The following is an 88,283-nucleotide window of genomic DNA, read 5'->3' as shown; positions in this document are numbered from 1 at the left end:
TTCCGAACCCGGAAGCTAAGCCTCACAGCGCCGATGGTACTGCACGGGGGACCGTGTGGGAGAGTAGGACACCGCCGGACACCCATTCCACCTCGGGCCCGCACCACACCAGTGGTCGCGGGCCCGAAGTGCACCCACAACCACACCAAGCCACACGGACACGCCAACCCGGTTCATTACACTGGCCATCATGTGCCCATTATTCCGAAGCCGACGTCATGATCCTGCCGAGCCGGGCGCAGCGGCGTCCGCCCGCATCGGACGGCGTGAGCAGCATGCTCTCCCTGCTGAGATCATCGCCGACTCGCCGCTCCAAGGCCGAGACGCGGTGCTGAGCGATCTCGACGGCGTCGTGTATCGAGGATCCGATGCCGTGCCAGACGCCACACCCGCACTGGAACGTGCACGAGCCGCCGGTCTGTCCGTGGGGTTCCTCACCAACAACGCGGCCCGCACCCCGGAGACGGTCGCCGCCCAGCTGTGCGACCTCGGCCTCGACGCCGTCCCGGACGACGTCGTTACGAGCCCGCAGGCGGCGGTCATGCTGCTCGCCGATCATGTTCCCGCCGGTTCGGCGGTGCTGGTGGTCGGCGGCGAGGGGCTGGAACGAGCACTCACCGACGCGGGCTACCAGGTCGTCCGCCATCAGACGCCGCAGACCCGCGCCGTCGTGCAGGGCTTCGCCCGCGATGTGACCTGGGCGGACCTCGCTGAGGCGGCGTTCACCATCGCCGCCGGCGCGGTCTGGATCGGCACGAACCAGGACTGGACCCTGCCGCAGGAGCGCGGGATCGCGCCCGGCAACGGCACCCTCATCTCCGCGGTGCACACCGCGACTGGGACGTTCCCCGAGATCGCTGGCAAACCCGAGCGGCACCTGTTCGACCTCGCCGTCACCCGCTTCCGCTGTGCCCGGCCGCTCGTGGTGGGCGACCGGCTCGACACAGACATCGAGGGAGCCCGACGGGCCGGGCTCGCCAGCGCCCTCGTGCTCACCGGCGTCGACGGCGCCACCGACCTCATCACCGCTCCGCCCGAGCGGCGCCCGGACTTCCTGCTCGCCACGCTGGCCGATCTGCACCGGCCGTACCCGCTGCTCGAGCTCGCTCCCAACGGCGCGGTCTGCGGGGACGCCGCGGTGCGCATCGACGGACGGGACGTGCGGATCGAGCGCGGCGACCCCGATGACCCCGACACCATCCGGGCGACCGCGCAGGCGGTGTGGCACAGCGAGCTGCCCGTGGCCGGGCTGAGACTGCCGGATGCGTATCGTCCCGCTCGCTGAGACGCGTGCCGTCCCGCCTTCCGGGCCGCGCGACATCTCACCCGGTGATGACGGTGGGTGCCGGTAGACTCGACGGCGATGGACACCACCGCAGACTCCCGCATGCCGCTCGGCGACGACCGGGACGACGATCGCGCCCTTGCCGTGGCACTGGCACGGCTCGACGCCCTCGACGTGGCTGATCGCGCCGACGGATACCAGCGGCTCGTCACCGATCTGGAAGGCCGGCTGCAGGCGATTGACGGGCCGGCGCGTCAGGGGAGCGGCCGGTGACCGACAGGGCGTCTGAGACTGCGCCGTCTGCGGCTGACATCAAGATGCGCGGCGGGAGCCGGTCGATCGGGACCGACAGGATGTCCGAGGCTGCGGTGTCTGCTGCCACTGCGCCACCGGCTGCAGAGCCGGAGCGGCTCGATGTCCGGCTCGCCCACACCGGCCGGGCCCGCTCGCGCACGCATGCGCAGCGACTCATCCGTGCCGGGCTCGTGACCGTCGACGGCGTCCCGGAGCGCCGGCCCGGCCGTCGCGTGCCCGTCTCCGCACAGGTAGCCGTGCAGGGGGACACCCACCACGTCGGTCGCGCCGCGGGCAAGCTCGACGACGCGCTCGACTCCTTCGCCGTGGACGTCGCCGGCCGGGTCGCGCTCGACGCCGGCGCGTCCACGGGCGGGTTCACCCAGGTGCTCCTGGAGCGCGGTGCCGCGCAGGTGTTCGCCGTGGACGTCGGGCACGACCAGCTCGCGCCCCGGCTGGCGACCGACCCCGCGGTCGTCGATGTCGAGGGAGTGAACCTGCGCTGGCTCGAGCTCGACCAGCTGCGCCGGCCAGGCCTCGCGCACGCCCCGGAGGAGATCGACCTGGTCGTCGGCGACCTGTCGTTCATCTCGCTCGCCCTCGTGCTGCCCCGGCTGCAGCAGGTGCTGGCGCCCCATGACCTGGTGCTGCTCGTCAAGCCGCAGTTCGAGGTCGGGCGCGGTAGTCTGGCCAGAGGCGGCATCGTCGTCGATCCGGTCCTGCGACTGCGGGCGATCGAGACCGTGGCCGCCTGCGCCGAGGGCGCGGGCCTCCACGTCGCGGGCCTCATGCGCACCTGCGTGGTCGGCCGCACGGGCAATCAGGAGTATCCGATCTGGCTCGTGCCGGATGCGGCCCGCGGGATCGACTGGCGGCCGCTGGCCCGGGCACTGACGACGGATGCGAGGCCGGCTGCCCACGTGACGGCCGCACGGAGAGGAGAGGGTGTCGATGGCCGATGAGACCCGACGCCGGGTGCTGCTCGTCGTGCATCCACGACGGGAGGTCGCGCTCAAGTCGACGATGATCACGCTGCGGCTGCTGCGCGAGGCCGGGCTCGTGCCCGTGCTCGCCCCTGACGGGGTCGAGCCGCTGCGCCAGTGGGGCGTCGACGTCGACGACGCGGAGGTGCTCGGCGTCGACTGCACCGGCCCCGATCTCGAGATCGTCATGGTCCTCGGCGGCGACGGCACGATCCTGCGCGCCGCGGAGCTCGTCCGCTTCGACGCGACGCCCATCATCGGTGTGAACCTGGGCCATGTGGGCTTCCTCGCGGAGAGCGAGCGTGACGATCTCGTGCAGGCCGTCAGCCACGTCGTCCGCCGCGCCTACGAGGTGGAGCGCCGGATGGCGCTGACCGTGCGGGTCTCCGACGGCGACCGGCTGCTCTTCCAGGACTGGGCCCTCAACGAGGTCACCATCGAGAAGCCGCGCAGCAACAAGATGATCACCGTCGACGTGAGCATCAACGGACGGCCTTTCACCGCCTTCGGCTGCGACGGCGTCATGGTCAGCACCCCGACCGGGTCCACCGCATACGCGTTCTCCGCCGGCGGCCCCATCGTCTGGCCGAACCTCGAGGCGCTGCTGTTCGTGCCACTCAATGCGCACGCCCTGTTCGCCCGACCGCTCGTCATCGCCCCGCACCTGACCGTCGACGTCCAGCTCAGCGACGACGCGGACGGCGCCGTCACCTGGTGCGACGGGCGCCGCAGCCAGGCCCTGCCGCCCGGCGCGCGCGTGCAGGTGAGCCGGTCGGCGATCCCCGTGCGCCTAGCCCGCCTGCGCACCGGGTCGTTCGTCGACCGGCTCGTCAACAAGTTCGAGCTGCCCTCGCTCAGCTGGCAGCAGGGGGCCGAGCAGCGACACGGCCCCGGCGCCCAGCCCGCGCCGACCGGACGCGACGCCCTCGCAGCAGAGACGATCGCCCAGCGCGAGGCGGACGCCCACACGGCTCAGGACGGCCGGGGCCCCTCAGCTGGCGGGGAGGGAGGACCGGCGTGATCGAGGAGATCGACATCCGCGACCTCGGCGCCGTCGCCCGGGCGACCCTCGCGCTCGGCCCGGGGCTCACGGTGCTCACCGGCGAGACGGGCGCCGGCAAGACCATGGTCGTCACCGCGCTGCAGCTGCTGCAGGGCGCGCGCGCCGACGCCTCCCGCGTGCGGGAGGGCGCCGAGCGGGCGGAGATCACCGGCCGGCTGCTCGTCGACCCCGACGGGCCGGTCGCCCGCGCGGTCGAGGACGCCGGCGGCGAGCTGGACGGCGACGAGCTCATCGTCAGCCGTCGCCTCGCCGCGACCGGCCGCACCCGCGCCTGGGCGGGCGGGCACGCGGTGCCCAATGGGGTGCTCGGCCGGATCATGGCGCCGCTCGTGTCGATCCACGGCCAGAGCGACCAGCTGCGGCTGCGCACGCCCGCCGAGCAGCGCGCCGTGCTCGACGAGGCGGGCGGGGGCCCCCTGCACCGGGCCGCCGAGAGCTATCGTGCGGCATGGGAGGCCTGGCGGGAGCTGCGCCGCCGGCTCGACGACCTCGTTGCCGGTCGACAGGCCCGCGCTGCGGAGGCGGACCGACTGCGCGAGGACGTCGCCGTCGTGGAGCGGGTCGCGCCCCGGGCCGGGGAGCTGGCCGAGCTCGAGGCGCTCGTCGGCCGGCTCGACGCCCGGCAGGATCTGCTGCGCCGGGCCGGTACCGCCCGGCAGCTGCTCAGCGCAGAGGACGCGATGCCGGACGGCCGGGACCTGCTCGGCCTCGCCGCCGCCGCCCGCGCACAGCTCGAGACCGCTCCGGACGCCGCCCTCGCCGCCCTCGCCGACCGGGTGGCCGAGCTGGAGGCGGTCGCCCAGGACGTCGCCGGGGAGCTCAGCTCGTTCATCGCGTCGTTCGACGAGCTGGGGGAGGCGGATCTCGCTCGGGCTCACGAGCGGCTGGCGGAGCTGCGCGAGCTGGAGCGACGTTTCGGCACGGTCGACCGGGCGATCGAGCTGCTCGAGACCGGCTCCGCCCGGCTCGCCGAGCTCGACGCCGACGATGACACCCGGCAGCGGCTCCAGACGGAGGTCGATCGCGCCGAGACCGCCCGCGACGAGGCGGCCCGCGCCCTCGGCGCCGAGCGTCGCCGTGCGGCCGCCGCGCTCGCGGAGCGGGTGACCGCGGAGCTGCACGGGCTCGCGATGCCCGAGGCGAGGCTCGAGATCGCGGTGACCGATCGGCCGCTGGACGCCACTGGGGGTGACGAGGTGGCGTTCCTGCTCGCCGGGCATGCGGAGGCGACCCCGCTGCCGCTCGCCCGCACGGCCAGCGGCGGCGAGCTCTCCCGGGTGATGCTCGCCCTCGAGCTGTGCGTGAGCGAGACGGCGGAGGGCGGCACCGGGCGCACGTTCGTGTTCGACGAGGTCGACTCAGGCGTGGGCGGCCAGGCGGCCGTGCGGATCGGCGAGCGGCTCGCCCGGCTCGCCCGCCACGCGCAGGTGCTCGTCGTCACCCACCTGCCCCAGGTGGCAGCGTACGCTGACACCCATCTGGCGGTGCAGCGCGCGGCGGGGGAGCACGCGGGCGCCAGCGACGTCGTCCGACTGGACGACGCGGGGAGGGACGAGGAGCTGGCCAGGATGCTGGCCGGACGGGTGAGCGCCACGGCGCTCGCCCACGCCAGGGAGCTGCGGCGGCAGTCCCGGGTGTGAGACCGCGGGACGCGCCGGGCGACCGGCGGGTCCCCAAGTGCGATAGGATGGAGACCCGTGGCAGACGCGCAGAGCACTCGGACAGTCAAACAGATCTTCGTGACCGGGGGCGTGGTCTCCTCGCTCGGAAAGGGACTGACCGCGGCCAGCCTCGGGCACATCCTGAGGGCCAGCGGCGTCCGGGTCGTCATGCAGAAGCTCGACCCGTACCTCAACGTCGACCCGGGCACGATGAACCCCTTCCAGCACGGCGAGGTGTTCGTCACCGAGGACGGCGCGGAGACGGACCTCGACATCGGGCACTACGAGCGGTTCCTCGACATCAACCTCAGCCAGGCGGCCAACGTGACCACCGGCCAGGTGTACTCGACCGTGATCGCCAAGGAGCGCCGCGGCGAGTACCTGGGCGACACCGTCCAGGTCATTCCACACATCACCGACGAGATCAAGAGCCGCATGCGCGCGCAGGCGACCCCGCACGACGGCGAGGACCTGCCCGACGTGATCATCACCGAGGTCGGCGGCACGGTCGGCGACATCGAGTCGCAGCCGTTCCTCGAGGCGGCCCGGCAGGTGCGCCAGCAGCTCGGCCGCGACAACGTCTTCTTCGTCCACGTCTCGCTCGTGCCGTACATCGGTCCGAGCGGCGAGCTGAAGACGAAGCCCACCCAGCACTCCGTCGCCGCCCTGCGATCGATCGGCATCCAGCCCGACGCGATCGTGCTGCGCAGCGACCGCCCGGTCGGCGAGGGCATCAAGGCGAAGATCGCGCTCATGTGCAACGTGGAGATCGGCGCGGTGGTGAACTGCCCCGACGCGGCGAGCATCTACGACATCCCCACGATCATCCACTCGGAGGGACTCGACCGGGTGATCACCGATCAGCTGCACCTGCCCGCCCACGAGGTGGACTGGTCGCGCTGGCAGCCGGTGCTCGACGCCGTCCACCACCCCCGCCACGAGGTCACCGTCGGCCTGGTCGGCAAGTACATCGACCTGCCCGACGCATACCTGTCGGTGACCGAGGCGCTGCACGCGGGCGGCTTCGCCCACGCCACGAAGGTGAACGTGCGCTGGATCCCCTCCGACAGCCTGCTCGACGAACGGGTGCGCGAGCGGGAGCTCGGCACAGTCGATGCGATCTGCGTGCCCGGCGGGTTCGGCATCCGCGGCATCGAGGGCAAGCTCGCCGGGCTCGCCTGGGCGCGGGAGAACCGGCTGCCCGCGCTGGGGCTGTGCCTGGGGCTGCAGTGCATGGTCATCGAGTACGCCCGGCATCGCGCGGGCCTCGCCGAGGCGTCGTCGAGCGAGTTCGAACCCGACACCCCACAGCCGGTCATCGCCACGATGGCCGAGCAGGTGGATATTCTCGCCGCCGGTGACCTCGGCGGGACGATGCGGCTGGGCTCGTACCCGGCCGTGCTCGCGGAGGGGTCGCTTGTCGCCGGGCTGTACGGCACCACGCAGGTCACCGAGCGCCACCGGCACCGCTACGAGGTCAACAACGCCTACCGTGATCGGATCGCCGAGGCCGGGATGCGCTTCAGCGGCACCTCGCCGGACGGACACCTGGTCGAGTTCGTCGAGCTGCCGGTCGAGGAGCACCCGTTCTACGTGGGCACCCAGGCCCACCCCGAGTTCAAGTCGCGCCCCACCGCGCCCCACCCGCTGTTCGCCGGCCTCGTCGGCGCCGCGCTCGAGCGGCAGCAGGCCACCCGGCTGTTCGACGAGACCGAGGACGTCTCGGTCTCCGTCGAGGTGGACGTCGAGGCCCGCGCCGAGGGCCATGCCGACCGCTGACGGGACCCCCGCGGGCGCGCCGGACGCGACCGTGCCCGGCCCCGACGAGTTTGAAGCCGACCGGCCCGATGCCACACCGGCCGGGTCCGGCGTGCACGGGTTCGGCGCGGCCGGATCCGCCCCGGCCGGACCGCTCGCCGACGCGCCGGAGCCGCATCGCGTCCTCGCCGGGGAGACCGTGTTCCGCGGCACGGTGTGGGAGGTGCGCCGTGAGCGGGTCGCCTATGGCGACGGGACGCTCACCCGCGAGTTCGTCCGGCATCCCGGCGCCGTGGGCGTGCTCGCTCTCGACGACCGCGACCGCGTCGCGCTCGTCCACCAGTACCGCCACCCGGTGCGCGCCAGACTGTGGGAGCTGCCCGCCGGGCTGCTCGACGTGCCCGGCGAGGCGCCGCTCGAGGCGGCTCGCCGCGAGCTCGCCGAGGAGGCGGAACTCGAGGCCGAGGACTGGGAGCCGCTGATCGACCTGTTCACCACTCCGGGCGGCAGCGACGAGCGGCTGCGGCTGTACCGCGCCACCGGGCTGCGGCACCGGGTGACCGACTTCGAGCGCACCGGCGAGGAGCGCGACATGGGGCTCGTCTGGCGGCCGTTCGCCGCGGTGCGCGACGCCGTGCTCGCGCACCGGCTGCACAACCCCACGCTCGTCGTCGGGGTGCTCGCGGAGACGGCGCGGCGCGCCCGGTCGTGAGCGACCCGGCGGCCACCCTCGCGGACCGGCAGATCGCCGGGTTCCTCGTCGCGCTGCGCGCCGAGCGGGGGCTCGCCGAGAACACCGTGCGCGCCTACCGCTCCGATCTGCGCGCCTACCGGGGCTGGCTCGCCGAGCGCGGCATCACCGACCTGGCGGAGGTGGACGAGGCCACGCTGCGCGCCTACCCGGGATGGCTGGCCGAGACCCGTGCCGCGGCCGGCGTGGCCACGAGCGCCGCGACCACGGGGCGGATGCTCAGCGCCGTCCGGGGCCTCCACCGCCAGCTGTTCCGCGACGGCACGCTGCCCACCGATCCCGGCCCGGCGCTGCGAGGGCCGCGCCGGCCGCGCCGCCTGCCGAAGGCGCTGAGCATCGCCGAGGTCACCCGGCTGATCGAGTCGGCCGCGGGCGACGACCCCGTGAGCCTGCGCGACCGGGCCATCCTCGAGTTCCTGTACGCGACCGGCTGCCGGGTCAGCGAGCTGACCGGCCTCGTCGTCGACGACGTCCAGACGCTCGAGCGCGTCGACGACGCGCCGCCGCTCGACGTCGTGCGCCTGCGCGGCAAGGGCGACCGGCAGCGGATCGTGCCTGTCGGCGCCTGCGCCCGGCACGCCCTGGACGCGTACCTCGTGCGGGTGCGCCCGGCGCTCGCAGCCCGGGGGCGGTCCAGGTCTCGGCTGTTCCTCGGCGTGCGTGGCGGGCCGCTCAGCCGGCAGGCCGTGTGGGAGATCATCGCCCGCGCCGGCCGGCGGGCCGGTCTGCCCGAGCACCGGGTGTCACCGCACGTGCTGCGCCACTCCTTCGCCACGCATCTCGTCTCCGGCGGGGCCGACCTGCGTGTCGTCCAGGAGCTGCTCGGCCACGCGTCGGTCACGACCACGCAGATCTACACCCGGGTGACCGAGGAGCACCTGCGTGAGGTGTACGCGACGAGCCACCCGCGCGCCCACCGGGCGACCCCGGCGCAGGGGCGTCCGCCCGAGCCTGCGCCGGTGCGCGACGACGGCGGGTCGGAGGTCACCGACTAGACTGTGCGTCGTGAGTGACTTCCCCGTGCCCCAGCCGCTGAACGGCCACGGCCCAGCGCGCATCATCTCGATGAGCAACCAGAAGGGCGGCGTCGGCAAGACGACGACCACCGTGAGCCTCGGTGCGGCCCTCGTGGAGTACGGGCGGCGGGTGCTGCTCGTGGACTTCGACCCGCAGGGCGCGCTGTCCGCCTCACTGGGCGTGCAGACGATGGACGACCCCACCGTCTACGACCTGCTCATGGGCACGGTGAAGGACACCCGGTCGGTCATCACGCACACGTTCATCCAGGATCTCGACGTGCTGCCGGCGAACATCGACCTGTCGGCCGCCGAGCTGCAGCTCGTCAACGAGGTCGCCCGCGAGCAGGCGCTCGCCCGCGCCCTGCGCCAGGTGACCGGCGACTACGACGTGATCCTCATCGACTGTCAGCCGTCGCTCGGGCTGCTCACGATCAACGCGCTCACCGCCGCGCACGGGGTGATCATCCCACTCGAGGCGGAGTACTTCGCCCTGCGCGGCGTCGCCCTGCTTGTCGAGACGATCGAGAAGGTGCAGGATCGCCTCAACCCCGCCCTCGAGCTCGACGGGATCCTCATCACCATGTTCGACTCGCGCACGATCCACGCCCGCGAGGTGTCGCAGCGGGTGCGCGAGGCGTTCGGCGACACGGTGTTCGACACCGTCATCCCGCGCACGGTGAAGTTCCCCGACTCATCCGTCGCGGCGAAGCCGATCACCGAGTTCGCCAGCAGTCACCCGGCCGCCGAGGCCTACCGGCGGCTCGCCCGAGAGCTGATCGCCCGTGGCGGCGCCCCCTGACGAGCCCGCCGCCGGGTTCGCCGTCCGTCTGGAGAACTTCGACGGGCCGTTCGACCTGCTGCTGACCCTGATCGGCCGGCACGAGCTGGACGTCACCGAGGTGTCGCTGAGCCTCGTGACCGCGGAGTTCCTCGAGCACGTGCGCGCTCTTGACGCGGCCGGGCAGCTCGAGCAGACGAGCCGCTTCCTCGTCGTCGCCGCGACCCTGCTCGACATGAAGGCGGCGAGCCTGCTGCCCCGCGGCGAGGCCGTCGACCGGGAGGACATCGCCGCGCTCGAAGCCCGCGACCTGCTGTTCGCCCGACTGCTCCAGTACCGGGCGTTCAAGGAGGTCTCGGCCTGGTTCGCCGCCCGGCTGGACGCCGAGGGCGGCCGGCTCGCCCGCACCGCCCCGCCGACCGCGGCCGTCGACGTCACCCCGCCGCCGCTGGTGTGGACGACGTCCCCGCAGGATCTGGCAGTGCTCGCCCGGATCGCGCTCGCCCCGCGCACCCCGCCGACCGTGGGGCTCGCGCATCTGCACGCGCCCACGGTGAGCATCCGCGCCCAGGCGGCGATCCTGGTGCGCCGGCTGCGGGCCGCGGGGGAGGCGGACTTCCACGACCTGGTCGCCGACGTGGCCGGCCGCGGCGAGGTCGTCGCGCGGTTCCTCGCGGTGCTGGAGCTGTATCGTGAGACGGCGGTGACCTTCGAGCAGCTCGAGCCGCTCGGGCCGCTGCACATTCGCTGGACCGGCGAGCACTGGGACGACGCCCAGCTCGCCGCGCTCGGGGCCGACTACGAGACCCCGGCGCCCGAGTCGGATGGGGCCGGGCGTGAGACGGACGGGACGGGGCCCGGGCACGCGACCGCGCCCGACGGACAGCACCCACAGGGCGGAGAGGAGGAGCGCCGATGAGCGAGTCGGACCAGACGGTGTCGGATGCCGTGGTCTCGGACGCGGTGACCCCGGATGCCGCAGCCGCTGCCCCGGACGCCGCCGCCCAGGACGCCCGGCCCCTGTCGGCCCGTCTCGAGGCCGTGCTCCTCGCCGCCGACCGGCCGGTCGACACTCGTTCGCTGGCCGCCGCCGTCGCCGAGCCCGAGCCTTGGGTCGCCCGCGCCCTCGCGGGTCTGCAGGCCGAGTACGACGGTCCGCCGGAGCGCGGGTTCGAGCTGCGTCGCGTCGCCGGCGGCTGGCAGCTGTACGTGCGGGCCGGGTACGAGGACGCGGTGCGCCGGCTCGTCGACGAGCGCATCCCGCCCCGGCTCAGCCAGGCGGCGCTGGAGACCCTCGCGGTGATCGCCTACCGGCAGCCGATCAGCCGCGGGCAGATCTCGGCCATCCGCGCGGTCAACGTCGACGGCGTCGTGCGCACGCTCGTCGCCCGCGGGCTCGTCGAGCCCGCGGGCGTGGACGAGGCGACACAGGCGACGCTCTTCCGCACGACCGACCTGCTGCTCGCTGAGCTGGGCGTCGACTCGCTCGACGAGCTGCCGCCCATCTCGAACCTGCTGCCCGAAGACCCGGAGGAGACCGATGGCGAACGAGACTGACCAGCATCCCGAGGGCGAGCGCCTGCAGAAGGTGATGGCCCGGGCGGGCGTCGCCTCGCGCCGGGCGAGCGAGGAGCTCATCCTGGCCGGTCGCGTCGCCGTCAACGGCCGCATCGTCCGCGAGCTCGGCACCCGGGTGCGTCCCGAGGACCGCATCGAGGTCGCCGGGCTCGTCATCGTCACCGACCCCGGCCTGCGGTACTATGCGCTCAACAAGCCCGCCGGGGTGGTCAGCACGATGCACGACGAGCACGGCCGGCCCGACCTGTCGCGCTGGGCGACGGCGGAGACCGGGCGCATCTTCAACGTCGGCCGGCTCGACGAGGCGACCCGCGGGCTGCTGCTGATGACGAACGACGGCGAGCTCGCCCACCAGCTCATGCACCCCTCGTTCGAGGTCGAGAAGGTCTACGTCGCACTCGTGCGCGGCCGGGTCGCCCCGCGCGACCTCGCCCGGCTGCGGCAGGGCGTGGAGCTCGAGGACGGGCCGATCCGCGCCGACGCCGCTCGCGTCCTCGACCGTGCCGACGGCCGCACACTCGTGGAGATCCACCTGCACTCGGGGCGCAACCGCATCGTCCGTCGCATGCTCGCCCACATCGGACACCCCGTGCTCGAGCTGACCCGCCGCCGCATCGGCCCGGTGCGGCTGGGCGCGCTGCCGGAAGGGGAGATGCGGCCGCTGACCGCCGAAGAGGTCGGCCGTCTGCTGCGTCTCGGCCGCTGATCCGGCCCTGCACTGGGACGGGTAGACTGGGCGGTCATGGGCATCAGTCAGGAACTCGCGCGCACGCCGTCACCGGTGCTCGTCGTCGGCACCGGCCTGCTCGGGGCGAGCATCGGGCTCGCCCTCGCCCAGCGCGGCGTCGACGTGCTGCTCTCGGACGTCTCGCCCAGCGCGCTCGCGCTCGCGGCCGACTACGGGGCGGGTCGGCCGGTGACCGTGACCGACCGGCCCGTGCTCGTCGTCGTCGCAGTGCCGCCTGAGCTGACCGCGGACGTCGTCGCCGAGCAGCTGCGCCGGCATCCGGACGCGGTGGTCACCGACGTGGCGAGCGTGAAGTTCCAGATCCTCGCCCGACTCGAGGCCGCCGGCGCCGACCTCGACCGCTACCTCGGCTCGCACCCGATGGCCGGCCGCGAGCGGGGCGGGCCGATCGCCGCCCGGGCCGACCTCTTCCAGGGGCAGCCGTGGGTGATCGCGGAGCATCCTCGGATGACGCCGCGGGCGCTCGAGCTCGTCGAGCGGGTCGCGCTGGACGTCGGCGCGGTGCCCGTACACCTGGACCCGGCCGAGCACGACCGGGCCGTGGCCCTGGTCTCCCACGTGCCGCAGGTCGTGGCCACGCTGCTGGCGGGGCGGCTGCTCGACGGCACGCCCTCGCAGCTGGCGCTCGCCGGTGGCGGGCTGCGCGACACCACGCGCATCGCCGCCAGCGACCCGGGGCTGTGGCTGCAGATCCTCGCGGCGAACGCGCCCGCGGTCGGCGACATCCTGCAGGCGCTGCGCGATGACCTCGACCGGGTGCTCGGCGCGCTGGCCGACGTCGACGCCCCGGGCGCCCGACGGACGCTCACGGAGGTGTTCCTGCACGGCAACGAGGGCGTGCGGCGCATCCCCGGCAAGCACGGCACTGACGCGACGTACACCGATCTTGTCGTCTTCGTCGCCGACCGGCCGGGCGAGCTGGCCCGGCTGTTCCAGGAGATCGGGGAGATCGGCGTGAACATCGAGGATCTGCGTCTGGAGCACTCGCCCCGGGCGCAGTTCGGACTGGCGGAGGTGAGCGTGCTGCCCGAGCGGGCGGAGGAGCTCGCCCGGGCACTGGGAGAGCGTGGATGGCAGCTGAGCCGATGATCATCGCACTGGACGGGCCCGCGGGGTCCGGGAAGTCGAGCACCGCGACCGGGCTGGCTCGCCGGCTCGGCTGGCTGCACCTCGACACGGGCGCGTGGTACCGGGTGACCGCGCTGCTCGGTGGACGGGAGGACGTCGACCCCGCTGACGCGGTCGCGCTCGGCCGGCTGCTCGACCGGGTGGATCGGGCGCTCGCCGCGAGCGACTGGCCGGGTGAGGAGCCCCGGCGCGTGCTCGTCGACGGCGAGGACGTCACGGCCGCCATCCGCACGCCCGAGGTCTCCGCCTCGGTGAGCCGCTACTCGCGCGTGCCCACCGTGCGTGAGCGGCTCAACGCGGGTTTCCGCCGGCTCGCCGCACGTACCCGGGCGCCCGGCGTGGTCGCCGAGGGGCGCGACATCACCACGGTGACCTTCCCGGACGCGAGCCTCCGCGTGCTGCTCACGGCGACCCCGCAGGCGCGGGCCCGGCGCCGGGCCGCCCAGCTCGGGGAGACGGACGTCGCCGGCATCGCCCGCGACATCGCCGAGCGCGATCGCCGCGATCTCGCGGTCGTCGACTTCCTCACCCCCGCGGCGGGCGTGGTGTCGCTCGACACGAGCGAGCTGACCCTCGGGCAGGTCATCGACCGCATCGTCGACCTGCTGCCCGTCGACCGCCGCTGACCGCGGCGCCACCAGACCCGAACGATCGAACGAACCCAGGAGCGACATGGCCGACCAGAATGAGAACCGCGACGCGCAGGCGCCCGAGTTCGGCACGACGAGCGCGGACGAGCTGGCCGCCAGGCTGAGACGCCTCGGCGAGGGGGAGGTCGAGCGCGTCGCCGACGTCGCCCGAGACCAGCTGGCCGAGTACGACCTCGAGCCTGAGGACGAGGAGGTGCTCACCGGCGAGGTCGCCCCGACGGCGGAGCCCGGCGCACGACCCGCCCCGCCGGTGCTCGCCGTGGTCGGCCGCCCGAACGTGGGCAAGTCGACGCTCGTCAACCGCATCATCGGCCGTCGTGAGGCCGTCGTGGAGGACACCCCCGGGGTCACCCGCGACCGGGTCTCCTACGACGCGGAGTGGAACGGCCGCCTGTTCCGTCTCGTCGACACCGGCGGGTGGGAGCTCGAGGCCCGCGGGCTCGACCGCTCGGTGGCTGAGCAGGCCGAGCTGGCCGTCCAGGAGGCCGACGGGGTGATGCTCGTCGTCGACGCGAAGGTGGGGCCGACCTCCACCGACGAGCAGCTCGTGCGTGTGCTGCGCCGGGTCGGCCGTCCTGTCGTCCTCGTGGCGAACAAGGTCGACGACTCCGGGCAGGCGGCTGATGTGGCCGCGCTGTGGAGCCTGGGGCTCGGCGAGCCGCACCCGGTCTCCGCGCTGCACGGGCGCGGGTCGGGTGACCTGCTCGACGCGATCGTGACGATGCTGCCGGAGCACTCGCAGGTGGCCACCGCTCAGCCGGGCGGGCCTCGCCGCGTGGCGATCATCGGCCGCCCGAACGTGGGCAAGTCGAGTCTGCTCAATCGGGCCACCGGCACGTCGCGCGCGGTCGTCAACGACCTGGCCGGCACGACCCGTGACCCGGTCGACGAGCTGGTGACGATCGCGGGCACCACCTGGCGGTTCGTTGACACGGCCGGCATCCGCCGTCGCGTCCACCTGCAGCAGGGCAGTGACTACTACGCGACGCTGCGCACGCAGACCGCGCTCGACCGCGCCGAGGTCGCGATCGTCGTCCTCGACGTCACCCAGCACATCTCCGACCAGGATCTGCGCATCATCGACATGGTGCTGGAGAGCGGCCGGGCGCTCGTGCTCGCGTTCAACAAGTGGGATCTGCTCGACGACGATCGGCGCGGCCAGCTCGAGCGCGAGATCGAGCAGCGGCTCGGGCATGTCTCGTGGGCGCCCCGGGTGAACCTCTCGGCGCGCACCGGGCGGCATCTGGAGAAGCTCGTGCCCGCCCTGGAGGCGGCGCTGGAGGGGTGGGACACGCGCGTGCCGACCGGCAAGCTCAACGCGTTCCTGCACGAGCTCGCCCAGGCGAACCCGCACCCGCTGCGGGGCGGCAAGCAGCCCCGGGTGCTGTTCGGCACCCAGGCGGCGACGCAGCCGCCCACGTTCGTGCTGTTCACCAGCGGGTTCATGGACCCCCAGTACCGGCGGTTCATCATGCGTCGGCTGCGCGAGGTGTACGGCTTCGTCGGCACCCCGATCCGCATCGGCATGCGAGTGCGCGAGCGGCGCGGCCGGCGGCGCTGATCCGGCTGCGCGCGGCCGGCACGGTGGTCAGCTCTCGGCCAGCCGGCGGCGTTCCTCGGCGACGTCGAAGTCGGCGACCGGCCACTGCAAGTCCAGGTCGCGCAGCGTCTCGATGAGGATCTGCTGCACAGCGGCCCGGGCGTGCGGCTTCGAGTCGGCCGGCACCGCGTACCACGGGGCGTGCCCGGTGGACGTGCGGGTCAAGGCGATCTGGTAAGCCTCCTGATACGCCGGCCACAGCGCGCGCTCGGTGACGTCGCCCGGGGAGAACTTCCAGTGCTTCTCCGGGTGGTCGAGCCGGGAGAGCAGCCGGCGACGCTGCTCGTCGCGGGAGATGTGCAGCATGATCTTCACGACGGCCATGCCCTGCTCGACGAGCTCCTCCTCGAAGTCGGTGATGATGCCGTAGCGGCGCTCGATGACGTCCATGGTGTCCAGATGCCGCACGCGGTGGATGAGCACGTCCTCATAGTGCGAGCGGTCGAACACGCCGATGAGCCCCACCTCGGGAAGCTCGCGGCGCACCCGCCACAGGAAGTCGTGCCGCTGCTCCTCGGGTGTCGGCGTCTTGAACCCGTGGATGTGCACGCCCTGCGGGTCGACGGCGCCGATCACGTGTCGGACGATCCCGCCCTTCCCCGCGGTGTCCATGCCCTGCAGCACCAGGAGCACCGACCGGTGAGCGCCGGTCGAGGTCTGCCCGTTCGCGAACAGACGCTCCTGCAGATCGGCCAGCTCGCCGGCGGTCTCGCGCAGCCAGGCCTCCGGGTCGGCGTCCTGCCGCCAGCCGGGCATGCGTCCCGTGTCCACCTGCGCCAGGTCGAAGTCGGCGCCGACGAGCAGCGTGTCGCGGGGATCCTCTTTCCAGGGAGTCTTCATACCCTCCATCGTAGGGATGGCGTGTCCGACCCTGCGGCTATGCTCGGGATGTGATCATCGCAACCCACAACGGCAAGTTCCACGCGGACGACGTGTTCGGCGTCACCCTGCTCCGCCAGCTGCATCCCGAGGCCACCCTCGTGCGCTCGCGGGATCCGGAGGTGCTCGATCGCGCCGACATCGTCCTCGACGTCGGCGGGGTGTACGACCCGGAGCACCGGCGTTTCGACCACCACCAGACCACCAGCGGGGCACGCGAGAACGGCATCCTGTACTCGGCCTTCGGCCTGCTCTGGCAGCACTACGGCCTCGAGTTCTGCGGCGGCGACGAGGAGGTCTGGCGGCGCATCGACCGCGGGCTCGTCCAGGCGATCGACGCCGTCGACAACGGGCAGGATCTCTACACGCTCACCGACTTCCACGCCCGCCCCATCGACGTCAGCGAGGTGCTCGGCTGGTTCAACCCGGTCAGCCTCGTCGGCGACGAGGAGTTCGACGCCCAGTTCGAGCGGGCCAGCGCTGTGGCCGCCCAGCTGCTGCAGCGCCTGCTGCTGAAGACCCGCGACGCGGTGGAGGGGGAGCGGTACTTCCTCGACGCGTACGCGCACACGCCAGATCCCCGCTACGTCGTGCTCGACCGCTTCGTGCCCCACGGGCGCATCGCGAGCCGCCAGCCCCGGCTGCTGTTCGTCGTCTTCCCCAACGCGAACGGCGACTGGGCGATCAAGACCGTGCAGGAGGACTCGGCGAGCTTCGTCTCCCGGGCGCTGCTGCCCGAGGCCTGGCGCGGCGCCGATCACGACGCACTCGTCGCGGCCACCGGGGTCGACGACGTGGTGTTCACGCACAAGGCCGGTTTCATCGGCGCGGCGCGCAGCCGCGAGGGCGCTCTGCGGATGCTGCAGCTCGCCCTGGCCGACCCGGCCGCGGTCGCCGCCGACCGGCTCGCCCGCCAGCGGCTCGTCCAGCCGGCGACGCCCCCCGCCGGACGTGCCGAGCCATCCGCCCAGTCCGCCCCTGCCGCCCCGGCTGACCCGGCCGCGGACTGACCATGCCCCCGGCGTTCCGCACCCCGGCCGCCCCGGCGACCGCCGAGACCGAGGTGCGCCGCTCCCGGTTCCTCGCCCGGCTGGAGCCGGCGGAAACCGAGGCGGACGCGCGTGCGGTGATCCAGGCGATGCGGGCGGCGCATCCCCGGGCCCGGCACCGCTGCACGGCGTTCATCGTGGGCGAGGCGCCGGTGATCGAGCGCTCCAGCGATGACGGCGAGCCGTCAGGCACCGCCGGCCGGCCCATTCTCGACGTCCTGCACGCGGCGGGGCTCGGCCGGGTCGTGTGCGTGGTCACCCGGTACTTCGGCGGCGTGCTGCTCGGCACCGGCGGCCTCGCCCGGGCCTACGGCGATGCGGCGGACGCGGCGATCGCCGCCGCCCGGCTCGTCACGATGCGGTGGCGGGACGTCATCGCGGTGACCGTCGACTACGCGGACGTGCCCGCGGTGCAGGCGCTCGCGGCCCGCCGCGGCTGGCGCGAGGTCGCAGCCGACTGGGCCGAGCGGGCCACGCTGCGGCTGGCGCTCGCGGGCGAGGAGCCGTCCGAGGCGTCCGCCGGGCTCGCGGACGCCACCGCCGGCCGGGCCCGCGTCGTCCCCGACGGCACGCGGCTGGTCGCCGACGCCCCGGACCGCTGAGTCGGGCGGGGCGTCGGGCGCGGCCTGCCGGGCGACCGGTCCGCTGCCTGGGGGCGGCCGGCAGACCACTCCGCGGCGGCCGCTACACTTGCCGCATGACATCCACACCAGCATTCGCCATGACCATCGCGGGCTCTGAAGCGACTGGCGGCGCCGGCGCCCAGGCCGATCTGAAGACCTTCCAGCAGCTCGGCGTGTTCGGCTCGATCGCGCTGACCTGCATCGTGTCGTTCGACCCGAAGCACGACTGGGGGCACCGGTTCGTGCCGGTCGACCCGCAGGTGATCAGCGACCAGATCGAGGCGATCACCGCCGCGTACGGGCCCGACCAGCTGCAGACCGTGAAGATCGGCATGCTGGGCACGCTGCCCACGATCGAGCGGGTGCACCAGGCGCTCACCGAGCGCGAGTACCGCGACGTCGTGCTCGACCCGGTGCTCATCTGCAAGGGGCAGGAGCCCGGCGCCGCGCTCGACACTGACCAGGCGCTCATGGAGCGGCTGCTGCCGCTGGCGACGTTCGTGACCCCGAACCACTATGAGGCACAGCGGCTGAGCGGGCTGGAGCGCATCGACACCGAGGCCGATCTCATCGAGGCGGCGAAGCGCATCAACGACCGCTCGGGTGCGGCCGTGCTCGCCAAGGGCGGCGTGCGCATCCCCGGCCCGGAGGCGATCGACGTGTTCTACGACGGCACCACGCTCGAGGTGCTGCGGGTGCCGAAGGTCGGCGAGCACGTGGTCGCCGGCGCCGGCTGCAGCCTCGCCGCCGCGGTGACCGCCGGGCTCGCTCTCGGCGACACCCCGCTGGAGGCCGCGCATCGCGCCAAGACGTTCGTCACGGCGGGCATCAGGGGGCGGGTGCACTCCCGGGCCCCGTTCGACGTGCTCTGGCAGGGCGCGGCGACGGCCTGAGTCGCGTCATGCTCCCGGCGCCCCGGTGGTCTCTCCGCCGGGGCGCCGCTGTCGTGCTGCGGCTGCGGCACGGCTGGGCTGCGGGGCGGCCGTGCCACGAGGCAGAGGCGGTTGCGCAGCGGGAGTGTCGTGGCCGTCCGGCGGGCGTCGCCTACAGGTCGGCGCCGGTCTCCATCGAGTCGAGGTAGCGCAGGATGACCCCTTCGCGCAGCGCCCACGGACTCACTTCGAGCTCGTCGATGTCGAGGGCCTTCATCGTCTGGTGCAGCACGATGCCGCCGCCGACGATCTGGAAGGCCCGTTCGGCCGTCACCCCGCGCAGCTCGGTGCGCCGCTCGGCGGGCAGCGCCGCCAGCCGCGGCAGCCACCGCTTCAGGTCGGCTCGGCGCAGCCACTGGGTCGTGCGTCCGCCGATGGTGACCTCGTCGCCGGCGAGGCGGGCGAGGGAGCGGATCGTCTTGGAACTGCCGATGACGTGGTCGGGGTGGGGCATCCCGGCGAACGCGTCGGAGACGTCGGAGACCACCTCGTAGGCATGGCGGCGCAGGCGGCGCACCTGAGCCTTCGTGGGCGGGTCGTCGTGCAGGTAGGCGACCGTCGTGCGTCCGGCGCCGAGCGGCACGGATCGGGAGACGATGGGGTACTCGGAGGGGCCCATCGCGAGTTCGAGCGAGCCGCCGCCGATGTCGATCAGCAGGATGCGGCCGCTGGACCAGCCGAACCAGCGGCGCACCGCCAGGAACGTCAGCCGCGCCTCGTCCTCGCCGTCGAGCACGCGCAGGTGCATGCCGGTGCGCTGCTCGATCAGGTCGAGCACCTCGGGGCCGTTCGTCGCCTCGCGCACCGCAGAGGTGGCGATGCCCACCAGATCGTCGACATGCTCGGCCCGGGCGGCCTCCACGGCGTCACCGATCGCGGTGACCAGCCGGGTCACCCCCTCGGGGCTGATCGAGCCGTCCGGCTGCAGATGACGCATCAGCCGCAGCACCGACTTGTGCAGCGAGTACGGGGCGGGGTTCGCCCCCGGATGCGCGTCGACGACCACCATGTGCACGGTGTTGGACCCGACATCGAGGACTCCCAGACGCATGCCTCAAGCCTAGCGGCCCGCGGGCCCGGGCCGATGCGCGCGGGGCATCGCGACCACGGCGGTAGAATGCCGGCCGTGACCACCACCGACCAGGCGCCCGTGTCCGACGCCGCGCGCATCGCCATCCTCGACTCCGGGCGCGGGCTGCTGCCCACCGCCGCCTGGCTGCATCGGCTCGCCCCCGACACACAGCAGCTGCTGCTCGGCGATCCCCAGGGCGGACCCTGGGGCGAGCATGACCCCGGTTACGTCGTCGACCGTGTCTTCGCCCTCGCGCGCATGGCCCGCGACTGGGGCGCCGAGGCGCTCGTGCTGGCGTGCAACACCGCGAGCATCGTGGCCCGGCAGGCTCTGCGCGAGCAGTTCGAGCCGCGGATGCAGGTGGTCGCGACCGTCCCCGCGGTCAAGCCGGCGGCGCTGCGGTTCCCCCGCTTCGCGGTCTGGGCGACCGAGACCACCGCGCGCAGCGACTACCTCGCAGACCTGATCGACGTGTTCGCCTCGCCCGCGCGGGTCGACATCGTCGGCAGTCATGACCTCGCCGACGCGATCGAGCACCGGGACACCGCCCGCATCGAGGCGGCCGTCGCCGACCCGGCGCGGCGCACCGGCGACGTGCCCGCGGTCGTGCTCGGCTGCACGCACTATCCGCTTGCGGCCGAGACGATCGCCCGCCAGCTGCCCGAGGGCACGGTGCTGCTCGACAGCGCCGAGGCCGTTGCCCGCCAGACGCTGCGGCGGATCGGGCTGCCCGCGGACGCGGCCGTGCCGGAGTTCGCCGACGACAGCGCGTTCATCTCGGAGACACTCGCCGATCTCGCGGTCGTCGACGTGCCGTGGGCCAAGGTGCGCACGCTCTGAGTCGGGCAGGTCGCTGGGGCGGGCGTCCGTGCGCCGGAGGGGTGGCCGTGCGTCCGTGGCTCGGGGAGAGGACGGGCCAGGCGATCGAACCTCAGATCTGATGCTCGAGCAGGGAGCGGTGCAGGCCCGGCCAGGCCTTCGCGAACCCGGGGTGCAGATCGAGCCGATCGACGGCGTCGAGGGGCACCCAGGCGATCTCGACGCTCTCGGCGTCGGTGCGCACGGCCTCGAAGGGGTGAACCACTCTGGCGAGCACGGTCACGTATGACCAGAAGCCGAGGTCGGCGACGTGCTCGGCCATCACCGCCACCGCGTCCTCGGGCACGCCGGCTTCCTCGTGCGCCTCGCGCAGGGCCGCGGCCACGGCCGCCTCACCCTGCTTCCGCGCGCCGCCGGGGATGCCCCAGGTGCCGCCGAAATGACTCCACTCGACGCGGTGCTGCAGCAGCACGCCGCGCTCGGTGTCATGGGCGAGCAGCCCCGCGGCACCGAACCGGCCCCAGAAGCGGCGGCCGTCAGGCCCCTCGACCCAGGCGTCGCCGGGGTCGTGGACGGCGTATCCCTCGGGTGCGGGCGTGAGGTACTGGCTGTCGTCGCTCATGCGGGCAGTCTAGCCGGGGGCGGGCGGCATCGCGGCGGGAGTGCACGGTGGGGCGCTTGTGCATTCGGGCGATGTCGATGGGTGGTGCTTGTGCATCGCTGCGATCTCGATGGGGCGCTGCACGTCTCTCCGTGAGGGTGCTGCGCGTTCCCACGATCTCGATGGGCGGCCTGGCGGCCCCCACCGTCTCGGGAACGGCGCGGACTCGAGACATCGGCGGTGACCTCTAGACTGGCGGGGATGACACGAGGACGGCGGCGATGACAGGCGCAGACGACATGGCCGCGGGCTCTGCGCCTGCGCATGCGGGGACGACGGAGCTCGCCTCGGAAGCCGAGCGCGCGGTGAACGCCAGCGCGGGTTCACAACAGGATGCACCCCGTGACGCCGGCCTCGCCCCGGCCGCCCATGGTGTCCCGTCGCTCGCCGCGCGGCTCGACCCCGACCGCGACCGGGACGACATGGACGCCGCGTACGAGGCGTTCTTCGCCTGGGTCGCCGAGCGGGGGATCGAGCCGTACGAGCACCAGCAGGAGGCCGTGCTCGAGCTCGCCGGCGGGTCGCACGTGATCCTCGCCACCCCGACCGGCTCGGGCAAGTCGCTCGTGGCCGTCGGTGCGATCTTCCTGGCGCTCTGGCGCGGAGGCCGCGCCGCGTACACCGCGCCGATCAAGGCCCTCGCCAGTGAGAAGTTCTTCGCCCTGATCGACGTGTTCGGCCCCGAGCGGGTCGGCATGGTCACCGGCGACAGCGCGGTCAACGCCGAAGCGGACGTCATCTGCTGCACGGCCGAGATCGTCGCCAATCAGGCACTGCGCGACGGCGACCGGGCGGGACTCGACACGGTCGTGATGGACGAGTTCCACTACTACGGCGACCCCGAGCGCGGGTGGGCGTGGCAGATGCCGCTGCTCCTGCTGCGCGACAGCCGGTTCCTGCTCATGTCCGCGACCCTCGGCGACGTCTCGGGGCTGCGGGAGCGCCTGGCCCGGCGCACCGAGCGCGAGGTCGCCCTGGTCGACGACGCCGAGCGTCCGGTGCCACTGCACTACGAGTACTCGCGCACCCCGCTCGTCGAGGAGGTCACCGAGCTCGTCCACGCGCACCGCGAGCCGATCTACATCGTGCACTTCGTCCAGGCCCAGGCCGTGGAGACGGCGCAGGGACTCGTCGGCGCCGGACTGGTGCCCCGGGAGCGGCGGGACCGCATCCGCGAGGCGCTCGGCGACTTCCGGTTCACGACCGGCTTCGGCCGCACGCTCTCCCGCCTCGTGCGCGCGGGCATCGGCGTGCACCACGCAGGGATGCTGCCCCGGTACCGCCGGCTCGTCGAGCAGCTCGCCCAGCAGGGGCTGCTGGCGATCATCTGCGGCACCGACACGCTCGGGGTGGGCATCAACGTGCCCATCCACACGGTGCTGCTCACGGGGCTGACGAAGTTCGACGGCACTCGGCAGCGGCACCTGACCGCCCGGGAGTTCCACCAGATCGCCGGTCGCGCCGGCCGCGCCGGCTTCGACACCGAGGGCGACGTGGTCGTCCAGGCGCCCGAGCATGAGATCGAGAACGCCCGGCTCGCGCGCAAGTACGCCGGCGACCCGAAGCGGCTGCGCAAGGCGGTGCGCAAGAAGGCGCCCGCGGGCCAGGTCTCTTGGGGCGAGCCGAGCTTCGAGCGGCTCGTGCACGCCGAGCCCGAGCCGCTGCGCTCGCGCATGCGCATCACGCACGGCATCCTGCTCAACGCGATCGCCCACGGTGGCGACGTGTTCGGGCGGGTGCGCGGGCTCATCCGCGACAGCGACGAGCCCCGGGCCGAGCGGTTCGCGCTCGCCCGCCGGGCCATCCAGCTGTACCGGACGCTCCGGGCGGCCGGCGTCGTCGAGCAGCATCGGTTCCCGGACGGCCGGGTCGTCATCCGCCTGGCGGAGGGAGTGGGGGAGCGCATCGCGCTCGACCAGCCGCTCTCGCCGTTCGCGCTGGCGGCGATCGAGCTGCTCGACCCGGAGAGCGAGACATACGCCCTGGACGTCGTGTCGGTCATCGAGGCGACGTTGGAGGATCCGCGCGTGGTGCTCGTCGCCCAGCAGCGGAAGGCCCGCGGCGAGGCGATCGCCGAGCTGAAGGCCGAGGGCGTCGAATACGACGAGCGGATGGAGATCGTCGAGGCGATCGAGTGGCCGAAGCCGCTGGCCGAGCTGCTCGAGGCCGCCTTTGACCGGTATCTGGAGGACGTGCCGTGGGCCGCGGACGAGCGGCTGCGCCCGAAGTCGGTGGTGCGCGACATGTTCGAGCGGGCGATGGACTTCCGCGACATGATCTCGTTCTACGACCTGCAGCGCAGCGAGGGCGTCGTGCTGCGCTATCTGACGGATGCGTACCGGGCGCTCGCGCACACGGTGCCCGACGAGCACAAGGACGAGGCGCTGCGCTCGATCATCGAGTGGCTCGGCGTGCTCGTCCGTCAGGTCGACTCCAGCCTGCTCGACGAGTGGGAGGCGCTCGCGCACCCGGACGAGGACGACACCGCCGGTCGCGGCGTGCGGCCGGGCGAGGTCGCCGTCGCCGGGCCGCCCCGGCTCAGCGACGACGTGCGCGGGCTGACCGTGCTCGTGCGCAACGAGCTGTTCCGTCGCGTCCAGCTGGCCGCGTTCGGCCGCGTCGACGAGCTGGCTGCCCTCGACGCCGACCACGTCGACGTCGGGGCGATGGACGCCGAGGCATGGCGGGCGGCGCTCGACCGGCTGCTCGCCGAGCATGAGGCGATCGGGTTCGACGCGGCGGCCCGCGCCCCGCGGCTCGTGACGATCGACCGCGAGCCGACCCGCGACGCGGCCGGGGCGGCGGACGCCGGGGTCGCCTCCCCGGACCAGCTGCCGGTGCGGTGGTGGACAGCACGGCAGCGCATCGACGACGCCGACCACGAGCAGGACTGGGAGTTCGTGGCGGTGGTGGACCTCGACGCGGGGGACGAGGCCGGCGAGGCGGTGGTCTGGGTGACGGCGCTGCGCGAGGTCGCCCGGTGACGTGCGAGGTGAGGTCGCCCGCGGACAGCCGTGCGAGGCCGCCCGCGTCTTGTCATCTGATGTTCACACGCGTCGCTTGAGGAACGCCCCGCGGCGACGTATATTTGAGTCAGGCAAAAGAGCGGCGGCTGGTAGTCGTCGCCCCTCCCCGCGCCGCGCACCCCGCGTGGCGTGATCCGTGACGGAAGGAAGACACGAAATGGCTGTGCTGACGATCGGCGACCAGTTCCCCGAGTACGAACTGACCGGCGTGGTGCCGGGCGACCTGACCCAGGTCGAGGCGTCCAAGCCGGAGGACTACTTCACCACCGTCTCGTCGAAGGAGCAGGCGGGCAAGTGGCGCGTCGTCTTCTTCTGGCCGAAGGACTTCACCTTCGTGTGCCCCACCGAGATCGCCGCCTTCGGCAAGCTGGCCGGCGACTTCGCCGACCGCGACTGTGAGATCTTCGGCGCCTCGGTCGACAACGAGTATGCGACCTACGCGTGGCGGCGCTCGCACGAGGAGCTGCGTGACCTGCCCATCGTGCTCGCCAGCGACGTGAAGCGCGAGCTCGTGACCGCGTGCGGCGTGCTCAACAACGAGGGCGTCGCCGACCGCGCGACGTTCATCATCGACCCGAACAACACGATCCAGTTCGTGTCCGTCGACGCCGGCTCGGTCGGCCGCAACACCGACGAGGTGCTGCGCCAGCTCGACGCTCTGCAGTCGGACGAGCTGTGCGCCTGCAACTGGAAGAAGGGCGCGGCCACCATCGACGCATTCGCGGAGCTGCAGCACGCATGAGCATCGAGAACCTGAAGAACGGGCTCCCGGAGTACGCCAAGGACCTCAAGCTGACGATCGGCACGCTCGTCCGTGACAGCCAACTGACCGAGCAGCAGCTGTGGGGCACGCTTGTCGCCACCGCGGCGGCCACCCGGGTCGAGTCGGTCATCGTCGAGGTCGTCGCCGAGGCGCGCGAGCACCTGAGCGACACCGCTCTGCAGGCCGCGCTCGGCGCGGCGACGATCATGGGCATGAACAACGTGTTCTATCGTGCCCGCCACTTCCTGCACGGTGCCTACGACGACATGCGAGCCGGCCTGCGGATGAACATCATCGGCCGCTCCGGCGGCGTCGAGAAGGCCGACTTCGAGCTGTGGTCGATGGCGGTCTCCGCCATCAATGGCTGCGAGCAGTGCCTCGGCTCCCACGAGGCGACCGTGCGCCAGGAGGGCATCGCTCGCGAGCAGGTGTGGGATGCTATCCGCATCGCCTCGGTGATGGGCGGCATCGGCCAGGCCGTCACTCTCGCGGAGGCTGTGGAGGTCTGATTCGTCACCTCGCATGATCGGTCGGAGGGCCGTCGTCCCGGATCCCAGGGGCGGTGGCCCTCCGTCGTGTCCGGACGTCCTGGCGCCATCGGTGCGCGCCGCCGGTGCGCCGGTTACAGTGGGACGCGTGGACACCATCACCCGCAGCGCAGACCGACCGGGCCGCGACCCGGCGCGGACGTTCGCCGGTCTCGACGCCGTGCTGCTTGATCTGGACGGCGTGCTCACCCCGACGGCGCTCGTGCACGAGCGCGCGTGGCAGGAGCTCTTCACCCTCGCGTTCGTCCGGCTCGGCGTCGCCGCGCCATTCACCGCCGCGGACTATCGCGAGCACGTGGACGGCCGCCCCCGCTATGATGGCGTGGCCGCGGTGCTGCGCTCGCGCGGCGTCACACTGCCGGAGGGAGACCCGGCGGATCCTGCGGGCTTCGGGACGGTGTGCGCGCTCGGCAACCTGAAGAACGAGCTGTTCACTCGGGGGCTCGATCGCGACGGGGTGACCGCCTACCCGGGGTCGGTGCGTCTGCTCGACGCGCTCCAGCGTCGCGGCGTCGCCCTCGCGGTGGTCTCGAGCTCCCGCAACGCCCGTCGCGTGCTCGCCGTCGCCGGTCTCGCCGACCGGCTGCCTGTCGTCGTCGACGGGGTGGCCGCGGCCGCCGCCGGTCTCGCCGGCAAGCCTGCCCCGGACACGTACCTGCATGCGGCGCGTCTGCTCGGCGTGTCCCCGCGGCGCGCGGCCGTCATCGAGGACGCCGTCTCCGGCGTCGCGGCGGGACACGCCGGCGGGTTCCGGCGTGTGGTCGGCGTCGATCGCGGTGCGGGGCACCAGGCCCTCCTCGATGCCGGTGCCGACGTGGTCGTCGCGGATCTCGCCGAGCTCGTCTCGGAGGACGCCGGCGTGGCGGCTGACCGGGGCGTCGTGACCGCGGTGGACGGGCCGGCGGCGACCGGGGCCGGCCGGCGATGACGGAGACCGCCGGGGCCGGCGAGACGGGAGAGGACGCGCGATGACGACATCCGGGATGACCGCGCTCGGCCGGCCGTGGAGTCCGACCGACATCGACCGCACGCGGTTCCGCGTCGACGAGTGGGGACTGCGGGAGGACCGCTTCGACACCAGCGATCTCGGCGTCGTGGAGACCCTCTTCACGGTGTCGAACGGGTACATCGGCTTCCGCGGCAACCACGAGGAGGGGCGCACCAGCTGGGAGCAGGGCACCTATCTCAGCGGCCTGCACGAGACTTGGGAGATCCGGCATGCCGAGGAGGCGTTCGGGTTCGCGAAGGTCGGCCAGAGCATGATCAACGCCCCCGACGCGCGGCCCATGCGGCTGTACGTCGACGATGAGCCGTTCATCCCCGACAAGGCCGAGATCCTCGACTATCACCGTCGCCTCGACTTTCGCACCGGCATTCTCACCCGCGAGGTCGTCTGGCGCACGCCGTCGGCGAAGATCGTGCGCATCCGCAGCGAGCGGATGACGTCCTTCGCTCAGCGGCACGTCGCCCTGCTCCGTCTCGAGGTGACCATGCTGCGGGGCAGCGCGCCGATCGCCGTCTCGTGCCAGATCATGAACCGGCAGGACGGCGAGGACGACTTCGGTGTGCGTCAGCACTCCCTCGGCAAGGGGATCGAGCCGCGCAAGGCCAAGCAGTTCCAGCACCGCGTGTACCTGCCCCGGTATCGGTATCAGGAGGGCACCCGCAGCATCCTCGGGTATCGGGTGGCGCAGTCGGGCATGACCGTTGCCGTCGCCGCGGACCATCTGCTCGAGACGGCCGACCCGGTGCACGTCTCGGGCACGATCACTGACGACCTGGCCCGCAACGTGTTCGAGATCGACGCGAGCGAGGGCGTGACGACGACCGTGACGAAGCTCGTCGCCTACCACTCCTCGGGCGGCTACCCGGTGCAGGAGCTCGTCGATCGGTGCGTGCGGACGCTGCGCCGCGCCGGCGCGCTCGGGGCCGACGGCCTGCGCCGGCAGCAGCGGGAGTGGCTCGACGAGTTCTGGGCCCGCAGCGACGTGCGCATTCCCGACCAGCCGGTCGTGCAGCAGGCCGTGCGCTGGAACCTCTTCCAGCTCATCCAGGCCTCCGCTCGCGCCGAGGGGTGGGGCGTGCCCGCGAAGGGCCTGACCGGAAGCGGCTACAGCGGCCACTACTTCTGGGACACCGAGGTGTTCGCACTGCCGTTCCTGACCTACACCTCGCCGGAGGTCGCCCGCAACGCCCTGCGGTTCCGGGTGCAGATGCTGCCGCAGGCCCGGCGTCGGGCCGAGGCGCTCAGCCTCGAGGGGGCGCTGTTCCCGTGGCGCACGATCAACGGCGAGGAGTCCTCCGCGTACTACGCGGCGGGCACCGCCCAATACCACATCGATGCCGACATCACCTACGCGATCGCAAAGTACGTCGCGGCCACGCACGACTGGTCGTTCCTCGCCCGCGAGGCGATCGACGTGGTCGTGGAGACCGCCCGGATGTGGGCGTCACTGGGCTTCTGGCGCGGCGTCAACGGCGAGCGCCGGTTCAACATCCACGGGGTGACGGGGCCGGACGAGTACACGACCGTGGTGAACAACAACCTGTTCACGAACGTCATGGCGCAGTTCAACCTGCGCTACGCCTGCGGCGCGCTGGCCCGGATCGCCCAGCTGCGTCCGGATGACGCGCTGCGCGCGCGCGAGCGGCTGCACCTCGGCGACGAGGAGATCCGCACCTGGGAGCTCATGGCGGATCGGATGATGATCCCCTTCAACGCCCACTTCGGCATCCACCCGCAGGACGAGCAGTTCCTCGACCGGGACGTGTGGGACATCGAGCACACGCCGCCGGAGCAGCGGCCGCTGCTGCTGCACTTTCACCCGCTCGTCATCTACCGCTACCAGGTGGTCAAGCAGGCGGACGTCGTGCTCGCCCTCTACCTGTGCGGCGAGGCGTTCACCCCGGCGGACAAGCGCGCGGACTTCGAGTATTACGAGCCGCTGACGACGGGCGACTCGACGCTGTCGGCCGGCGTGCAGGCGATCATGGCCGCCGAGGTCGGCTACCAGGAGCTCGCGTACGACCACTTCATGTCGGCGCTGTTCATCGACCTGTGCGATCTGCACCACAACACCGACGACGGGGTGCACGTCGCCTCGGCCGGCGGGGTGTGGAGCACGATCGTCGCCGGTTTCGGCGGGATGCGTGACACGGGCGGCCGGATCTCCTTCGACCCGCGACTGCCCGCGCAGTGGCGGGCGCTGTCGTTCCCGCTCACGGTCGCCGGCACCCGGGTGCGGTTCACGCTCGCTGCGGACGCGCTGGCCGCGGAGGTGGAGGAGGGCGACGCGCTGGAGTTCTCCGTGCACGGCGAGGCGTGGACGGTGCGTCGCGGCGAGCCGGTGCGGGTGCCGCTCGCCGGGCAGGGGCCGGTGATCTCAGGCGAGCCCGAGATCGAGGATCTCGACGGGCTGCGCCGCGAGGACGGGACGCTGCTGACGGCGTCGATCCCCGTGGTCACCACGGAGATCCCGGTGATCGGACCGGATGGGAGCCCGGTCGGCGGGCCGGACGGGGCGGGGTCGCGCTGACCGGGGCACGTCGGCCGGGTGGCGCTCGAGCCTCGCTCGACCGACGGCATGGCGGTGGAGCGGCGCCGGGCGCGGATCGCCGGCACGCCGGCGCGGGCCGACACCGGCATCCCACGTGGCTACCATGGACGCCATGGGCATCAGGAACGAACGTGCGGCGAGTCTGCCGGCCAAGCTCTCCCGGAGCTGGCTGCTGACTCCGCCGCGGGACGAGCAGACACTGCTGGACGCGCTGGCGAGCGAGGCCGACTCGGTCGTCTTCGACATCGAGGACGGCGTGCCGGACGAGGACAAGCCGGCCGCGCGGCAGCTCGCGACGACGGCGCTGAACGACGGGATGAGCGCCTGGGTGCGCATCAACCCGGCGGGCACCGAGCTGTGGCGTGATGACGTGGAGGCGCTGCGCGGGGCGACAGGGCTCCGCGGCGTCATGCTGGCGAAGACGGAGACGGCCGACCAGGTCGCGCTCACCGGGCAGCTGCTGAACCCGGGCACCCCGGTCGTGGCGCTGCTGGAGAGCGGACTCGGCATCGAGAACGCGCCATTCATCGCGAAGGCGCCGGGCACGTTCCGGCTCGCCTTCGGCGTGGGGGACTTCCGCCGTGACACCGGTGCGGGCAACACCCCGATGGCGCTCGCCTACGCGCGCAGCCGCATGGTCGTCGCCTCTCGGGTCGGCGAGCTGCCGGGTCCCATCGACGGGCCGGTGCTCAGCGACGACCCGGCCGTCATCGCATCCGCCTGTCAGGTGACCACGGAGATGGGCATGACCGGCAAGCTCGTGGTGCGGGCGGGACAGCTCGCCCAGGTCAACGAGCACCTCTCGCCGACGCCGTCGGAGATCGCCTGGGCGCGCGACCTGCTCGACAAGGACGCGGCCGGCGTTTCCGGTGCGGACGGCAGCTGGCTGCCCCGGCTCTCGCGGGCGAAGAAGATCAGTAGGCTGGCGGCCTCGTTCGGGCTCTGGAACAGCTAGCGGACAGGCGGACGCACGACGGGGCGGGCCGCCGGAGAACATCTCCGGTGGCCCGCCACGTCCGCCGTGGCGGCCGCCGCGATCAGGCCTGCGCGGCGCGCGCCTTCTCGTGCTCGGCGATCGCCAGCCAGGTGTCGACGACCGTGTCTGGGTTGAGCGAGATCGACACGATGTGCTGGTCGACGAGCCACTCGGCCAGATCCGGGTGGTCGCTCGGGCCCTGGCCACAGATGCCGACGTACTTGCCGCGGCGGTTGGCGGCCTCGATGGCCATGCCGAGCATCTTCCGCACGGCGGGGTCGCGCTCGTCGAACTCGTCGGCGACGAGGGAGGAGTCGCGGTCGAGGCCCAGGGTCAGCTGGGTCATGTCGTTCGAGCCGATCGAGAACCCGTCGAAGACGTCGAGGAACTCGTCGGCGAGCAGCGCGTTGCTCGGGATCTCGCACATCATGTAGATCTCCAGACCGTTCTCACCCTGGACGAGCCCGTTGGCGGCCATCAGGTCGACGACGCCGCGGGCCTCGTGCACGGTGCGCACGAACGGCACCATGAGCTTCACGTTCGTCAGCCCGATCTCGTCGCGCACGAGCTTCATGGCCCGGCACTCCAGCTCGAAGCAGGCCTTGAAGTCGGGGGAGACGTAGCGGGAGGCGCCGCGCCAGCCGAGCATCGGGTTCTCCTCGTGCGGCTCGTAGCGGTCACCGCCGAGCAGGTTGGCGTACTCGTTTGACTTGAAGTCGCTCATGCGCACGACGATGGGCTTCGGGGCGAACGCGGCGGCGATCATGGACACGCCCTCCGCGACCCGCTTGACGAAGTAGTCGGTGGGGCTGTCGTAGGCGGCGATGCGCTGTTCGATCTCGGCGCGCAGCTCGGGGGTCTGGTCGTCGAGCTCCAGCAGTGCCCTGGGGTGGATGCCGACCTGGCGGTTGACGATGAACTCGAGCCGGGCGAGGCCGACGCCGCTGTTGGGCAGCTTCGCGAAGGTGAACGCCTGATCCGGGGTGCCCACGTTCATCATGATCTTCACCGGGATCTCCGGCATGTGGTCGAGCTCGGTGCGCTTCAGCTCGAAGTCGGCCCGGCCGTCGTAGACGAAGCCGGTCTCGCCCTCGGCACACGAGACGGTGACCTCGCGGCCCTGGGCGAGGGCGCGGGTCGCGTCGCCGGTGCCGACCACGGCCGGGATGCCGAGCTCGCGGGCGATGATCGCCGCATGGCAGGTGCGCCCACCACGGTTCGTGACGATCGCGCTGGCCTTCTTCATGATCGGCTCCCAGTCGGGGTCCGTGATGTCGGCGACGAGCACCTCGCCGTCGGCGAAGTCGGCCATCTGGTCGAGCGAGTCGAGCACGTGCACGGGGCCGGCGCCGATGCGCTGGCCGATCGCGCGGCCCTCGATGAGCACGTCGCCCTTGTCGGCGCCGATGTCGAAGCGCTCGAGGGTGTGCGACCCCTGCTCGCGGGAGCGGACGGTCTCGGGACGGGCCTGTAGCACGTACAGGCGGCCGTCGAGGCCGTCGCGGCCCCACTCGATGTCCATCGGGCGTCCGTAGTGCTCCTCGATGGCGAGGGCGTGACGGGCGAGCTGCTGCACCTCGTCGTCGGTGAGGCTCAGCCGACGCCGGTCGGCCTCGGGCACCTCGACGAACTCGGTGGTGCGGCCGACGGCCTCGTCCTCGGTGTAGACCATCTTGAGCGCCTTGGTGCCGACCGAGCGCTTGAGGATGGCCGGTCGGCCGGCGCGCAGGGCCGGCTTGTACACATAGAACTCATCGGGGTTGACCGCGCCCTGCACGACGCCCTCGCCGAGGCCGTACGCGCTCGTGATGAACACGGCGTCGGTGAACCCGGACTCGGTGTCGAGGGTGAACATGACGCCGGAGGCGCCGATGTCGCTGCGGACCATCCGCTGGATGCCGGCGGACAGCGCGACGTCCTCGTGATCGTAGTGGTTGTGCACGCGGTAGGCGATCGCGCGATCGTTGTACAGCGACGCGTAGACTTCCTTGATCGCGGCGAGCACGTGGTCGATGCCGCGTACGTTCAGGTAGGTCTCCTGCTGGCCGGCGAAGGACGCGTCGGGGAGATCCTCGGCGGTGGCGGAGGAGCGGACCGCGAACGACACGGCTGTGGGGTCGTCGTACGACTCGGTGAGCTTCTCGAAGGCGGTGCGGATGTCGGCCTCGAGCCGCTCGGGGAACGGCGTCTCGCGCACCTTCGCGCGGATGTCGCGTCCAGCCGCGGCCAGAGCGGTCACGTCATCGGCGTCCAGGTCGGCGAGGGTGCGGAAGATGTGGTCGCGCACGCCCGACTCGTCGAGGAAGGTGTGGAACGCCTCGGAGGTCGTCGCGAAGCCCTCGGGCACGTTCACCCCGGCGCTGGACAGATTCTGGATCAGCTCGCCCAGCGACGCGTTCTTGCCGCCGACACGGTCGATGTCGTCAAGCCCGGCCTCGGTGAACCACAGGATGTTCTCGGACACTGGTCTCCTTATAAGTGAGTGGCCCTGCACGGTCGCGTCCGCGGGTCTCGTGGACGCACGCGAAAAAGTATAGTCGCAATATGATTACCGGCGGCGACCGGACCCTGTGGATCCGGGGCACCGGGCGCCATCGCCTGTGCGGCCTGCGGCGGCGTCGGGCTCAGACCGCCAGATGCATCTGGTGGATGATGATCGACGACATCTCCTCGACCGACTTGTTCGCGGAGTTGAGGAACGGGATGCCGTGGTCGCGGTACATGATCTCCGCCGCTCGCAGCTCGTGCCGGCACTGGTCCAGGGAGGCGTAGCGGGAGCCGGGGCGGCGCTGCTGGCGCACCTCGCTCAGCCGTTCCGGGGTGGAGAGCAGACCGAAGCATTTGTCGGCCAGCGGGGCGATCGGCGCGGGCAGGTCGGGGGAGTCGAAGTCCTCGTGGATGAGCGGGTAGTTCGCCACGAACACCCCGTGCTGCAGGGCGAGGTACATCGTCGTCGGGGTCTTGCCGCACCGGGAGGGGGCAATGAGGATGATCTGGGCGCGGTCGAGCGCCCGCAGGCTCTGCCCGTCGTCGTGCTCGATGGCGAACTCCACGGCGTACATGCGGGCGTTGTAGCGCTCCAGATCGCCCTGGCCGTGGGCGCGCCCGGGGGCGTGGCTCGCCTCGACGCCCAGGGCGGCCTCGAGCCGGTGGGTGTGCTCGCCGAGCAGGTCGATCACGAGCGCGCGGCTGCCGGAGAACACCTGGCGGATCTCGTCGGAGATGACCGTGGAGAACACGAGCGGGATCGGCTGGGTCGCTGCGAGCGCGTCGATGTGGCGCACGACGCTGCGGGCGTACTCGACCGAGTTGACGAAGGGGATCGTGGCGCGCACGAACCGCTGTTCGGGGAACTGGGTGAGCAGCGTGTTGCCGAGGGTCTCCGCGGTGATCCCGGTGCCGTCGGAGACGAAGAACACCGAGTGCGTCTCGCGGTCGTCGACCATGTGCGCTCCTTTCGGGGACGCCGTCCACGATACCGCAGGGGACACCGTGCCCACGGCGCCCTTCGCCGCAAGGCCGTGGACGGGGATGTCGGTCGCCAGGCGGGAGCGGCGTGGTCGGCGGTGACAGCCGTGGCGGATCCCGTTCTGGCAGCATGCGACCTGCTCGGCCGGTGAAGAGGTGTGCTGTGACAAGACCGTGCCGGCTGACGATTCCCGCGAATGGAAGAGGCTCTTCGCGATCGTGGGTGTAGTCGGTTGAGCGCGTCGCTGGCCGGGCAGGGGGGCGAGGTCCCCCGGATGATGGAGGTTCTTCACGCTCACCACCGCTGAAAGGCCTCGACGTGCTCCACCCACGTTCGCGACCCCTGACCTGACCACGTTCTGCCGCCTCGACGAGTTCGGCTTGTCGCCGCGGGCGAAGACCTCTCGCCTCGGCGTGGCGTGGGTGTTCGTGGGTGTTGCGGGGGATCGTCATCGACCAGCTCCCCCCCCGCGGCAGGTCTCGGGGTGTCGTGGCATACCGCGAACACCGCGATCCTCGCCGAAGGCAGACGGCGGCTCATCGGCGACCCGACGAGGTTCGACGGGGTGACCACGATCGGTGTCGACGAGCATGTCTGTCGTCACACGAGGTTCGGTGACAACGACGTCACCGTGATCATCGACCTCACCCCAGTCCGCGCCAAGACGGGCCCCGCCAGGCTGCTGGACATGGTCGAGGGCAGGGCGAGGGCCGTGTTCAGGCAGTGGCTCGCTGAAAGGCCCGGGGAATGGAGCAAGCGGATTGAGGTGGTCGGGATGGATGGGTTCGCAGGGCTCAGGACCGCTGCGGCCGAAGAACTCCCCGACGCGACGCCGGTCATGGATTCCTTCCATGTCGTTCGTCTCACTCGTGACGCGCTCGATGTCTGCCGGCGCCGCGTCCAGCAGGATCTGTTCGGGCGCCGCGGGATGAGAATGCCCCGCTCTGCAAGGCACGCCGCACCCTCCACACCGGTGACAGCCTGCTCACCGGCAGGCAGAGGGCCAGATGCGAGGCGCTGTCCGCTGTCGAGGAGCTTGTCGAGGTCGAAGTGACCTGGGGCGTCTGCCAGCGCATGATCGCCGCCTGTCGTGAACTCGAGCTGACGTGAACCCGATAAGACGCCAGGGCCGTGGCACAGGCTGTGATCGACGCGGTCAGCAGTGGCGTCCCCGCCCGGCGCGTCGGACAAGGCGAGCCCGGCCGCGCCACGAAGCAGCGCTCGGCGGACTTCCTCGCATTCATCGACCGGCCCGGAGCCGAACCAGCAACGGAACCAGCAACGGGTCGACCGAGACGATCAACGGACGCCTCGAGCGCCTGCGCGACTCGACCCTGCGGGTCGACCGAGGGGGCCAGGAATCCGACCCACTGCATCGCGCGGAGTCTGCTCGAAGCCGGAGGGGCCAGACCAACCCCGCACCTCACAATCGTGAAGAGCCTGGGAGTGCCTCTAGGATCGTCGCATGCGCGCGCACTGGCCTCAGGCTCGACCGATCGCTCCCTGGCGGCGGGCGCGCACGCGCGCCGAGGTGTGGATCGTGCTCGGCATGACCCTCGGCGCCTCGGCGGTCTCCGCCGTCCTCTCGCTGACCGCGAAGCTGCTGGCACCCGGCGGGCTCTCCGGACAGTCGACGACCCTCAACCCGCAGCGGGCGAGCACACCCTGGCTCGACCTGGCCGTGCAGCTGGCCGACCTCGGCCTGGGGCTCGTCCCGGTCGCCCTCGTGCTGTGGCTGCTGGGCGTGCGGATGCGGCCCGACACCGGGTCGGGGCTGCGCGGCGGGGCGGCACGGCTCGGGCTCGGCGCGCCGCCTGACGCCCGCACGCTCGGCCGGGGCGCCCTGCTCGCCGCGATGATCGGCGTGCCGGGGCTCGCCCTGTACGCGGCGGGCCGGGCGCTCGGCGTCACCGCGCTGGTCGTGCCCAGCGGCCTTGACGCGCGCTGGTGGACGGTGCCGGTGCTGCTGCTGAGCGCGCTGGAGGCCGCGCTCGTGGAGGAGACGATCGTCTCCGGCTGGCTCGTCATCCGGCTGCGCGAGCTCGGCCACGGCTGGGCGACGGTCACGGTGCTCGTCTCGCTGCTGCGCGGCGCCTACCACCTCTACCAGGGGTTCGGGGCGTTCCTCGGCAACGCGGTGATGGGGGCGGTGTTCCTGGCCGCCGCGCGCCGGTGGGGCGGCGTCGCCCCGCTCGTGGTCGCCCACCTGCTGCTCGACACGGTCGCGTTCGTCGGCTGGCAAGCGCTCGGCGGGTGGCTCATGTCCACGGGGCTGCTCGGCTGAGGTCGTGCAGGGGAGCGTCGGTCGCGGGGGATCGGGGCGTCGACCGGGACGCCACGGGGCGGGCCCCCAGACGGGCGGTCGCGTCGTCACCACCCCACGTATCGGCGGCGCCTGCGCCGCGCCGCTCAGACCGCGGCGAGCGACAGCGGGATCGGGTGCATCAGCCGGCGCAGCGCGATCAGCTCGCGGGCGTGCCGCTCCAGACGGCGATCCTCGTCACTCACCGGGCTCCACTGCGGCACCAGGCGGGCGTGCCCGTCGGCGACGTCGACGAGCACGCTCATGCACCGGGTCGTCAGCCGCAGGTCGGCCGGGTGTGCGGGGTCGGCGGTGCGCACCTGGGTGCTCACGTGCACGCTGCGCGGGGTGGTCAGCAGCAGCCGGGAGCGGATCTCGACGATGTCGCCGATCGGGACAGGGCGCACGAAGTGGATGCCGCCGGAGTAGACGCTCACCATGTCGCGTCCGGTCCACCCGGTCGCGCAGGTGTCGGCCGCTTCACCGATCCAGCGCATCACCGTGCCGCCGTGGGTCTTGCCGCCCCAGTTGGCGTGCTGTGGGGCGGCAAGGAACCGGAACACCGTCTCCGGGGCAGTGCCCCGCCCGGTGTACGTCTGGTCGGCCATCGCACGGCGGATGCGCTCGCGTGGCTCGATGCGCTCCAGGGCGAGCTCGTGCAGGCGCCGGCCGGCGGCGTCCTCGGGCCGCCACTCGGGCACCCGGGTGGGGCTGCCCGCGTCGTCGACGGCGACGAACACGAGGATGCAGTCGCAGGCCGGCTGGAAGTCCCGGGTGCGCACGTCGGCCGACTCGACCTGCACGAGCACGTGCATGCTGGTGCGCCCGGTGTGGATGATGCGCGCATGCGCGGCGATGATCGACCCCGGCCGGATCGGTCGGGTGAAATGGACGTTGCCGACGTAGGCGGTCACGCAGTACGCGGAGCTCCAGCCGACCGCGCAGGCGTAACCGGCCCGGTCGATCCACTCGAGCACGCGGCCGGCGGCGATGGAGCGGCCTGACTTCGTCACCTCCTGAGGCAGGGTCATGAACCGCAGGGTGATGCGGTCGGCTGGGTCGTCGTCGGGGGCGACGCGGGGGATCGGCGTGGTCACGGGATGCGTGGGGGAGCTCGACATGCCGGTCACCCTATCCGCGCGCCCCCGGTGCGGCGGAGTCGTGTGCGACTGGTGTCGGAGAGGCGGGCCCGAAGCGGCGCCGGGCCAGCGCGGCGGTGCTGGCGAGCAGCAGCACGCTCGTCAGCGCCGCGACGACCAGCGCCGTGGGCTCCCCGTCGGCGAGTGCGCCCGTCTGCGTGCCGATCGTGGCCGCCGCGACGGGCACGCCGAGCATCGCCCCGCCGAGGGCGGCCAGCGACACCGGCTGGCCGACGAGGCGTCCGGCCAGATGTGCGAGGATGCCGCCCGCGCCGAGCACGACGCCGAGCAGCGCGGTCTCCGGGTGGCGCCACAGATCGACGATCGACAGCGAGGCGCCGAGCCAGACGTAGAACAGGGGCGAGAAGAACCCCTCGGAGAGGGCGAACACCTGCTTCGCGAGCCGGCGCGGCTCGCCGACGGCGGTGATCGCGAGCCCGGTGGCGAAGCCGGCGATCATGATCGACACCGCCGTCTGCGCGGCGATCGCGGCCAGGGCGAACAGGATCACGAGGGTGACGCGCAGCTCGAGGGCGAGCCCCTCATAGTGGCTGACCCGGTGCTCGGCGCGCAGCATCCCGCGGCGGGCCAGCCAGCGCAGACCGATCACCAGGGCTGCCGCACAGCCGGCGATGAGTGCCGCGCCGGCGAGCATCCGCCCGGCCCGGCCGGGATCGAGCACGAGCGGCAGCAGCACCATCGAGACCGTGTCGGTGAGAGCGACCTGCGCCATCGTCGCGGTGACCTCGGGGCCGGCGAGCCCGACCTGGCGCATCGCCGGCAGCACCAGCGCCGCCGACGAGGAGCCGAGCACGACGGCGTAGACGAGCCAGTGGGGTGAACCGAAGAAGTGGGCGACGAGGGCTCCGAGGCCGAGCGCTGCGGCGGAGGCGAGCAGGGCACGGCCGGCCCCGCGCAGCAGCAGCGGGCGCAGCCCGGGCTCCCGCAGCGGCACCTGGGTGCCGGCGACGAACATGGTCAGGGCGAAGCCGATGTCCGCCAGCAGCGTGAACATCGGGTCGCCGGCGTCGACCAGGCCGAGCGCCGATCGACCGATGAGGACGCCGCCGATGATCTGCCCGACGAGCAGCGGGGCGCGCCACCGGGTCGCCCAGCTCAGCAGCGGGCCGAACAGGGCGACCGCGGTGACGGCCAGCAGCGCGAGGAAGCTCATGAGTTCACGCTAGCAACCCCGCCGTCCGGGCGCCGTCGACACCGAGGGCGCCCGGACCGCGGCGTGCGGGCGCATCCGCGTCGCGGCCCGGGCAGCACATCCGGCAGCGGGCGAGTGGACGCTGGTGGTGCTGACGGCCGGACCGCCTGTCCTCGCCTCTGGGAACAGGTTCACGCCGGCTGGGGCTCGGCCTCGGCGCGGGGCTCGGCCGGCGTCGGGACGGTGCGCAGGCGGGCGCTCGCGACCCACACCCACGCCCCGGTGACCAGAGCGAGGACGGCGCCGGTCACCATGAGCCCGGGATGCGTCGCCGGGGTGGCCAGCGTGATCGCGGAGAGCACGGCCGGCATGAAGAACCCCAGGTAGGTCAGCCCGTAGTACACGGCGGTGAACGCCGCGAGCCGGCCCGGCGGGGCGATGCGCTGCACGATCTGCAGGCCGCTGACCAGTAGCGTCCCATACCCGGTGCCGAGCACCGCCGCCGCGATCACGCCCCGCCACAGCGCCGTGGCGGCCGACCCGGCGCCGTCCGCGCCCGGGGCCGCCAGGGCGAACGCGGCCAGCAGCATCCCCAGGACGGCCACGCCGAGCCCGGCGACGAGCATGTGCCGCCCGCCGGCGCGGTCGAGCCGGCGCACGAGCGGCTGCACGCCGACGCCGAAGCCGAGTCCGACCACGCAGGTGAGCGTGCTGTAGGCGATCTCCAGCCCCGACGCCGCCGGACGCAGCTGGGTCGGCAGAATCGCGTACGCGGTGCCCGCGCAGCCGAACACCCACGGGGCGGCCGGGGCGACGACGAGCAGGAACTGCCGCCGCACCCGCGGATCGACCCCCTCCTCGGCGAGCAGCGCGAACCGCGATCGGGACCGGCTGTGCGCCGTGGAGAGCACGGCCCGGCGCTGGGTCTCGGGAGCGCGTCGCAGCATCCACGCCATCGCCGGGGCGATCACCCCGATGGTGACCAGATAGGGCAGCAGCGTCGGAGCCGGCCCCCACTGCGCGATCACCCCGGCGACGAGCGCGCCCGTGCCGAAGCCGAGGCTCAGGGTCGTCGCTGCCCGGCGCGCGCCCGCACCAGCGTCGGCGGTCGGATCCCACGGCGCCTGGGAGAGCTCCTTGATCCAGGTGCTGCCCACCGCCATCGCGAGGCCCAGAGCGGCCCCGCACAGCAGCCGCCCGACGAGCAGCGCCGCCAGCGATCCCGGGAACAGGGCCAGGGCGAGACTGCCCGCCATCGCCAGCAGCGGGGCCGGGACGAGCACGGGACGGCGGCCGACCCGGTCGGCGACGGGCCCGCCGACGAGCAGGGCGGGGATGATCCCCAGCACGTACGCACCGAACAGCACGTTCACCTCGAGCGTGGTGAACCCACTGTGCAGCTGGTACATCACCAGCAGTGGCGTGAACTCGTTGCCCGCCCAGGCGACGGATCCGATCACCGCCGCGACGGACAGCCAGGCCCGGCCGTCATCTCGCGTGCGCATGCCCGTCACCCCCTCGCCGGTTCGGGGCCGGGTGCGGGCTCGGGCTCCGCCGTGTCCAGCGGCTCGGGCGTGAGCACATCGTCGCACAGGTGCATCCGGTAGGCCTCAGTGGTCAGGAACGCGGGGAACGGCTTCTCCAGCGCGACCTGCGAGAACACGGCCACTGCGTCGTCGAAGCGGTCGCCGGCGAAGCGCGGCAGCGACGAGACGACCTCGTCGATGATCAGCTGCACGCGTCCCCGGGTGACCGCCTGACCGGAGGCGGTCACGGTGCCGTAGTGCAGCCACTGCCAGATCTGCGTGCGGGAGATCTCCGCGGTGGCCGCGTCCTCCATCAGATCGTCGATCGCCGCGGCGCCGATGCCGCGCAGCCACGACTCGATGTAGCGGATGCCCACGGAGATGTCGTCGCGCAGCCCCTCCTCGGTCACCTCGCCGGGCGTCGACCGCAGGTCGAGCAGGTCGGCCTGGGTGATGGTCGCCTCCTCCACCGGGCGATCCAGCTGGTTCGGCCGGTCGCCGAGCACCCGGTCGAACTCCGCCCGGGCGATGTCGATCAGATCGGGATGCGCCACCCAGGTGCCGTCGTAGCCGGCCTCGGCCTCGCGCCGCTTGTCGGCGGAGACCTTCTCGAATGCACGTCGGGTGACCTCGGGGTCGCGCCGGTTGGGGATGAACGCGCTCATGCCGCCGATCGCGTACGCCCCGCGGCGATGCGCCGTCTGCACGAGCAGTCGGGCATAGGCCTGCATGAACGGCACCGCCATGGTGATGCGCGAGCGGTCGGGCAGCACGCTGCGCTCGCCGCGCTCGCGGAACACCTTGATCGTGCTGAAGATGTAGTCCCAGCGGCCGGCGTTGATGCCCGCGATGTGGTCGCGCAGCTCGTAGAGGATCTCCTCCATCTCGAACGCGGCCGGCAGCGTCTCGATGAGCACCGTGGCGCGGATCGTGCCGTGGGGGAGGCCCAGACGCTCCTCGGTGAACGAGAACACCTCGTCCCACAGCCGGGCCTCCAGATGGCTCTCCAGCTTCGGGAGGTACACGTACGGGCCACGGCCGCGCTCGATGAGCTCGTGGGCGTTGTGGAACATGTACAGGCCGAAGTCGACCAGACTGCCCGAGGCGTCCTCGCTGCGGCTGTTGTCGTCGGTGAACACCAGGTGGCTCTCCGGCAGATGCCAGCCGCGGGGCCGCACGACGATGGTGGGCAGATCGGTCAGCGTCGTCGAGCGCAGCTCATAGTGCTTGCCCTCCTGGGTGTCGAGGACGATGCGGCCGCGGATGGCGTCGAGCAGGTTGATCTGCCCGCCGATGACGTTCGCCCAGGTCGGGCTGGTGGCGTCCTCGAAGTCGGCCAGCCACACGCGGGCGCTCGAGTTGAGGGCGTTGATCGTCATCTTCCGGTCGGTGGGACCGGTGATCTCCACGCGGCGGTCCTCGAGCCCCGGGGCGCCGGCCGAGCCGGCCACCCGCCAGGTCGGGTCGGCGCGGATGGCCGCCGTGCCGGGCAGGAAGTCGGGGTTCTCGCCGAGCGAGAAGCGCTGCTGCCGCTTCTCACGGCGGTGGAGCAGGTCCGCGCGGCGGGACGAGAATCGGTGGTGCAGGGCGGCGAGGAAGTCGAGCGCCTCGGGGGTGAGGATCTCGTCGTGGCGCTCGTGGACGGGGCCGGCGAGCCGGATGACGGGGCGGCCGGGTCGGCGGAAGGCGGTGGTGGTGTGCATGGTCTTCTCCTGTCGGGTGGGCGACGGGCCCGCACGACGCTGTGCGAGCCCGTCGGAGGATGTTCGGGATCATCGGGGCGGCCGGCGGTCACCGGGGTGCCGGGGCCGCGGACGCCGCGGGGTGCGGCGGCCGGATGCGGTGGCCCGGCCTGGTCGGCTCGGCTCACCTGCCGGTCGGCCGGTGGGACGAGGACGGCCTGGTCGGTCGGCGTCCGCGTGCCGCGGGGTCAGAACTGGGCCTCCTCGGTGGAGCCGACCAGGGCGAGCGTCGAGCTGTCCGGGTTGAGCGCCGTGGAGATGCGGTCGAACCAGCCGGTGCCGACCTCACGCTGATGGCGCGTGGCCGTGTAGCCGTCCCGTTCTGAGGCGAACTCGCGCTCCTGCAGCTCGACGTAGGCGCTCATCTGCCGGTCGCGGTAGCCGAGGGCGAGCTCGAACATCGAGTGGTTGAGCGCGTGGAATCCGGCCAGGGTGATGAACTGGAACTGGTAGCCCATCGCCGCCAGCTCCCGCTGGAACGAGGCGATCTGGTCGTCGTCGAGGTGCGCCTTCCAGTTGAACGAGGGCGAGCAGTTGTAGGCGAGCAGCTTGCCCGGGTACTGCTCGTGGATGGCGTCCGCGAACTGACGGGCGAGCTCCACGTCGGGCTCGGCCGTCTCGACCCACAGCAGGTCGGCGTACGGGGCGAAGGCCAGGCCGCGGGCGATGACCGGCTCGATGCCGCTGCGCACCCGGTAGAAGCCCTCCTCGGTGCGCTCGCCGGTGGTGAACGGGCGGTCGCGCTCGTCGACGTCGCTGGTCAGCAGGTCGGCGCCGAGTGCGTCCGTGCGGGCGATGATGATCGTCGGCACCCCGGCGACATCGGAGGCGAGCCGGGCCGACTGCAGCGTGCGGATGTGCTGGCGGGTCGGCACGAGCACCTTGCCGCCGAGGTGGCCGCACTTCTTCTCGCTGGAGAGCTGGTCCTCCCAGTGGACCCCGGCCGCGCCGGCGGCGATCATCGCGCTCTGCAACTCGAAGGCGTTGAGCGGGCCGCCGAAGCCGGCCTCGGCATCGGCGACGATCGGGGCCATCCAGTCGCGGGTGACGGCCGAGGGACCGCCCTCGCCGAACTCCACCTGGTGGGCGCGCATGAGCGCGTTGTTGATGCGGCGCACGACGGCTGGCACCGAGTTCGCCGGGTACAGGCTCTGATCCGGGTAGGTCTGCCCGGCGAGGTTCGCGTCGGCGGCGACCTGCCACCCGGAGAGGTAGATGGCGCGCAGCCCGGCCTTGACCTGTTCGACTGCCTGGTTGCCGGTGAGGGCGCCGAGTGCTCGGACCCAGTCGCTCTCGTCGTGCAGCAGCTCCCACAGCCGCTCGGCCCCGCGGCGGGCGAGCGTGTGCTCCTCCCGGATGCCGCCTCGGATGGCGATGACGTCCTCGGCGGTGTAGTCGCGGCGGATGCCCTCCCAGCGCGGGTCGGTCTCCCACTCGCGGCGCAGCTCGTCGGCGGTCTGGGTCTGGTCACCGGGGCGGATGCTCTGCTCGGTCATGTCGATCTCCTTCGATCCGTCGGGCCCGCCTTCGCGGGCCCAGCTGTTGTCGAGCCGGGGCGGTCCCGCCGTCCGCGCGATGCGGCGGTGATGCGGACGACGGGGTGTGACCGTCACGCCGTTGTGGCGGCCACCCGTCCGGGCTCGACATCCACTCTGCGGGATTCCGGCGGGGTGCTCCGGACGATTCGAGGGGTGAAGTTCTCGCGTTCTTCTGCTTCGCGGATGGAACGCATGTGCCATGATGGTCGCCATGACGATCACGCAACGGCGCGGAGATCGTCGGACGGACCGGGACGTCGCCGACGCCCTGGTCGTCGGTCGACGGATCCGCGCGATACGAAAGCAGCGAGGCATGACGCTCGAGGCGCTGGCCCGGGCCGTCGACCGCGCGCCGAGCCAGATCTCGGCACTGGAGAACGGGCACCGCGAGCCCCGACTCGGGATGCTCGGCCGGGTGGCCGAGGCGCTCGACGTGCCCGTCGGCGAGCTCATCATCGACGACGCCCCGGACGAGCGGGCCGCCCTCGAGATCGAGCTGGAGCGCATCCAGCGCTCGGTGGGGTTCTCATCACTCGGACTGCCCGCCGTGCGGGTGGGGCCCCGGCTCGCCGACGACGCGCTGCGCACGATCGTCGGGCTGTACCGGCGCATCGAGCAGCTGCGCGACGAACGGCAGGCGACGCCCGAGGAGGCCCGGAGGGCGAATGCGGAGCTGCGCCGGGAGATGCGCGAGCACGACAACCACTTCGAGGAGATCGAGGCCGAGGCCCAGCGGCTGCTGGCCGCGATCGGGTACACCGGCGGGCCCCTGCCGCAGCGGCTGACCGCGGCCGCCGCCGACCACCTCGGGGTGACCCTGCACTACGTCGACGACCTGCCGCAGTCCACCCGGTCGGTGCTCGACGAGCGCAGCGGGAGGCTGTACCTGCCCAAGTCGATCATCGGCGCCGGCGACTCCAGGGCCGCGGTGCTGCAGGCGCTCTCCAGCCGGGTGCTGCACCACCAGGTGCCCCGTGACTACGCGGAGTTCCTGCGCCAGCGGGTCGAGAGCAACTATTTCGCCGGGGCGATGCTCATGCCCAGGGACGGCGCGGTCGCCCTGCTGCGGCAGGCGATGCGGCAGCGGGACATCGCCATCGATGACTTCCGCGACGCGTACGCGGTCAGCTACGAGATGGCCGCCCACCGGTTCACGAACCTGGCCACCCGGTTCCTGGACCTGCCGGTGCACTTCGTGAAGGTGCACGAGTCGGGCACGATCTGGAAGGCGTACGAGAACGACGACGTGTGCTTCCCGACCGACTCGCTCGGGGCCATCGAGGGGCAGACCTGCTGCCGGCACTGGACGTGCCGGCTCGTGTTCCGCGAGACCGACCACCTCAGCCCCTTCGCGCAGTACACCGACACCCCGACCGGCACCTACTGGTGCGCGGCGCGCGTGCTCGCCTCGTCCCGCGGCCGGGTGTCGGTGTCGGTGGGCACCGACTTCGCCCACGCCCGCTGGTTCCGCGGCGCGGACACGCGCAACCGGGCCACGTCGACGTGCCCCGACGAGCACTGCTGCCGCATCCCGCCGGCCCGGCTGCGGGAGCACTGGGAGGATCACTGCTGGCCGTCGAGCCGTCCGCATGCCTCGCTGCTGGCCGCGCTGCCGCAGGGCGTCTCCCCCGGGGTTGACACCACCGCGGTCTACGAGTTCCTGGAGCGGCACGCGCCGGATGCCCCGGGCGCGAGCGACGGCGCGGGCTGACCTCCGTCGCCGCGCGGCGACGAGGCCGCGACCCGCCGGGGTGAGGCGCACAATGAGCCGGACGGGGCGATGCCCCGCCCGCCGAGACCACGAGGAGAGGAACACCATGACCGAGAAGACCGATGACGTGCTCACCGCCGACCTGGCCGACGACCGCACGCGGCCGCTGCGGAGTGTGAGCAGCCAGCTGCGCAGCTTCGGCGGCCGGCCCCGCGCCCACGGGCCGGTGCACACCCTGCAGCTGTTCGAGGACAACTCGCTGCTGCGGGAGGCGCTCTCCCAGCCCGGTGAGGGGCGCGTGCTCGTCGTCGACGCCGGCGGCTCCCTGCGCCGCGCGGTGATGGGCGGCGACCTGGCCGAGCTGGCCGCCCGATCCGGGTGGGCCGGGGTGCTCATCGCCGGGGCCGTGCGCGACACGGTCGAGATTGCCCACGCCGCCGTGCACGTCAAGGCGCTCGGCTCGCAGCCGGTGCCGACCGTCAAGCGCGGCCAGGGCGTCGCCGGCGAGCCGATCCGATTCCTCGACGTGGAGGTGCGCCCCGGCGACTGGGTCGCCTCCGACGAGGACGGCGTGGTCTTCCTCGACCAGGCGCCCGAGCGGTAGCCGAGACCGGCGGTCAGCCGCGCACGAGCCGCCGCTGCACGAGCGAGCCGATCCACCCGGTGACGAGTCCGGCGAGCACGCCCAGCACGATCATCAGCAGGGTGTGCTCACGCGCCCAGATGCCGGCGACCGAGCCGATGCCCATCGTGAACAGCGTCCACACGGCCCCCGCGGCGGCTGCCAGACGCAGGAAGCCGACCAGATCGAGCGGGGTGTCGGCGCAGGCGATCGCCGTCGCGAACCGGCCGAGCGGCACCATCCGGGCGAGCGCCACCGTTGACCACGGCCGCCGGGAGAGCTGCTGCTCGACCCAGTCGCGCAGGCGGGCCAGCCGGCTCGCCCGGTCGAACACGGCGCCCACGAGGCGGCCGCGGCGGGCGATGCCGAACGTCAGCGTGTCCCCGGCCATGCCGCCGGCCCACACTGCCGCGGCGAGCACGGCCAGCGCGAGGACGTCCGGGCCGTGCGCCATCACGATGACCGTGGCGACCAGCACGAGCGACTGCGAGGGCAGGAACACCAGCGGCCCACCGGCGGCGAGAACCACGGCGACGACGATCGGCAGCCACACGGAGTCCCCGATCGCCACCGCCCACTGGGCCGCCTCCGCCTGCTGCAGCCAGGCGATCACCGCGCCGATCACGCGCTCACAGGTCGCCGGGGATGGCGATCGGGGTCGTCGGCGGCGCTGGCGGGGTGCTGCCGGGCGCGGGGAAGACACTGTGCAGCTCAGCGAGCCAGGCGTTGGCGTTGCCATCGGAGGGCGCCCGCCAGTCGCCGCGCGGCGACAGCGACCCTCCGGGGGAGACCTTCGGGCCGTTGGGCACGGCGGTGCGCTTGAACTGGGCGAAGCCGAAATAGCGGCGCAGGAACACCTCGAGCCAGTGGACGATCTCGTCGATCGTGTACCCGCGCCGCTCCGACTCGGGGTAGCCGGCCGGCCAGCGCCCGGTGCCCTCGGGCCCCCAGGCGTGGTGGGCGAGCCAGGCGACGCGGCTCGGCCGCAGCCCCAGTCGCAGCACGTGATACAGGGCGAAGTCGTGCAGGGCGTACGGGCCGATCGCGTCCTCGGTGCTCTGCACGTGTCCGGCGGTGTCGGCGGGCACGAGCTCCGGGGAGATCTCGGTGGCGAGCACCCGGTCGAGGATGTCGCTGACCGCAGTGGGGAACAGCCCGGAGCGGCTCACCCAGCGGATCAGGTGCTGCATGAGCGTCTTCGGCACTCCGGTGTTCACGGTGAAGTGCGACATCTGGTCGCCGACGCCGTAGGTGGACCAGCCGATCGCGCCCTCGGAGAGATCCCCGGTGCCCACGACGATGCCGCCGCGCTGGTTCGCCAGCCGGAACAGGTAGTCGGTGCGCAGCCCCGCCTGCACGTTCTCGAACGTGGTGTCGTAGACGGGCTCGCCGGTGGCGAAGGGATGCCCCATGCGCTCCAGCAGCTCGCGGGCGGCCGGGCGGATGTCGATCTCCTCGAACGTCGCGCCGAGCGCGGCGGCCAGCGCGGTCGCGTTCGCCTTCGTCTGCTCGCCGGTGGCGAAGCCGGGCAGGGTGAACGCGAGGATGTCGGAGCGGGGCCGGTCGAGGCGGTCCATCGCCTGTGCACACACGAGCAGCGCGTGCGTGGAGTCGAGGCCGCCGGAGACGCCGATGACGAGCTTCGGGCTGCCGATCGAGCGCATGCGCTGCATGAGCGCGGCGACCTGGATGCTGTACGCCTCGTAGCAGTCCTGCGCGAGCCGGGCGGGGTCGGAGGGCACGAACGGGAACCGGTCGAGGGCCCGGCGCAGCCCCACCTCGCCGGTGGGCGGGCGCAGGGTGAACGGCACGGTGCGGAAGGCGTCCACCCGCGCGGAGTGGGTGCGTCGGGTGTCGTCGAACGTGCCCTGGCGCAGCCGCTCCTGCACGAGCCGCTCCAGATCGACGTCGGCGGACGCGATGCGCGGCCCGTCGGGGAAGCGCTCTGTGCCGGCGAGCCGCTCGCCGGCCTCGTAGATCATCGTCTGGCCGTCCCAGGCCAGGTCGTTGCTCGACTCGCCCTCGCCGGCCGCCGCGTACACGTAGGCGGCCAGACACCGGGCCGACTGGGAGCGGACCATGAGCTCGCGGTCGTCGGCCCGGGCGATCGTGATCGGGCTGCCGGAGAGGTTCGCGAGCACGGTCGCCCCGGCGAGTGCGGCCTCGGCGCTCGGGGGCACGGGCACCCACAGGTCCTCGCACACCTCGACGTGCAGACGCAGGCCAGGCACGTCCTGGGCGGCGAAGACGAGGTCGGGGCCGAACGGGGCCTGCACGCCGCTGACGGTGATCGCCTCGCCGCGGGAGTCGTCGCCGGGTGCGAACCAGCGGCGCTCGTAGAACTCGCGGTAGGTGGGCAGGTATGACTTCGGCACCACGCCGAGGACGTGGCCGCGGTGGACGACGACCGCGCAGTTGTACAGGCGGCCGCCGTGGCGCAGCGGCGCGCCGACGACGAGCACGGGCAGCAGGTTCACGCTCGCGGTGACGATGCGGGTGATCGCCTCCTCGACCCCGTCGAGCACCGCGTCCTGCAGCACGAGGTCCTCCAGCGAGTAGCCGGTCAGGCACAGCTCGGTGAACACGGCGACCGCGACGGCCTCCTCGTGGCAGCGGTGCGCCTGCTCGATGACCCGGTCGGCGTTGGCGTGGGGATCGGCGAGGGAGATGGGGAAGGTGACGGCGGCGACGCGGGCGTACCCCTGGGCATAGACCCCGGCGTCGAGCCCTCGCGCACGCGCGGCGAGCAGACGATCGGACATGATCCCAGTCTCCCACAGTCGCAGGGGGATGGCGTGGCGACCCAGGATGGGCTCGAGGTGAGCGAGTCGGTCGCAGGAGAGCCCGCGGTCCGTGCCCGCGTGGTCGAGCCGTGTTGCCGCTGCGCACACCGTCTCCACCGAGGCCGCAGTATCCACCCCTGTACGCCGGCATTCGCTCCCGATAGACTGGCCGCCCCCTCGGCGGAACCAGGGTGGAGCAGATGTGGGGCTGCAGGGGGATGGGGATGCATCGGGTTGGGTGGGCGGTCTCATCCGAGCGACCGCACACTGCCGGCATCGACGGCGGATGGGAGCGGACGATGAGCCAGAACGCAGTGAGAACAAGTATGGGCTGGCGCGGCCGCGCGGCGCGGGCGGCCGAGCTGTGGGGTGACGGCTTCGGGGGCCTGGCGACCCGAAGCGTCCAGACGCTCGCCGTGCTCGCGGTCGTCGCGCTCGCGGTGTTCGTGGTCGTGCGGCTGTCCGTGGTCGGCATCCCCGTCCTGCTGGCCGTTATCGTCGCCTCGGCGATCAGCCCATGGGTGCGCTGGATGCGTCGGCACGGTGTGCCTGCGACGGCGGCCACCTGGGCGGCGCTCATCGCGATCGTGCTCGTACTGGGCGGGGTGATCGCGCTCGTCGTGCAGGCGGTTCTGGGGCAGTGGGACGACCTGGTCGACTCCGCCGCCAACGGCATGGGCGCGGTGCAGGCCTTCGTCGACGGGCTGCCGTTCGCCGTCTCACTGCCGGATCTCGACCAGGCCACGCAGTGGGCGCGCGACCTGGTCGCGAGCAGCGGGTTCCGCAGTGGGGCCCTCGCCGGGTTCTCCGCGACCGCCGACGTGCTCACCGGCTTCGGCGTGTTCGTCGTGGTGCTGTTCTTCTTCCTGAAGGACGGCCGCGCGATCTGGGAGTTCCTGCTGCGCCCGTTCCACGGGGAGGCGTACGAGCGCGGCGTGCGGGCGGGGCTCGAGGCGGCGGCGAGCTTCGGGTCGTACCTGCGCGGCACCACGATCGTCGCCGCGGCTGACGCGATCGGCATCGGCATCGGCCTGATCGTGTTGCAGGTGCCCCTCGCCCTGCCGCTGGCGGTAATCGTGTTCGTCACCGCGTTCATCCCGATCGTCGGTGCGACCCTCGCCGGCATCCTCGCCGCGCTCGTGGCGCTCGTCGCGAACGGGCTGCTGCCGGCGGTGATCGTGATCGTGATCGTGATCGTGGTCAACCAGCTGGAGGGCAACCTGCTGCAGCCGGTGGTGATGGGCCGCACGCTGAAGCTGCACCCGCTCGTCATCCTGATCGCCCTGACCGTGGGCGCGACGCTCGGCGGGGTGCTCGGGGCGATCATCGCTGTGCCGCTCACCGCGGCGGCCTGGTCGGTCGTGCTCGTCTGGGACGGCTCCGGCACGCCTGCCAGGTTCGCCCGGCCCCGCCCGGACGCCGAGCGCGAGCGGGTGCACGCGCGCGTCGAGCGGGCGCGTGCGGCAGCGCATGGCGACGGGGATGCGGACGCCGAGGCCGGTGCGGACGCGGCTGTCGACGCTGCTGGAACGCTGGCTCCGGATGACGAGCCCGAGGACGCCGGACGGCGTTGAGCCGGCGGTCGCGGCAGGTTCACCAGCCGCCTCTCTGCGGCCCCGGGCGATTACTCGGCGGCCTGTCCTCTCCGCAGACCCTGTCACCTGAGCGTCTGGCGGCAGTGTGACCTGATCGCTCGATGGTTGAACAGGATTGGACATGTTCACCACTGCGTCCTAGCATGGCGGCATGTCCGCTTCGTCCCCTCCGCCCGGCCGCCCCGCGGCGACCAATCTGCCCGTCAAGGCCGCGACGATCGGCCTGCCCGCCACGACCGAGTCGACCTGTGACGCGGGCCTGCGCCGTCCGCCCTGGGAGCTCGACGCCCTGCCCGGCTACGGCCCCGGCGCCTCAGCGGGCGATCCCGGTCGCGTCCCCGCGGGGGTGCAGCCGCCGCTGCCGGCCGCGTACCGGACGGCCGACGCCACCGAGCTGGCCGATCGCATCCGCGCCGCCCGCGCCGCGCTGGGCGACCGGCTGCTCGTGCTCGGCCACTTCTACCAGCGCGACGAGATCGTCGCCCACGCGGACTTCGTGGGCGACTCGTTCCAGCTCGCCCGGCGCACCACCGAGCGGCCGGACGCCCGCGCGATCGTGTTCTGCGGCGTGCATTTCATGGCCGAGACCGCCGACATCCTCTCCGCGCCCGACCAGGCGGTCATCCTGCCGAACCTCAACGCGGGCTGCTCAATGGCGGACATGGCCACCATCGCCCAGCTGCGCTCGGCCTGGGCGCAGCTGACGGCGGTGCTCGGCGACGAGCCCGACGCCGACGGGCGGATGCCGCTGCTGCCGATCACGTACATGAACTCCTCGGCCGCGATCAAGGCGTTCTGCGGGGAGCGGGGCGGCATCGTGTGCACGTCGTCGAACGCGGCGACCGTGCTCGACTGGGCGTTCGCCCGCGCCCGGCGGGTGATCTTCCTGCCCGACCAGCACCTCGGCCGCAACACGGGGCGCGCCGCGGGCGTCCCGGACGAGCGGATGCCGTTGTGGCAGCCCCGGGAGCCCCTCGGCGGGTTGACCGAGCAGCAGGTCGCCCACGCCCGGATCATCCTGTGGAACGGCTGGTGCTCGGTGCACCGCCGCTTCACCACCGACCAGATCGCCCGGGCCCGGCAGGCGGATCCGAACGTGCGGGTGCTCGTCCACCCCGAGTGCCCCGCCGAGGTCGTCGACGCGGCCGACGGGGCAGGCTCCACCGACTACCTGCGCCGCGCGGCCGAGGCGGCACCGCCGGGATCGAGCCTCGCGATCGGCACCGAGGTGACTCTCGTGCACCGGCTCGCGGCCGCGCGCCCGGACTGCACGATCACCTGCCTCGACCCGGTCGTGTGCCCGTGCTCGACGATGTACCGCATCCACCCGGCGTACCTCGCCTGGGTGCTGGAGCGGCTCGTCGCCGGCGAGGTCGTCAACCGCATCACCGTGCCCGACGACGTGCGCGCGGGCTCCGCCCTCGCCCTGCGGCGGATGCTGGAGGCCCGGCCGTGATCATCATCGGCACCGGCGTCGCCGGGCTCGCGGCCGCACTCGAGGCCCTGCTCGCCCCGGGGGACGAGCCGGTCACGCTGGTGACGAAGGCGGCTCCGGCCGACTCCGCCACCGATCGCGCCCAGGGCGGCATCGCCGTCGCGCTGGGCGCCGATGACTCGCCGGCCGCGCACGCCGCCGACACACTCGCCGTCGGCTGCGGACTCAACAGCGAGGCGGCGGTGCGGGCGATCACCGCGGCGGGCCCGGCGGCCGTGCTCCGACTGGTCGCCGCCGGCTGCGCGTTCGACGCGGATGCGACCGGCCGCCCTGTTCCCGGGCTCGAGGCCGCCCACTCCCGCCCCCGCATCCTGCACGCGGGCGGGGACGCGACCGGTCACGAGATCGAGCGGGCCCTGCTCGCCGCACTCGACCGGGTCGCCGCCGCGGACCGCCGCGACCGGCTGCGCCTGCTCGACCATGCGGTGCTCGTGCGCGTGGTCACCGCCGATGGCCGGGTCACGGGCGTGGACATCGCCCGAGCCGGCCGGGTGGAGCGGCTCGCGGACCGCCGGGTCGTGCTCGCCACCGGCGGGGCAGGGCAGCTGTACCCGGTGACCTCGAACCCGGCCGTCAGCTGCGGGGACGGCGTGGTCGCCGCGTGGGAGGTCGGCGCGCTGGTCGCCGACCTCGAGTTCGTGCAGTTCCACCCCACCGTGCTCGCGGTCGGCGACCGGTCGCTCGTCTCCGAGGCCGTGCGCGGTGCCGGGGCCGTGCTGCGCGATGCGCGCGGCCGCCGGTTCATGGTCGACCGGCACCCGCTGGCCGAGCTGGCGCCACGGGATGTGGTCGCCTATGCCTGCGCCGAGACGATGGCCGTGCAGGGCGGGCGGCCGGTGCTGCTCGACACCTCCGCCATCGACACGGGCGGGCAGCCGCGGGACGCCTGGCTCGCCGGACGCTTCCCGGGCATCACCGCTGCCTGCCGTGCGGCGGGCATCGACTGGGCCCGCGAACCGGTGCCCGTGGCGCCGGCGGCGCACTACCTGATGGGCGGGGTGCTCGTCGACGCGGACGGGCGCACGAGCGTGCCCGGGCTGTGGGCGGCGGGGGAGTGCGCCTGCACGGGGCTGCACGGTGCGAACCGGCTCGCGTCGAACTCGCTGCTCGAGGGGCTCGTGACCGGGGCACGGGCCGCTCGGTCCGCGCTCGCCGACGCGGCCGGCACCCGGTGGGACTGGGCCCCCGGCACCCGTCCCCTTGGAGAGCCGCTCACGTCCCCGGACGCGCCCGCCGGCACCGAACCGGTCGACCGGGCACGCCTGCAGCGGATGATGTGGGCCGGCGCTGGGCCGATCCGCGACGCGGCCGGGCTGGCCGCGCTCCGCGAGCACATCGCTGCGCTCGACGCCGGGATCGACCGGTGGCAGCCGGGCGAGCCCGTCTCCGCCACTGCGGTGCGGGCGCTGGAGGACCGCTCGCTGGCGACGCTCGCCGGGCTCGTCGCGTTCGCCGCCGAGCGGCGATGCGAGTCACGGGGCGCGCACCGCCGCAGCGACCACCCGCGCACGAATCCGGCCTGGCAGCACGCGACCGTGCTGCGGCGGGGGTGAGCGGAAACACCACGACGGAAGGAGCACGCATGGACGAGCCGGAGCGGATCGAGGGTGCCGGGAGATCGGGCCCCGACGCGGCTCGGGGATCGGCCATGCCGCACCCCGTGCCAGCGGATGCGGGACCGGTCGGGCCGACGCTGCCGCGGGCTGCGCTGGTGCGGCTCGTCCGCCGGGCGCTCGCGGAAGACGCTCCCGGCGGGGATCTCTCCGCGGCGCTGCTGCCGCCCGGGACGGCCGTCACTGCTGCCCTGCGTGCCCGGGAGGCCGGCGTCTTCGCCGGCGGGCGCGCACTCGTCGAGACCTTTCGACAGGTCGACCCGGACACCCGGGTAACCGGCCTGGCCCCGGACGGGACGGTCTTCGAACCGGCACACACGCTCGCCGTCGTCCGCGGCCGCGCCGCCGCCGTGCTCACCGCCGAGCGGGTCGCCCTGAATCTCGTGCAGCGGTTGAGCGGCACCGCGACGCTCACCCGCCGGTTCGTCGACGCCGTCGCCTGCACCCGGGCGCGCATCGTCGACACGCGCAAGACGACCCCCGGGCTGCGGATGCTGCAGCGCGAGGCGGTGCGCGCCGGCGGCGGTCGGAACCACCGCACCGGGCTGTCCGACGCGGTCATGCTCAAGGACAACCACCTGGCCGCCCTCGGGGTCGCCGGGCCGGAGGACGCGGCCGGGCTCACCCGGGCGGTGCGGGCGGCGCGGGAGCGGCTGGGACACACCGTGCACCTGGAGGTGGAGGTCGACCGGCTCGACCAGGTGGAACCGGTCGTCGCCGGGGGCGCGGACAGCATCCTGCTCGACAACATGACCCCGGCCGAGCTGCGCCGGGCCGTGGCGATCGTGGCCGGCCGCGCGATCACCGAGGCGAGCGGCGGCGTCGACCTCGACCGGGTCGCCGCGATCGCCGGGTCGGGCGTCGACCTGATCTCGGTCGGCCGGCTCACCCATGGTGCCCCGGCGCTTGACCTGGGGCTCGACGTGATCGCCACAGGGCCGGCGTGAGCGGCGAGCGGGTGCTTGCCGATCCTGGCGGCCGCGGCCGGGTGACCGCGTCGCTGACGCGCCGGGTGGCGTGCCGCATCGGAGGGTGACCGACTACGGTGGAGGCGCCGACGTCCGAGCGTCGGCCGCGCGGCCCAGCGCCGACGAGCGATCGCGAGAAGGAGCGAGCATGACCGACACCCCGAGCCCCAGCGCGGCCGCACGCCGCGTGCTCATCGTCACCACGAACCACGGCGTCGAGACGAGCGAGCTGACCGTGCCGCTGCGGGCGCTGCGTGCCGACGGCGTGCGCGTGACCGTCGCCGCGCCCCGGCCCGAGGCGATCATCACCCTCGTGCACGACCGCACCGTGGGCGAGACGGTCGCCCCGGACGCGACGCTCGCCGAGATCGACCCCTCCCGCTTCGACCTGCTGCTGCTGCCTGGCGGTACGATCAACGCCGACCGGCTGCGCGGCGACGACGACGCCCAGCGGATCGTGCGCCGGTTCGCCGTCTCCGGTCGTCCGGTCGCGGCGATCTGCCACGCCCCATGGGTGCTCGTCGACACCGGGCTCGCCGCGGGGCGCACGCTCACGAGCTACCCGTCCATCCGCCCGGACCTCGTCAACGCCGGGGCGGTCTGGAAGGACGCCGAGGTCGTCGTCGACGACGCCGACGGGTGGCGGCTGATCACCTCGCGCTCACCGGCCGATCTCGACGTGTTCGTCAGCGCGGTGCGGGACGCCCTGGGCGCCTGAGACGCCGGTCGGTCAGCCGGAGAGGGCGGCCAGCGCTCTGGAACGGCCGGGCCCCGGTCTGTCCGCAGAGGAAACTCACGCCCCGGCTCAGGCGCCGGTCTCACCGGCGCATGAGCGGAACGCGCGCAGCGTCAGGCTCGTGCCCACGACGAACACGCTCGAGAACGCCATGGCCGCCCCGGCCAGCATCGGGCTGAGCAGACCGGCGACCGCCAGCGGGATCGCCGCGACGTTGTACGCGAACGCCCAGAACAGGTTGACCCGGATCGTGGCGAGCGTGCGCCGGGAGAGCCGGATGGCGTCCACCGCCCCGAGCAGGTCGTCGCGCACGAGTGTGATGTCCGCCGCCTCGATCGCGACGTCCGTGCCCGTGCCCATGGCGAGCCCCAGGTCGGCGCCCGCCAGGGCGGGTGCGTCGTTGACGCCGTCGCCGACCATCGCGACCACGTGCCCCTCCCGCTGCAGGCGGCGGATCTCGGCGACCTTCTGCTCTGGCAGCACGCCGGCGATCACCCGCTCGATGCCGACCGCGTCGGCCGCGTGCCGTGCCGCGGCGGCGTTGTCCCCGGTCAGCAGCACCGGCTTGAGGCCGAGCCGACGCAGCAGGGCGATCGCGCGGGCGCTGGTGGGGCGCACCGTGTCCGCGACGGCGAGCAGGCCCCGCCAGGCGCCGTCCCAGCCGACGGCCACGACGGTTCGGTCGGCTGACTCGGCGTGCGCCGCGGCCGCCGCGAGCGGTTCCGGCACGGGTCCGGGCAGCAGCGTCCACCGGCCGACGACCGCCGTATGCCCGGCGACTGTGCCGCGCACGCCTCGCCCCGGGATGCTGGCGAAGCCCGCGACCTCGGGCAGTGCCTCGCCGCTCTCGTGGCGCGCGGCATCGGCGATCGCCCGGGCGATGGAATGCTCCGAGGCGGCCTCCAGCGCCCCGGCCAGCCGCAGCAGCCGGGCGCGGTCCTCGCCGGGCGCGGCCACGACGTCCACCAGCGTCATGCGCCCCGTGGTGACTGTGCCCGTCTTGTCGAGCACGATCGTGTCGACCCGACGCGTCGACTCCAGCATCTCCGGACCCCGGATGAGCACCCCGAGTCGCGCACCGCGCCCCGTACCGACGAGCAGGGCCATGGGCGTGGCGAGCCCGAGCGCACAGGGGCACGCGATCACGAGCACGCTCACCGCCGCCGTGAACGCGCTCGCGGCGGGATGCCCGGTCACCAGCCAGCCGACGAGGGCGGCCAGGGCGATGAGTAGCACGACCGGCACGAACACCGCTGAGATCCGGTCGGCCAGCCGCTGCACGGGAGCGCGGCCGGACTGTGCCTCGGCGACCAGACGCGCCATCCGGGCCAGCTGTGTGTCGGCCCCGACCCGGGTCGCCCGGACGACGAGGCGGCCGCTCGTGTTCACCGTGGCGCCGGTGACCTGATCGCCCGCACCGACTTCCACGGGCACCGGCTCGCCGGTGAGCATTGACGCGTCCACGGCGCTGGCGCCCGTGATGACGACGCCGTCGGTGGCGATCGTCTCGCCCGGGCGCACCACGAACCGGTCGCCCACGGCGAGGGACGCGGCCGGCACCCGGGTCTCGACGCCTTCACGCAGCAGCGTGGCCTCGCGGGCCCCCAGCCGCAGCAGCGCGCGCAGTGCCTCTCCCGCTCGGTGTTTCGAGCGTATCTCGATCCAGCGGCCGGCGAGCAGGAACGTCGTCACGCCCGCGGCGGTCTCCAGATAGATGCTGCCGGCGGCGTCGTGCGCGGTGACGGTCAGGCTGAAGGCGTGCCGCATCCCCGGTTCGCCCGCGGTGCCGAGGAACAGCGCGTACAGCGACCAGCAGAACGCCGCGAGGGTGCCGAGCGACACCAGGGTGTCCATCGTCGCGGTGCCGTGCCGCAGGTTCAGCAGCGCGGCGCGGTGGAACGGCCAGCCCGCCCAGACGACCACCGGGGCGGTGAGCGTCAGCGCCAGCCACTGCCAGTTGGCGAACTGCGCAGCAGGGACCATCGAGAGCACGATGACCGGCGCCGACAGCAGGATCGACCCCACGAGCCGCTGGCGCAGGGCGCGCAGCCGCTCGGCCTCGCGACGCTCGTGCGGGGTCGGCTCCGCTGCGTCCGACAGCGTGGGGGACGCGGCGGAGCCGGCACGGGCGGCGGTCGCAGCAGGATCGGACATCCGGGTCCCGTCGCCGTCTGGACGAGCGGCGGCAGACGGCGGCGTCGACCGGGGTGCTGCGACCTGGTCGGCCGAGTACCCGGCCGCCTCGACCGCGGCGAGCAGATCGGCCACCGGCACCGAGTCGGGCACCGTGGCCGTCGCTCGCTCGGTGGCGTAGTTCACGCTCGCCTGCACCCCCGGCAGACGGTTGAGCCGTCGCTCCACATGGGCTGCACACGACGAACAGGTCATCCCGCCGATGTCGAGCTCCACCCGCCGGCCGGAGGCGCGGGTGTCTGCGTCCGCGTCCGCACCCGATGCGGCAGCCGCCCTCACTCGGTCGGTCGCGGTCTGGGTGTGATTCGAGGCTGGCATGGCGCGGTCGGGTCAGTCGGCCAGCTCGTAGCCGGCCTCGTCCACCGCAGCGCGCACCGCGGCGCGATCGAGCGGGGCGTCGCTGTCGACGACGAGCCGACCGGTCTTCGCGCTGACGTCGATGTGCTGCACCCCGGGGATGCGCCCGACCTCCTCGCGCACGGCGCGCTCGCAGTGGGCGCAGGACATGCCGGTGACCTGATACTCGGATGTGGTCATGGTGACTCCTCTCATCGTCCCCCGGCGCCGCCCGGCGGGCGGCGCCGGGGCGACCGGATCCCGGGCGGATACCCGGAGGGGGTATCACCGAGGATACGCGGGACTCGGTCGCTGTCAAGGGTGGCCTGGCACCTCGCGCGTCGACGCGGCAGCGGGGCCGCGGCACGACGTGCCCGCTCATGACCCCGCCTGCGGTCCTGCGTGGACACCGTGCACGGCAGGCCGTCCGGGGATGCTCAGCCCATGCACAGCGTCCGCGTGATGACATGGGCATGCGTCGGGTCGACGCCCCGGCCGGCTCGTGGACTGGCCCGACGCGCGACGAGAGGAGTGGGGATGCGTGCAGAGGAATTCGTCACCGCGTACCAGCGGGACTGCGCCGCGCCCGGCGACGTCGAGGCGGTGTCGGACGCCCCCGCCGACCGGCTGGCGGCGATCGCCGGGGGAGAGGCTCTGCAGCACGGCGAGATCTGGGGGATGCTGCTGCACGACTGGCTCTCCGGCGGGCGCACCCTGCCGGCGGACGTCTTCGCCGGCGTGGCCCGCGACTTCTCGGTCTGGTTCACCGGCGCGGCCGCCCGGATGACCGCGCTGGCCGTGGAGCTCGGCGACGAGGACGCCGACCCGGCGATCCTGGCCGAGCTCACCGGGTTCTCGTTCCACCGGCTGCAGATGCGCTCGCTGCCGTTCTGGCGGGCGCTGCTGGTCGGCGACATGGACGACCGGTCGATCCGCGAGGCGGTCGACCGCGCCCGGGTCGAGCTCTCCTGCGACGCGGTGCTCTTCGCCCAGGTGCGTGAGGAGGTGCTCGGCGGCGTCGCCGAGGATACCGGCGAGCAGCGGACCTTCCGCGCCTGGCACACGGGCATGCTCACCGAGATCGACGCGATGATCGGCCTGCTGGAGGCGACGCGGCGGGATCCCGCCGTGCTCGTGCTGCCCGCCCCGCCCCAGTTCGAGCGGCGTGCCGGTGCGGCCAACGCCGACATGATCGTCGTCCACCGCGGGCTGCGCGCCGCCGGCGGCGTCCAGGTGAAGGCCTCGCGCAGCTGGGAGCAGGCCGCCCACTACGACCCGGAGTGGATCACGATGCTCGACGGCACGATCCACCTTCAGAACGTCCGCGCGATGCGCACGAGCACCCGGCACGCCGACCGTCGTCCCGTCTCCTGGCCCGGGCTCGTCGGGGCGAACTACCTGCGCACGCTGCCTGCGCGCGGCGTCGACCGGCGCGGGCTGCCCCGGCGTCAGCTGCTGCAGCTGCGGTTCGCGGCCCGGCACCACGCCGCGGGGCTCGCCGATCACAACGACGAGGTGATGCGCACCTGCCGCGGGCTCGCCCTGGCCGCCCTGCGTCGCGGCGGCGCCCGCACGCCGGTGCAGGTGTCGGATGGCGCGGCCTGAGTCGACCGCACGCCGACCGGACGCCGGCCGCGCCGGTCGTGGCACCGGGCGGTCATGCGGGAGAATGAGCCCATGACCGCCGTCCACCTGCCCCCGCTGACGTCGCCCCGGCGCCGCATCGGCCGCCGCGACTTCGACTTCTCCCGCCAGATCGCCGTGATGGCGATCATCAATCGAACCCCGGACTCGTTCTTCGACCGGGGGCGCACGTTCGCCCTCGACCGCGCGGTCGAGGCGGCGCTGGACGCGGCCCGGGCCGGCGCCGACTGGGTCGACATCGGCGGGGTCAAGTTCGCCCCCGGCCCGCCGCTGCCGGTCGCCGAGGAGCTCGACCGGGTGATCCCCGTCGTGCGCGAGGTCGCAGCGGCCAGCGACGTGGTGATCTCGGTGGACACGTTCCAGCCCGGGGTCGCCGAGGCTGCCATCGCCGCGGGCGCCGCGGTGATCAACGACACCACCGCCCTGCACGACCCCGACCTCGCCCGGGTCGTGGCCGACAGCGACGCCACCCTTGTCGTCACACACAGCCTCGCCCGGCCGCGCCGTCCCTACCCGCATCCCCACTACGCCGACGTCGCCGGCGAGGTCGCCGACCTGCTGCGCCGCCGCGTCGACCGTGCGGTCGAGCTCGGCGTGCCAGAGGATCGCATCGTCGTCGACCCCGGCCACGACCTCAACAAGACGACCCGGCAGACGCTCGAACTCACCCGCCGCCTCGACGAGATCACCGCCCTGGGGCTGCCGACGCTCGCCGCCGTCTCGAACAAGGACTTCATCGGCGAGACGCTCGACCGAGAACGGGACGACCGGCTCGCCGGCTCTCTCGCCGCGGCGACCGCGTGCGCGCTGCTCGGCGCGCGCATCGTGCGGATGCACGCGGCCCGTGAGTCCGTGGACGCGATGCGGATGGTCGAGGCGATCCTCGGGTTCCGTGAACCCGCCGTCGAACGGCACAACCTGTGAGCGCCGGGCACGACACGGCCCCGGACGCCTTCCGACCCTGCGGGACGGCCGCGCCGCACGAGACGTCGGACACGCGGCCGGCCCCGGCCCCGGTCCATGACGATCCGGCCGAGATCGTCGACGTCGCCGGCGTGGCCCTCGACGACCGGGCCCTGCTGCACCGGCACGTCTTCCCTGCCGGGCTCGAGCGTCCATGGGTGCGCACGAACATGGTCACCACGATCGACGGGGCGGTCACCCGCGGCGGGGTCTCCGGGCCCCTCGGCGGGCCGGCCGACCACCGGCTGTTCGACCTGCTGCGCCGACTCGCCGACGTGGTGCTCATCGGTGCGGGCACCGTGCGCCGCGAGGGCTACGGGGCGCTCCGCCTCGACCCGACCGTCGCGGCGTGGCGGAGCGCCCGCGGACTCGCCGCCCAGCCCGCGTTCGCGATCGTCAGCGGCGCCGCCCGGCTCGCCCCGGACTCCGCCGTGTTCGCCGACGCGCCTCGCCGGCCGCTCGTGTTCGTCGCCGCCGACGCCCCGTCCGCGCGCCGCGCCGCGCTCGACCCGGTCGCGGACGTCGTGGTCGCCGGGGCGCACCGGGTCGAGATCCCGGCGTTGCTCGCCGAGCTCGACCGCCGCGGCCTGCGGCGGGTGCACTGCGAGGGCGGGCCGACCCTGCTCGGCGCGCTCGCCGCCGCCGACGCGATCGACGAGATGTGCGTCACCCTCGACGCGACGGTGCTCGGCGGGACAGGCCCGCGCATGGTCGTCTCGCCCGGGGAGCATCCCCGGCGGATGCGGATGGCCGGCATACTGCGCGGACGCGACGCACTGCTGTTGCGCTGGCTGCGGGACCGCCAGCCCGCAGACGGCACCAGGCGTCGCTGACGAGCGTCGGCGGACGCCCGGCGAGCCGGGCGCGCTCGATCGCCACACTGGAACGGCAAATCGAGATGCCTGCCGGCCCGGCGAACCGGTGCCCTCATCAGATGGGCGAGCGGATGCGGCGAGCCGGCCGAGACGTCCGTGCGGCGACCCGGCCGGGCGCCCGGTCATTGTGGCGATCTGACACAGGTTGTCGTGGCGATCCCCGTGAGCGCGCAGCCCGGCGGGACGTTCGCGGTTCGCTCAGGGCGGACGGCAACCGTGAGGTCACCCATGCCCGTTAGGCTGGCGCGGTGACCGAAGCACAGACCCATTCGCGGCTGCTCGAGACCCCGGACGGAGTCTTCGTCCGCCACGCCACGACGGCCGATGCCGCCGCCTGCGCGGAGATCTACCGACCCTACGTCGAGCAGACCGCGTTCACCTTCGAGACCATCGCCCCGGACGCCGACGAGGTGTCCCGCCGGATGGTCGACGCCCAGCGCCGACTCGCCTGGGTCGTCGCCGAGCGCGAGGGGGAGACCCTCGGGTACGCCTACGCCCACGAGTTCAACTCCAGACATGCCTACGACTGGACCTGCGAGATGAGCGTCTACGTGTCGATGCACGTGCGCCGCGGGGGCGTCGGCCGGGCGATGTACGCGGCCCTGCTGCCGGTGCTCGCCGAGCGCGGGCAGCGGCGCGCGCTCGCGAACGTGGTCAGCTCGAACGAGGCGAGCATCCGGATGCACGAGCGGGCCGGCTTCCACCAGGTCGGCCGTTTCGAGCGCATCGGGTACAAGCACGGCGAGTGGCACGACGTCACCTGGCTGCAGCGCGACCTGTAGGCGTTCGGACGGCGGGGCCTCCGGCCGCGCCGGCTCGGTGCGTGCCGGGCGTCCATGGTGCCGGGCGAGGGCGGCCGACGACGCTCAGCGGGCGGCGTCCTCCCACAGTGCTTCCTTCGCCCGGATCAGGTCGAGCAGCGTGCGGCCCACCGGCGTCGGCACGCCGAGCTCGGCGCCCATCGGCACGAGCGTGCCGGCGAACAGGGCGACCTCGGTCGGCCGGTGCGCGGCGACGTCCTGCGCCATCGACGTGCGGCTGTCGGGGCCGAGCCCGTCGAGCACCGCGAGCCAGGCGTCCAGATCGTGCTCGTCGAGCGGCACGCCGCGCGCCTGCGCCACCGCGATGACCTCGCGCTGGGCGGCGAGCATCACCCGGCGCGCCGGGGAATCGGGCCGCTGGAACGCGCGGTAGGGCGCCTCGAGCACGGCGGAGACCTGGTTGATCCCGGAGTTGACCAGGTACTTGAACCACATCGCCCGGCGCATGTCGTCGGGCACCGCGTGCGGCACGCCTGCATGCTCGAACAGGGCGTGCACCCGCGCCACGTCGGCGGACGGTGCCGTGCCGGCGGGAGCGTCGTCGCCGAACTCGATGCGGCCGAGGGAGGTGTAAGTCACCTGCGAGCCGACCCGCACGGCGTCGATGCCGATCGCGAGCGAGAGCAGCACATGCGCGCTGCCGGTCGCCTGCCGGATGTCGCTCTCGCTCGAGATTCCGTTGAGCAGGCTGAGCACGATGGTGTCCGGCCCAATCCATGCTTGCGCCGCCTCGATCGCTTGTGGGAGCGCCGCGCCCTTGACCGCGAACAGCACGACGTCAGCCGGGGCATCGGGGGTGCCCTGGGCGGCGGGAGTGTCAGGGCTGACCACAGGCAGGTGATGCAGCACGCCGTTGACGGTGACCCCGTCACGGCGGATGCGTTCGGCGCGGGCGCCGTCGGCGATCACGGCGAGCTCGATGTCCGGGGCGGCATCCTGCATCCGGCACAGGTAGGCGGCCCCGATCGCGCCGAGACCGACCAGGGCGACCCGTCGGGGCAGTGGAACGGGTGTCTGCGGACCTTCGGCCGTGGTGCCGTGGGCCCGTGCGTCATCGGGCTCGACGGCTGGCGTGCTGTGGCGCTCGACGGCTGGTGTGCTGTCGGGATCGGGGGCGGCTGGTGCGTTGTGTGCTGGCGCGTCGTGATCGGTCATGGCAGTCCGACCGGCTGCTCGGGCAGCCGGCCACTCCTTTCCAACGGTGTCTCTCTCCACAGTAGCCATGGCGGTCGGGGCACGATCCGGGGAGGGGCACGCTCCGTGGCGGGCAGGGTACGATCCACGCCGGGCGGTGCGCCGACCCGCCGCAACGGCCTTGACACGGGTGCTCGTGGCGGACGCCTGGTGGCTGTCAAGGTGGTCGGGGTGGTGCTGTCGGTCTTGAGGTCGGGGTAATCGAGGTTGCAGAGCAGTGCGTTTGGTGCCTCGAGGCTGCGGGGATGCCGGTTTCGTCGGTGTCGTGCGGTGGCCTGTGCGATGTGGATGCTGCTGGTGTGCGTCTGTGCGATGCGGATGCGGTCGTCCTGTCGGCGTCGGGCATGGCAGCACGGACAGGACGGTCCCGGACCCCGGGCAGGAGGACGACCTGGACCAGGTCCAGAGCCCCGGACACGGATAGGACGATCCCGGATCGCCGTAGAGTGGCTGGGACGGCGCCTCGTGCCGGCGAGTGCCTGGCAGGGCCGCGGGTCGGCGGATGCGGGCATCACCGCGATGTCCGCCGACTGACGGCGCGGAGGCGCGGACGGATGCGGGCGACAGCCTGCCACGGACGAGGATGGAGAAGCAGACATGAGTGAGCAGCGACACGAGGATGACACGGCGTGGTTCGTTCTGCACGTGCAGGGCGACGAGGGTGACCTGACCAAGGCGCAGCGGGCTGCGGCGCGGATCCGGGAGCGGCATCCCGGCACCCGCGTGACGATCGTCGTCGCCGGAGACGCGGTGCGGGAGCTGCCTGACGCACAGGTGGCCGAGGGCACCACCATCCAGGCGTGCTCGATCGCCCTGCACCGCCGAGGCGTCGCCGCTGACGCCCTGCCCGACGGGGCAGAGGCCGTGGACACCGCCCTGGACGCGATCGTCGACGCCGAGCTGGCCGGGGCCCGCTACATCCGGTTGTGAGCGACCCAGACGTCGTCGTCGTCGGCAGCGGGCCGAACGGGCTCGCCGCCGCGGTGACCTGCGCGCGTGCGGGCCTCTCGGTCACCGTCCTCGAGGCGCAGGACGCGATCGGCGGCGGTGCGCGCACGGCCGAGCTCACCCTGCCGGGGTTTCATCACGACTTGTGCTCCGCCGTGCACCCGGCGGCGCTCGCCTCGCCGTTCCTGCGCGCGTTCGGCATTCGCGAGCGGATCGCCTGGCGCATCCCCGAGGTCTCGTACGCACACGCGATGCCCGATGGGCCAGCGGTGCTCGCCTGGCGCGACCTCGACCGCACGGTCGCCGAGCTGGGCGCCCCAGCGCTCGGCGGCGGGCCGGCGGATGCGGCGAGCTGGCGCCGAGTGCTCGGCCCCCTGTCCGACCGGGTGGACGCGGTCACCCGGGTCGCGTTCGACACGCTGCTGCGTGTGCCCGCGCATCCGGTCGACGAGCTGCGGCTCGGGCTGCGGGCCCTCGCCCAGACTCCGTCAGACCGGGGCGCACCGTCCCAGCCCCTCGCCCTGCGGGGGACGCGCGCCCGCGCCCTGTTCGCCGGCGTCGCCGCGCATGTGGCGGGTCGGCGTCCCTCGCTCGCCGCCCCGGCGGCCGGGCTCGTGCTCGCCGCGCAGGGGCACGGCGCCGGCTGGGGCGTGCCGGTCGGCGGGTCGCAGGCGATCGCGGACGCGCTGACCCGAGACCTCGTCGCCCACGGCGGCCGCACCGTCACCGGGCATCCCGTGCGCGCGGCCGCCGACCTGCCCCGCGCGCGGGCGGTGCTGTTCGACACCAGCCCCCGCGTGCTCGCGGACGTCCTCGGCGACCGGCTGCCGACCGGGTACCGCCGGGCGCTCGTCCGTCACCGGTACGGGCCGGGCGCGGCGAAGCTCGACCTGGCGCTCGACGGGCCGGTGCCGTGGCGGGATCCCCGGCTCGCCCTCGCGCCGACCGTGCACATCGGCGGCACGGCCGAGGCGATCGCCGCCGCCGAGGACGCCACGGCCCGTGCCCCGTGGTTCGCGCCCCCGCCCGAGCATCCGTACCTGCTCGTGGTGCAGCCGGGCGTCGTCGACGATACCCGCGCCCCCGCCGGTGCGCAGACGCTCTGGGCGTACCTGCACGTGCCCGCCGGCAGCCCGCTCGACCCGACCGAGCCGATCCTGCGCCGGCTGGAGGCGTATGCGCCCGGCCTGCGCGACCGGGTGCTCGGGGCGCACGCCCGCAGCGCCGCCGAGCTCGCCCGGACGAACCCGAACGACGTCGGCGGTGACATCTCCGGCGGGGCGGTGACGATGTGGCGGATGCTCGCCCGCCCGGTGCTCTCGCCCCGGCCGTGGGCGACGCCCGTGCCCGGGGTGTACCTCTGCTCGGCGGCGACCCCGCCCGGCCCGGCCGTGCACGGGATGTCGGGATGGCTGGCCGCCCGACTCGCCCTCCGCGACCGGTTCGGCGTTGTCGCCCTGCCGGACCTCGGCCCGGACATACCCTGAACCGGACGGATTCACGGGGGAGCGTGCGCCGGACCGGAGTCGGAGGGCGGGGCCGCGACGGTCGCACCTGTCGGGTCGTCGCGCGGTCCGATCACCGCCGGCGTCGGCATGGAATGCCCCGCACCCGCCCGGCGTTCTCACCGGCCGAGGGGATGATCGCGTGGACCTGCTCACCTGGCCTTGGCTCGCCGGTCTGGGGCTCGCACCGGGTCTCGGCTGGTTCGACCCTGCCGCGCACGAGATCGGCCGGCAGGTGCTCCAGCGGGGCGTCGCGGCCGTGTTCCTGATCGCGTTCGTGTCGACCTGGCGGCAGTTCCCCGCCCTGCTCGGCGAGCACGGCCTGCTGCCCGTCCCCGAGCACCTCGCCCGCCTGCGCGCGATCGAGGCGCGTGCAGACGCGACTCGCGGCGGGACCGGACGTGCTCGCCGGCGCTTGGTGGGGCGTCCCTCGCTGTTCCGACTGCGCCGGCTCGCCTACACCGACCGAAGGTTGCGCGCGATGACCGTGATCGGGGCGGTGCTCGCGGCGAGCGTCGTCGTCGGCCTGCCGCAGCGCGGCCCGGCGTGGCTCGTCGCCGCGGTGTTCCTCGTGATGTGGGCGCTGTACCTGTCGATCGTCGACATCGGCCAGACGTTCTACGGGTTCGGCTGGGAGATGCTGCTGCTCGAGGCGGGGTTTCTCTCCGCGTGGACGGGGCCCGCTGACGAGCTGATGCCGCAGCCGCTGCTCGTGCTCGTCGCCTGGTTGCTGTTCCGGCTCGAGTTCGGCGCCGGCATGATCAAGTGGCGCGGTGGCTCGGAATGGCGCGACCTCACGGCGATGGAGCATCACCACGAGACCCAGCCGATGCCCGGCCCGCTCAGTCGGCAGGCGCATCTGCTGCCGCGCTGGTTCCATCACTGCGAGGTGGTGGCGAACTTCGTCGCGCAGCTCGTGTTTCCTTGGCTGCTGTTCGTCCCGGAGCCACTAGCCTCGATCGCGTCGTTCGTGGTGATCGTCACGCAGCTGTGGCTTGTGCTGACCGGCAACTACGCGTGGCTGAACTGGCTGACGATCGTGCTCGCGGCCTCGCTGGTGAGCGACCCCGTGTGGCGGTGGATGCTCGGGCTGCCCGCGCAGGAGACGGTCGGCCCCGCCCCGTCGCCGGTGTCGTGGCAGCTGATCGTGTGGGCCGTCGTCGTGCTGCTCGTGGTGCGCAGTCGCGAGCCGCTGCGGAACCTGTTCCGGCGCTCGCAGCTGATGAACGCGGCTTTTGACCGTTGGCAGCTCGTCAACGCGTACGGCGCGTTCGGCACTGTGACCTCCCGACGCGTCGAGATGGAGATCGAGGGGCTTGCCCCGGCGGACACGGACGGCGCTGCCGCCGACGCGGCCGACGGCCTCGAGCCCGGGGGCGCGGCGCGGCCGTCGGCGGACGCCGAGCGCTGGCTGCCCTACCGGTTCCACGGCAAGCCCGGTGACCTGAAGCGGATCCCCCGGCAGTGGGCGCCGTACCACCTGCGGCTCGACTGGCTGATGTGGTTCCTGCCGTTCGGCCCGGTGACTGCCCAGTCGTGGTTCCTGCGGCTGCTCGTGCGGCTGCTCGAGGCCGATCCGGCCACGCTGCGACTGCTGCGCGTGGATCCGTTCGACGGGCGGCGTCCGCGGGCGATCCGGGTGCGGTCGTACGAGTACCGGTTCACGACCAGGGCGGAGCGGCGGCGCACCGGATGCCGCTGGTCGCGTCGGCTGCTCGACGAGCCCGTGCCGCCGGTCAGGCTGGATGCGGTCGGGACGGACCGCTGACGTGGCCGGCCCGTCCTGCTGACTGCCATGAGCGGGACGGGCCGGGGCTACCACTGTCGAAGGCCCCGCCATCGGAAGATGAGAGAGGACGTCAGGTCGGAGCCTGATCCGAGGGTACGCTGCTCCGGGCGTTTCTGCAACAGATGTCGGAGAAGCGGTGTGGGTGGCCCGGTCGTCAGCGCACCGCGACGAGCTCCCGCTCGATGCGGTGGAGGTCAGTGTAGGCGTGTGTGTCTCCTGGAGTGACGACGAGGCGCACCCGCGGGGCGTCCACCGTCGCGAGCCAGGCGCGCACGGTCGCCGCGGAGCCGTAGGGGTCGTGCTCGTGCTGCACGAGCGTCGTCGCCGGCAGCGTGCGCATCGCCGCCGGCAGGTCGGGTGTCTGACCGGCGATCCCGTCCAGCGGCATCCCGAGCAGCAGGCAGCGCTCCGGGACGAGCACATTGCGGGCGGTCCCGAGGGCGGCGATCATGCAGCCCACGCTCTTGGCGACGATCGCGGTCGAATCATCCGGGCCCTTGTCGCGCATGAGCCGGCCGGCCACGGCGATCTCGTGGTCGAGGTCCGCGTCCGCGTCGCCGGTCTGCCAGTGTCGGTAGTCCTGCAGCACTGGGTCGTGACCGCGGTCGGCGAGGAACTGGCTGAGCGACCGGATCCAGTCGTGGTGGTGCGGACTGTTGCCGCCCAGGATCAGCACGCGCATGAGGCGTCCCCGCTCGCGGTCATCGGGGCTCGATGAGCGCGTTCGTGATGTCGATGACCGACACGAGGCGCCCCTGCTCGTCGCGGATCTCGGTGCGGTGGCGGGTGAGGGTGCGGCCCAGATGCACGGCCTCGCACACGGCGGTGACCGTGCCCTCGCGCACGGAGCGCACATGGCTCGCCTTCAGTTCGATGCCCACCGCGACGCGGCCCAGTGTGCGCGCGTGGACGTTCGCGGCCCGGCTGCCCAGCGTCTCGCCCAGCACGCACCAGGCGCCGCCGTTGACGACGCCGGCGGGCTGGTGGTTGCCCGCGGCCGGCATTGTGGCCACCGCGCGCTCGGCCGTCAGGTCGCTGATGTGGATGCCCAGTCGCTCGGCCAGCTCCCCGCCGAAGAGGGGATCGCTCGGATCGGTCATGTGTCGCCTCCTTGCGCGCCCGTCAGCAGGTGCGGCGCAGATAGTCGGTGTTCGCGGTCGTGGTCGTCCACCCGCGTGAGGTGCGGTAGACGAGGTAGGTGCCGGCTCCGCTGCAGTAGCCACGCAGCACGATGTCGTCGTCGGTGCGGCTCGTCGACGTGGGCGCGGATGCCGAGGGCGATGCCGAGGCGGACGTGCCGGCGCGGTCGGCGTCGCCCGCGAGGGCGTCGGTCTGGCCGGGCTGCTGATCTGGGTCGTCGGGTACGAGTGCCGCCTGGACCTTCAGCATCTCGGTGACGGCCGTGGCCTCGGCGCTGCGGGCCTTCTGCCAGGCGGAGAGGTCCGCGGTCAGCAGGTCGGTGGCGGTCTTCGCCTGGTCGATGGCGGTGATCATGGCATCCGCCTTCGTCGCCTGGGGATCGGCGGCCAGCAGCTGCTGCAGCGCGTCGTGCTTCGCTTGGGCGTCGGGGAGCAGCGTGGCGCCCTGCGCGCTCTGGGCATAGTCGGCGGTGCTGTTCGCGTCGTCGATCGCCTGCTGGGCGGCGTCCAGCTGCGGCTGCGCGGCGTCCAGGGCCTTGCTCGACCGGTAGGCGTCGCGGCCGTCCCGCAGTCGCTGGGCGACGACGCGCAGACTGTCGGCGCGCTCGTTCACCTCATCGGCGCGGCCGCGGATGGAGGCCGCGTCGCCGCGGCTGTCGCAGGTGACGGTCAGATCCACGACCTCCGGCGACCGCAGCGCCTGACGCAGATCGCTCACCAAGGTGCTGCCTCCGTCACTGACCGGGTAGTCGGCGGTGGGCACGCTCGTCGCCGGAGTGACGGTGGGGGTGCCGGAGGTGTGCACCGTGTCGTCATAGAGGGTCTGCGCGTCATCGGTGACCGTGTCGAGGGCGGTGGCGGCATCGGAGAGCTGCTGGGTGGCCTCGTCACACAGCCGGGGCACCTGCTCACGCACGAACAGCCAGACCCCGCCGGCGGCCAGGCCGATGGCGATGACGGTGAGCGCGCTGATGACGACCGCCGCGGTGTGCGAGCGTCGGGCGCGGACGTGCGTGGGAGCGGTGGAACGGCTCATCCGCGTGCCTGCTCGGTCGGTGTCTCGGTGGTGGTCATGATCCCTTGCGCATTCTAGTGGAACTCCTGTCCCCGCGAGACCTGGCTCACAGGGTCAGCGTCGCACCGCACCTGGGGGAGCACGACGCACACGAGCGGGGACCGGGTGGTGAACCGGACGGTGCCGGAGGTGGTGGCACGCAGTCTCCATGTCGATGGATGTAAGCCAAGGGTAACCTGATGCACTGACGTTGATCTGACCACGGACCGAAGGAGACCGATGAGCGAGCAGGATGCGCAGGACACGACGAGGCCCCGGGCCGAGCTGCGACGGTGGCCCGTCCGCATCCGCGAGGCTCGGCTGATCCGCCGGGCGACGGTCACTCCGCGCATGCTGCGGCTGACCTTCGGCGGGCCGGCCATGACCGGGTTCGAGAGTCACATCGCCGACGAGCACGTCAAGCTGCTGTTCCCCGAGCCGTTCGACGACACCTCGCGCATCCCGGTGCCCGACGGCGACCGGCTGCGGTGGCCCCGGCCCATCGTGCCGAGCCGCGACTACACGGTGCGCCGGCACGATCCTGCCACCGGCGAGGTCGACATCGACGTCGTCGCCCACGAGGGCGGGGTCGCGTCGACCTGGGCGCGTGAGGCGGCGATCGGCTCGACGATCTGGATGGCCGGCCCGCCACGCGGCGTCCACGTGCCCGACGCGTTCCAGTGGCAGGCGCTGCTCGGCGACGAGACCGCGCTGCCGGCCATCGCCCGCCGGCTGGCGGAGCTGCCCCGGGACATCCGCGGCGTGGTGGTCATCGAGGTCGCCGACGCCGCCGAGGAGCAGCCGATGGACATGCCCGAGGGCTTCGAGGTGCGCTGGCTGCACCGCGACGGGCGGCCCGCGGGCACCACGACCCTGCTCGCGGACGCCGCGGCCGACATCGCCATCCCTGCTGGCGGTGGGGCGTACGTGTGGTACGGCGGGGAGCAGGGGATGATCCGGCCGCTGCGCGCCTGGGTGCGGCGGGCCGGACTCGAGCGCGGCGAGTTCGACCTGACCGGCTACTGGCGACGCGGCGAGCGCGGCAACCAGCCGAGTGCAGGCGACGTGGTGCACGCCGTCGCGCACGCGCTGCACCTGACGGACTGAGTCGGCGGGGCATCGGAGGCGGGGTGGGGCAGCGTCCCGCGCTCTGCGCCGATCTGCGCCAGCTGCGCTTGGAGGTGGCAACCCGATCCTGCTGTCGCGCAGCGCCCGCACCGGCCTCTCGAAGAGTGGCATCTCGGTCGCGTTCTCCGGGTGGTCGCTGCCCATCGAGTGCTGGTCACGAGTTCGTGCGCGCCCTCGGCGCGGATCCGGTGCCCTGGTGGGCCCGATGCGACGTGCTCGGCTCGCACAAGCAGGTTCCCGTCCCGGTGCCGTCGCACCCGGATGCGGCATCCCCGGGTTCGCCGCTGCTGGGGCCGGGACGACCGGGGCGAGCCACCGCCCACGTCAGGAAGAGTGCCTCCGCGACGACGAACGACCGGACCAGCCACCCAGGGCATCCAGGCGCACCATCAGCTCATATGGGTCAAGCGAGATAGATGACCACGTCGAGGGTCGCTGTGAGCAGCTGCGGAAGCGTCAGCGCCACTGCTCCGAATCGAGGCTCGATCGTCGGCGCCGTCACCGCGGCCACGATCACGAGCATGATGGCCGATGCCAGCCAGAGGAGAGCATCTGCCCCGAACGCTGACTCCAGGATGTCCCATGGCGCGACATGGGTCACGTAACAGAGCCCGGTGACCGCGTTGACAGCCGCAGAAGCCAGCCACATCACGAATGTGACGAGCCAGAGCGTGCGTCTCCAGCTCTCCTCCGTCGGCGGAGGCGGCGACCTCGGGCGGTCGGTGCCCGCGCGGTGGATTCAGGAGAGGCAGGCCTGTGCACATACGTGGCCCGCGACCCCCACGCCCGCATCGAACGCGGGCGGCGTGACCGAGCGTGACGACGAAGTCCGTCACCCGCTCGCACTGACCACGAGCCGTGCCGCGGCGTCGCTCCGCACCCAGCCCGACGCATCGCCGTGGCGTCATCCGCGCCGCGGCATCATCGCCTTGCCTGATCGACCCCGATCGTGACGAGCGGACGAGCGCAGTGGCAGGCGGAACCGGCCCCACGGAGACGCAAGAACCGCCCCAGATCCGCGTGTTCAAGCGGATTGAGACGGTTCAGTCGGTCGGGCTGACAGGATTTGAACCTGCGACCCCTTGACCCCCAGTCAAGTGCGCTACCAAACTGCGCCACAGCCCGTCGCATCAGTCGGAGCACGTCGGCTTGAGGTGATGCGAGGCCACTCTCGCGAGCAGCCTTGGCAATGATACACGCTCGGCCGGGAACTGTCGCATCAGGCGTGCCGGGCGGCGCTCCGAGGGTGCCCGTTGCCTCACGAGTGGCGCTCGCACAAGCGGACACGCCGTGGCGGTGGGTGCTCGCGTTCGACTAAACTGAGGGGCAGTTCGTGTCGAGAGGAGGGGTGGATGAGCATAGAGCAGTCTGATGGGTCCCGCCCGGAGCAGCCGAAGACCACCGTCACCCCGGTGGTGAACGTCGCCTCCGACGATGCGACGCTCACGTTCACCGGCTCGTTCGCCAGGCAGCTGCTGGAGACCGGGGCCATCCAGATCGGGGTTAGCCCCGAGGAGCTCGAGGCCATCGCATCGCTGCCCGAGGGATCGGCGCTGCTCATCGTTCGGCAGGGGCCGAATGTCGGTGCCCGCTTCCTGCTCGACTCCGATGTGGTCACGGTCGGCCGGCACCCGAACGCTGACATCTTCCTCGACGACGTCACCGTCTCGCGCCGACACGTCGAGTTCCACCGGGTCGACGGCGGGTACGAGGTCGTCGACCTCGGCTCCCTGAACGGCACCTATCTCAACGGCACCCGCATCGACACGGCCCGCCGCCTCAACGACGGCGACGAGGTGCAGATCGGCAAGTACCGCATGACCTATTACCCTTCCCGCCGCGACCTGCTGGCCGGAGGGGCGCGCTGATGGCCGCCGCCGCGCGACGGTCGGCCGCCGCGGCCGCGGCGCAGGGCTCGCCGGATGAGGTGCGCAAGCTGCTGAGCATCGGCCAGGTACTTAACCGCCTCGTCGGCGACTTCCCTGATGTCACCCCGTCGAAGATCCGATTCCTCGAGGAGCAGGGGCTCATCTCCCCACAGCGCACCGCCTCGGGCTACCGCAAGTTCGGCGCCGACGACGTCGAGCGGCTGCGGCTCATCCTCGGGCTGCAGCGCGACCACTACCTGCCGCTGAAGGTCATCCGCGAGTACCTGGCCGAGATCGATGCCGGCCGCACGCCGCTGCTGCCAGGCATCACCCGGGCTGCGGCGGGGGATGCCACGGTGCAGCGCGTCTGCACGCGCGAGGAGCTGCTCGAGGTCACCCACGCCGACGCCCGGCTGCTGCGTGAGGCGGTGTCGGTGGGGCTGCTGCCCGCCGGCGACCGGTACGACCAGACCGCCCGCAGCGTCCTCACCGCGCTCGTCACGCTCGGCGCGCACGGCATCGAGCCTCGGCACCTGCGCGGGGTCAAGGCCGCCACGGATCGTGAGATCGGTCTCATCGAGGGCGCGGTCTCCGGCTTCCGGCGCGATCAGCCGCAGGGGCGCGCCCAGGCGGCGGCTGCGGCGCAGCAGATCACCGACACGCTCGTCTCGCTCAAGAGCTGCCTGCTCGAGCGCGGCGTGCGCGACGCGCTCGACTGAGCGATCGGCCATCGCGGCCGTCCTGAGCCGATTTCAACTTTCACGTGAGAGTTCAAAGTTCGACACGCCGGCGACGAGACGTCTGAAACCCCTGCCGGTGCGGATCCCGCTGGTATTGTGAGCCACAGGTTCGCAGCTCGCGGGCCGTTCGCGACAGTCGAGTGAGGAGTCGGTTCATGGCCGATGCGCAGCGCCCCGAGGATGATCCGGGCACGCCCTCCGAGGACCTCTCCGACGTCCTGTTCACCGACGGCATCCCTGACCTCGACCGCACACGCGGGTACCGGGGCGCGATCGCCGCATCCGCCGCGGGCATCAGCTATCGGCAGCTCGACTACTGGGCGCGCACCGGCCTCGTCGTTCCGACGATCCGCGCCGCGCACGGCTCCGGCAGCCAGCGGCTCTACGGCTTCCGTGACATCCTCACCCTCAAGCTCGTCAAGCGTCTGCTCGACACCGGCATCTCGCTGCAGCAGATCCGCAAGGCGGTCGAGCAGCTGCGCGGCGCCGGCATCCAGGACCTCACCCGGGTGACGCTCATGAGTGACGGCGCCGGCGTGTACCTATGCACCTCGGACGACGAGGTCATCGACCTGGTCAGCCGCGGCCAGGGCGTGTTCGGCATCGCCGTCGGCAAGGTGCTGCGCGAGGTGGAGGACAACCTCGTCACGATCGGTGCCACCGAGACGCACGTCGACGACCTCGCCGAGCGTCGGCATCGGCGTCGCACTGCCAGCTGAGCGGGTCGCAGGGCGGTCCCACCCGGAGTGGCGCACGGCCGTCGCGGGTGAGGAGATCACAGCCCGCACCGCGCGGCGTCCCCCTCGATCGCATCCGGGGGAGCGGTGCACGTTCGTTGTGTGAGCTGCGCTCGGTCACATCATCCTGCGGGGGAGACGGCATGCCCGCTGCGGACGACATCCCGACGGATCACTCAGCGGTGCTGACCCCGGCTGAGCTGGTTCAGCGGTGCTGGCAGGATTCGAGACTCGTCACCGACGCCGACGTCGGGCTGGTTCAGCGGTGCTGATCGGCTTTCGAGACGGCCCGCCGCTCCGCGTGACCGTGGCCCTGATGGGCGATGCCGCGCACCGCGTCCTCGAAGATGTCGAGCACCTGGTCGAACTGCGCGGCCATCTTCTTGCCCGACTCGCTCGGCCATGAGTGCACCGGCCGGGCCGATCCCTGCGCCTGCTGCAGGCTCGCCCGCTCGGGCAGCCGCACGTCGATGAGCTGCCGGGGGTAGAGCTGCTCGAGCTCGGAGACGCGGAACTCGTGCTCGATCGACTGCTTGCGGAACCGGTTGACGAGCACGCCGAGGGCGCGCACGGGCACGTCCTGCGCCTCGCTCAGCTCGTCCATGGCCTTGAACGCGCGGCCGACGGCCGAGACGGCGAACAGCGACGGCTCTGTGACGATGAGCACCTCGTCGCTGGCCAGCCAGGCGTTGCGGGTGAGCGCGTTGAGCGACGGCGGGCAGTCGATGATGACGATGTCGTAGGCATCCTCGATGAGGGCGAGCGCCTCGTCGAGCTTCCACAGGTCGCGGGGGCGTGGCGCCGGGGCGTCGAACTCGATCGCCCGGGGTGACCCGACGAGCACGTCGACGCTGAGCGCGCGGTCCTTCGTCCAGGCGCTGGAGACGATCGCCTGGCGGACGACATCAGGGGACGGGTTGCGCAGCACGTCGGCGATCGTCAGCGCGCTGCCGGGGTCGACGGCGAGCCCCGTGGTGAGATCGGTCTGCGGGTCGATGTCCACGAGCAGCGTGCGCCTGCCGCGGGCGAGAGCCGCAGAGGCCAGACCGAGGGCGACGGTCGTCTTGCCGACACCGCCTTTGAGAGAGCTCACACTGAGAACGTCCACGACTGTCTAGGCTACCCGTTCCCGTCGCCCCGTGCACGAGGCGCGGCGAGCACTGCCTCGTCGGGCCAGTCCTCGCAGTCTCGCGTCGCCCCGTGCACGAGGCGCGGCGAGAGCGGAGGGCGCTGCCTCGGTCTGATCGTCGACGATCGGGGCTACAATCGTGCAAACGACTCGCGATGTGGGGAGCTGTATGTTCAAGAAGATCCTGGTGGCCAACCGAGGAGAGATCGCCGTGCGGGCGTTCCGCGCGGCGTACGAGCTCGGTGCGAAGACGGTGGCGGTGTTCCCGTACGAGGACCGCCACTCCATTCACCGTCTCAAGGCGGACGAGGCCTACCAGATCGGTGAGCCCGGCAGGCCTGTGAAGGCCTACCTCGACATTGACGAGATCATCCGCGTGGCGCGCGAGTCCGGTGCCGACGCGATCTACCCCGGCTACGGGTTCCTCTCCGAGAACCCGGGCCTCGCCAAGGCCGCCGCTGAGAACGGCATCACCTTTATCGGCCCGAACGCCGACGCGCTCGAGCTCGCCGGTGACAAAGTCAATGCCAAGGAGGCCGCGATCCGCGCAGGCGTCCCTGTGCTCGCCTCCACACGGGCCAGCTCCGACCCGGACGAGCTGATCGCCCATGCCGAGGAGATCGGGTTCCCGCTGTACGCGAAGGCGCTCGCGGGCGGCGGCGGCCGCGGCATCCGTAAGGTCGATACGCTCGAGGAGCTCCGGCCGGCACTGGAGCAGGCGATGAGCGAGGCCGGCAACGCGTTCGGCGACTCGCGCATGTTCCTCGAGCAGGCCGTCCTGCGCCCGCGGCACATCGAGGTGCAGGTGCTCTCCGACGCCACCGGGCACACCGTCCACCTGTTCGAGCGCGACTGCTCGGTGCAACGGCGCAATCAGAAGGTCGTCGAGATCGCCCCGGCACCGCACATCAGCCAGGAGCTGCGCGACCAGCTCACCGGCGCGGCCATCCGCTTCGCCAAGGAGATCAGCTACGTCAACGCCGGCACCTGCGAGTTCCTCGTCGAGACGATCGGCGAGCGGGCCGGGAAGCCCGTGTTCATCGAGATGAACCCGCGCATCCAGGTCGAGCACACCGTCACCGAGGAGATCACCGACGTCGACCTCGTGCAGACCCAGATGCTCATCGCCGCGGGGGCGACCCTGTCGGAGCTCGAGCTCACCCAGGATCGCATCACGATGCACGGTGCGGCGCTGCAGACCCGCATCACCACCGAGAATCCCGCCGAGAACTTCCGGCCCGACACCGGCCGCATCAGCACCTACCGCTCGCCGGGCGGCGCCGGGGTGCGCATCGACGGCGGCACCACCGCGGCGGGCGCGCAGATCAGCCCCTACTTCGACTCGATGCTCGCCAAGCTCACCTGCCGGGCGCGTGACTTCCCCTCTGCGGTGCGCCGGGCCCGCCGCGCGCTCGCCGAGTTCCGCATCCGCGGCGTGAGCACGAACATCCCGTTCCTGCTCAATGTGCTCTCGGACGAGGACTTCATCGCCGGCGATCTCAGCACGCACTTCATCGAGGAGCGGCCGCAGCTGTTCGAGATGCGCAAGTCGCAGGACCGCGGCACCAAGCTCATCCGCTGGCTGGCGAACGTCACCGTCAACAAGCCCTACGGGCCGCGGCCCGAGGGGCTCGTCAGCCCGCAGGAGAAGCTGCCGGCCGGGCTGGACACGCATGACCTGCCGGAGGGGTCGAAGCAGCAGCTCGACCGTCTCGGGCCCAAGCGGTTCGCCGAGGCCCTGCGCGGCGAGCAGCGGCTGCGGGTCACGGACACCACCTTCCGCGACGCGCACCAGTCGCTGCTGGCCACGCGCATCCGCACCAAGGATCTGGTCGACGCGGCCCCGTACGTGTCGGCGGCGGCTCCCGGCCTGTGGTCGGTGGAGGCCTGGGGCGGCGCCACCTACGACGTGGCCCTGCGCTTCCTCGGCGAGGATCCGTGGGAGCGGCTCGACAAGCTGCGCGTCGCCCTGCCGAACGTGAACATCCAGATGCTGCTGCGTGGCCGCAACACGGTCGGTTACACCCCGTATCCGACGAAGGTCACCGACGCGTTCGTGCGCGAGGCGGCGGCCAGCGGCGTGGACGTGTTCCGCATCTTCGACGCGCTCAACGACATCGAGCAGATGCGCCCCGCCATCGACGCCGTGCTCGAGACGGGCACCGCGGTCGCCGAGGGCACGCTGTGCTACACGGCCGACCTGCTCGACCCGGATGAGGATCTTTACACGCTCGACTACTACCTGCGCCTGGCCGAGCAGATCGTCCAGGCCGGCGCGCACGTGATCGGCCTGAAGGACATGGCCGGTCTGCTGCGCCCGGAGGCGGCTCGTCGCCTCGTCACGGCGCTGCGGCGCGAGTTCGACCTGCCGGTGCATCTGCACACGCATGACACGGCGGGCGGGCAGCTGGCGACGCTGCTGGCCGCCAGCGAGGCGGGCGTGGACGTCGTGGACGCCGCGGCGGCCCCGCTCGCCGGCACGACCAGTCAGCCCTCGATCTCGGCCCTCGTCGCCGCGCTCGCGCACACCGAGCGCGACACCGGGTTCGACCTCGACGCGATCTGCGCGATGGAGCCGTACTGGGAGGCCGTGCGCAAGGTGTACGCGCCGTTCGAGAAGGGTCTCGACGCGCCCACTGGCCGCATCTACCACCACCAGATCCCGGGCGGGCAGCTGACGAACCTGCGCCAGCAGGCGATCGCCTTGGGGCTCGGCGGCAAGTTCGAGCTCATCGAGGACATGTACGCGGCCGCGAACCGCATCCTCGGCCGGCCCCCGAAGGTCACCCCCTCGTCGAAGGTCGTGGGCGACCTCGCCCTGCAGCTGGCCGCCGTCGGCGCCGACCCGGCTGACTTCGAGGCGCATCCCGAGAAGTACGACGTGCCCGACTCCGTCGTGCGGTTCATGGCCGGCGAGCTCGGCGACCTGCCGGGCGGCTGGCCCGAGCCCTTCCGCACGAAGGTGCTCGCCGGCCGCGAGGTGCACCTCGCCACCGAGAACCAGCTGACCGCTGACCAGGAGAACGCGCTGGACGCGGACTCCGCCACCCGGCGTCACGAGCTCAACCACCTGCTGTTCCCGAAGCCGGCCGAGCAGTTCGAGCAGTTCCGCGACCAGTACGGTGATCTCTCGGCGCTCGACACCACCGACTACCTGTACGGCTTCGAGGCGAACAAGGAGCACGCCGCCCAACTCGGTCGCGGCCTGCGTCTGTACACGGCGCTGTCGGCGATCGGTCCGGTCGACGACAAGGGCGAGCGCACCGTCATGGCCGTGCTCAACGGCCAGCTGCGCCCGGTCCACGTGCGCGACGAGTCAGTCAAGGCCGAGGCCGAGGAGAACGAGAAGGCCGACCTCGACGATCACAACCAGGTCGCCGCGCCGTTCGCCGGCGTGGTGACGATGAAGGTGCAGCCGGGGCAGGCCATCCGCGTGGGCGACCCGGTCGCCACGATCGAGGCGATGAAGATGGAGGCGAATATCGCGGCCGGCGCCGACGGCGTCGTCCAGCGGATCGTCTTCGACGGCTCTCGGCAGGTGGAGCCCGGTGACCTGCTCGTGGTGATCGCCCCCAACCCGATCACCGCGGCCGAGGGGGAGCAGTCGCTCGTATGACCGTTCGTGACATCCGCCTGTACGGCGACCCCGTGCTCCGCACGCCGACGGAGCCCATCGAGGTCTTCGACGAGTCCGTCCGCCAGCTGGTGGAGGATCTCGAGGACACGGTGCGGCTGCCCGGCCGGGCCGGGGTCGCCGCCCCGCAGATCGGGGTGAGCCTCGCCGCGTTCAGCTACAACGTCGACGGTGTCGTCGGGCACATGATCAACCCCGAGATCGTCGAGCGGCGCGGCCCGGTCACAGAGATCGAGGAGGGGTGCCTGTCGGTGCCCGGCCTATGGTGCCCGACCCCGCGGTACCACTGGGTGCGGGCCCGTGGGGTCGACGTGACCGGGAAGCCGATCACCCTCGAGGGCGAGGGGCTCATGGGGCAGGCGCTCCAGCACGAGATCGACCATCTCTCGGGCATCGTCTACCTGCACCGGCTGCAGGGTGAGCACCGTCGCGAGGCGATGCGGCAGGTGCGCGAGTCCGACTGGTTCTGACACCCCGGGCCGGGAGCCGGGCCGCGGGGGAGTGATCAGTCGGCCGCGGCCGGCCGCGGGGTGGCCTGCGGCATCCGGTTCGCGAGGGTGAAGGCCCGGGCGGGCCGCCCGCTCAGCGCGAGCAGGATGAGCACGTTCAGGGCGACCACGCCGAACTCGCCGAGGTCGGAGATCAGCGGCTCGCCGGCCCACCAGGCGAGGAACGCCGCCACTGTGGTCGCCGCGGCGTAACCGAGCAGCACGAGCCTGGCGAGGTCGCTGCCGCGCAGCAGCAGCACGCCCAGCAAGGCGCTCGCCGCGGCGATGACGATGGTGGCGGCCACCAGCGCGGCCCGCGACTGGGCCAGAGCGGCGGGGTCGGTGACGCCCAGGCCGGACGTCTCGATCGCCCTGATGAGCGCGCTTCGGTCGGTTCGGGCCAGCCCCCAGGCGATCGCCGCCGTGGCGAGGGCGCGCAGGAACACGACCACCGCGCCGAAGACGATGGTGGCCGGGCGGCCGTGCCGGCGCACCGCCTCGACCGACGAGGCGTCCAACGCGTCCTCCAGCGCCAGCGGCTCGTAGGCCGTGCGCTTGCGCACCTCGCCGGCCGCCCGTTCCTCTGCCGTCCGTGCGATCCACGCGTCGGCGTCCGCCTCGTCCGGGCCCGTGGGGTCAGCGGCGGAGCTCCCCTCCGGTGGCGTCGGGTGCGTCGGTGGCGTCGCGGCCGCGTCCACCCCGCCGGCGGGCGCGGAGGCGATCGCGGGCGCGGCTGGGGCGGCGACGGCCGGGGTCGCCGGCGCGGCGGGGCGCAGGTCGATGATCGGCAGGTCGCCGTCGGTGCGGATCGAGTCCCCTCCGCCGTTGCGGGCGTGGTAGCCGGTGGAGAAGTCGCGCAGCACCCGCATGCGGGCGCCGGCGCCGGCGTCCAGCAGGGTGCGGACGATGTGGTCGCGCTCGACGTCGGTGTTCTCGTCGATGCGGTGGGTCACCTGCAAAGTGAACAGGGAGAGCCCCACCGCTCGGTCGAACGTGCCCGCGGCCAGCCAGTCGACCCGGGTGCCGCCGGGCAGCGGCCAGCCCGGCGGGCACCGCCAGAACCGCACGTGGTGGCGGCGGGCCGGGTTGCCCAGGACTTCCTGCTGGTAGGCGAAGTCCTGCTGGCGGCCGAACAGCAGCAGCGGGCTGACCGGCGCCTCGTCGTAGCTGCGCCTGGCGAGCGTGGAGGTGACGATGTGCAGGCTGGAGCGCAGGGTGATCTCGTCGGCGCGCGTCCACCCCGCCGCCCGCATCGCCCGGTGCAGGCTCGCCTCGTCGCCGCGCAGGGCGAGGTTCACCGGGTCGCCGAGCAGCCCGTCGCTCGTGCGGGTGCGGCCGATGAAGTAGTCGGGCACGTAGATCGCGGTGAGGATGCGGTGCAGGCGCGGCAGGGCGAGGTAGGCGAGCGTCGCCCAGAACACGACGAGCAGCGGCAGTCCGCGCCAGCCGAGGTGGAAGGTGTCCTGCGCGGCGAGCAGGGCGAGCCACAGCGTCGCCAGCCCGGCGAGCACGAAGAAGAACCCGTCGACGAGGCGACGCGGGGGACGGCGGATCATGGTCATCCACTCCGCGGTGCGGGGGTGATCGGTCGAGGGCATCGAGGCGGCCTCCTGGCGGTGATATGCGGTCAGCCTACCCCGCGGCGGGCGGGGAGTCGGGCCCACGGCGGGCAGGGGACCGGGCTCGCCGCAGGCGGACGTCGTCGCTGTGGCGTGCGCCCGCCTGCACCCGGTAGGATGGATCGTCGGAGGTTCCACCGTGCTCTACTGGCTGCTCAAATGGGTGTTCGTCGGCCCCTGGCTGCGACTCTTCTTCCGCACCGAGGTGCGCGGGCTCGAGAACATCCCCGCGGAGGGGCCGGTCGTGCTCGTCGGCAACCACCTGTCCTTCGTCGACTCGATCTTCATGCCGCTGTACGTGCGGCGTCCCGTCCGCTTCCTCGCCAAGAGCGAGTACTTCACGGGCAAGGGGCTCAAAGGCTGGTTCACCCGGGTGATGATGCGGGGCACCGGGCAGCTGCCCATCGACCGCTCGGGCGGCAAGGCCAGTGAGGCGTCGCTGAACACCGGCCTGCGCGTGCTTGCCGACGGGCACGTGCTCGCCCTGTACCCGGAGGGCACGCGCAGCCCCGACGGCCACCTGTACCGGGGACGCACTGGTGCGGCCCGCACGATCCTCGCGGCCGGCTGCCCGGTCGTGCCCGTCGCGGTGCGCAACACCGACCGGGTGATGCCGATCGGCTCGAAGTGGCCCCGGCGGGTGCCGCTGGCGGTCATCGCCGGGCCGGCGATGGACTTCACCCGCTTCGCCGGAATGGAGGGCGATCGCTTCGTGCTGCGCTCGATCACCGACGAGATGATGCATGCGCTGCAGGAGCTCAGCGGTCAGGAGTATCGCGACGTCTATGCCTCGAGCGTGCGTCGGCGTCTCGCCGTCGCAGCGCAGGGCTGAACCGGCCTCGCCGGCCCCGCGTCGCTCCATCGCCCCAGAGACCGCAGGCCGCTCCGGCGGCCCACATCCACACAGACATCCCGAGCCCCGCGGCCCTCGCCGCGGCCGAAGATCCAAGGAACGGGGAACCGATCGTGACCGACACCTTCGAGACCAGAACCCATGACACCGCGATGCTTGACATCGCCGCGCAGCGCGAGGAGCTCGCCGCCCTCGACCGCGCCGAGACGCTGCCCGCCCGCCAGCAGCCCGACTGGCCGGACGACGGCTCGCTGGAGGAGGCCAGGGCGACCCTGGCGTCCCTGCCGCCGCTCGTGTTCGCTGGCGAGGCGGACGCGCTGCGCGAGAAGCTCGCCGCGGCGGCCCGCGGCGAGGCGTTCCTGCTGCAGGGTGGCGACTGCGCCGAGACGTTCGAGGGCGCCACGGCCGACAAGATCAAGGATCGGGTGAAGACGATCCTGCAGATGGCCGTCATCCTCACCTACGGCGCCTCGCTGCCCGTGGTGAAGATGGGGCGCATGGCCGGGCAGTTCGCCAAGCCGCGCTCGCGCGACGCCGAGACACGCGGCGACGTGACCCTGCCGGCGTTCCGCGGCGAGATCGTCAACGGCTATGAGTTCACCGCGGAGTCGCGTCGCGCCGACCCGCGCCGGCTCGTGCAGGCGTACCACACCTCCGCGTCCACGCTGAACCTCATCCGCGCGTTCACCGAGGGCGGGTTCGCCGACCTGCGCGAGGTGCACCGCTGGAACCAGGGCTTCGCCCGTAATCCCGCCAACGCCCGCTACGAGGAGATGGCCCAGGAAATCGACCGCGCCGTGCGGTTCATGGCCGCCTGCGGCGCCGACTTCGAGGATCTGCGCCGGGTCGACTTCTACGTCGGCCACGAGGGGCTGCTGTTCGACTACGAGCGGCCGCTGACCCGCATCGACTCGCGCACCGGGCAGCCGTACGACACCTCCGCGCACTTCCTGTGGATCGGGGAGCGCACCCGTGGTCTCGACGAGGCGCACATCGCGTTCTTCTCTCGCCTGCGCAACCCGATCGGCGTGAAGATCGGCCCGACGACCACACCGGACGATGTGCTCGCCCTGATCGACCGGCTCGACCCTGACCGCGAGCCCGGCCGGCTGACGCTCATCACCCGCATGGGCGCCGGGCGCATCCGCGAGGCGCTGCCGCCGCTGCTCGAGGCGGTCAAGGCCAGCGGCGCCCAGCCGCTGTGGGTGACGGACCCGATGCACGGCAACGGCCTCACCACCGCGACCGGGTACAAGACCCGGCGCTTCGACGAGATCATGGACGAGGTGCGCGGTTTCTTCGAGGCGCACGCGCAGGCGGGCACGATCCCCGGCGGCATCCACGTGGAGCTGACCGGCGACGACGTCACGGAGTGCCTGGGCGGCGTGGAGCAGATCGACGAGGGTGACCTCGGCACCCGCTACGAGTCGCTGTGCGACCCGCGGCTCAACCACAGGCAGTCACTCGAGCTGGCGTTCCTCGTGGCCGAGGAGCTCAAGCGTCTCCATCGCGACTGAGCGGGGCCGGGCCCGGCCCCGGGTCGGCCGCTGCGTGGGGCGCCGGATCGGAGACGGTCCGGCGCCCCACGCGCGCTCGGGCGCGTCTTTCCCTCCCCGGGGCGGGGCTGGCAGGGGCATGGACGAGCCTGCGCTCTGCGTGCGTCCGGACGTGACGTCGGCCGAACGGAGCACCGGCGGCGTCAGTCGAGCAGGGTGCCGATCGTCTGCATGGCCACCGAGGCGCCCTTGCGCACCTGGCTGCCGGCGGCGGGGTTCGTGCCGCTGACTTTGATCTGATCCCAGTAGCGGCCCCCGAAAACGGGGATCGACTGGTCGGGGATGCTGGAGGTCCCGTCGAGCCCGGCCGCGCGCAGCGCGTCGCGGGCCTCGTTGAGGGTCTTGCCGGACACATCGGGCACCGTGACCATCTCCGGCCCCTTCGAGACGACCACGGCGATCGGGTCGCCCGCGCTCACCGGATCGGTCGTCGCACGCTGCGAGATGATCTTCCCGGCGGGCACGTCGTCGTCGTACGCCTCACTCGACTGAATGCTGAGACCGACGGCCTGCAGCAGCCCGGTCGCGTCGTCCAGGGTGGCGCCAGTCACGTCGGGCACGGCGCCGAGGGAGACGACGAGGGTCAGCGTGGTGCGCTCGGCGATCTGCGTGCCGGCGGTCACCCCGCCGTCTGGTCCGGCCACCCCGATCACCCGGCCTTTCGTCACATCGGCGTCGAAGTGCTCGGTGCGCGCGTCGGCGACGACGAAACCGGCCTGGGCGAGCGCGCCGGCTGCGGCGTCCGCGTCCGAGTCCGTGACGTCCGGCAGTGCGATCATCCGGGGGCCGAGCGAGACGACCACGGTGACCGTCGCATCCCTTGGCACCCGTGACCCGGCCTCGGGGTCGGTGCGGATCACCTGCCCGGTCGGCACGTCGAGGCTGTGCTCCTCGGCGCGCTCGTGGGCCAGACCGAGCTGGTCGAGGGCGGTCTCGGCGGCCTCAGGCGTCTGCCCGGCGACGTCGGGCACGGTCAGCCGCATGCCCGGGCCGTCGCCCAGGAACCATCCGGCGGCCGCGAGCAGAGCGGTGACGAGCACCACGACCAGAGTCATCAGGCCGCCACGGCGGCGGCGGGCGGCGGCGCGCTCGCGGACGCGGTCGAGGGCGTCGTCCGCGTCCGCCGCGACGGCGTCCGGGGCGGCTGCGGCATCCTCCGCCGGGGCGATCGTGAGCAGTGCGGTGCCAGGTGTCGTGGTCGGGGTTGATCCCGTCGCGGAGGTCGGAGCCTCCGGCGGTGCCGCGCCCGCCTCGGCGGTCGTGGCCGGCACGGCGTCCGGGGCGACGAGGGTGGGCGTGAGCACCTCGGTGGCGCTCACGGAGCGGTCACCGTGGTCGGCGTGCTCGAGCAGCTCGGCGAGCTCCTCATGCGTGCCGGCGGGCAGGCCGAGCTCGCGCTGCACGCGACGGGTCTCCTCGAGCAGGTCGTCGGCGTCGTGGGGGCGATCCTGCGGGTCGAGCCGTGTCGCCCATACGACGAGGTCGTCGAGCTCGACCGGGATGTCGGGGACGATCTCACTGGGCACGGGCACCTGCTCGGTGGCCTGGCGCAGTGCCGCCGTCGCCGGGGCCGAGGCCGGGAAGGGCTGCCGGCCGGTGAGCATCTCGTAGAGCATGACGCCGACCGCGTACACGTCGGAGCGCGCATCGGCGTCACCGCGGCGCAGCAGCTCGGGGGAGAGGTAGGCGACGGTGCCGATCAGCGCGGAGCTGGCGCTCGTGCTCGCGGTCGCGGCCCGGGCCAGCCCGAAGTCGGCCAGGCAGACCCGGCCGCTGGGGGTGATGAGTACGTTCTCCGGTTTGAGGTCACGGTGGATGATGCCGGCGCGATGGGCGGCGGCGAGCCCCTGCAGCACCTGGTCGAGCACCTCGAGGGCGACCTGTGGGGCGAGTCGGCCCTGGTCCGTGAGCAGTTCGCGCAGCGTGTGTCCCGGGACGTGCTCGAGCACGAGATAGCAGAAGCCGTCCTGCTCGCCCTGGTCGTGGACCCCGACGACGTTCGGGTGGGAGAGTCGCGCGGCGGCACGGGCCTCGCGGGCGAACCGGGCGCGGAACGCGGCGTCCTCAGCGAGGTGCAGGTGCAGCACCTTCACGGCGACGGTTCGGTCGAGGCGCTCGTCGGTGGCGCGGTAGACGGTGGCCATGCCGCCGCGGGCGATGCGGGCGTCGACGCGATAACGGCCGTCGAGGAGCATCCCGATGACCGGGTCGGTCGGGGGAGTATACGCGTCGCTCACGAGAACATCCTAGACGGGCCGTCGACGCGCTCCGGGATCGGTCTGCGCCGGCTGCGGCCGGCTCCGGGGCAGAGGCTCGGTCGGTCTGCCCCGGAGCGGCCGGCTCGGACGGCTCGCCTCCAGGTCAGCGGGCCCGGCGGGCGGCCCGGTCTGCGAGGTCGGCCAGCTCATGGCGGGCGCCCGGGGCGATGCGCGGATCGGCCAGCGCGGCCAGAGCCCGCCGGGTGTGATCGTCGATGAGCCCCTCCGTGGCCTGCAGCGCCCCGGAGTCGATGATCGTCTGCTGCAGGATGTGGATCTGGTCGTCGGTCAGATCCGGATCGCCGAGCATGTCGTCGAGCACATGGGCCACTGTGGTCGAGACCCGGCTGCGAGTCAGGGCGATGAGCACGGTGCGCTTGCCCTCGCGCAGGTCGTCGCCGGCGGGCTTGCCGGTGCGGTCGGGGTCGCCGAAGACGCCGAGGATGTCGTCGCGCAGCTGGAAGGCGAGCCCGGCGTGCACGCCGAAGGCGGACAGGGTGGCGAGCAGGGGCTCGTCGGCCCCGGCCACCGCGGCGCCGAGCAGGGTGGGCTGTTCGATCGAGTACTTGGCCGACTTGTAGAGCATGACGGTCTCGGCGCGCTCGAGAGCGGTGTCGTCCGGCAGCACCGGCCACGCGTGCTCCCCGAGGATGTCGAGGTACTGGCCGACCATCACCTCGCTGGTCATCGCGGAGACGAGGGAGCGGGAGGCTGCCCGCTCGGCGTCGCCGGGCACGGCGGCGAGCCCGTCGGCGAACATCTGGTGCGACCAGTCGAGCAGCAGGTCGCCGAGCACGATCGCGGCGGCCTCGCCGAAGGCGGCCGCGTCGCCGCGCCAGCCGGCGGCCTCGTGGCGGCGGGCGAAGGCGACGTGGGTGGCAGGGTGGCCGCGTCGGGTGAAGGAGTGGTCGATCACGTCGTCGTGCACGAGGGCGGCGGCGTGGAACATCTCGATGGCGGCGGCGAGCTGGAGGACGGCGTCGAGCTGGCGGCGTGAGCGGTCGTCGGGCACGTCGCGCTCGGCGGCCCGCCAGCCCCAGTAGCAGAACTGGCTGCGCAGCCGCTTGCCGCCGGTCATGAGCTGGCGGGTCTCGTTGACGAGCGCACCCGCGGCGGGGGAGATGCGGGCGAGATGGCCGGTCTCGAGATCGAGACGGGCGTCGATGCGATCCTGCACGAGGCGCAGGAGTGTGGAGTGCGCGGTCACACCTCCAGCCTAGCCGTTGACGGTCGCGCCCCCGCGGCGGGTACAATGAGTGCGCGCGGCCCGTGTGCAGGGGTTCGCGTGCAACCGTGGAGAACGAGGTTCCGATGCCACTCTCAGAGCACGAGCAGCGCCTGCTCGAGGAAATGGAGCGCAACCTCTACAGTGCGGAGTCTGACGAGGTCAGCGCCGACGACGTGCCGCACGCCTTCGACCGCATGGCGGTCGTGCTGGGGGTGATCGCCGCGGTCATCGGACTGGGCGTGATGCTCCTCGGCGTCTGGACGAAGCTCGTCATCGTCGGCGTGCTCGGCTTCCTGCTCATCGTGGGCGGGGTGTTGTGGGCCACCGCTCCCCGTTCCGGGCAGACCGCGCCGAAGCATCCCGGCCGTGAGTCCGGGCGCCGATCCTCGCGCGGCGAGTCGACGGGCCCCTCGATGGGCGAGCGGCTCGAGGATCGCTGGAACCGCCGCTTCCGCGGCTGACTACTCTCATCGCGCCTGGTGGATCGGAGCGCGCTGCATCCGTCCGTGCCTGCTCCTCGCTGGCCCCATCAGCACTGACTCTGCTGGCCGCACTGACCCCGCTGGCCGGCTGAGGTCTGTTGACCGCACGATCTGCTGACTGACCGCACTGATCCTGCTGCCACTGGCCGTCCTGCTGGCCCTGGCACGTCGAGCCTCCCGGAGCCGCTGGCGGGGGGGAGCGTGCCCCCCGTCGCGCTGACCACGGTGTGCCGAGCCGCCCGTCGCTCCTGCCCCGTCGCTCCTGACGCGGGTGCGAGTGGCGCATCCGTGGTCGTCGGCTCGTCCAGACTCCCTCCCGCTCGCCCCACGGGCGGTGGCAGGCCCGCCACGCTCGCCCCGCCCGGGCCCGTGCGCGGGCCGGTCGAGGGGCCGGATGCCCCACTTCTCCCCACCGCGCCCCCGCCGATCGCGTGATCCGCGGACTGGCGCGGATCCCCGCGGTCGAGCGGCTGCAGAAGATCTCTCCGGCAACCTGTGACTCCGGCGTGTTCCGAGGGCCCGGGAGGGGCTCGGTGGCGGGAAGTGGGGTAAAGTGGGGGCACGCTGATCGGCCGTGGGAAGGAGCGCGCCATGTTCCTCGGCACGCACTCCCCGCGCATGGATGACAAGGGGCGCCTGGTGCTGCCCGCGAAGTTCCGCGAGGAGCTCGCCGACGGGGTCGTCCTCACCCGTGGGCAGGAGCACTGCCTGTACGTGTTCGGCGCGCAGGAGTTCCGCCGCATCCACGAGGCGATCCGCCAGGCGCCGCTCACCTCGCGTCAGGCGCGTGACTTCCTGCGACTGTTCCTCTCCGGCGCGAGCGATCAGGTGCCCGATCGACAGGGGCGCATCACCGTCCCGCCGGATCTGCGCCGGTATGCGGGGCTCACCCGCGATCTCGTCGTCATCGGCACCGGCGACCGGGCCGAGATCTGGGACGCCGCCGCGTGGAGCAGCTACCTTGAGGCGAACGAGGAGCCCTTCTCCGAGACGGCCGAGGAGGTGATCCCCGGTGTCTTCTGAGCATGCGGATCCTGCCACGGTGCACGTCTCCGTGCTCCGCGAGCGCTGCGTCGAGCTGCTTGCCCCGGCATTGCAGGCCGAGGGCGCGGTGTACGTGGACGCCACCTGCGGCATGGGCGGGCACACAGAGGCGGTGCTCGAGGCCTGCCCGGCCGCGCGCGCGGTGTGCATCGACCGCGACGAGGAGGCGCTCGCGCTCGCGGGCCGTCGGCTGGAGCGCTTCGGCAGCCGGGCCTCCTTCGCTCATGCCTCGTTCGATCACCTGGCCGAGGTGCTCGCCGAGCGCGGCGTCGCCGAGGTACAGGCGGTCCTGTTCGATCTCGGGGTCTCCTCCCTGCAGCTCGACGATGTCGATCGCGGCTTCAGCTACCGGGCGGACGCGCCGCTCGACATGCGCATGGACCGATCGCAGTCGCTCACCGCGGCCGAGGTCGTCAACACCTATGAGGTGGGGCGGCTGTGGACGATCCTGCGCCGGTACGGCGA

The 88,283-nt window shown here is 72.7% G+C and carries 74 protein-coding genes, 1 tRNA gene, 1 rRNA gene and 1 pseudogene (1 of these 77 cut by a window edge); 53 read left to right on the top strand and 24 right to left on the bottom strand.

Translation table 11 applies throughout. From position 1 onward, the window contains the following. From rrf to der, 16 genes are all read left to right on the top strand, one after another. Positions 1-80, top strand: a 5S ribosomal RNA gene (gene rrf, locus F8O02_RS04190); the annotation flags it as partial. 110 nt (positions 81-190) lie between these two features. After that, entirely contained in the window at positions 191-1,285 is a 1,095-nt protein-coding gene (locus F8O02_RS04185; protein WP_158035972.1) for an HAD-IIA family hydrolase, read from the top strand. Positions 1,286-1,363: 78 nt separating this feature from the next. Then, positions 1,364-1,558, top strand: coding sequence for a hypothetical protein (locus tag F8O02_RS04180; RefSeq protein ID WP_158035971.1), 195 nt, complete (start codon positions 1,364-1,366; stop codon positions 1,556-1,558). A gap of 95 nt (positions 1,559-1,653) precedes the next feature. Continuing rightward, entirely contained in the window at positions 1,654-2,541 is an 888-nt protein-coding gene (locus tag F8O02_RS04175; RefSeq protein WP_225734102.1) for a TlyA family RNA methyltransferase, read from the top strand. Further along, positions 2,531-3,583: an NAD kinase gene (locus tag F8O02_RS04170; RefSeq protein WP_158035969.1), complete on the top strand. Its 1,053-nt coding sequence runs from the start codon at positions 2,531-2,533 to the stop codon at positions 3,581-3,583. Before F8O02_RS04175 ends, F8O02_RS04170 begins: the two co-directional genes overlap by 11 nt. Beyond that, positions 3,580-5,265 (top strand): DNA repair protein RecN, encoded by a 1,686-nt coding sequence (recN, locus tag F8O02_RS04165; RefSeq protein WP_158035968.1) that lies wholly within the window; start codon positions 3,580-3,582, stop codon positions 5,263-5,265. The genes F8O02_RS04170 and recN overlap by 4 nt, the downstream gene beginning before the upstream one ends. Positions 5,266-5,322: 57 nt before the next feature. After that, entirely contained in the window at positions 5,323-7,065 is a 1,743-nt protein-coding gene (locus tag F8O02_RS04160) for a CTP synthase (protein ID WP_158035967.1), read from the top strand. Then, positions 7,052-7,756 (top strand): NUDIX domain-containing protein, encoded by a 705-nt coding sequence (locus tag F8O02_RS04155; RefSeq protein ID WP_218859567.1) that lies wholly within the window; start codon positions 7,052-7,054, stop codon positions 7,754-7,756. Before F8O02_RS04160 ends, F8O02_RS04155 begins: the two co-directional genes overlap by 14 nt. Continuing rightward, positions 7,753-8,790, top strand: coding sequence for a site-specific tyrosine recombinase XerD (locus F8O02_RS04150; RefSeq protein WP_225734101.1), 1,038 nt, complete (start codon positions 7,753-7,755; stop codon positions 8,788-8,790). The genes F8O02_RS04155 and F8O02_RS04150 overlap by 4 nt, the downstream gene beginning before the upstream one ends. Positions 8,791-8,860: 70 nt before the next feature. Next, positions 8,861-9,613, top strand: coding sequence for a ParA family protein (locus F8O02_RS04145; protein WP_158036004.1), 753 nt, complete (start codon positions 8,861-8,863; stop codon positions 9,611-9,613). After that, complete coding sequence (locus F8O02_RS04140; protein WP_158035966.1) at positions 9,597-10,511, top strand: segregation and condensation protein A; 915 nt, start codon at positions 9,597-9,599, stop codon at positions 10,509-10,511. The genes F8O02_RS04145 and F8O02_RS04140 overlap by 17 nt, the downstream gene beginning before the upstream one ends. After that, positions 10,508-11,149 (top strand): SMC-Scp complex subunit ScpB, encoded by a 642-nt coding sequence (gene scpB, locus F8O02_RS04135; protein WP_158035965.1) that lies wholly within the window; start codon positions 10,508-10,510, stop codon positions 11,147-11,149. Before F8O02_RS04140 ends, scpB begins: the two co-directional genes overlap by 4 nt. Further along, the gene (locus tag F8O02_RS04130; RefSeq protein ID WP_158035964.1) at positions 11,133-11,876 is read left to right on the top strand and encodes a pseudouridine synthase; all 744 of its coding nucleotides are present in this window, start codon (positions 11,133-11,135) and stop codon (positions 11,874-11,876) included. The genes scpB and F8O02_RS04130 overlap by 17 nt, the downstream gene beginning before the upstream one ends. A 36-nt stretch (positions 11,877-11,912) precedes the next feature. Further along, positions 11,913-13,007 (top strand): prephenate dehydrogenase, encoded by a 1,095-nt coding sequence (locus tag F8O02_RS04125; protein ID WP_158035963.1) that lies wholly within the window; start codon positions 11,913-11,915, stop codon positions 13,005-13,007. Beyond that, complete coding sequence (cmk, locus tag F8O02_RS04120) at positions 12,989-13,672, top strand: (d)CMP kinase (protein WP_158035962.1); 684 nt, start codon at positions 12,989-12,991, stop codon at positions 13,670-13,672. Before F8O02_RS04125 ends, cmk begins: the two co-directional genes overlap by 19 nt. A gap of 46 nt (positions 13,673-13,718) precedes the next feature. Then, the gene (gene der, locus F8O02_RS04115) at positions 13,719-15,257 is read left to right on the top strand and encodes a ribosome biogenesis GTPase Der (protein WP_158035961.1); all 1,539 of its coding nucleotides are present in this window, start codon (positions 13,719-13,721) and stop codon (positions 15,255-15,257) included. 27 nt (positions 15,258-15,284) lie between these two features. Here der and F8O02_RS04110 read toward each other — a convergent pair whose 3' ends face one another. Beyond that, complete coding sequence (locus F8O02_RS04110; RefSeq protein ID WP_158035960.1) at positions 15,285-16,136, bottom strand: PPK2 family polyphosphate kinase; 852 nt, start codon at positions 16,134-16,136, stop codon at positions 15,285-15,287. Positions 16,137-16,186: 50 nt separating this feature from the next. Here F8O02_RS04110 and F8O02_RS04105 point away from each other — a divergent pair, with 50 nt between their 5' ends. The 3 genes from F8O02_RS04105 to F8O02_RS04095 all read left to right on the top strand — a co-directional run bounded on the left by F8O02_RS04105 (position 16,187) and on the right by F8O02_RS04095 (position 18,740). Next, the gene (locus F8O02_RS04105; RefSeq protein WP_158035959.1) at positions 16,187-17,185 is read left to right on the top strand and encodes an MYG1 family protein; all 999 of its coding nucleotides are present in this window, start codon (positions 16,187-16,189) and stop codon (positions 17,183-17,185) included. A gap of 2 nt (positions 17,186-17,187) precedes the next feature. Next, on the top strand, positions 17,188-17,826 hold the full coding sequence (locus tag F8O02_RS04100; protein WP_225734100.1) for an IMPACT family protein: 639 nt from the start codon (positions 17,188-17,190) through the stop codon (positions 17,824-17,826). Positions 17,827-17,921: 95 nt separating this feature from the next. Continuing rightward, complete coding sequence (locus F8O02_RS04095; RefSeq protein WP_158035957.1) at positions 17,922-18,740, top strand: hydroxymethylpyrimidine/phosphomethylpyrimidine kinase; 819 nt, start codon at positions 17,922-17,924, stop codon at positions 18,738-18,740. Between the two features lie 151 nt (positions 18,741-18,891). Here F8O02_RS04095 and F8O02_RS04090 read toward each other — a convergent pair whose 3' ends face one another. Then, complete coding sequence (locus F8O02_RS04090) at positions 18,892-19,830, bottom strand: Ppx/GppA phosphatase family protein (protein ID WP_158035956.1); 939 nt, start codon at positions 19,828-19,830, stop codon at positions 18,892-18,894. Positions 19,831-19,905: 75 nt separating this feature from the next. On the opposite strand from F8O02_RS04090, the gene F8O02_RS04085 reads away from it, so the two are divergent. Beyond that, positions 19,906-20,691 carry a glutamate racemase gene (locus F8O02_RS04085; RefSeq protein ID WP_158035955.1) on the top strand — a complete coding sequence of 262 codons (786 nt, stop codon included), beginning with the start codon at positions 19,906-19,908 and terminating at the stop codon, positions 20,689-20,691. Positions 20,692-20,782: 91 nt separating this feature from the next. Here the strand turns inward: F8O02_RS04085 and F8O02_RS04080 are convergent, their stop codons facing one another. Further along, positions 20,783-21,292: an NUDIX domain-containing protein gene (locus F8O02_RS04080; protein WP_158035954.1), complete on the bottom strand. Its 510-nt coding sequence runs from the start codon at positions 21,290-21,292 to the stop codon at positions 20,783-20,785. A gap of 260 nt (positions 21,293-21,552) precedes the next feature. Between F8O02_RS04080 and F8O02_RS04075 the strand changes: the two genes are divergently transcribed. The 6 genes from F8O02_RS04075 to F8O02_RS04050 all read left to right on the top strand — a co-directional run bounded on the left by F8O02_RS04075 (position 21,553) and on the right by F8O02_RS04050 (position 30,180). Further along, the gene (locus F8O02_RS04075; protein ID WP_218859569.1) at positions 21,553-24,315 is read left to right on the top strand and encodes a DEAD/DEAH box helicase; all 2,763 of its coding nucleotides are present in this window, start codon (positions 21,553-21,555) and stop codon (positions 24,313-24,315) included. Between the two features lie 199 nt (positions 24,316-24,514). Continuing rightward, the gene (locus tag F8O02_RS04070) at positions 24,515-25,099 is read left to right on the top strand and encodes a peroxiredoxin (protein ID WP_158035953.1); all 585 of its coding nucleotides are present in this window, start codon (positions 24,515-24,517) and stop codon (positions 25,097-25,099) included. Continuing rightward, on the top strand, positions 25,096-25,629 hold the full coding sequence (locus tag F8O02_RS04065; RefSeq protein ID WP_158035952.1) for a carboxymuconolactone decarboxylase family protein: 534 nt from the start codon (positions 25,096-25,098) through the stop codon (positions 25,627-25,629). Before F8O02_RS04070 ends, F8O02_RS04065 begins: the two co-directional genes overlap by 4 nt. Before the next feature lie 136 nt (positions 25,630-25,765). Continuing rightward, positions 25,766-26,596: an HAD family hydrolase gene (locus tag F8O02_RS04060; protein WP_225734107.1), complete on the top strand. Its 831-nt coding sequence runs from the start codon at positions 25,766-25,768 to the stop codon at positions 26,594-26,596. Positions 26,597-26,636: 40 nt separating this feature from the next. Continuing rightward, the gene (locus F8O02_RS04055) at positions 26,637-29,204 is read left to right on the top strand and encodes a glycoside hydrolase family 65 protein (protein WP_225734099.1); all 2,568 of its coding nucleotides are present in this window, start codon (positions 26,637-26,639) and stop codon (positions 29,202-29,204) included. A gap of 133 nt (positions 29,205-29,337) precedes the next feature. Further along, entirely contained in the window at positions 29,338-30,180 is an 843-nt protein-coding gene (locus F8O02_RS04050) for an HpcH/HpaI aldolase/citrate lyase family protein (RefSeq protein ID WP_158035950.1), read from the top strand. Positions 30,181-30,262: 82 nt separating this feature from the next. Here F8O02_RS04050 and ppsA read toward each other — a convergent pair whose 3' ends face one another. After that, entirely contained in the window at positions 30,263-32,665 is a 2,403-nt protein-coding gene (gene ppsA, locus F8O02_RS04045) for a phosphoenolpyruvate synthase (protein ID WP_158035949.1), read from the bottom strand. Between the two features lie 160 nt (positions 32,666-32,825). Continuing rightward, the gene (locus F8O02_RS04040) at positions 32,826-33,647 is read right to left on the bottom strand and encodes a pyruvate, water dikinase regulatory protein (protein WP_158035948.1); all 822 of its coding nucleotides are present in this window, start codon (positions 33,645-33,647) and stop codon (positions 32,826-32,828) included. Positions 33,648-34,017: 370 nt separating this feature from the next. Here F8O02_RS04040 and F8O02_RS04035 point away from each other — a divergent pair. Both F8O02_RS04035 and F8O02_RS04030 read left to right on the top strand, forming a co-directional pair. Continuing rightward, a pseudogene (locus F8O02_RS04035) lies at positions 34,018-35,092 on the top strand (ISL3 family transposase); the annotation flags it as partial. A gap of 43 nt (positions 35,093-35,135) precedes the next feature. Then, positions 35,136-35,954, top strand: a complete 819-nt coding sequence (locus tag F8O02_RS04030; RefSeq protein ID WP_158035947.1) for a CPBP family intramembrane glutamic endopeptidase — start codon at positions 35,136-35,138, stop codon at positions 35,952-35,954. Positions 35,955-36,079: 125 nt separating this feature from the next. Here F8O02_RS04030 and F8O02_RS04025 read toward each other — a convergent pair whose 3' ends face one another. The 5 genes from F8O02_RS04025 to aceA form a co-directional block, all read right to left on the bottom strand. Then, the gene (locus tag F8O02_RS04025) at positions 36,080-37,093 is read right to left on the bottom strand and encodes an acyl-CoA thioesterase (RefSeq protein ID WP_158035946.1); all 1,014 of its coding nucleotides are present in this window, start codon (positions 37,091-37,093) and stop codon (positions 36,080-36,082) included. 10 nt (positions 37,094-37,103) lie between these two features. Continuing rightward, a complete protein-coding gene (locus F8O02_RS04020; protein WP_158035945.1) occupies positions 37,104-38,285 on the bottom strand; it encodes a cation:proton antiporter in 1,182 nt (393 codons plus the stop codon). Positions 38,286-38,455: 170 nt separating this feature from the next. After that, a complete protein-coding gene (locus tag F8O02_RS04015) occupies positions 38,456-39,769 on the bottom strand; it encodes an MFS transporter (protein WP_158035944.1) in 1,314 nt (437 codons plus the stop codon). A 5-nt stretch (positions 39,770-39,774) separates the two neighbouring features. Next, positions 39,775-41,493, bottom strand: coding sequence for a malate synthase A (aceB, locus tag F8O02_RS04010; RefSeq protein ID WP_158035943.1), 1,719 nt, complete (start codon positions 41,491-41,493; stop codon positions 39,775-39,777). A gap of 227 nt (positions 41,494-41,720) precedes the next feature. Continuing rightward, positions 41,721-43,028, bottom strand: a complete 1,308-nt coding sequence (gene aceA, locus F8O02_RS04005; RefSeq protein ID WP_158035942.1) for an isocitrate lyase — start codon at positions 43,026-43,028, stop codon at positions 41,721-41,723. Between the two features lie 244 nt (positions 43,029-43,272). On the opposite strand from aceA, the gene F8O02_RS04000 reads away from it, so the two are divergent. Both F8O02_RS04000 and rraA read left to right on the top strand, forming a co-directional pair. Next, positions 43,273-44,781 carry a helix-turn-helix domain-containing protein gene (locus F8O02_RS04000; protein ID WP_404821173.1) on the top strand — a complete coding sequence of 503 codons (1,509 nt, stop codon included), beginning with the start codon at positions 43,273-43,275 and terminating at the stop codon, positions 44,779-44,781. A 106-nt stretch (positions 44,782-44,887) separates the two neighbouring features. Continuing rightward, complete coding sequence (gene rraA, locus F8O02_RS03995) at positions 44,888-45,385, top strand: ribonuclease E activity regulator RraA (RefSeq protein ID WP_158035940.1); 498 nt, start codon at positions 44,888-44,890, stop codon at positions 45,383-45,385. A 13-nt stretch (positions 45,386-45,398) separates the two neighbouring features. On the opposite strand, the gene F8O02_RS03990 is transcribed toward rraA, so the two are convergent. Further along, the gene (locus F8O02_RS03990; RefSeq protein ID WP_179416294.1) at positions 45,399-46,028 is read right to left on the bottom strand and encodes a DedA family protein; all 630 of its coding nucleotides are present in this window, start codon (positions 46,026-46,028) and stop codon (positions 45,399-45,401) included. 4 nt (positions 46,029-46,032) lie between these two features. Further along, positions 46,033-48,165: an NAD(+) synthase gene (locus F8O02_RS03985; RefSeq protein WP_158035938.1), complete on the bottom strand. Its 2,133-nt coding sequence runs from the start codon at positions 48,163-48,165 to the stop codon at positions 46,033-46,035. Between the two features lie 320 nt (positions 48,166-48,485). On the opposite strand from F8O02_RS03985, the gene F8O02_RS03980 reads away from it, so the two are divergent. The 5 genes from F8O02_RS03980 to F8O02_RS03960 all read left to right on the top strand — a co-directional run bounded on the left by F8O02_RS03980 (position 48,486) and on the right by F8O02_RS03960 (position 54,575). Beyond that, a complete protein-coding gene (locus tag F8O02_RS03980) occupies positions 48,486-49,760 on the top strand; it encodes an AI-2E family transporter (RefSeq protein WP_158035937.1) in 1,275 nt (424 codons plus the stop codon). A 172-nt stretch (positions 49,761-49,932) separates the two neighbouring features. Beyond that, entirely contained in the window at positions 49,933-51,237 is a 1,305-nt protein-coding gene (nadA, locus tag F8O02_RS03975; protein ID WP_158035936.1) for a quinolinate synthase NadA, read from the top strand. Then, entirely contained in the window at positions 51,234-52,829 is a 1,596-nt protein-coding gene (gene nadB / locus F8O02_RS03970) for an L-aspartate oxidase (protein ID WP_158035935.1), read from the top strand. Before nadA ends, nadB begins: the two co-directional genes overlap by 4 nt. Before the next feature lie 95 nt (positions 52,830-52,924). Further along, positions 52,925-53,836 carry a carboxylating nicotinate-nucleotide diphosphorylase gene (gene nadC, locus F8O02_RS03965; RefSeq protein WP_158036001.1) on the top strand — a complete coding sequence of 304 codons (912 nt, stop codon included), beginning with the start codon at positions 52,925-52,927 and terminating at the stop codon, positions 53,834-53,836. 169 nt (positions 53,837-54,005) lie between these two features. Beyond that, positions 54,006-54,575, top strand: a complete 570-nt coding sequence (locus F8O02_RS03960) for a type 1 glutamine amidotransferase domain-containing protein (protein ID WP_158035934.1) — start codon at positions 54,006-54,008, stop codon at positions 54,573-54,575. An 87-nt stretch (positions 54,576-54,662) separates the two neighbouring features. Here F8O02_RS03960 and F8O02_RS03955 read toward each other — a convergent pair whose 3' ends face one another. Both F8O02_RS03955 and F8O02_RS03950 read right to left on the bottom strand, forming a co-directional pair. Beyond that, entirely contained in the window at positions 54,663-57,104 is a 2,442-nt protein-coding gene (locus F8O02_RS03955; protein WP_158035933.1) for a heavy metal translocating P-type ATPase, read from the bottom strand. A gap of 12 nt (positions 57,105-57,116) precedes the next feature. Next, positions 57,117-57,323, bottom strand: a complete 207-nt coding sequence (locus tag F8O02_RS03950; protein WP_158035932.1) for a heavy-metal-associated domain-containing protein — start codon at positions 57,321-57,323, stop codon at positions 57,117-57,119. A gap of 336 nt (positions 57,324-57,659) precedes the next feature. On the opposite strand from F8O02_RS03950, the gene F8O02_RS03945 reads away from it, so the two are divergent. From F8O02_RS03945 to F8O02_RS03930, 4 genes are all read left to right on the top strand, one after another. Further along, positions 57,660-58,727, top strand: a complete 1,068-nt coding sequence (locus F8O02_RS03945; protein ID WP_158035931.1) for a hypothetical protein — start codon at positions 57,660-57,662, stop codon at positions 58,725-58,727. Between the two features lie 72 nt (positions 58,728-58,799). Beyond that, positions 58,800-59,690: a dihydropteroate synthase gene (gene folP / locus F8O02_RS03940; protein ID WP_158035930.1), complete on the top strand. Its 891-nt coding sequence runs from the start codon at positions 58,800-58,802 to the stop codon at positions 59,688-59,690. Then, on the top strand, positions 59,687-60,562 hold the full coding sequence (locus F8O02_RS03935) for a dihydrofolate reductase family protein (protein ID WP_158035929.1): 876 nt from the start codon (positions 59,687-59,689) through the stop codon (positions 60,560-60,562). The genes folP and F8O02_RS03935 overlap by 4 nt, the downstream gene beginning before the upstream one ends. Before the next feature lie 290 nt (positions 60,563-60,852). After that, positions 60,853-61,386, top strand: coding sequence for a GNAT family N-acetyltransferase (locus F8O02_RS03930; protein WP_225734098.1), 534 nt, complete (start codon positions 60,853-60,855; stop codon positions 61,384-61,386). Positions 61,387-61,470: 84 nt separating this feature from the next. Here F8O02_RS03930 and F8O02_RS08995 read toward each other — a convergent pair whose 3' ends face one another. After that, positions 61,471-62,580 carry a ketopantoate reductase family protein gene (locus F8O02_RS08995; RefSeq protein ID WP_179416295.1) on the bottom strand — a complete coding sequence of 370 codons (1,110 nt, stop codon included), beginning with the start codon at positions 62,578-62,580 and terminating at the stop codon, positions 61,471-61,473. A gap of 636 nt (positions 62,581-63,216) precedes the next feature. On the opposite strand from F8O02_RS08995, the gene F8O02_RS08990 reads away from it, so the two are divergent. From F8O02_RS08990 to F8O02_RS03910, 3 genes are all read left to right on the top strand, one after another. Beyond that, a complete protein-coding gene (locus F8O02_RS08990) occupies positions 63,217-63,549 on the top strand; it encodes a hypothetical protein (protein ID WP_179416296.1) in 333 nt (110 codons plus the stop codon). Next, a complete protein-coding gene (locus F8O02_RS03915; protein WP_158035926.1) occupies positions 63,546-65,054 on the top strand; it encodes a phytoene desaturase family protein in 1,509 nt (502 codons plus the stop codon). The genes F8O02_RS08990 and F8O02_RS03915 overlap by 4 nt, the downstream gene beginning before the upstream one ends. A gap of 160 nt (positions 65,055-65,214) precedes the next feature. Beyond that, entirely contained in the window at positions 65,215-66,840 is a 1,626-nt protein-coding gene (locus tag F8O02_RS03910) for a lipase maturation factor family protein (protein WP_225734097.1), read from the top strand. 175 nt (positions 66,841-67,015) lie between these two features. On the opposite strand, the gene F8O02_RS03905 is transcribed toward F8O02_RS03910, so the two are convergent. The 3 genes from F8O02_RS03905 to F8O02_RS03895 are packed head-to-tail and all read right to left on the bottom strand — an operon-like array spanning position 67,016 to position 69,036. After that, a complete protein-coding gene (locus F8O02_RS03905; protein ID WP_158035925.1) occupies positions 67,016-67,543 on the bottom strand; it encodes an alpha/beta fold hydrolase in 528 nt (175 codons plus the stop codon). Between the two features lie 19 nt (positions 67,544-67,562). Beyond that, the gene (locus tag F8O02_RS03900; RefSeq protein WP_158035924.1) at positions 67,563-67,961 is read right to left on the bottom strand and encodes a hotdog fold thioesterase; all 399 of its coding nucleotides are present in this window, start codon (positions 67,959-67,961) and stop codon (positions 67,563-67,565) included. Between the two features lie 22 nt (positions 67,962-67,983). Then, the gene (locus tag F8O02_RS03895) at positions 67,984-69,036 is read right to left on the bottom strand and encodes a hypothetical protein (protein ID WP_158035923.1); all 1,053 of its coding nucleotides are present in this window, start codon (positions 69,034-69,036) and stop codon (positions 67,984-67,986) included. Positions 69,037-69,294: 258 nt separating this feature from the next. On the opposite strand from F8O02_RS03895, the gene F8O02_RS03890 reads away from it, so the two are divergent. Next, entirely contained in the window at positions 69,295-70,161 is an 867-nt protein-coding gene (locus F8O02_RS03890) for a siderophore-interacting protein (protein WP_158035922.1), read from the top strand. Between the two features lie 424 nt (positions 70,162-70,585). Here F8O02_RS03890 and F8O02_RS03885 read toward each other — a convergent pair whose 3' ends face one another. Both F8O02_RS03885 and F8O02_RS03880 read right to left on the bottom strand, forming a co-directional pair. Next, positions 70,586-70,834 (bottom strand): hypothetical protein, encoded by a 249-nt coding sequence (locus F8O02_RS03885; RefSeq protein ID WP_192496540.1) that lies wholly within the window; start codon positions 70,832-70,834, stop codon positions 70,586-70,588. A gap of 399 nt (positions 70,835-71,233) precedes the next feature. Then, positions 71,234-71,307: transfer RNA gene (locus F8O02_RS03880), tRNA-Pro, on the bottom strand. Between the two features lie 227 nt (positions 71,308-71,534). Here F8O02_RS03880 and F8O02_RS03875 point away from each other — a divergent pair. The 3 genes from F8O02_RS03875 (at position 71,535) to F8O02_RS03865 (ending at position 73,509) form a co-directional block, all read left to right on the top strand. Further along, positions 71,535-72,050, top strand: coding sequence for an FHA domain-containing protein (locus F8O02_RS03875; RefSeq protein WP_158035920.1), 516 nt, complete (start codon positions 71,535-71,537; stop codon positions 72,048-72,050). Then, complete coding sequence (gene ftsR / locus F8O02_RS03870; protein WP_158035919.1) at positions 72,050-72,769, top strand: transcriptional regulator FtsR; 720 nt, start codon at positions 72,050-72,052, stop codon at positions 72,767-72,769. Before F8O02_RS03875 ends, ftsR begins: the two co-directional genes overlap by 1 nt. A 176-nt stretch (positions 72,770-72,945) precedes the next feature. After that, positions 72,946-73,509, top strand: coding sequence for a MerR family transcriptional regulator (locus F8O02_RS03865; protein WP_158035918.1), 564 nt, complete (start codon positions 72,946-72,948; stop codon positions 73,507-73,509). Between the two features lie 277 nt (positions 73,510-73,786). On the opposite strand, the gene F8O02_RS03860 is transcribed toward F8O02_RS03865, so the two are convergent. Next, complete coding sequence (locus tag F8O02_RS03860) at positions 73,787-74,635, bottom strand: ParA family protein (RefSeq protein WP_158035917.1); 849 nt, start codon at positions 74,633-74,635, stop codon at positions 73,787-73,789. A 190-nt stretch (positions 74,636-74,825) separates the two neighbouring features. On the opposite strand from F8O02_RS03860, the gene F8O02_RS03855 reads away from it, so the two are divergent. Beyond that, positions 74,826-78,272, top strand: a complete 3,447-nt coding sequence (locus F8O02_RS03855; RefSeq protein ID WP_158035916.1) for a pyruvate carboxylase — start codon at positions 74,826-74,828, stop codon at positions 78,270-78,272. After that, positions 78,269-78,760, top strand: a complete 492-nt coding sequence (gene def / locus F8O02_RS03850) for a peptide deformylase (RefSeq protein WP_158035915.1) — start codon at positions 78,269-78,271, stop codon at positions 78,758-78,760. The genes F8O02_RS03855 and def overlap by 4 nt, the downstream gene beginning before the upstream one ends. A gap of 35 nt (positions 78,761-78,795) precedes the next feature. Here the strand turns inward: def and F8O02_RS09170 are convergent, their stop codons facing one another. Beyond that, complete coding sequence (locus F8O02_RS09170) at positions 78,796-80,334, bottom strand: LssY C-terminal domain-containing protein (protein WP_411828252.1); 1,539 nt, start codon at positions 80,332-80,334, stop codon at positions 78,796-78,798. A 202-nt stretch (positions 80,335-80,536) separates the two neighbouring features. On the opposite strand from F8O02_RS09170, the gene F8O02_RS03840 reads away from it, so the two are divergent. After that, positions 80,537-81,229, top strand: coding sequence for a lysophospholipid acyltransferase family protein (locus tag F8O02_RS03840; RefSeq protein WP_158035914.1), 693 nt, complete (start codon positions 80,537-80,539; stop codon positions 81,227-81,229). A 173-nt stretch (positions 81,230-81,402) separates the two neighbouring features. Next, positions 81,403-82,767: a class II 3-deoxy-7-phosphoheptulonate synthase gene (locus F8O02_RS03835; protein ID WP_158035998.1), complete on the top strand. Its 1,365-nt coding sequence runs from the start codon at positions 81,403-81,405 to the stop codon at positions 82,765-82,767. 182 nt (positions 82,768-82,949) lie between these two features. Here F8O02_RS03835 and pknB read toward each other — a convergent pair whose 3' ends face one another. Both pknB and F8O02_RS03825 read right to left on the bottom strand, forming a co-directional pair. Further along, complete coding sequence (pknB, locus tag F8O02_RS03830; protein ID WP_158035913.1) at positions 82,950-85,043, bottom strand: Stk1 family PASTA domain-containing Ser/Thr kinase; 2,094 nt, start codon at positions 85,041-85,043, stop codon at positions 82,950-82,952. Positions 85,044-85,167: 124 nt separating this feature from the next. Continuing rightward, the gene (locus tag F8O02_RS03825; RefSeq protein WP_225734096.1) at positions 85,168-86,271 is read right to left on the bottom strand and encodes a polyprenyl synthetase family protein; all 1,104 of its coding nucleotides are present in this window, start codon (positions 86,269-86,271) and stop codon (positions 85,168-85,170) included. Between the two features lie 104 nt (positions 86,272-86,375). On the opposite strand from F8O02_RS03825, the gene F8O02_RS03820 reads away from it, so the two are divergent. The 3 genes from F8O02_RS03820 to rsmH all read left to right on the top strand — a co-directional run. Beyond that, complete coding sequence (locus F8O02_RS03820; RefSeq protein ID WP_158035912.1) at positions 86,376-86,753, top strand: DUF3040 domain-containing protein; 378 nt, start codon at positions 86,376-86,378, stop codon at positions 86,751-86,753. 612 nt (positions 86,754-87,365) lie between these two features. Then, on the top strand, positions 87,366-87,797 hold the full coding sequence (gene mraZ, locus F8O02_RS03815) for a division/cell wall cluster transcriptional repressor MraZ (RefSeq protein WP_158035911.1): 432 nt from the start codon (positions 87,366-87,368) through the stop codon (positions 87,795-87,797). Continuing rightward, a protein-coding gene (gene rsmH / locus F8O02_RS03810) for a 16S rRNA (cytosine(1402)-N(4))-methyltransferase RsmH (RefSeq protein WP_158035910.1) crosses the window boundary here: on the top strand, positions 87,787-88,283 show its 5' portion. Its footprint extends 472 nt past the window's final position; only the first 497 of its 969 coding nucleotides appear in the window; the start codon lies at positions 87,787-87,789; its stop codon lies off the right edge, out of view. Before mraZ ends, rsmH begins: the two co-directional genes overlap by 11 nt.

The sequence above is a fragment of the Pseudoclavibacter caeni genome (assembly GCF_008831125.1).
GTDB classification, from domain to species: Bacteria; Actinomycetota; Actinomycetes; order Actinomycetales; family Microbacteriaceae; genus Pseudoclavibacter_A; species Pseudoclavibacter_A caeni.
Note: the sequence above shows the minus strand (reverse complement) of the source record. Positions and strands in the feature narration are given on the sequence as shown.

What these genes read in the sequence shown, in the direction of transcription:
- F8O02_RS04185 (WP_158035972.1), top strand. Translation starts at nt 191, where the DNA reads ATGTGCCCATTATTCCGAAGCCGACGTCATGATCCTGCCGAGCCGGGC.
- F8O02_RS04180 (WP_158035971.1), top strand. Translation starts at nt 1,364, where the DNA reads ATGGACACCACCGCAGACTCCCGCATGCCGCTCGGCGACGACCGGGAC.
- F8O02_RS04170 (WP_158035969.1), top strand. Translation starts at nt 2,531, where the DNA reads ATGGCCGATGAGACCCGACGCCGGGTGCTGCTCGTCGTGCATCCACGA.
- F8O02_RS04155 (WP_218859567.1), top strand. Translation starts at nt 7,052, where the DNA reads ATGCCGACCGCTGACGGGACCCCCGCGGGCGCGCCGGACGCGACCGTG.
- F8O02_RS04145 (WP_158036004.1), top strand. Translation starts at nt 8,861, where the DNA reads ATGAGCAACCAGAAGGGCGGCGTCGGCAAGACGACGACCACCGTGAGC.
- scpB (WP_158035965.1), top strand. Translation starts at nt 10,508, where the DNA reads ATGAGCGAGTCGGACCAGACGGTGTCGGATGCCGTGGTCTCGGACGCG.
- F8O02_RS04130 (WP_158035964.1), top strand. Translation starts at nt 11,133, where the DNA reads ATGGCGAACGAGACTGACCAGCATCCCGAGGGCGAGCGCCTGCAGAAG.
- F8O02_RS04125 (WP_158035963.1), top strand. Translation starts at nt 11,913, where the DNA reads ATGGGCATCAGTCAGGAACTCGCGCGCACGCCGTCACCGGTGCTCGTC.
- cmk (WP_158035962.1), top strand. Translation starts at nt 12,989, where the DNA reads ATGGCAGCTGAGCCGATGATCATCGCACTGGACGGGCCCGCGGGGTCC.
- der (WP_158035961.1), top strand. Translation starts at nt 13,719, where the DNA reads ATGGCCGACCAGAATGAGAACCGCGACGCGCAGGCGCCCGAGTTCGGC.
- F8O02_RS04110 (WP_158035960.1), bottom strand. Translation starts at nt 16,136, where the DNA reads ATGAAGACTCCCTGGAAAGAGGATCCCCGCGACACGCTGCTCGTCGGC.
- F8O02_RS04100 (WP_225734100.1), top strand. Translation starts at nt 17,188, where the DNA reads ATGCCCCCGGCGTTCCGCACCCCGGCCGCCCCGGCGACCGCCGAGACC.
- F8O02_RS04095 (WP_158035957.1), top strand. Translation starts at nt 17,922, where the DNA reads ATGACATCCACACCAGCATTCGCCATGACCATCGCGGGCTCTGAAGCG.
- F8O02_RS04090 (WP_158035956.1), bottom strand. Translation starts at nt 19,830, where the DNA reads ATGCGTCTGGGAGTCCTCGATGTCGGGTCCAACACCGTGCACATGGTG.
- F8O02_RS04080 (WP_158035954.1), bottom strand. Translation starts at nt 21,292, where the DNA reads ATGAGCGACGACAGCCAGTACCTCACGCCCGCACCCGAGGGATACGCC.
- F8O02_RS04075 (WP_218859569.1), top strand. Translation starts at nt 21,553, where the DNA reads ATGACAGGCGCAGACGACATGGCCGCGGGCTCTGCGCCTGCGCATGCG.
- F8O02_RS04070 (WP_158035953.1), top strand. Translation starts at nt 24,515, where the DNA reads ATGGCTGTGCTGACGATCGGCGACCAGTTCCCCGAGTACGAACTGACC.
- F8O02_RS04065 (WP_158035952.1), top strand. Translation starts at nt 25,096, where the DNA reads ATGAGCATCGAGAACCTGAAGAACGGGCTCCCGGAGTACGCCAAGGAC.
- F8O02_RS04055 (WP_225734099.1), top strand. Translation starts at nt 26,637, where the DNA reads ATGACGACATCCGGGATGACCGCGCTCGGCCGGCCGTGGAGTCCGACC.
- F8O02_RS04050 (WP_158035950.1), top strand. Translation starts at nt 29,338, where the DNA reads ATGGGCATCAGGAACGAACGTGCGGCGAGTCTGCCGGCCAAGCTCTCC.
- F8O02_RS04040 (WP_158035948.1), bottom strand. Translation starts at nt 33,647, where the DNA reads ATGGTCGACGACCGCGAGACGCACTCGGTGTTCTTCGTCTCCGACGGC.
- F8O02_RS04030 (WP_158035947.1), top strand. Translation starts at nt 35,136, where the DNA reads ATGCGCGCGCACTGGCCTCAGGCTCGACCGATCGCTCCCTGGCGGCGG.
- F8O02_RS04025 (WP_158035946.1), bottom strand. Translation starts at nt 37,093, where the DNA reads ATGTCGAGCTCCCCCACGCATCCCGTGACCACGCCGATCCCCCGCGTC.
- F8O02_RS04020 (WP_158035945.1), bottom strand. Translation starts at nt 38,285, where the DNA reads ATGAGCTTCCTCGCGCTGCTGGCCGTCACCGCGGTCGCCCTGTTCGGC.
- F8O02_RS04015 (WP_158035944.1), bottom strand. Translation starts at nt 39,769, where the DNA reads ATGCGCACGCGAGATGACGGCCGGGCCTGGCTGTCCGTCGCGGCGGTG.
- aceB (WP_158035943.1), bottom strand. Translation starts at nt 41,493, where the DNA reads ATGCACACCACCACCGCCTTCCGCCGACCCGGCCGCCCCGTCATCCGG.
- aceA (WP_158035942.1), bottom strand. Translation starts at nt 43,028, where the DNA reads ATGACCGAGCAGAGCATCCGCCCCGGTGACCAGACCCAGACCGCCGAC.
- F8O02_RS04000 (WP_404821173.1), top strand. Translation starts at nt 43,273, where the DNA reads ATGGTCGCCATGACGATCACGCAACGGCGCGGAGATCGTCGGACGGAC.
- rraA (WP_158035940.1), top strand. Translation starts at nt 44,888, where the DNA reads ATGACCGAGAAGACCGATGACGTGCTCACCGCCGACCTGGCCGACGAC.
- F8O02_RS03985 (WP_158035938.1), bottom strand. Translation starts at nt 48,165, where the DNA reads ATGTCCGATCGTCTGCTCGCCGCGCGTGCGCGAGGGCTCGACGCCGGG.
- F8O02_RS03980 (WP_158035937.1), top strand. Translation starts at nt 48,486, where the DNA reads ATGAGCCAGAACGCAGTGAGAACAAGTATGGGCTGGCGCGGCCGCGCG.
- nadA (WP_158035936.1), top strand. Translation starts at nt 49,933, where the DNA reads ATGTCCGCTTCGTCCCCTCCGCCCGGCCGCCCCGCGGCGACCAATCTG.
- nadC (WP_158036001.1), top strand. Translation starts at nt 52,925, where the DNA reads ATGCCGCACCCCGTGCCAGCGGATGCGGGACCGGTCGGGCCGACGCTG.
- F8O02_RS03960 (WP_158035934.1), top strand. Translation starts at nt 54,006, where the DNA reads ATGACCGACACCCCGAGCCCCAGCGCGGCCGCACGCCGCGTGCTCATC.
- F8O02_RS03955 (WP_158035933.1), bottom strand. Translation starts at nt 57,104, where the DNA reads ATGCCAGCCTCGAATCACACCCAGACCGCGACCGACCGAGTGAGGGCG.
- F8O02_RS03950 (WP_158035932.1), bottom strand. Translation starts at nt 57,323, where the DNA reads ATGACCACATCCGAGTATCAGGTCACCGGCATGTCCTGCGCCCACTGC.
- F8O02_RS03945 (WP_158035931.1), top strand. Translation starts at nt 57,660, where the DNA reads ATGCGTGCAGAGGAATTCGTCACCGCGTACCAGCGGGACTGCGCCGCG.
- folP (WP_158035930.1), top strand. Translation starts at nt 58,800, where the DNA reads ATGACCGCCGTCCACCTGCCCCCGCTGACGTCGCCCCGGCGCCGCATC.
- F8O02_RS08995 (WP_179416295.1), bottom strand. Translation starts at nt 62,580, where the DNA reads ATGACCGATCACGACGCGCCAGCACACAACGCACCAGCCGCCCCCGAT.
- F8O02_RS08990 (WP_179416296.1), top strand. Translation starts at nt 63,217, where the DNA reads ATGAGTGAGCAGCGACACGAGGATGACACGGCGTGGTTCGTTCTGCAC.
- F8O02_RS03905 (WP_158035925.1), bottom strand. Translation starts at nt 67,543, where the DNA reads ATGCGCGTGCTGATCCTGGGCGGCAACAGTCCGCACCACCACGACTGG.
- F8O02_RS03900 (WP_158035924.1), bottom strand. Translation starts at nt 67,961, where the DNA reads ATGACCGATCCGAGCGATCCCCTCTTCGGCGGGGAGCTGGCCGAGCGA.
- F8O02_RS03895 (WP_158035923.1), bottom strand. Translation starts at nt 69,036, where the DNA reads ATGAGCCGTTCCACCGCTCCCACGCACGTCCGCGCCCGACGCTCGCAC.
- F8O02_RS03890 (WP_158035922.1), top strand. Translation starts at nt 69,295, where the DNA reads ATGAGCGAGCAGGATGCGCAGGACACGACGAGGCCCCGGGCCGAGCTG.
- F8O02_RS03875 (WP_158035920.1), top strand. Translation starts at nt 71,535, where the DNA reads ATGAGCATAGAGCAGTCTGATGGGTCCCGCCCGGAGCAGCCGAAGACC.
- ftsR (WP_158035919.1), top strand. Translation starts at nt 72,050, where the DNA reads ATGGCCGCCGCCGCGCGACGGTCGGCCGCCGCGGCCGCGGCGCAGGGC.
- F8O02_RS03865 (WP_158035918.1), top strand. Translation starts at nt 72,946, where the DNA reads ATGGCCGATGCGCAGCGCCCCGAGGATGATCCGGGCACGCCCTCCGAG.
- F8O02_RS03855 (WP_158035916.1), top strand. Translation starts at nt 74,826, where the DNA reads ATGTTCAAGAAGATCCTGGTGGCCAACCGAGGAGAGATCGCCGTGCGG.
- def (WP_158035915.1), top strand. Translation starts at nt 78,269, where the DNA reads ATGACCGTTCGTGACATCCGCCTGTACGGCGACCCCGTGCTCCGCACG.
- F8O02_RS09170 (WP_411828252.1), bottom strand. Translation starts at nt 80,334, where the DNA reads ATGATCCGCCGTCCCCCGCGTCGCCTCGTCGACGGGTTCTTCTTCGTG.
- F8O02_RS03835 (WP_158035998.1), top strand. Translation starts at nt 81,403, where the DNA reads ATGCTTGACATCGCCGCGCAGCGCGAGGAGCTCGCCGCCCTCGACCGC.
- F8O02_RS03820 (WP_158035912.1), top strand. Translation starts at nt 86,376, where the DNA reads ATGCCACTCTCAGAGCACGAGCAGCGCCTGCTCGAGGAAATGGAGCGC.
- mraZ (WP_158035911.1), top strand. Translation starts at nt 87,366, where the DNA reads ATGTTCCTCGGCACGCACTCCCCGCGCATGGATGACAAGGGGCGCCTG.